Raw genomic sequence first — 110633 nt, 5'->3', positions numbered from 1 at the left:
AGGATCCTTCGGGGGGCGCACGGTTGCAGCAGCGGCGCACGGAATTATCTATCTGGAAAGATATCTAGGGGGAGATGTCTTGCGTGCAAGATAAATCGGAGCCTGATCACCCGATCGCGACGCTGCTCGCGCGGGTGGGGGAGAATTGGCCGGAGGCCGCGACGCCCGAGATGGCGCTGTCGCTCCTCGTCCAGCGCCTCGCGCGCCTTCTGCAGGAGCTCGCGACGGACTGCCTCGCCCCCTTCGGGCTGAGCGTGACGGAATTCGAGGTGCTCGCCGCGCTGCGCACCCATCCCGCGCCCCATCGCCTGACGCCGTCCCGCCTGTACGAGGCGACGCTGCTCTCCTCGGGCGGTCTCACCAAGGTGCTGAAGGGGCTGGAGGCGGAGGGGCTCGTCGGGCGCCCGGCGGCGGACGGGGACGGCCGGTCGCGGCCGGTGGAACTCACCGAGGCGGGGCGGGAGAGGGTGGAGGCGGCGATGGCGGCCGTCCAGGCGGCGGAGGCGCCGCTTCTCGTGGGCGCGATGGCCGCGCCCGCGGACGCGGACCGGCTCCAGAGCCTCCTCGGCCGCGCCCTCGCCGTCGCCGAGGCGCGGCGCAGGGGCTAGGTTGGGCCCGGAGCCTAGCGGTCCGGCGCGCCCGCCCGGTCCTCGGCGACGATGTCGAGGAAGGCGCGCAGCGGTGCGGGCATGAAGCGGCTCGGATAATAGAGGCGCGGGCCGTCGAAGGCGGGCCACCAGTCTCGCAGGAGCGGGACGAGGGTGCCGGCGGCAAGGGCCGGGTCGAGGAAGTTGCGGAAGATGAAGATCAGCCCGCGTCCCGCGATCGCGTGACCGATCCCGGCGGCGACGGCCGCGGTGCCGAGCGTCAGGCGCGCGACCGGGTCGATGCGGATGATCTCGTCGCCGCGCTCGAACTCCCACGCCGCCGCGTGGCCGCTCGCGAAACGGAAGCACACCCCGTCGTGGCCGGCGATCTCGGACGGGTGGGTGGGCACGCCGCGGCGCTCCAGATAGGCGGGCGCGGCGGCGAGCGCGATCTCCTGCCGGCGCGGGCCGATCGGCACCGCGATCATGTCCTGCTCCAGCGATTCGCCGTAGCGAACCCCGGCGTGGCAGCCGGCCGCGATCGCGTCGACGAAGCGGTCCTCCACCATGAGCTCGACCGTCACCTCCGGATGGCGCTCCAGGAAGCGGTCGATCAGCGGCGGCAGGATGTCGGTCATCACCGCGACGGGCACGTTGAGGCGCAGCGGCCCGCGCACCACCGCCGCGCTGGTGCGTGCGATCTCCAGCGCCTGCCGCGCCTCGGCGACGAGGGGGGCGACACGTTCGCCGAGCGCGCTGCCGACCTCGGTCGGCCGCACCGCGCGCGTCGTGCGGGTGAAGAGGGGTGAGCCGACGCGGGCCTCGAGCCGCGTGATCGTCTCGCTGACGGTGGAGGGGGCGCGGCCGAGCCGCTTGGCGGCCGCGCGGAATCCGCCCGTCTCGAGGACGGCGAGGAACACCGCGAGGTCGTCGAAGGGGCCGCCGTCATTGTTCGCCATACCGAACAACCTATTCGGATCGCGGCCGATTATCGAGGCTCAGCGTTGGACTAGATGAGGTGGCAGCCAACAGGAGTTGCCATGAGCGATCCCCTCAACGCGTCCGCCGCCGGACGCTTCCGCTTTCCCGATAGTGATATCAGCGTCAACCGCATGGGGTTCGGCGCGATGCAGCTCGCCGGCCCGCACGTGTTCGGCCCGCCGGCGGATCCGGACGAGGCGCGGGCCGTGCTGCGCGAGGCCCTCGACCACGGTGTCGACCATATCGACACCAGCGATTTCTACGGACCCCACGTCACCAACACGCTGATCCGCGAGGCGCTGCACCCCTATCCGGCGAACCTCACGATCGTCACCAAGGTCGGCGCGTGGCGCGACGACCAGGGCGGCTGGAATTTGCGGCGCGACACCCCGTTCCTGCGCCAGTCGGTGGAGGACAATCTCGCCCGACTCGGCGTCGCGGCGATCGACATCGTCAATCTGCGGATGGGCGGGCCGGACGACGACATCGTCGCTCCGATGCGCGAGATGCGGGCGATGTGGGAGGAGGGGCTGATCCGCCATATCGGGATCAGCACGGTGAGCGCCGCCCAGCTCCGCGCCGCGCGCGACATCGCCCCGATCGTGTGCGTGCAGAACCACTACAATCTCGTGGAGCGGGGCGATGACGACCTCATCGACGCGCTCGCCGCGGACGGCATCGCCTACGTGCCCTATTTTCCGCTGGGCGGCTTCTCGCCGATCCAGTCCGAGGGGCTCGCGCGAGTGGCAGCGCGGCTCGGCCGATCCAAGCAGCAGGTGGCGCTCGCCTGGCTCCTCCAGCGCAGCCCGAACATCCTCCTGATCCCCGGCACCTCCAAGCGCACCCACCTCCGCGAGAATATCGCGGCGGCCGCTCTGGTCCTAGACGCCGAAACGCTGACCGATCTGGAGCGCCTCCACGAGCCGATCTGACCGGCGCGCACCGGCGGGACCCCGCCCATCGCGGCGGGGCTCCTGGGCGGCGCGCGCATTTGCTATCCCGGTGGACGCAGAGCGTCGACATCGGGACGGGCGAGATGACGAGCGAGGGCGACTACACCATCATCGCGGCGAACCGCGCCGGGTGCGACGACCTCGGCGCGATCCTCGGGGAACGGGGCGAGGGGGCGCGCTGCCAGTGCCAGCGCTACAAGCTCGCCCCGCGCGAGGCCTTCAAGCATCATCCGGCCCAGGTGCGGGCCGAGCGGCTCCGCAGCCAGACCCGTTGCGGCCATCCGGACGGGCCGACGAGCGGGCTCGTCGCCTATCTCGGCGCCGAGCCGGTCGGCTGGTGCGCCGTCGAGCCGCGCAACGCCTATGCGGGGCTCGCGCGCGTCTATCGCGTCCCCTGGGCGGGGCGCGCGGAGGACAAGGCGGACGGGACCGTGTGGGCGGTGACGTGCTTCTTCGCGCGCGCCGGCTACCGGCGGCGCGGGGTGAGCCGCGCGCTCGCCGCGGCCGCCGTCGACCATGCGCGCGCGGGGGGCGCCCGCGCGGTCGAGGGCTATCCGATGATCACCGAGCCCGGACGCGAGATCGCCTGGGGCGAACTCCATGTCGGGAGCCACACGATCTTCGCGGCGGCCGGGTTCCGCGAGGTTGGCCGGCCGACGCCGCGGCGTGCCGTGATGCGGATCGACTTCTGATCACGGCACACCCCGGCGCAGGCTTCGCCGGGGCCGCCCGAGGGGAGGAAGCGGCGGCCCCGGCGCCGTCTTTGGTCAGAGCTCGCCGCGCGACATGCTGTCGGCGATGTGCCCGGCCTGACGGATGGCGAGCGCGACGATCGTGAGGGTCGGATTCTCCGCCGCGCCTGTGGTGAATTGCGAACCGTCCGAGATGAAGAGGTTCGGCACGTCGTGCGTGCGGCCCCACCGGTTCACGACCCCGTCCTCGGGCCGCTCGCTCATCCGGTTGGTGCCCAGATTGTGGGTCGAGGGGTAGGGCGGGACGCGGAAGGTCTCCTTCGCCCCCGCCGCGTCATAGACCGCCGCACCCTGCTTGTAGGCGTGCTCGCGCATCGCGACGTCGTTCGGATGGTCGGTGAAGGCGACCACCGGGACGGGGAGGCCGTGGGCGTCCTTGTCGGTCCCGTGAAGGGTGACGCGATTGTCCGCCTGCGGCATGTCCTCGCCGACGATCCACATGCCGGCCATCGTCTCGTAGGTCTCCATCTTGCGCGCGAAGTCGGGACCCCATGCGCCCGGATCGAGGAAGGCGGCCATGAAGGGAAGGCCGAGCGACAGCGTCTCCAGCTCATAGCCGCCAGCGAAGCCGCGACTGTCGTCGTGGTGGGCTTCGTCCTGGATGATGCCGGCCATCGTGGTGCCGCGCCACATGCGCACCGGCTCCGGCATCGCCGCGTACACCGAGCCCGTGGTGTGGCGCATATAGTTACGCCCGACCTGGCCGGAGGAGTTGGCGAGCCCGTCCGGGAACATCGACGAGGCGGAGTTGAGGAGAAGGCGCGGGCTCTCGATGGAGTTGCCCGCGACCGCCACCACCCGCGCGCGCTGCTCGTGCTGGTTGCCGGCCGCGTCGGCATAGAGGACGCCCGTCGCCTTGCCGCTGGAATCGTGCAGGATCTGGAGGACCTGGCTGTCGGTGCGCAGCTCCAGGTGCCCGGTCGCCATCGCCTTCGGGATCTCCGAATAGAGGGTCGACCATTTCGCGCCCATCTTGCAGCCCTGGAAGCAGAAGCCGAGCTGCTGGCAGGAGGCGCGATCGTCGCGCGGGCGCGAGTTGATCGCCATCCGCCCGGTGTGGACGGTCTTGTAGCCGATCCGCGTCGCCCCGTTATAGAGGACCTTGAAGTTGTTGTTGCCGGGGAGGCCCGGGATCCCGTTGGTGCGGGTGACGCCCATCTTGTCCTCGGCGCGGGCGTAGAAGGGCTCCATCTCGGCAAGGTCGATCGGCCAGTCGAGGAGGTTCGCCCCGTCGATCGCGCCATAATGGTCGCGCGCCTTGAACTCGTGCTCCTGGAAGCGGAGCGAGGCGCCGGCCCAGTGGGTCGTGCTGCCGCCCACCGTCTTGCAGATCCAGGCCGGCAGGTTCGGGAAGTCGGTCGCGACGCGCCACCCGCCGGTGGCGTGGCGATTGTCGAGCCAGGCGAGCTGGCCGAACGATTCCCACTCGTCATTGACGAAGGTGTTGGGGGCCTGCTTGCCGCCGGCCTCGAAGAGGACGACGTCGACGCCCCGCTCGGTCAGCTCATGGGCGAGCGTCCCGCCGCCGGCGCCGGAGCCGACGATGACGACCACAGTGTCGTCGGTCAGTTCAAATGTTGCCATGGTCCCTCTCCCTCAATCAAAGGCCGGTGGGCTCGCCTCGGCGGGCGGGTCCGGGAGCCAGGACAGATCGTCGAAGCCGTGCTTGATGTAGCCGCCATGGGGGAAGGACGGCCCCTCATAGCCGAACGCCTTCCAGACCTCGGGCTGGTTGTAGAGGGAGACCACCGCCTTGCCGCGCACGGCCTGGAAGAAGGGGGTGCTCGAGAGCTCTTCGAGGGCGGCGAGCTGGGCGGCGTCCGAGGCGTCGATGAACGAGCCACCGGCCGCTTCGTCGAGCTTCGCGGCGCCCTCGCGCAGAAGGTCGAGCCGCGACTTGTCCGCAAAGCCCGACGCCTCCTTGTCGAGGTCCTTGACGACGACGGCATAGTGGACGTCGCCCAGGAATTCGTGCGGGTAGATCCCCCGCGTCATGCGCAGGAGCGTCTCGGCGAGATCGGGGTCGAGCGCGTCATATTCGACGGCCCACGCCTTGTCCGGCCCCACGATAAAGGTCGTTCCCCCGACGGCGACGGCATAGGCGCCGACGGCCGTCAGGCTGCTCTTCATGAACTTGCGCCGGTCCAATCGGACCTTTGGCCGGGGCTGTGCGACGGGCGCACCTTCCCCGTGCTCCGCGGTGGCGGAGCGATCGATCAACCTCATCGACTTTTCCTCCCGAACGTGCGCCCGCCTCGTTGTTCTTGTCGCGGGCGCTCAAACTCTACTGATAGCGGCCGGCCCGCTGCAGAACCTCGATCTGGTAGCCATCCGGGTCGGCGACGAAGAAGAAGCGCGCGATCGTCGTCCCGCCCGGCGCGAAGTCGACGAGCTTGCGCGGTGCGAAGCCCGCGTCGGCGAAGCGCTGGTGCTCGGCTTCGAGATCATCGACGGCGAAGGCGAGGTGGCCGTACCCGTTGCCGAGATCGTAGGGCTTGGTCTCGCCCTTGTTGATCGTCAGCTCCAGCTCGAAGTCGTTTTCCGGATTGCGCAGATAGACGAGCGTGAAGGAGTCGAAGTCGAGCCGGTCAGCGACCGTGAGGCCAAAGGCGCGTTCATAGAAATCGACCGATCGAGCCTCGTCGAGGACCCGGATCATCGAATGAATCGCTTTCGCCACTCGCACTCCTCCTTAAGTAACCGGGTGGGTAATTGTACGCTCCTTCTTGGGGCGCCGAGAAAACCGGTCAGCAAGCAGGTTAGGAGGCTCCTTCGCGTGCTGGTAGTATGATTATAACACAGCGATTTATTCTTGTAACAATTCGCGGATTCGCCCGCACCGAGCCGGACGGGCGCGCCCGGCGCACGGGCGTCAGAGGGGCTCGGCCTCGCGCAGGAGCTCGGACGCGCTGCCGCCGCGCGTCATGTGGATGAGGCACACGCAGCGCAGGAGCGAGGTGAAGTTGCGCGCCTCGCCGTGAAGGTCGAGCACCTCGTCGTGCAGCTCCGTCAGGAGGCGGCTCAGCGACTTGTCCTCATGCCGGGCGAGCCGTTCCAGGAGGTCCCAATAGGCGGCCTCGAGGCGGATCGAGGTGGAATGCCCGCTGATGCGGATCGAGCGCGTCTGGCTCTCATAGCTCTCGCGCGGGATGTCCGAAAAGATGCTGCACATGGGCGATTTCCCTCCGTGGCCGGCGAGGGTATCGAATGGACGCGTGCCCGTCCATTGTGCATCGAACTGAACGAATTCCAGGCAGCGCGGCGGCGCCCGGCGCGGCAGGGGCGGCCACGAAAAAACGCGCCGGCAGGGGCTGCCGGCGCGTCGATGTCGGGTCCGTTCGGACGCGTGCGCGTCAGCGGCGCGCGGTCACGATGTCGAACCGGTCGGCGTTCATGACCTTCGTCCACGCCGCCACGAAGTCCTTCACGAACTTCTCCTTGGAGTCGGCGCAGGCATAGACCTCGGCGAAGGCGCGCAGCTGCGAGTGCGAGCCGAAGATGAGGTCGACGCGGCTCGCCGTCCATTTCGGCGCATGCGTCTTGCGATCACGCCCCTCGAAAGTGCCGTCGGAGGAGGGGACCCACTCCGTCGCCATGGTGAGGAGGTTCAGGAAGAAATCGTTCGTGAGCGTGCCCACCTTGTCGGTGAGGACGCCGTGCTTGGAGCCGCCCGCATTGGCGCCGAGGACGCGCAGGCCGCCGAGGAGCACGGTCATCTCCGGCCCGGTGAGGGTCAGGAGCTGCGCACGGTCGACGAGCGCCTCTTCCGGCATCATGAACTGGTCGCCGGAGAGGTAGTTGCGGAAGCCGTCCGCGCGCGGCTCCAGCGCGGCGAACGACTCGGCGTCCGTCTGCGCCTCGGTCGCGTCCATGCGGCCCGGCGTGAAGGGGACGGTGACGCTGACGCCGCCATCCTTCGCGGCCTTCTCGACCGCCGCCGCGCCCGCGAGCACGATGAGGTCGGCGAGCGAGACCTTCTTGTCGCCCGTCTGCGCGCCATTGAAGTCGGCCTGGATGCCTTCCAGCACCCCGAGCACCTTGGCGAGCTGGGCCGGGTTGTTGACCTCCCAGTCCTTCTGCGGGGCAAAGCGGATGCGCGCCCCGTTCGCGCCGCCGCGCTTGTCGGAGCGGCGGAAGGTCGAGGCGGAGGCCCACGCCGTCGAGACGAGCTCGGTCACGCTGAGGCCGGAGGCGAGGATCTTCTCCTTCAGCGCGGCGATGTCCGCCTCACCGACGACCTCGTGGTCGAGGGCGGGGATCGGGTCCTGCCAGATCAGCTCTTCCTGCGGCACGAGCGGGCCGAGATAGCGCACCTTCGGACCCATGTCGCGGTGGGTGAGCTTGAACCAGGCGCGGGCGAAGGCGTCGGCGAACGCTTCCGGGTTCTGGTGGAAGTGGCGCGAGATCTTCTCGTAGGCCGGGTCGAAGCGGAGGGAGAGGTCCGTCGTCAGCATCGTCGGCAGGCGCTTCTTCGACGGGTCGAACGGGTCCGGAACCGACGGCTCGACGCCCTTGGCCTGCCACTGATAGGCGCCGGCCGGGCTCTTCGTCAGCTCCCACTCGCAGTTGAAGAGGTTGTCGAAGAAATAGTTGCTCCAGCGGGTGGGCGTCTGGCTCCAGATCACCTCCGGGCCGCCGGTGATGGCGTCGCCGCCGAAGCCGGTGCCGAAGCTGCTCTTCCAGCCGAGGCCCTGGTCCTCGATGGACGAACCCTCGGGGTCGGCGCCGAGGAGGGACGGGTCGCCCGCGCCGTGCGTCTTGCCGAAGGTGTGGCCGCCGGCGATCAGCGCGACGGTCTCCTCGTCGTTCATCGCCATCCGGTAGAAGGTCTCGCGGATGTCCTTCGCGGCGGCGACCGGGTCCGGCTTGCCGTTCGGGCCTTCCGGGTTCACGTAGATGAGGCCCATCTGCACGGCCGCGAGCGGGTTCGAGAGCTGGCGCTCGCCGCTATAGCGCTCGTCGCCGAGCCAGGTGCCTTCCGGGCCCCAATAAAGCTCCTCCGGCTCCCACACGTCGGCGCGGCCGCCGGCGAAGCCGAACGTCTTGAAGCCCATCGATTCCAGCGCGACGTTCCCGGTGAGGACCATCAGGTCCGCCCAGGAGAGCTTGCTGCCATATTTCTGTTTGATCGGCCAAAGCAGCCGGCGCGCCTTGTCGAGGTTGGCGTTGTCGGGCCACGAGTTCAGCGGGGCGAAGCGCTGCTGGCCGGCCCCGGCGCCGCCGCGCCCGTCGGTGATGCGATAGGTCCCGGCCGAGTGCCAGGCCATGCGGATGAAGAGGCCGCCATAGTGGCCGAAATCGGCCGGCCACCACTCCTGCGAATCGGTCATCAGCGCCTTGAGATCGGCGATCACCGCGTCGAGGTCGAGCGTCTTGAACGCCTCGGCATAGTCGAACGCGGCGCCCATCGGGTTCGACAGGCTCGAATTGCGGTGGAGCATCTCGATGTCGAGCTGTTCCGGCCACCAGTCACGATTGCGGTGCCCGCGTGCGCCGCCTGAAAACGGGCAGCCGCCCGCACCTTCTGTCTTCGCGTCCATAATTTCCTCCCTTGGCGTTACGCTCGCGATGACGTCAATTTACCCCGGTCGTCCGATCAGGCAAAATCAACTATCAGGATCGGGTCGATAAGTTTTTCCTATGAGCAACACCGTCTCGCTGCGCCAGCTTCGCTATTTTGACGCGCTTTCGCGACATCAGCATTTCGGTCGGGCGGCGGAGGTGTGCGCGGTGTCGCAGCCGGCCCTCTCGATGCAGATCAAGGAATTGGAGGCCGCGCTCGGCGCCGTGCTGATCGAGCGGGGCTCCCGCCGCGTCCGCCTCACCGAGTTCGGCGAGACCGCGCTGCCGCGCGTGCGGCACATCCTGCGCTCGATCGACGAGCTGAGCGACCTTGCCCGCGCCGCGAACACGAGCCGGCTCCGCGTCGGCATGATCCCCACCATCGCGCCCTACCTCCTGCCCACACTGATGGGGATCGTCGCCGAATGCGAGCCCGATCTCGACATCCATGTGCGCGAGGCGCTGACCTCGAAGCTGATCGAGGAGATTCGCGATGGCAAGCTCGACACGGCGATCGTGGCGCTGCCGATCTCGGAGTCCTCGCTCACCGAGCTGCCGCTCTTCTCGGAGAAGTTCCTGCTGGTGCGACCGGACCGGGATGCGGCCGAGCCGGTGCCGCCGGGCAACGCGCTCGCCGAGATGCGCCTGCTCCTCCTGGAGGAAGGGCACTGCTTCCGCGACCAGGCACTCTCTTACTGCACAATGAGCGCGCCGGGGCCGCGGGACGGGCTGGAGGCGAGCTCCTTCCTGACGCTGGTGCAGATGGTCGCCGCGGGGATGGGGGTGACGCTGCTGCCGGAGATGGCGGTCACCCTGGAGACGCGGGCGGCGCCGGTCTCAGTCATGCGCTTCGAGGATCCGCAGCCCTCGCGCACGGTCGGAATGGTGTGGCGCAAGAGTTCGCCGCTCGGCGCGCGATTCCGCCAGCTTTCAGAGCTCGTCGCGCAGGCGGCGGAGGCCTTGCGCACGGAGGGCGGGGCGGCCGGGCGGCAGGATGCGCCGCCCGACGAACCGGCGCCGCGTCCGGTCAGGCCGCGCGTGCGGCGTCCATGAAGCGACGGGAGAGGTCGAGATCCCAGCGCACGAGGTCGTCCTCGCCCGCGTCACGGCGCATCAGGGCGCTGCTGACGATCACGCCCTGGCTCGCGCCGAGCGCCTCGCCGACATTGCCCGCCGTGACGCCGCCCCCGATGAGGAGCGGCCGGCCGATCCCGGCGGCACGCACCGCCTCGATCCGGGCGAGCGTGTCGGGAAAGCTCGACCCCGTGATGATGAGACCGTCCGCGCCGGTCTTCGCCGCCCACTCGGCCGCGAAGGGCTGGCTCTCGCTGGAGAGGGGGACGGCGGTGCGGTCGTGGACGTCGGCGAGGATCGCGATGTCCGGCCGCCCGAGCGCGGTGCGGTGGGCGACAGCGGCGGCGCCGAGCCCGTAGCGCGGCCCCTGCGCCGTCATCGCCCCGCCGACGAAGACCTTCAGCCGCACGAAGTCGGCCTGCGCGGCGTGGGCGACCGAGATCGCCGCCGCCGGGTCATGCGCCTCGACGATGATGCCCATGCCGATCTCGGGCACCTCCGCCTTCAGGGCGCGCGCGATCGCGGCCGTCATCGCGAGCGTGTCGGACGTCGCGAGACCATCGGTGCGGGTCTGGTCCTGCAGCTTCAGCCAGGGGATGCCGGCCTCGGCGAAGACGCGCGCGTTCGCGACGGCATAGTCCTCGTACCAGGCCATCGAGCGGTGGCGCGACAGCGCGAAGTCCGGCAGGTGCAGCGCGGCGATGACCAGCGGACGGCTCGCGAAAATCTTCAAAGACATGGAGAACTCTCTGGATGGAGGGCGGCGCGCGTGGCGGCCCGGTCGACGGGGAGGGCCCCGTCTGCGCCGAAGCGCTGGACGACGCGGCTCGCGGACACGGCGCCGAAGCGGGCAGCCTCGACCGGGCTCCCCGTCTCGACGAGGCCGGCGAGGAAGCCGCCGCTGAAACTGTCGCCCGCGCCGGTCGGGTCGACCGTCTCGACGAGGAGGGCGGGGACGGCGACGGCGGACGCGGTCGGGCGGTCCCAGACGAGGACGCCCTTCGGTCCGAGCTTCACGGCGACGGCGCCGGGGCAGCGCGCCGCGACGGCGGCGAGCGCGTCGGCGAGGCCGGCGTCCGGGACGAGGGCGCGAAGCTCGACCTCGCTCGGCAGGAACGCGTCGAGCCGGGCGAGCACCGGGGTGATCTCGTCGAGCGTGCGGGCGGCGAGCTGCCAGCCGGGATCGGCCGTCACCACCGCGCCGTGCGGCTTGAAGAGGTCGAGCATGCCGAGCATCACGTCCGGCTGGCTGGGGGCGAGGTGGACGCCCCGCACGTCATGCCACGCGGCGGGCACCTGCTCGGGCCGCAGCGGGCGGTTGTTGCGGAACTGGGAATAGGTGAGCTCGCCCGACGTGTCGCGCGCCGCAAGGTGCGCGCGCCACGCGGCGACCTGTTCGGGCGTCAGCCGGTCGGACGGGAAGCCCGCCGCCGCGAGCGCCTCGGGAGGGCTCGTGAGCCCCTCCTGGCGGTGACCGCCCGCGTCGTAGATGAACCAGTTGCAGGAGGCGAGGGCGACGTCGGACCAGAGGACCCCCGCAAGGTCGACGCCGCCCGCCTCGAGCCGCGCGATCACGTCGCGCGGGTAGGTGGCGACGGCGTGACTGACGAGGCCGACGCGCGGCTGCCAGGCGAGCGCACCGACGGCCGAGTAGGCGCCGTTGCCGCCCGCCTGGGCGAGCGCCACCGTGCCGTCGGCGGCCACCACATTGTCCACCGTCAGCCCGCCGACGGTGACGAGGTCTGGCCGCATGTTAGCCGCCGAGCCGCGGCGCGCCGAGCCCGAGCGCGTCGCGCGCCATGGCGACGTGATAGCCGAAGAGGTGCAGCGGAACGCTATAGACGATCGGGGCGATGTCGGCCGGAACCTTCGGCAGGTGCCAGGCGACGTCCGCGACCGACGCGATCTCGGTCTCGCCCTCCGGCAGGAGCGCGATGCACACCCCGTCCGAGCCGCGGCTCATGATGGCGGTCTCCAGCGCGCGGGCATGGCTCGCGGCGTCGGCGGCGACCATGAACATCACGTCGCCTTCCTTCTGCGTGCGGTAGTGGTGGTACTCCTCGAGCGGGAAGGCGTAGGCGTGGATCGGGGCGAGCTCCTTCAGCTTCGCCGCGCTGAAGGCGGCGGGGGCGAAGTAGGGGCCGGCGCCGCAGGAGAGGATCAGCTCGGCGCGGGCGAGACGCTCGCCGAGGGCGCGGGCGGGCTCGTAGAAGGACTTGGCGACGGCGTCGACCGTGTCCGGCAGCGCGGCGAGCGCGTCGGCGAGCGCGGCGACATCCTTGCCCTTCGCCTCGCCGATCGCGATCGTGAGGGCGAGCTTCAGCGCCATTGCCGCCGTGCTCGACTGGGTCGGCCAGCCGCCGCGCGTCGCGCGGATATGGAGCGCGCCGGGGAACTCCTCCATGAGGGGGGAGCCGAGCGTGTTCGAGAGGCCGATCGTGTAGGCGCCCTTCGCCGCGGCGCCCTTCAGCCCGTCGATGACCGGCTCGGTCTTGCCGCTGGAGGAGAGGCCGATCACCACGGTCTCGGCGTCGACGACATCGAGGCCGTAGGTCGCGAAATCGAACGCCTCGCAGGGCTCGGCGACCGCGCCGAGCGCCTTCTCCATCGCCTGGCGCACACCGAAGCCGGATATCCACGAATCGCCGCACCCGACCATCGCAATGCGCCGGATCGGACGGTCCGCAAGGTCGCGCGCGATGGCGGCGAGCGGCTCGGCGTTGGCGGCGAGCGTCGCGCGGATCGCGTCGCCCTGGGCCATCATCTCGTCGTTCGTGAGGGCCACGCGACGGAAACGCTCCGGATCTCCCGGCGCGTCCGACGAGGACTCGCGCCGAATTTCCTTCAGCCGCATTTCAATATCCAATGACAGTCTCCTGGAACCCGTGTGCGCGCCGGGTCCTGGCGCGCGCTGCCTGTTTGCGATAATTGTCATTACAGCCAGAAACGCAAGTCGCCAACGGTCATTGATGACGAACGCTGAAGTCGCATCCGCCCCGCCGCTCAACCGGCGCCACGAGCGGATCCTCGAAATCCTGCGCCGCGACCGGATGGTCGAGGTCGGGCAATTGTCAGAGGCGCTCGGCGTGTCCGCCGTGACGATCCGCACCGACCTCGACGCGCTGGAGCGCCGCCTTCTGCTGAGGCGCATCCGCGGCGGGGCGGTCTCCGTCCAGCCCGCCCGCTTCGAGCGGCCGATCGACCTGCCGAGCCAGAGTTTCGCGGCCGAAAAGGAGCGGATCGGCGCGATGGCCGCGCGCATGGTGCGCGACGGGGAGACGATCATCCTCGACGCGGGGACGACTGCGCTGGCGATGGCGATGCAGCTCCCGGCGGACCTGCGTGATGTCGTCGTCATCACGTCGAGCCTCGACATCGCCATCGCACTCGAGAACCATCCGGGAGCAACCGTCATGGTCACGGGCGGCACGCTCAAGAAGGCGGGGCAGGCGCCCGGCCGTTCGCGTTCGCTGATCTCGCCTTTCGGAGGACTTTTGCTCGCCGAGATCAACGCCGACTGCGCGTACATCTGCTGCGCGGGGATCGACGCCCAGCGCGGATTCACGAATGCGAACTTCGAGGAGCTGGAGATCAAACGGGCGATGCTTGCGGCCGCGCGGCGGGGCGTCGTCCTCGGCGATCACGCCAAGATCGGCCACGTCGCCGGCGCCCGAATCGCCGCCACGGACGAGGTCTCGGCCCTCATCACCGACCGCGACGCGGCGCCTGCCGACGTGCAAGCGCTGGAGGCGGCCGGGCTCCAGGTGCTGCTCGCCTGAGCGGCTGTGCGCCTCATTCCGAGGCGAAGGCTGCCACCCATTCGTGCAGAATGCGTTCGAAATTCTACTTGCGAAAACTTTCGATCAGTCCTCCTATAAAAGTCGATCGGAACCACGTGGACCCGTTCGGACGGGCTCGCGGCGCACAGCAGGAGATCGGCGATGAACGTCAATCGGAGAACAGTGGTCGGTGGCCTCGCAGCGACGACGGCGCTGATTTCAGCCCCAGCAATCGTGCGCGCGCAGAGCCGCGAACTCGTCATGGTCGGCTACGGAAACGAGCAGGACCAGCCGCTGATCGCGGCGGGCGAGGAGCTCGGCAAGCGCCACCCCGGCGTCACGCTGCGCGTCATCGGCGGCCTTTCGGCCGAAGCGCTCGCGCAGATCAAGGCCGCCCGCGGCAACTCTCCCTATGACCTCGCCGTCATGGGCACCCCGGCGATCGTCAACGCCCTCGCCGAGGACGTGCTCGTCCCGCTCGACCTCTCGAAGATCCCGAACGCGGCGAACATCGAGCCGAGCTTCCTGCCCTACGGGCTCGACACCGGCTGCCCCGTCGTCTTCGAGGGCATCGGCATCGCCTACAACACCGAGACCGTCTCCGAGCCCCCGGCCACCTGGGAAGCGCTCTGGGGCGAGGAGTTTCACGGCCGCGTCGGCATGTGCCGCCCGCAATCCAATCTCGGCCTCGGCGTCCTCGCCGCGACCTGCGAGGCCTTCGGCAAGCCCGAGACCGACATGGAGTTCGCGCTCAACAAGTGGAAGGAGATGGAGCCGCTCGTCGGGCGCAGCCCCAACCTCCTCCAGCAGATGATCGAGCGCGGCGAAGTCGACCTCGCCCCGCTGTGGCACACCAATGCGGCGCTCGCCGCGGCGGCGGGCGTGCCGATCGGCTACGTGAAGATCACCAAGCCCGGCCCGCTGATGCTGCCGACGAACATCGTCCAGTACATCAACACGGCCGACGGCGTCGGTGAGCTCGTCCACGAGTTCGCGGACATCCTCCTCACCCCGCAGATCCAGACGATGGCCGCCGGCGCGCCCTATTATTTCGGCACCGTGGTGAAGGGCATCGAGACGCCGGCCGAAGCCGCGCCCTACGTCCCGTCCACCCCGGAGGAGCGCGCCAACATGACCTCGCTCCAGTGGCCGGACATCGCGCCGCTGCGCGGGCAGACCGTCGAGACCTTCGACCGCATGTTCGCGGGCTGAATGCAGGCATCCGTGCTTTCTGCGACGGAACACGAGATGGCGCCGGTGCTTCGCATCGGCGCCGTCACCAAGCGTTTCGGCGCGCAGACCGTGCTCGACCGCTGCGTCCTCGACGTGGCGGAGGGCGAGATCGTCACGCTGCTCGGCCCCTCGGGCTGCGGCAAGACCACGTTGTTGCGTTGCATCGCCGGCTTCTGGGACGCCGATGACGGGAGGATCCTCGTCGACGGGCACGACATGTCCCGCGTACCGGTCAACCGCCGCCCCGTCGGCGTCGTCTTCCAGAGCTACGCCCTCTTTCCGCACCTCACCGTCGCGGCGAATGTCGGCTACGGCCTCAAGATGCGCGGCGTCGCGAAGGCCGAGATCGCGCGCCGCGTCGCCGCCGCGCTCGAGACCGTCTCGCTGACGGGCTTCGAGGCCCGCTACCCGGCCCAACTCTCCGGCGGCCAGCAGCAGCGCGTCGCGATCGCGCGCGTGATGGTGCTGGAACCGCGCGTCCTCCTCCTCGACGAGCCGTTCAACGCGCTCGACGCCAAGCTGCGCGGGGCGATGCAGGTCGACCTGCGCCAGCTCATCAAGCGCCTCGGCATGACGGCGATCTTCGTCACCCACGATCAGGAAGAGGCGCTCACCATGAGCGACCGGATCGCGGTGATGCGCGGCGGCAAAATCGAGCAGGTCGCCCCGCCGGAGGAGATCTTCGACCGGCCCGCGACCGCCTATGTCGCCGATTTCATCGGCTCCTCGAACTTCTGGGAAGGGCGGGCGAGCGGCGGGCGCGTCGCGCTGCCGGACGCCCAGACCGTCCCGACCGACCTCGACGGGCCGGTGAAGATCATGGCGCGGCCCCACAATCTGCGCCTCGATCCGGGTGGGGAGGGGGCGTGGCGCGGCACGATCCGCTTCCACCGCTCGATCGGCCCGCTCGTCGAATATCATGTCGGGATGGATGACGGGACGGCGCTGCGCGTCGTCCTGATGCGCCAGGAGCGCGCGGGCCTTCTCGTCGAGGGCGCGCCGGTCTCCGTCGCCGTCCTCGATCCGGACCTTTGCGCGATCTACCAGGACCGATGACCCACGCCGTCCTCCCCAACGCGCCGACCCGGGCGAGCCTTGGCGAGACGATCCTCGACAAGCTGATCTCCGGCCGGGGGATCTGGCCGGCGGTGCCGGCGATCGTCGTCCTCATGGTCGTCGCGGTGATCCCGTTCGCGATCCTCCTCTCGCTCGGCTTCTCCGACATCGTGGTCGAGCGCGGCGCGATCGTCTCGCAGACCTTCTCGATCGACCATCTCGCCAATGCGCTGAGCGACCGCCTCTACTGGATCACCTTCCAGCGCTCGATGAGCCTTGCGCTCATGACGACGCTCTTCTGCCTGCTCTTCGGCTATCCGGTCGCCTACCTCTTCCTGATCGGCGGGCCGTGGGTGCGGCGGCTGATCCTGGTGCTCACCATCGCGCCGCTTCTGACGAGCGGGATCGTGCGCACCTATGCCTGGCTCGTGATCCTCGGCGGGCGCGGCGTCGTGAACATGGCGCTCACCGATCTCGGCCTGATCGAGCGGCCGCTGCGCATCATCAACACCCCCGTCGCGGTGCTGATCGGCATGGTGCAGATCCACCTGCCGGTGATGATCCTGCCCCTCATCGCGGTGATGAGCCGGCACGACACGCGCCTCGACGAGGCCTCGGCCAATCTCGGCGCCTCGCGCCTCGGCACGCTCCGCCACGTCGTGCTGCCGCTCAGCGTCCCCGGCATCGGCACCGGCTGCGCGCTCGTCTTCACGCTGAGCTACACGACCTTCGTCGTGCCCCAGCTCCTCGGCGGCGGCAATTATCTGAACGCGGCGACCATGATCTACGAGCAGGTGATCTACTCGCTCGACTGGAGCAAGGGCTCGGTCTCCTCCCTCATCCTGATGGTGACGTGCCTCATCGTCCTCCTGATGATCGCGCTCGTCACCAACCGCTTCACTCGCTGGACCAAGGGGCGCGACGCATGAGGACGCCGGGCCTTTCCCCCTTCGCCGACCGCCTCGCGATCGGGGCGATCATCGCGGTCGCGATCGCGGCGCTGATCCTCCTCGTCGCCCCGTCGGTGATCGTCGTCATCATCTCCTTCGACACGCGCGGCTATGTGAGCTTCCCGCCGGAAGGGTTCACCTTCCGCTGGTATCGCGAGCTCTTCGCCCAGAGCGTGCTCGTGGAATCGATGTGGAACAGCCTGAAGGTCGGCGTGATGGTGACGATCCTGTGCATCGTCCTCGGCGTGCCGACGGCGCTCGCCTGCGCGCGTGGCCGCTTCCGCGGCACGACGGCGCTCTCCGTCTTCGTGATGGCGCCGCACATGGTGCCGGGCATCGTTCTCGGCACCGCCGTCCTCTTCGCCGGTGCCCTCATCGGCGTCTCGCCCTCGATCTGGCTCCAGTCGATCTCGATCGCGGTCTTCGTGCTCGCGGTGATGGTGCGCACCGTGACGAGCCGCCTCCAGCGCCTCGACCCCTCGCTGGAGGAGGCGGCGACCAATCTCGGCGCGACCTCCTTCCAGAGCCTCGCGACCATCACCTTCCCGCTGCTCCTGCCCGCGATCCTCGCCGGCGCGGTCTTCACCTTCGTGGAAGGGTTCGACAACCTGTCGGTCGCGATCTTCACCCACGGCTTCCGCGACCGACCGCTCCCGATCGAGCTCCTGGCGCTCGTCCAGAACACGAGCTCGCCCCTCGTCGCCGCGGTCTCCGGCTTCCAGATCCTAATCGCGATCGTCGCGCTCCTCGCCGTCTCGGCGAGCATCGGCCTCGACAAGGTGAACCAGTGAGGCGGTCGCGCGCGGGCGAGCGTTGCGACGGAGGCATGCGATGACCCACGGCCGCTATCCCTACCGGCCCGTGACCGAGCCGGTGCCCTATGCGTGGCCCGAGGGGCGGGGGCTCGCCATCTATGTGGCGGTGAACCTCGAGGCCTATGCCTTCGACGCCGCGATGTTCGACGCCCTCGTCGACAACCCGGCGCGGCCCGACATCATCAATTATGGCTGGCTCGACTGGGGCAACCGCGTCGGCGCCTGGCGGCTCCTGGAAGCGATGCGGGAGGCGGGCGTTCCGGCGACCGCGCTCGTGAACAGCCGCCTCTACGCGGCGGCGCCGGGCCTCGTGGAGGCCTGGCGCGCGGCGGGAGCGGAGATCGCCGCCCACGGCCGCACCAACGGCGAGACGCAGGCGGGCCTCTCCGAGGTGGACGAGCGCGCCCTCATCGCCGAGGCGACGGCCGAGATCGCGCGGCACGAAGGGACGCCCCCCGCCGGATGGCTCGGCCCCTGGATCGCGGAGACGGACGCGACGCCCGACCTCCTCGCCGAGGCCGGCTACCGCTACCTCCTCGACTGGTGCGCCGACGACCGGCCGATCCCGATGACGACGCGCGCCGGCCCCATCCTCGCGGTGCCCTATCCGCAGGAGGCGAACGACGCCAACGCCATCGTGGTGCGCCGCATGTCCGCCCCGGACTTCGCCGAGCTGTGCCTCGCCCAGATCGAGGAGATGCTGCGCCAGGCCGAGACCGGGCCGCTCGTGTGCGCGATCTCGCTCCACCCGCATGTGACCGGCCAGGCCCACCGCCTCCACCATTTCCGCAAGGTGCTGGCGCGCCTCGCCGACCTGAGAGAGCGGGTGTGGCTGACGACGGCGGGAGAGATCGCGCGCGTCGCTGCGGCGGGGCACGGGATCCGGTAGAGGCGGTTCCTGCGGCGGGTGCTGCGGGGCGGATGGCGAAACGCGGGCGGCGTTCGTGCGGGGCGGCCGGCGAGGGATTTCCTCCCTCGCGCTCCCTCCGTCTCGCCGACGGGCAGGGTTGCAGGTCAGACGGCCGCTGCGCGTCCCTCTGGCCTTCATCCCTGCTCCAGGCTGGGGCGGATCGTGGCGGCCTCAAGCGCCCGTCCTCGCCATGCTCGCTGCGCTGCGCGTGGCTCCGGGCGGGCACTTGACCCCGCCACGCTCCGCACTTGCGGCGCGGATGGGGGTCAGGCGAGAGCGGTGAGGAGCGCGGCGAGGCCGAAGGCGATCAGGATCGCGCCGGACAGGCGGGCGACCCAGCGCGCGAACGCCGGCGGCAGGCGGTGCCGCGCGAGCGCAACACCGCCGCTGAGACAGCACCACCACAGCATCGAGCCGGTGAAGACGCCCGCGACGACGAGCGCGGCGTCGGCGTTGCTGCTCGTCGCGGCGAGGCCGAGACCGGCGAAGAGCGCGGCGAAGGCGAGGATCGTCATCGGGTTGGTGATGGTGAGGAGGAAGGTCGAAGCGGTCGTTCCGAGAAGGTCGCGCGGGCGGACCGGGGCGGGCGCGCGGGGCGGTGCGGGCCGCATCTCGCGCACCCCAAGCCACAGCATGAAGGCGCCGCCGAGGAGGCGCAGCGGCATGTCGATGCGGGCGAGCGCGTCGGAGAAGGCCGCGAAGCCGATCGCGGCGAGGCTCGCATAGACGCCGTCCGCAAGCGCCGTCCCGAGGCCGCCGGCGAGCCCGGCGAGAATGCCGCGCTCCAGCGTGCGGTTGATGCAGAGCGCGCCGATCGGGCCGAGCGGGGCCGCGATCGCGAGGCCGAGAAGGAGGCTCTTGGCGAAGAGCGCGGCGTCCATCGGCGGGCCCGTCTCAGCCCGAAAAGGGCGGCACCCAGCGCGACATGCCGACATCGACGCCGAGCGCCATCTCGTACATGCGCCGATAGTGCGGCTCGAGCCGGGCGGCGTGGTCTTCGATCGCGGCGAGGCGCGGGGCGAATTCGTCGAAGGCGGCGAGGATTTCGGCGCGCGCCGCCGCCTCGTCGATGCGGGTGAGGCGGCCGTCGCGCACCACGATCTCGCCGTCGACGAGGACGTGGCGCACGGAGGACCCGTCCTCGGCGAAGACGAGCTGGCGGCGGAGGTCATTCATCGGCAGGAAGGTGAGGCTATTGAGGTCGAGGAGGGCGATGTCGGCCCGCGCGCCTGGGGCGATGCGGCCGAGATCGTCGCGCCGGAGCGAGCGCGCCCCGCCATCGAGCGCGGCCGCGAGCATCTCCTCGGCCGCCGGCCAGCGCGTCCATTCGGGGTCCGCGATCTTCTGGATGAGCGCCCCCGTCTTCACGACGCCCCAAAGGTTCGTGGTGTCGTCGCAGGCGGCCTCGTCCGTGCCGAGGCAGATCGGGACGCCCGCGTCCTTGAGGGCGCGGAAGGGCATCACGCCTGAGCCGAGCTTGAGGTTCGAGATCGGGTTGTGCGCCACCACCGCGCCGGAACGGGCGAGGGCCGCGATGTCGTCGGCGTCGATCCAGACGGCGTGGATCACCTGCTTGCGTTCGTCGAGGCAGCCGAGATCGTCGAGATAGCGCACGAGCGACTTGCCGTAGCGCTCCTCCCCCAGCACCCGCTGGAGCCGCGTTTCGAGGACGTGGACATTGAAGGGGAGGTCGTGGGCGCGGGAGAGGTCGGTGAGGGCCTCGAGATAGTCGGCCGTCACGCGCTGGGGGGCCGAGCAGGAGACGGCGCAGCGCAGGCGATCCCCCTCCGCCCCGTGCCAGCGCGCGATGAAGGCGCGGTAGAGGTCGATGAGGTCGGCGCCATTCATGCGCGGGCGGCGCGACAGGGCGGCCGCGAGGTCGGCCGGGAGGAGGTCGCCGAGGAATGGATATTTCTCCACCTCCGCGACTTCGGGCTGGTCGAGCGCCACGGTCGCGCGGATCCCGGTGTCGCGATAGGCGCCCATGATGGCGTCGATCGCGTCCATGTCGGGCTCGGGGTTGAAGAAGGCGTCGTCGTGGACGGCGGTGATGCCCCGCTTCAGCATCTCCATTGCCGATAGAAGCGCGCGGGCGCGGCAGATGGCCGGGCTTTCCGTGCCGCCGAGCGTCGGCGGCGTCTCGCGCAGCATGAAGATTTCCAGCGGGGCGTCGACGAGCGCGCCCTTCAGGAAGGCGGCCGGGGAGTGAAGGTGGGCGTTGACGAGGCCCGGCATCGCGAGGAGGCCGGTGGCATCGAGCTCGGCGGCGCCGGGGGCGGCGATGTCGGCGCCGATGCGGCTGACGGCGCCGTTTTCGATGAGGATGTCGACGGGGCCGGTCGCCTCGGCCTGATGCGCGTCGGCGAGGAGCCGGCAGCGGCGGATGAGGAGCGTCGTCGCGCCGCCTGTTGCGTTGTCGGTCATGGATCCTCGTTCGCCGCCGGGAGCAGCGCCTGCCGCCGATCGGACCGGTGCCGCGCCTTTCCTGCTGATAGCGCAAAGCCGGGGTGGCGGTCGACGGCCGGGCGCGCCATTCCCCCGCGCCATCCGCCTGCGCCATCCCCCCGCGCTATCGGGGCTCAGAGGGGGAGGGTCGCGAAGCGCTCGACGAGGAGGTTGGTGAGGGCGGCGACATTCGGCGGGGTGCGGCCGGCCGGCGGCGGGCGCACCACGAAGAGGCCGCTGTCGGGCGGCTGAAGGTCGGGCAGGAGCGTCTCCAGCGCCCCCGACGCGATGGCCTCCGCGCACAGGAAGAGCGGCAGGTAAGCGATGCCGACCCCGGCGAGCACGGCGGCGAGGATCGCGTGGCCGCTGTCGGTGACGAAGCGGGCGGGCGGGGTGAATTGGGTCTCGCGCCGCCCGTCGCTGAAGCGCCAGACGGCGTTCTCCTGGACGATCGCCGCGTGGGCGCGAAGGTCGGTAAGGGTCGCTGGGCGGGGATGGTCGGCGAGATAGGCGGGGCTTGCGACGAGGGCGGCGCGGATCGGGGCGACGCGACGGGCGATGAGGCTCGAATCGCGCAAGGCGCCGATGCGGATCGCGGCGTCGAAGCGCTCGCCGATGAGGTCGACGATGCGGTCGGTGTAGGAGGCGTGGATCTCGAGCTGGGGGTGGCGCAGCGCGAGCTCGGCGAGGACCGGCGCGAGGTGGGTGATGCCGAAGGAGATCGAGGCGGAGACGCGCAGCCGCCCCGTGACGGCCGCGCCGCGCTCGTGGACCGCGTTGCGCCCGTCCTCGAAGGCGGCGAGCATCCGCTCGGCGTGGGTTTTGAAGGCCTCGCCCGCCTCCGTGAGGGCGACGCCGCGGGTCGTGCGGTTGATGAGGCGCGCGGCCAGCGCCGCCTCGATCCGGGTGAGGCGGCGGCTCAGCACCGACTTCGAGACGCCGATGCGCCGGCTCGCCGCCGTCAGCCCGCCAGCGTTCGCGACCTCCACGAAGGCGCGCAGATCGTCGAGGTCCATTGTTTCGGATTCCGCAACAGTCTGATCCAGATTCGGTGGCTACTGTTGCACGGATCGGGCCGCCAGATACATCCCCGTCAATCGAAGGAGGATGTCCCATGCGTGTCCTGGCCATCAACAGCAGCGCCGACGCCCAGAACTCCGTCTCGCGGCAGATCGTGGAGGCGGCCATCGCCAAGCTCGCCGCCCGCGACGGGAATCTCGAGGTGGTCCGGCGCGATCTCGCCGCCGACCCCGTGCCCCACCTCGCCCCCGAGACGCTCGCCGGGGTGCGTGCGACGCCTCAGACGTCCGAGGAGCGCGCCGCGCGGGCGCTGTCGGACCGGCTGATCGCCGAGCTTGCCGACGCCGATATCGTCGTGATCGGCGCGCCAATGTACAATTTCAGCATCCCGACAGTGCTGCGCGCCTGGTTCGACCATGTGCTGCGGGCGGGGACCACCTTCCGCTACACCGAGAAGGGGCCGGAGGGGCTCCTGAAGGGAAAGCGCGTCCTCGTCGCGGAGAGCCGTGGCGGCTTCTACAGCGACGGGCCGGCCAGGATCGTCGACTTCCAGGAGCCCTATCTGCGCCATCTCCTCGGCTTCATCGGCCTTGACGACGTGACCTTCGTGCGGGCCGAGCGGATCGGTTTCGGGCCCGAAGCGCGCGAGACGGCCATCGCCGACGCGATCGCGGCGATCGATGGCTGGATCGAGGAGAAGGCCGAGGCGCTCGCCGCCTGAGTGGGTCAGCCGCGCACGGCCGCGAGCCCGCCCATCGCGAAGCGGACGAAATGGTCGACGAGATCCTCCTGCGAGAGCCGCGTGAGGATCTCGGCGAGTGGCGGCACCTCGCGCCCCGCGACCAGCATCATCGCGCAGGGGGCGATCACGCTCATGAGGCAGGGGAGGAGCGACGGATCGTCGGCCGGGAGGCCGGTGATCTCCGACAGGAAGGATGTCGCGATCGCCGCCTTCGGCGCGATCTCGTCCTCCCACAGGACGGTGAGGTGGGAGGTCGGGGAGAGGAGCTCGCGGCTGAGGACGCGGGCGTGCCAGCCCTCCTCGTCCGCCGCCGCCCGCACGAGGCCGGCGATCAGCGCGCGCAGCTTCTCCTGCGCCGGGAGGTCGGAGTCGCGCAGCCGCTCCAGCTCGTCGACGCGGATGACGCGCCGGTGCGCCTCCGCGAGGACGCGGCGATAGAGGCCGGCGCGATTGCCGAAATGGTAGTTGATCGAGGCGAGGTCGACCTCCGCCGCCTGGGCGATCGCCTTGCTCGTCGTCTCGGCGAAACCTGAGGCTGCGAAGAGGCGGCCGGCCGCCTCAAGGATGCGGTTGTAGGTGGCTTCCCCGTCCGTGCGGAGAGGGCGGATGTCCTTGTCCATCTCGGGTGTCGTGGTGCCTTGCGCGGGTGTCGGGCGCGGCGGCGCGCGCCCTCTTGCCGATCGATGGGCGGTAGACTAAATTGACTTAAAACTAAAGTCAATTTAATCTCTGGGTCATCCCGAAGGCCCGCCATCGATCGCGAGCGACCGCATGAAGAAGCGCATGATTGTCATTCCCATCGTCGCGGCACTCCTCGCCGCCGGGTGGTGGTGGACCACGCGCGACACCGGCGAAGGCGGTCCGCTCGTCCTCTACGGCAATGTCGACGTGCGGCAGGTCTCGCTCGCCTTCGACGGGAGCGGGCGCATCCTCGACCTCACCGTCGAGGAGGGGGACGACGTCGTGAAGGGCGAGGTGCTCGGCACGCTCGATACCCGCTCGCTCGAACTTCAGGGCAAGCAGGCCGAGGCGGAGGTCGAGGTCCAGCGGCAGAAGCTGCTCAGCCTGCGCAACGGCACGCGGCCGGAGGAGATCGCCCAGATCAAGGCACAGATTGCGTCCGCCGAGGCGACGATGCGGCGGGCCCAGCGCGACTATGAGCGGATGGTGCGCCTCGCGACCGGGGGGAGCGCCGCCGTCAGCGCGCAGAATGTGGAGCACGCCAAGAGCGAGTCGGAGGCGGCCGACGCCAAGGTGCAGGAGCTCCAGGCCGCGCTTCAGCTCGCCGTCGCCGGCCCGCGCGCGGAGGACATCGCCGCCGCCGAGGCCGCGCTCGCGGCGGCGGAGGCGAACGTTGCCCTCCTCCGGCACGAGATCGACCAGGGGACGCTGCGTGCGCCGGTGGATGCGGTCGTCCGCTCGCGCCTCCTTCAGCCGGGCGACCAGGCGACCCCGCAGCAGCCGGTCTTCGCGCTCGCCATCACGGCCCCCAAGTGGGCGCGCGTCTATGTGAACGAGCCCGATCTCGGCCGCATCCGGCCGGGGATGAAGGCGGATATCTTCACCGACACCGCGCCCGATCATCCGATAAGCGGGCAGGTCGGCTACATCTCCTCCGTCGCCGAGTTCACCCCGAAGGCGGTGCAGACGGAGGAGCTGCGCACGAGCCTCGTCTACGAGGTGCGCGTCATCGTCGAGGATGCGGCCGACACGCTGCGCCTCGGCCAGCCCGTCACCGTGCGCTTCCCGCCGGACGCCGCGTCATGAGCGCGGCGGACATCGTCGTCGCCGCCGAAGCGCTGACGAAGTCCTTCACCGGTCCGGACGGGGCGCGCTTTGACGCCGTCGACAGCCTGTCGATGACGATCCGGACCGGGCGTCTCACCGCGCTCGTCGGGCCGGACGGGGCGGGCAAGACGACGCTGATGCGGATGATCGCCGGCCTCCTGAAGCCGGACGCGGGGCGGCTCACCGTGCTCGGCACGGACGTCGCGGCCGATCCGCAATCGGTGCAGGACCGCATCAGCTACATGCCCCAGCGCTTCGGCCTCTACGATGATCTGAGCGTCCAGGAAAATCTCGACCTCTATGCCGACCTCCACGGTGTGCCGCAGGCGGAGCGGCGCGCGCGCTTCGCGCGGATGCTGGAGATGACCGACATGGCGCGCTTCACCGCGCGGCCGGCGGGCAAGCTCTCAGGCGGCATGAAGCAGAAGCTGGGGCTCGCCTGCACGCTCGTGCGCTCGCCCGACCTCCTCCTTCTCGACGAGCCGAGCGTCGGCGTCGACCCGCTCTCGCGCCGCGACCTGTGGGAGATCGTCGAGGAGCTCGTGCGGGCGGAGGCGCTCAGCGTGATCGTCAGCACCGCCTACATGGACGAGGCGGAGCGGTGCGCCGACGTGTTCGTCATGAACGAGGGAAAGCTGCTGGCCGAGGGCGCACCCGAAGCGCTGCGGGCGCGGGCGAAGGGGCTGACCTATCGCGTGAGCCCGCCGGCTGGCCGGCCGGCGCGCGCGCTTCAGGCGCAGCTCATCGATGCGCCGCACCTCGTCATTGATGCGGTTCCGGCGGGCGGGGCGGTCCGCTTCATCCGCCAGCCGGACGCCGCGATCGGCGACATCGAAGCCCTCCTCGACGGCGCGCCGTGCGTGGCGCGCGAGGAGGAGCTCGAAGACGCCTTCATGATGCTCCTGCGCCAGCAGGCGGGCGAGGGGGGCGAGGCGGCGGCGAAACCCGCGACCGACGCCGCCGCGCCGACGGTCGAGGGGGCGGGGAACGGCGCGCCGATCATCGTGGTGCGCGATCTCGTGCGCATGTTCGGCGACTTCACCGCCGTCGCGAGCACCTCCTTCACGGTGGAGCGGGGCGAGATCTTCGGCCTTCTCGGCCCCAACGGGGCGGGCAAGACGACGACCTTCCGGATGTTGTGCGGCCTCCTGCCGGCGACGAGCGGCCAGCTCGAGGTCGCGGGGCGGAACCTGCGCACCGCCCGCGCCGAGGCGCGCCGCAAGATCGGCTATGTCGCGCAGAAATTCGCCCTCTATGCCAACCTCACCGTGCGGGAGAATCTGGAGTTCTTCGGCGGGGCCTATGGCCTGAGGCGCAAGGCGCTGCGGGCGCGGGTCGAGGCCTCGATCGCCGATTTCGACCTCGACCCCAAGGCCCGCAGCGGCCTCCTGCCGGCCGGCTACAAGCAGCGCCTCGCGATGGCGACGGGGCTCCTCCACGAGCCGGACATCCTCTTCCTCGATGAGCCGACGAGCGGCATCGACCCGCTCGCCCGCCGCGCCTTCTGGCGCACGATCACGTCGCTCGCACGCGCCGGCGTCACCATCATCGTCACCACCCATTTCATGGAGGAGGCGGAATATTGCGACCGGATCGCGATCCAGGACGCGGGCGAGATGCTGATCATCGGGACCCCGCGCGAGGTGCGCGAGGCGGCCGGCGCGGCGGGAGCGAAGGACATGAACAGCGCCTTCATCGCCGTCGTCGAACAGGCGCGGACCCGGCGCGAGGGGCGTGAGGCGGCATGAGCGGCTTCGCGACCCGCCTCGCCGCGCTGACGCGCAAGGAGACGCGCCAGATGCTGCGCGACCGCAGCAACCTCATCGTCGGGCTGCTCCTCCCGGTCTCGCTCATCCTCCTCTTCGGCTACGGCCTCTCCTTCGACGTGACGAACGCGCGCCTCGCCGTCGTCATGCAGGACAACGCGCCGATGGCGCGCAACGTCGTGATGGACCTCGAGGGCTCGACCTATCTGGAGCCGGTCTGGGTGCAGACGATGGTGGAGGCCGAGCGCATGATGCGCTCGGGCGAGGTCGCCGCGATCCTCAACATTCCGCTCGATTTCTCGACCGAACTCGCGGCGGGCAAGACGCGGCTCCAGCTCATCCTGAACGGCGTCGATTCCAACACCGCCTCCAGCATCGAGGCCTATGTGGCGGGCGCGCTGTCGACCCCGCTCCAGAAGCGCGCCGACCGGATGGGGATCGCTTCGCGCGGGGCCTCGATCACCGTCGTGCAACGGACTTGGTTCAACGAGGCGGGGGATTCGACCTGGTTCCTCGTCCCCGGTCTCATCGTCCTCGTCATGACCCTGATCGGCGCCTTCCTCACCTCGCTCCTCGTCGCGCGCGAGTGGGAGCGGGGGACGCTGGAGGCGCTGTTCGTCACGCCCGTGCGACCGCTGGAGCTGGTGCTCGCGAAGCTCGCCCCCTACCTCGTCGTCGGCGCGGTGGACCTCGCCTTCTGCCTCCTCGCCGCGCGCTATCTCTTCGACGTGCCGATGCGCGGCTCGCTCGGCATCATCATCGCGGTCTCGCTCCTCTACCTCCTCGTCTCGCTCTCGCTCGGCCTTCTCATCTCGGCGACGATGCGCAACCAGTTCGCGGCGAGCCAGCTCGCGCTGCTGACGAGCTTCATGCCGGCGATGATGCTGTCCGGCTTCGTGTTCGACCTTCGCAACGTGCCCGTCGCGATCCAGGTGATCAGCCAGCTCCTGCCCGCGACCCACTTCATGGGCCTCATCAAGACGCTGTTCATGGCGGGCGACTATTGGCCGGACATCCTGCGCACCTCGGCGATCCTGTCGCTCTACGCGCTCGTCCTCATCGCGGCGACGCGGCGGGCGCTTCGCAAGACGCTCGACTGACGATGGGCTGGCTCCTCACCTGGCTCGCGCAGACCCTGGCGCTGATCCGCAAGGAGCTTCTCGCGCTCCTCAAGGATCCGTCGAGCCGGGCGCTTCTGTTGACGCCCGCGCTCCTCCAGTCGCTCCTCTTCGGCTACGGCGCGACCTACGACCTTACCGACGTGCCCTATGCCGTGCTCGACCAGAGCGGCGGGGCGGCCGCTGCCGAGCTGCTCGCCCGGCTCGACGGGACGGGAGTCTTCCACCGCGCCGCGACGCTGACCGCGCCGCGCCAGTTTGGCGAGGTGATCGACCGGCAGGAGGCGCTCCTCGTCATCTCCATCCCGGCCGATTTCGATGCGCGCCTCGCGAAGGGAGAGACGGCGCCGCTCCAAATCATCCTCGACGGGCGCAACTCGGCGACGGCGGGCGCGGCGGCCTCCTATGTCGCCAACGTGGTGGGGGCGACGAACGCCGCGCTCGGCATCACCGCGCCGATCAGTGTGGAGCGGCGGGCCTGGTTCAATCCGAACCTCGAATCGCGGTGGAACATCATGCCGGCCCTCATCGCCGGCCTCAGCATGATCCAGACGCTGCTGCTCGCCGCGCTTTCCGTCGCGCGCGAGCGCGAGCAGGGGACGTTCGACCAGCTTCTCGTCACGCCGCTGACCCCGACGCAGATCCTCATCGGCAAGGCGCTGCCGCCGATCATCGTGGGGATCCTCCAGTCGACGATCATCTTCCTGATCATCCTCTTCTGGTTCCAGATCCCGCTCAGCGGATCGGTCGGGCTCCTCTATCTGGGGCTTCTGACGTTCACCACCGCCTCGGTCGGCATCGGGCTTTCGATCTCCGCCATCTCGCTGAACATGCAGCAGGCGATGCTCTACACCTTCATGCTCGTGATGCCGCTGATGCTGCTCTCGGGGATGCTGACGTCGATCGACAACATGCCGAAGGCATTGCAGATCGCGACCTACGCCAATCCGCTGCGCTTCGGGGTGGACCTCGTGCGGCGCGTCTATCTGGAAGGGGCGGGGCTTGCCGACATCGCCTTCGACTTCGTGCCGCTCCTCGTCGTCGCGGGTCTCACCCTGCCGCTCGCGGCGTGGCTCTTCCGCAATCGCCTCTCCTGAGCGTCGCCGCTCAGCGCATCATCGTGAGGATGATCGTGATCGTGACGAGCGAGGCGATGGTCGTGACGAGGATCGCGGCCGAGGTGATGCCGGCCTCGCGCCGGTAGAATTCGGCGACCATGAACGGGCCGGTGCCCGTCGGGAGCGCCGCGAGGAGGGTCGCGGTGCTGGCGAGGTGGGGCGTCAGGTTGAAGAGCTGCGTCGCGGCGAACCAGGTGAGGACCGGCTGCCCGACGAGCTTCAGCGTGCCGAGGAGAAGGGCCGACTTCATCACCGGCTCCGCGCTCGGGCGCTGCTGGGCGAGGAAGAGGCCGAGTGCGACGAGGGCGCAGGGCGAGGCGGCGTCGCCGAGAAGGTCGAGGAAGCGCTGGGCGGGGCCGGGGATGTCGACCCCGGACGCCATCACCACCGCGCCGAGGACGGGCGCGACGAGGAGCGGATTGCGCGCGAGCGCCATGCCCACCTTCTTCGCCATCCGCAGCGAGGGCCGCTCGCCCTGGAGGCCGATCTCCACGATGATCATCGCGACCGCGAAGAGGACGCAGGCCGTCATGATCGTCGCCACCATCGTCGGCGCCAGCGCCGAGGGGCCGAGGACGGCCAGAAGCAGCGGGAAGCCGATGAAGCCGGTGTTCGCGTAGGCCGCGTTGAGGGCGTCGATCGTCGCGTCGACCAGATGCCGCCGGCCGGTGAGGCGCACGATCACCGTCGCGATGAAGATGCCGGCGATGCCGAGCCCGAAGGCGGCGACGAAGCCCGGCTGCCAGATCTCGTGCCACTCCGCGTTCGCCACAATGTCGAAGAGGAGGGCGGGGAGGGCGAGATAGACGACGAAGCGGTTCAGCTCCTGCGTCGCGTTCGGCCCGAGCGCGCCGACGCGCCGCGCGAACCAGCCGGCAAAGATCAGGGCGAAGATCGGCAGGACGACGACGACGGTCTGCATGGGAGCTCTCGGCGGGAAGGAGACACTGGCATAGCCCGCCTTTTCGATGCACACCAATGCTGATTAGAGGCCTGATCCATTCCGAAACGGTATCATGATCGACATTCGCCAGCTTCGCTACTTCGTCGCCCTCGCCGAGACGCTGCATTTCGGGCGGGCCGCCGAGCGGCTCAACGTCACGCAGCCGCCGCTGAGCCGCCAGCTCTCGGCGCTGGAGAAGGAGCTCGGCGTCACGCTGATCGAGCGCCATTCGCGGCGGGCGAGCCTCACCCATGCCGGCGCGCAATTCCTGACCGACAGCCGCGCCGTCCTCGTCGCCTTCGACCAGGCGTGCCGCAACGCCAAGCGGGCGAGCGCGGGCGAGATCGGGGAACTCACCATCGGCTTCATGATGCACGCCGCCTATGGCAGCGTCCCGGTGCTGGCGCGCCGCTTCCTCGCCGCATGTCCCGAGGTTCGGCTCCACCTTCTGGAGGCGGTGCCCTCCGGCCTCGTCGAGGCGCTGCGGGAGGGGCGCTATGATGCGGTCGTGACCTTCCGCCCCGAGCCGTCGGCGGGCATCGAGACGACCGTCGTCCACCGCGAGCCGCTGTGCGTCGCGGTGCCCGAGGCGCACCCGCTCGCCGCCGCCGCGCTCGTCGATGTGGAGATGCTGGCGGGCGAGCCGCTGGTCGCCGCGCCCCAGCACGTGACGCCGACGCTGCGCCAGGCGATCAACGACTATTTCGCCCGCGCCGGCCTCGAACCCGTGGTCCGGCTCGAAACCCAGCTTCAGCAGACGATCGTGAGCCTCGTCGCCGAATCGATCGGCGTCGCCCTGGTGCCCCGCTCGGTCGAGCGTGTCGGCGTCTCCGGCGTGCGCTTCCGCCCGCTCGCCGACGCGCCGGTGGTGGAGCAGGTGCTCGCCTGGCGCACGGCGAACCTCAACCCCGCGCTCGGCCATTTCCTCACCGTCGCCGCCTCCCTCGGCGAGACGCTGGAGCGCTGAGGCGGGCTTTCTCGCGCCACCCCGGCGGAAGCCGCTTGGCGCGCACCGGGGAGTGGGCCTAGGCTCCGGCCCCATGCAACACTTTGTCGACGCCAGCCCGGATGACAGCGCCACCCTCGTGGAGCGGAACTGCTCCGTGCGGGACACGGTCGAGATCGTTCTCGACAGCTGGAGCTTCCTCATCATCCGGGAGGCCTTCTTCGGCGTGCGCCGGTTCGACCTCCTCCAGTCGCGCCTCGCCATTCCGCGCCAGACGCTGACGAACCGCCTCGCCGCGCTGGTGGAGAACGAGATCCTTGTCATCGGCCACCGGCCGGGCGAGCGGCGGCACCAATATTTCTTCACCCCGCGCGGCAAGGACCTCTTCGCCTCGATGCTGTCGCTGATGGAGTTCGGCGACAAATGGCTGGCCGGCGACGCGCCGCCGCCCCTCCAGATGATCCACAAGACGTGTGGGCACGAGAGCCACCCGATCACCGTCTGCTCGGAGTGCAAGGCGCCGATCGAGGCGCGCGACGTCCATTTCCGCGACGGGCCGGGGGCGGGCTACGGGCCGGTCCAGCGCCGCTCGAAGACGCGGCGGGCGAGCGACCCGGAGCTCCTCCAGCGCGTGCGGCCCTGCTCGGTCGCGCGCAGTCTCGCGATGATCGGCGACCGGTGGAGCTTCCTCGTGCTGCGTGAGGCGTGGTTCGGTGTGCGCCGCTATGACGAGATGCGCGAGAAGCTCGGCATCGCCTCGAACATCCTCGCCGACCGCCTCGCCCGCCTCGTCGAGGCCGGCGTCTTCGACCGCGTGCCCTATGGGAGCGGGCGCTACGAATATCGTTTCACCGCGATGGGGCGCGACCTCTACAAGCCGATGATCGTGATGATGGCGTGGGGCGACCACTGGCTGAAGGACGATCGGCCGCCGCTGCGCCTGCGCCACCGTCTCTGCCAGCAGGATTTCGTGCCGCAGGTCGTCTGCAGCCACTGCAAGGAGCCGTTCGTCGCGAACGAGACCGACTATGTGCTGCGCTACGCGTTGCCCGGCCCCTGAGGCGCATCGGCACAAACTATTGCAGGCTCTCCGCCGCGCTCGTGAGCGGCGGTGTGAGGAGGATGGAGGTTGCCCGAAGATCGATGCCTGCATCATCGCGGGGCGACACATGGGGATCAGGCTGGGGCGCGATCGAGCGAGGACCGGCCCGGATCCGAGACCGACGGGCGGTCCCTCAGGCCAGCATGTCGTTCATCACGTAGAAGCCGGGGGGCTGGCTGGCGATCCATGTTGCCGCCATCAGCGTGCCGCCGGCGAACGCCTTGTAGTCGGTGACCCGGCTGATGATCTCGAGGCGCTGGCCGGGGCCGGCGAAGAAGACCGTGTTCTCGCAATTCACCTCGCCGCCGCGCCCGGAGGAGAAGCCGATGCGGCCCCGCTTGGGGTTCGGCGTCTCGCCAAAGCGCGCGGGGACCATCACCTCCGACAGGACGACACCGCGCCCCTCGGCTGCGTACTCGGCAAGCTCGAGGGCGGTGCCCGAGGGGGCGTCGATCTTGTCCCACGGGTGGAAGTCGAAGATCTCGATGTCGAACTCCTCGCCGAGCATTCGCGCAGCGGATTTGACGAGTTCGTACATCGCCATGACCGAAACGCTCATGTTCGCGCCGATCATGACGGGGATCGAACGGCCGGCCGCGACGATGGCGGCGTGCTGCTCTTCGCTGAATCCGGTCGTACAGATGAGGAGCGGCTTCTGCTTCTCGATGATGATCGGAAGAAGCGCGATGGTCGCCGACGCAGCGCTATAGTCGACCACCACGTCGCAATTGTCACACATAACCCCGGCGTCACTGGTTAATGTGACGCCGATCGGCGCGATTCCCGCAACCGCCCCAAGATCATTTCCAATATCCGGGGAATTCAATCTGTCGCAGCCACTCGTAACAGTGCAATCATTGCTATCGACGATGGCCTTGGTCATCGCCTTACCCATGTGGCCTGCAGCGCCATACAAACCAATTCTGGTCATCGCGATTGCCTTTTTCTAAGACAGGTAGCGATATTACCAAGAATTGTAAGCTTTGGAAAGAAATGGCCCTCCAACGGATTCTGTTTGGTCGCAGACTGAGGCCGAACGGATCACAGCCGAGTAGACCGACCCCACTGGGCACCAGCCCGAGCACACACCGAACCCGCAGGGGCCCTCATCCTCGGCCGCGATGCCTCCCCCAACGCCAAGGGCTAGGTCGTTCCCGAAGCGTTCAATGCATGGCGCGATGTCAACGGCTTCGGCTTCATGCCCAACGCGCGGGCAAAGGGTTCTCAGGAACTCTCGCGCAGGTCTTTGTTTTCATTGTTATTTCTAGAATGCATCGACTCGCCTAGGAGGGCGCGCATCTCGCCCCAGACGCCGCGACGGAAGAGCATCACGCACACCATGAAGATGGTGCCGACGATGAGCGAGATCGGCAGGCCGCTCGTGGCGAGCATCTGTTCGAGCGTCACGAGGAAGGCCGAGCCGATGATGGGGCCGGCGAAGGTGCCGAGACCGCCGACGAGCGTCATGAGGACGACCTCGCCCGACAGGTGCCAGGAGACGTTGTTGAGGGCGGCGAGCTGGAAGGACAGGACCTTCAGCGAGCCCGCAAACCCCGAGAGCGTGGCCGACAGCACGAAGGCGGTGAGCTTGTAGCGCGCGACGTCGAGCCCCAGCGAGACCGCACGCGCCTCGTTCTCGCGGATCGCGGCGAGGACGTGGCCGAAGGGGGAATGGATCGTGCGCCAGATGATGAGGAGGCCGATCACCATCCCGCCGAGGACGACATAGTACATCGACCGGATGTCGCTGAGATCGACGAGGCCGAGGAGGGTGCCGCGCGGGACTGCCTGGATGCCGTCCTCGCCGCCGGTGAAGGGCATCTGGACGGCGAGGAAATAGACCATCTGCGCGAGCGCCAGCGTGATCATTGCGAAATAGATCCCGCGCCGGCGGATGCCGACGAGGCCGAAGAGGAGGCCGAGGAGGCCGGCGAAGGCCGCGCCGAGGAGGACCGAGACCTCGAAGGGGAGCCCCCAGACCTTCGCCGCGTGCGCCGTCACGTACGCCGCGCCGCCGAAGAAGGCGGCGTGACCGAGCGACAAGAGGCCCGCATAGCCGACGACGAGGTTCAGCGCCGAGGCGAAGAGCACGAAGGCGAAGACGTTCATCACGAAGAGCGGGTAGGTGATGAACGGGATGAGGAGGAGCGCGGCCGCGAGCGCGAGGGCCGCGAGCGCGCCGAGGGCGCGGCTTCGCATCAGGGGAAGGACGAGCGCGGTCATCGCGTCAGGCCTCCCGCCCGAAGAGCCCGGCCGGCCGCAGCACCAGCACGAGGACCATGACGAGGAAGATCACGATGGAGGATCCGGCGGGGTAGAAGACCTTCGTCAGCCCCTCGATCACGCCGAGCGAGAGGCCGGTGATGATCGAGCCGCCGATCGAGCCGAGCCCGCCGATCACCACCACCGCGAAGACGATGATGACGAGGTTGGAGCCCATGATGGGGCTCACCTGGTAGATCGGCGCGGCGAGGACGCCGGCGAAGCCCGCGAGTCCGACGCAGGCGCCGTAGGTGAGCGTCACCATCAGCGGCACGTTGATGCCGAAGGCGGTGACGAGGCGCGGATTCTCCGTCGCCGCGCGCAGGCGCGAGCCGAGCCGCGTCTTCTCGATGATCAGCCAGACCGCGAGGCAGACGACGATCGACGCGCCGATCACCCAGAACCGGTAGAGCGGCAGGATGAGCGGGCCGAGCCGGACGATCCCCTTCAACTCCTCCGGCACCGGGTAGGGATTGCCGGCCGCGCCGAAGAACCAGATGAAGCCGCCTTCGAGGGCGAGCGCGAGGCCGAAGGTGAAGAGGAGGCCGTAGAGGTGGTCGATCCCGGCGAGGCGGCTGAGGAAGAGGCGCTCCACCACGACGCCGACCGCGGCGACGATGAGGGGGACGAGGATCAGCGCCGGCCAGTAGCCGATGCCCGCCTGGGTCATCAGCAGCCAGCAGACGAACGCGCCCAGCATGTAGAAGGCGCCGTGGGCGAAGTTGATGACGTTGAGCATGCCGAAGATGATGGCGAGACCCAGGCTCAAGACGGCGTAGAAGGCGCCGTTGATCAGCCCGAGAACCACCTGTCCCAGCAGCACCACCAGCGGCACTGAAAACATCGTCCTCCCCTCAGACGCCCAGATAGGCGTCGATGCGCGCCCGGTCGGCCCGGAGCGTCGTGTTGTCGAATTCGTCCACGACGCGGCCCTGCTCGACGACGTAGTGGCGGTCGGCGGCGGCGAGCGCGAAGCGGATATTCTGCTCGACGAGGAGGATCGTGAGGCCGCGCGCCTTCAGCGCCGTCAGCGCGCGGGCGATGTCCTCCACGATGACGGGAGCGAGGCCCTCGGTCGGCTCGTCGAGCAGGATGAAGTCGGCGCCGGTGCGCAGGACCCGCGCGATGGCGAGCATCTGCTGCTCGCCGCCGGAGAGGCGGGTGCCCTGCGTGCGGTCGCGCCCCTCAAGGTTCGGGAAGAGCGCGTAGATCTCCGCGACGCTGAGCCCGCCCGCGCGTACCATCGGCGGCAGGCGCAGATTCTCGGCGACGCTGAGGGAGGAGAAGATGCCGCGCTCCTCCGGCACGTAGCCGAGCCCGGTGCGGGCGATGCGGTGCGGGGCGGTCGCGATGAGGTCGTGCCCGTCGAGCCGCGCTTCGCCCCGGCGCTGGCGCACGATGCCGGCGAGGGCGCGCATCGTCGTCGTCTTCCCCGCCCCGTTGCGGCCGAGGAGGGTGACGACCTCGCCGCGCGCGACGTGGAAGGTGGCGCCGTGGACGACGTGGCTCTCGCCGTACCAGGCGTGGAGGTCGCGCACGTCGAGGCGCGTCTCGGACTTAGTCATGTCCGCTGCCGATATAGGCCTGGCGCACCTCCGGATCGGCGGCGACGTCGGCATAGGTTCCCTCCGCGATGATCTCGCCCCGGCGCAGCACGGTGATGCGGTCGCAGATGTCGGCGACGACGGAGAGGTTGTGCTCCACCATCAGGATCGTGCGCCCCTCGCCGACGCGGCGGATGAGGGCGGCGGTGCGGGCGATGTCCTCCTGGCCCATCCCGGCCATCGGCTCGTCGAGGAGGATCACTTCGGGATCCATCGCGAGCGTCGTCGCGAGTTCGAGCGCGCGCTTGCGGCCGTAGGGAAGCTCGGTGGCGAGGCGCCGCGCGTAGGGCTCGAGCCCGACATCGGCGAGGAGGGCGCGCACCTCCTCGTCATAGCGGGCGAGGGTGCGGTCGCCGCGCCAGAAGGCGAAGGTCTCGCGATGGCGGGACTGGAGGGCGATGCGGACATTCTCGTGCGTCGTGAGGTGGGGGAAGACGGACGAGATCTGGAAGGAGCGCACCATGCCCTGGCGCGCCAGCGTTGCCGGGGGCGTGCGCGTGACGTCGGCGCCGCGATAGAAGATCGCGCCGCTGGTGGCCGCCAGGAAGCGCGTGACGAGGTTGAAGAGGGTGCTCTTGCCCGCCCCGTTCGGCCCGATGAGGGCGTGGAGCGCGCCCTCGCGCACGGCAAGGTTCACGTCCTTCACCGCGACGAAGCCGCCGAATGTGCGCGTCAGGCCGCGCGTCTCGATGACGTTCACGTGCGCCTCGCTCACGCATCCTCCCCTTTCTTTGTTGGACCCGCCGGAGCGGGCCGCGTCCGCCCCGTTGTGACCGGGGCTTGACGAGAGCATCGTATTTAAGTCTACTAACGCAAGTCAATAGGATCCGCCTTGGGATCAGGCTCCTGCGTCGAAATCGCTATTTTGCACTGCAATATCGGCAAAACGGCGTGATTGGCGCGATTGGTTCCGGCTATTAAGTCTTGTTATGCAATTATAATGCGGCGAAGCCGCAGTGGGGAAGGAAACGATGCGGAAACATGGACTTGCGCTCGCCCTCATGGCGGCGACCTGCCTCGCCGGCACCGCCGAGGCCCAGCAGGCGAAGATCGGCGTGCTCACCGACATGACCGGCCAGTTCAGCCACGAGGCCGGACCCGGCGCCGTCGCCGCGGTGGAGCTCGCCGTCGCCGATTTCGGCGGCCGGGTGCTCGGTGAGCCGGTCGAGGTCGTCGTCGGCGACCATCAGAACAAGCCCGAGGTCGCCGCCTCGCTCGCCCAGGAATGGTACGAGAGCGACGGCGTCACCATGATCAACGACCTGATCAATTCGGGGATCGCGCTCTCCGTCGCGCAGATCGCGGCGCAGAAGGGCGGCATCGCGATCGTGAACGGGTCCGGCTCGTCGAAGCTGACGGGTGCCGGCTGCACGCCGAACTCGATCCACTACGCCTATGACACCTATGCCCTTGCCAACGGCACGGCGAACTATCTCGTCGCCGAGGGGAACAAGAGCTGGTTCTTCCTCACCGCCGACTACGCCTTCGGCCACGCACTGGAGGCCGATGCGTCGGCGATCGTGACGTCGGCCGGCGGCACGGTGGAGGGCAACGTCCTCTACCCGATCGAGACGGCGGACCACTCCGCCTTCATGCTCCAGGCCCAGGCTTCGCCCGCCCAGGTCGTCGCCATCGCCGGCTCCGGCACCACCTTCATCAACGCGGTGAAGTCGGCGCAGGAATTCGGCCTCGCCGATACGGGCAAGCTCGTCGCCGGCCTCCTCGTCTGGCTGACCGACGTGAAGGCGCTCGGCCTCCCGGCGGCCCAGGGCATGGTCCTCACCAACGGCTTCTACTGGGATCGCGACGACGAGACGCGCGCCTTCGCGGAGAAGTTCAAGGCGAAGACCGGTGTGATGCCGCATATGGGCGACGCGGGGAACTACTCCTCCACGCTCCACTATCTGAAGGCCGTGGAGGCCGCCGGCACCACCGACGCCGAGACGGTCATGGCCAAGATGCGCGAGATGCCGATCGACGACTTCTTCGCCAAGGGCGGCACGATCCGCGAGGACGGCCGCATGGTCCACGACATGTACGTCTATCAGGTGAAGACGCCGGCCGAATCGACCGGCGAGTGGGACGTCTACAAACTCATCGAGACGATTCCGGGCGACAAGGCGTTCCGCCCGCTCTCCGAGAGCGAATGCCCGCTGGTCAAGGCCGACTGATCCCGACGGACCATCCCGGAGCGCGCCCCGCGTGCGCTCCGGATCCCCCAGCATCGGATAGACCCATGGAACTCAGAGACAGCGTCGTCCTTCCCTGCGACCGCGCCACCGCCTGGGCGGCGCTCAACGATCCGGACGTCCTCGCCCGCTGCATTCCGGGCTGCGAGGCGCTCACCATGGATGCGCCCGACCACATGATGGCGACGGTCGCGCTGAAGGTCGGCCCGGTGAAGGCGCGCTTCGAGGGCGCGGTGCAGCTGAGCGAGATCGAGCCGCTGGAGGGCTATCTCCTCACCGGCGAGGGCAAGGGCGGCGTCGCCGGCTTCGCCAAGGGCTCGGCCCGCGTGCGCCTCGAGGACGGAGGCGAGGACGGGGGCGAGAACGAGACGCTCCTCCACTACGAGGCGACCGCCGATGTCGGCGGCAAGCTCGCCCAGCTCGGCTCGCGGCTCCTCGATTCCACGGCAAAAAAGCTCGCGAAGACCTTCTTCGACAATATCCGCCTCGCCGTCAGCGCGCCCGCAGAGGAAGACGCCTGATGGCCGACCTTCTCGTCACGACCGACGGTCCCGTCGCGACGGTCACGGTCAACCGGCCGGCGCTGCGCAACTCGGTGACGCTCGCGATGTGGTCGGGCTTCGTCGACATCTTCGCCCGCCTCGGTGCGGATCCGGCCGTGCGCGCGATCATCCTCACGGGCGCGGGGGCGGACTTCTCCTCTGGCGCCGATATCGGCGAGTTCGCCGCGGTTCGCGACGATCTCGACCAGTCGAAGGCCTACGAGGTGGCGGTGGATGCGGGCTGCGCGGCGATCGCCCATGTCGCAAAGCCCGTGATTGCCGTGTGCCGCGGCTACACGCTCGGCGGCGGGGCCCATCTCGCGATGTCGGCCGACTTCCGCTTCGCCGCGCCCGACACGAAATTCGGCATTCCCGCCGCGCGCCTGTCGATCGTCTATGGCGAGCAGGCGACGCGCAAGCTCCTCGCCCTCGTCGGCCTCACCGAGGCGAAGCGCATCCTCTTTTCGGCCGAGCGGTTCGACGCGGCGCGCGCGTTGGAGATCGGCTTCGTGGACGATGTGTCGGACGATCCGCTCGCCGCGGCGCACGCCTTTGCGGCCCACCTCGCGGGACTCGCGCCGCTCACCCAGGCCGGGGCGAAGTTCATCCTGAACAGCGCCGCCTTCGGTGACCTCGACGAGGGGCGGGTGGACGCCGTGATCGATGCCGCCTCCGCGAGCGAGGACTACGCCGAAGGGCGCCGCGCCTTCGCCGAGAAGCGCGCCCCGCGCTTCGTCGGAGCCTGAGATGAAGCCGGCCGCGTTCGAATATTGCCGCCCGGCGACGCTGAGCGACGCGCTCGCCGCGCTCGACCACGAGGACGCCAAGATCCTCGCCGGCGGGCAGAGCCTTGTTCCAATGATGAATTTCCGCCTCGTCCAGCCGGCGCGCCTCGTCGACATCAACGGCCTCGTCGAACTCACCGGCATCGCCGAGGAGGGCGGCACGATCCGTATCGGCGCGCTGACGCGCCATGCCGAGGCGGCGCGGGACGCGACGCTGCGGCGGTGCCTGCCGGTGGTGGGCGAGGCGATGGCGGAGGTCGCGCACGTCGCGATCCGCAATCGCGGCACGATCGGGGGGAGCCTCTGCCATGCCGACCCGTCCGCCGAGTGGCCGCTTCTCGCGATGCTCCTCGACGCCGCGATCGAACTTGCGGGGCCCGACGGCGCGCGCACCGTTCCGGCCGGAGACTTCCTCCTCGCCCCGCTCGTCACGACCATTGAAGAGGGCGAGATCGTCGTCGCCGTGCGCATCCCGACGCCCGCGCCGGGGACCGGGATGGCGTTCGTGGAGATCGCGCAGCGGGCGGGGGATTTCGCCGTCGCCGCGGCGGGCGCGACCGTCCGCCTCGACGGGGAGCGCATCGCCGAGGTGCGCCTCGCCCTCGGTGGCGTCTCGGACGCGCCGGTGCGGCTCCACGCCATCGAGGCCGCGCTCGCCGGGGCCCATCCGCGCGAGATCGAGGCGGCGGTCAGCGACGCCGCGGACGGCCTTGAACCCAACGACGACATGCACGCCTCGGCCGACTATCGCCGCCGCCTCGCGCCCGTCCTCGCGCGCCGCGCGCTCGAACGGGCCGCCGAACGGGCCTCCAATCTGGCACCGACACGATGAGTGAGATCGACATCAACCTGACCCTCAACGGCGAGGAGGTCTCCGCACGGGCGGAGCCGCGTATGCTCGCCTCCGACTTCCTGCGCGAGCGCCTCCGCCGCACCGGCACCCATGTCGGTTGCGAGCACGGGGTGTGCGGGGCCTGCACCATCCGCCTCGACGGGGTCACGGCGCGCGCCTGCCTCCTCTTCGCCGCCCAGCTCAACGGCGCGCGGGTGGAGACCGTCGAGGGCCTCGGCACCGTGCGCGACCTCCACCCGATCCAGGAGGCCTTCCGCCGCCGCCACGCCCTCCAGTGCGGCTTCTGCACGCCGGGCTTCCTGATGACGGTCGCCGAGATCCTCGACACGCTGCCCCTGCGCACCGATGCGGAGATCCGCGACGCGCTCTCCGGCAATTTGTGCCGCTGCACTGGCTACGAGCACATCGTGCGGGCCGTGCGCGACCTCGTCGACGCCCGCGACGGGGTGAGCGCATGAAGATGCACATCCTCAATGGCGGACGCCTCACCATGCGCCGCCGCATCTACGTTCCCGACGCCGACAAGGCCGAGACCATCGAGCTGCCCGTGATCGCGGCGCTCTTCCGTCATCCGGGCGGCAACGTCCTCTTCGACACGGGCTGCCACCCGTCCGTCGAGACGGACGCGGCGGCGCGGTGGGGCAAGCTCGCGAACGTGATGGTGCCGACGCCCGGCCACTCGGGCAACGTGATCGCCTCGCTCGCCGCGCTCGGCCTCGCGCCCGACGCGATCGACGTGGTGGTGAACTCCCACTTCCATCCCGACCATTGCGGCTGCAACGAATTCTTCCGCAACGCCCGCTTTCTCGTCCATCACGACGAGCTCGCGGCGGCGCGTGCGCCGAATGCGGAGGCGTTCGGCTATCTCCCCGTCGAGTGGGACCACCCGATGCCGATGGATGCGGTGGGGGACGGGCACGATGTCATGGGGGACGGGCGCCTCGCGACGGTCCATCTCCCCGGCCACACGCCGGGCCTGATGGGCCTTCGTGCGGAGCTCAGGGAGACCGGAACCGTGCTCCTCGTCTCCGACGCCGTGAGCCTGCGCCGCAATCTCGACCATGACGAGGTGCCGAAGAACGCCGTGGACCCCGCGGCGCTTCTCGCCTCCTACGCGAAGATCCGCGCGTTCGAGGCGGCGGGGGCGCGCATCATCTGCGGCCACGACGCCGAGGAGGTGGCGGGACTCAGGATGGGCGAGGCGGCCTATGAGTGACGCGCTCGCACTGCCGCCGGTCGAGACCGCGCGGCCGAAATATATCGGCAAGCCCGTGCAGCGCCTGGAGGACCCGCGCCTCCTCGCCGGCGCCGGCAAGTACACCGCCGACATCCAGCTCGACCGGATGGTCCACCTCGCCTTCGTGCGCGCCGACCAGGCCCACGCCACGATCCGCGCCATCGACACCGGGGCGGCGCGGGCGATGCGGGGCGTTCTCGCGGTGCTCACCGCCGCGGATCTCGCCGACATCCCCGACCTCGTCGCGACCTCGCGGATGCAGACCTACCACGCGACCCGCTGCCCGGTGCTCGCGCGCGAGGTCGTGCGCCATGTCGGCGAGCCCGTCGCGGTGGTGGTGGCGCAGGACCGCTACCTCGCCGAGGACGCGGCCGCCGCGATCCTCGTCGACTATGAGCCCCTGCCATCGGCGGTCGACCCGGAGGAGGCGCTGCAGCCCGGCGCGCCGCTTCTCCACGCGGAGGTGCCGGGCAATCTCGTGCTGGAGCGCGAGTTCCGCACCGGGGAGGCGGCGGCCGCGATCGAGGCGGCCGAGCATGTCGTCTCGGGCCGCTTCCGCCTCACGCGCAAGTCCCCGCTCGCGATCGAGACGCGGGCCTATGTGGCCGACTATGACCGCGGGCGCGATGCGATCACCCTCTACGCCGCGACCCAGATCCCCGGCGTCGTTCGCGACGAGCTGAGCACGCTCCTCGGCCTTCCCGGTAATCGCCTGCGCGTCGTCGCGCCCGATGTCGGCGGCGGCTTCGGCGGCAAGGGCTCGGTCTATGTGGAGGAGGTGATCGTCGCCGCGCTCGCCCGCCGCTTCGAGCGGCCGGTCAAATATGTGGGCGACCGGCTGGAGGACCTCACCTCCACGAGCCAGGGCTTCGACGAGGTGGTGGATGCCCGCCTCGGCTTCGACGGGGAGGGCCGCTTTCTGGGGCTCGAGGCCGACGTTGTCGGTGATATCGGCGCCTACTCGATCTATCCCTGGACGGCTGCGCTTGAGCCCGTCCAGGTCGTGAGTTTCCTGCCGGGGCCCTACCGGATCCCCGCCTATCGCGGGCGCGTGCGCGCGGCCTGCACGCCGAAGCCGCCGACCGGGCCCTATCGCGGGGTCGGGCGGCCGATGGCGGTGTTCGCGCTGGAGCGCCTCGTCGACATGGCGGCGGCGCGGCTCGCCCTCGCGCCCGACGAGATCCGGCGGCGCAACATGGTCCGCCCGGAGGACTTTCCCTATCGCATCGGCTCCGGCATCCGCTGGGACCGGTCGGGCTTCATCGAGTGCCTGGAGGCGGCGAGCCGCGCGGCGGACCTCACCGCCTTCCGGGCGCGCCAGGCCGAGGCGCGGGCGCAGGGGCGCTGGCTCGGCATCGGCTTCGGCAGCTACGCCGAATTGACCGGCATCGGCTCGCGCATCGCGGTCGCGCCGGGGATGCCGATCAACACCGGCTCCGAGACGGCGACCGTTCGCATCGACGCGACAGGCGCGATCACCGCCACCTTCGCGACCGCCTCACACGGGCAGAGCCTCGAGACGACGCTTGCCCAGATCGTCGCCGAGGAGCTCGGCGTGCGGCCCGAGGCGGTGACGATCATCCAGGGCGACACCGATGCGACGGCCCACGGCACCGGCACCTATGCGAGCCGCAGCGCCGTCATCGGGGGCGGCGCGGCGATCCGGGCGAGCCGCACGCTGCTCGGCAAGGTGAAGGCGGCGGCCGCGCTCCTCTTCGGCGTCGATCCGGACGCGGTGGAGACCGGGGACGGGGACATTTTCGTGCCCGGCACGAACCATAGGATCGATTTTCGCGAGCTCGCGCGCGCCGTCTATTCGGACATGGCCGCGCTCCCGCACGAGGCGCGGACGGTGCTGGAGGCGCAGGAGAGCTTCGACCCGCGCCTCGGCACCACCACCGCCGCGACCCACGTCGCCGAGGTCGAGATCGATGCCGAGACGCTCGCGATCCGTCTCACCCGCTTCTTCGTCGCGGAGGATTGCGGCCGGATGATCAACCCGCTCGTCGTCGACGGGCAGGTGCATGGCGGGGTCGTGCAGGGGATCGGCGTCGCGCTCCACGAGGAGCTGCACTTCGACGAGACCGGGCAGATCCTGTCGGCGAGCCTTGCCGACTATCTCGTCCCGACCGCGGCCGAGGTGCCGTCGATCGAGGTGCAGCATCTGGAAACGGAGCTCCCCGCCAACCCCGGCGGATTCCGCGGCATGGGGGAGGGCGGCACGATCGGCGCGCCCGCCGCCATCGCCAACGCCGTCAGCGACGCGGTCGCTCATCTCGGTATCGCCATCAGCGTGTTGCCGATCACCCCCTCAAAGCTCGCGCGGCTTCTTGCGGACCAGGAGAAGGATTGAAGATGGAACTGAACCTTGCCGGCCATGTGGCGCTCGTCACCGGAGGCGGCCGGGACACCGGCGGCGAGATCGCCAAGGCGCTCGCCGCCGAGGGGGCGACCGTCGCGGTCAATTATCGCCGGTCCGAAGAGGAGGCGGCCGCGGTCGTCGCCGCGATCGAGGCCGCGGGCGGCACCGCCAAGGCCTATCAGGCCGACATCGCGGACTTCGCGCAGGTCGGCGCGATGGTGTCGGCGATCGCGGCCGATTTCGGCACCGTCGACATCCTCGTCAACAACGCCGGCTTCGTGAAATACGGGAAGTTCGTCGATTCGACGCCGGCCGACTGGAAGGCGCAGATCGACACCTGCCTCTACGGCGCGATCCACTGCTGCCACGCCGTCGCCCCGCACATGATCGCCGGCAATTGGGGACGGATCATCAGCCTCATCGGCGATTCCTCGCGCATCGGCGAGGCGAACCTCGCGATGGCCGCCGCGAGCCGGGCGGGGACGATGGCGCTCGGCAAGAGCCTCGCCAAGGAACTCGGCCGCAACAATGTGTGCGTGAACACGGTCTCGCTCGGACTCGTGCAGACGGCGCACTCGGACGCCGACTTCCTCGCCAAGAACATGGACAAGATCGTACGCGCCTATCCGCTGCGGCGGATCGGCACGCCTGCCGACGTCGCCCCGCTGGTGGCCTTCCTCGCCTCCGACCACGCCTCCTGGATCACCGGACAAGTGATCAGCACCAACGGCGGTTTCAGTATGGTCTGAAACGCCAACGATACGATTGGGGAGGAAACAAGAATGATCAGGACGGACCTGATTGCGCCGGTCGCCACGCTGCTCGCGCGGCACGCGGCACAATCGCCCGACAAGACCGCCTTCGAGGACAAGACGCGCGCGCTGACCTACGCGGGCCTCGCCCATGAGGTCGAGGCACTCGCGGCCCACTATGTGGCGCGCGGCCTCGCGCCGGGCGGCGCGGTCGGCATCTGGCTCGTCAATTCGGTCGACTGGGTGGTGGCCGCGCTCGCCGCGATCCGGGCCGGCGGCATCGCGGTGCCGATCGCGGCCGATTCCAAGCAGGCCGAGGCCGCCTACCGCGTCGCCGACGCCGGCATCCGCCTGATGGTGACGACGAGCGACAAGGCGGGCACGGTCTCCGCGATGGCGGACCCGCGGCCGGACCTCATCCTCACCGACCGGATCCGCTTCGCGGACCTCCCCGCGGCAACGGGCCTTCCCGTGGAGGACATCGATCAGACCTCGATGATCGTCTACACCTCCGGCACCACGGGCGAGCCGAAGGGGGTGATGCTCTCCACGCGCTCGATGCTGTGGGTGAACGCGGCGTGCTGGGTGCCGATCTTCGGCCTTCGCCCCGACGATCGCGTGCTCTCGCCGCTGCCGCTCTTCCACTCCTACGCGCTCAACATCGCGGTCCTGTCGATCCTCGCGACGGGGGCGTCCGAATACATCATGGAGCGCTTCTCCACCCACGAGGCGATCGCGCTCCTCTCCTCGGGCGGCTTCACCAAGATTCCGGGCGTGCCGACGATGTTCCACTACCTCCTCCTCGCCGCGAAGGAGGCGGGGACCAACCCGCTCGCCGGGGTGGAGCGGTGCGTCTCCGCGGGGGCGATCCTCGCCGGAACGCTGAACCGGGAGTTCGAAACCTATTTCGGCGTCGAGCTTCTCGACGGGTACGGCATCACCGAGACCTCCACGATGGTGACGCTCAACTGGCCGGGGAGCATCCGGATCGCGGGCTCGTGCGGCCTCGCGCTGCCGGGCCTTGCCGTGCGCCTCGTCAATCTCGACGACGAGGATGTCGCGCCGGGCGAGGAGGGCGAGCTCATCGTGCGCGGCCCGAACGTCATGAAGGGCTACCACAACAAGGTCGAGGCGACGGAGGCGGCGCTGCGCGACGGGTGGTACCGCACCGGCGACCTCGCGCGGCAGGATCCGAACGGCTTCCTGACCATCACCGGCCGCCTCAAGGAGCTGATCATCCGCGGCGGCCAGAACATTGCGCCGGCCGAGGTGGAGGAGACCGTCTCCAAGATGCCGGGCATCCGCGATTGCGCGGTCGTGGGCGTCCCGCACGAGACGCTCGGCGAGGTGCCGGTGGCGTTCGTGATCGCGGACGGCGCGATGCCGAGCGTGGAGGCGATCCGCGCCTTCTGCGCCGAGACGCTCTCGACCTACAAGCTGCCGCACGACGCCGTGGAGATCGGCGACATCCCGCGGACCGGGTCTGGTAAGATCATTCGTTTCCGTTTGCGCGAGGCCTACGCCCAGCGCGCGATCGCCTGAGGCCATGATGCATCCATTCGTCTTCAACACGACGCGGTCGCTCGTCTTCCGGCCGGGCGCGGCGGCCGAGCTCGCGACCATCGCGGGCGGCCTTCTCGGCGCGCGCGTCCTCCTGGTCACCGATCCGGGCCTGCGCCGGCTCGGCCTCGCCGATCCCGCGATCGCCTCGCTCGAGGCGGCGGGTCTCGCGGTCACCGTCTTCGACGCGGTCGAGCCGGACCCCTCCCGCGCCACCCTGATGCGCGCGGTCGAGATGGGGCGCGAGGCGGGCGCGACAGGGGTCGTCGGCTTCGGCGGGGGCTCCTCGCTCGACGTCGCGAAGGTCGCGGCGCTGCTCCTCGGCTCCGATGAGGACCTCGACGCGGCCTGGGGCGTCGGCAACGCCAGGGGGCCGCGCCTGCCGCTCGTCCTCGTGCCGACGACGGCGGGGACGGGCTCGGAGGTGACGCCGGTCTCGATCATCACGGTCGGGGAGGAGGAGAAGCGGGGCGTCTCCTCGCCGGTGATCCTGCCGGACCTTGCGATCCTCGACGCCGACCTCACGCTCGGCCTGCCGCCCGCGACGACCGCTGCGACGGGGATCGACGCCATGGTCCACGCGATCGAGGCCTATGCCTCGAAGAACGCCAACAACAACCCGCTCTCCAAGATGCTGGCGCGCGAGGCGCTTCGGCTCCTCGGCGCCAACATCGAGCGGGTGGTGGCGCACGGGGGCGACCGCGAGGCGCGCGGGGCGATGCTCCTCGGCTCGATGCTGGCGGGGCAGGCCTTCGCCAACGCGCCGGTCGCCGCCGTCCACGCGCTCGCCTATCCGATCGGCGGCACCTTCCATGTTCCGCACGGTCTCTCCAATGCCCTCGTGCTGCCGCACGTGCTGCGCTTCAACGCCCCGGCCGCGAACGTTGCCTATGCCGAGATCGCGGGCGACGCGTTCCCGCATCTTTGCGCGGTCGAGGGCGGTCAGGCGCGCACGGCCGCCTTCATCGAGGCGCTCGCTGACCTCTCGGCGCGGGTCGGCCTCCCGGCGCGCCTGCGCGACGTGGAGATCCCGGACACCGCTCTCCCCAAGATGGCCTCTGACGCGATGCTCCAGACGCGGCTTCTCGTGAACAACCCGCGCGAGGTCGCCGAGGGCGACGCGCTCGCGATCTACCGGGCGGCCTGGTGATGGCGCGCCCGACGCCTTCCACCCGCGAGGCCTACCGCCTCTTCCGCACCGTCCCGCTGCGCTGGATGGACAACGACATCTACGGCCACATGAACAACGTCGTGCACTATTCGCTGTTCGACACGGCGGTGAATGGCTGGCTGATCGAGGAGGGGCTTCTCGACCTCCGCCACAGTCCGACGGTGGGCCTCGTCGTCTCGACGGGCTGCCAATATTTCGCGGAGATGGCCTTTCCGGACGTGATCGCCGCCGGGCTCCGCGTCGCGCATATCGGCGGCTCCTCGGTCCGCTTCGAGGTCGGCCTCTTTCCGAACGACGCGCCGACGGCCGCCGCCGAGGGCCATTTCGTCCATGTCTATGTCGACCGGGAGAGCCGCCGCCCGGTGCCGATCGAAGGCGCGCGCCGCGCAGCCTTCGAGCGCCTCGCGGTCTGAGGGAGCGCACGATGCCGCCACTGAACCATCCCGCGCTCCTGCGCGATGCCTGCCTCATCGCCGGTGAATGGGTCCATGCCGCGAGCGGGGCGGTGATCGAGGTCACCGATCCCGCGACGGGCGCGCGCGTCGGGACGGTGCCGCGCCTCGGGGCGGAGGACACGCATCGCGCGATCGCCGCCGCGCACGCCGCCGGGCCTGAATGGGCGGGGCGGACGGGCAAGGAGCGGGCCGCGATCCTGCGCCGCTGGTTCGAGCTTCTGCGCGCGCACCGCGAGGATCTCGGCGCGATCCTCACCGCCGAGCAGGGCAAGCCGCACGCCGAGGCGATCGGCGAGATCGACTATGCGGCGAGCTTCATCGAGTGGTTCGGCGAGGAGGCGAAGCGCGTCTATGGCGAGACGATCCCCGCCCACCAGCGCGACAAGCGCATCGTGGTGCTGCGTCAGCCGGTGGGCGTCGTCGCCGCGATTACGCCGTGGAATTTTCCGGCCGCGATGATCACCCGCAAGGCCGGCCCTGCGCTCGCTGCCGGATGCACGGTCGTCTTGAAGCCGGCGAGCCAGACGCCGCTCACGGCGCTCGCCCTCTGCGCCCTCGCCGAGGAAGCGGGCGTGCCGCCGGGCGTCCTCAATTGCGTGACCGGCCCCGCGCGAGAGATCGGCGGCGCGCTCACCGCGGACCCGCGCGTGCGCAAGGTCAGCTTCACCGGCTCGACGGAGGTCGGCAAGGAGCTGATCCGCCAGTGCGCCGACACGGTGAAGCGCACCTCCATGGAGCTCGGCGGGAACGCCCCCTTCATCGTCTTCGATGACGCCGACCTCGACGCCGCGGTCGAGGGCGCGATTGCCTCGAAATATCGCAATGCCGGGCAGACGTGCGTGTGCGCGAACCGCTTCTTCGTGCAGGACGGGGTGCACGACGCCTTCGTCGCCAAGCTCGCGGCGCGCGTGCGCACGCTGAAGGTCGCGGCGGGCTTCGACCCCGGCGCACAGATCGGCCCGCTGATCGACGCGGCGGCGCGCGACAAGGTCGAAGAACTCGTCGGCGCGGCGGTGGAGGCGGGGGCCGAGGTTGTGGCAGGCGGCAAGCCGCACGCCCTCGGCGGGACCTTCTACGAGCCGACCATCGTGACCGGCGTGCGCCCCGAGATGACGCTCTTCCAGACGGAGATCTTCGGCCCCGTCGCGCCCGTCACCCGCTTCGGCACGGAGGCGGAGGTGATCGCGATGGCGAACGACACGCCCTTTGGCCTCGCCGCCTATTTCTACGGCCGCGATCTCGGCCGCGTCTGGCGCACCGCCGAGGCGCTGGAGTTCGGCATCGTCGGCTGCAACACGGGCCTCATCTCCACCGAGGTCGCCCCGTTCGGCGGGATGAAGGAGAGCGGGCACGGGCGGGAAGGCTCCTCGCATGGGATCGAGGACTATCTCGAAATCAAATATCTCTGCCTCGGTCTCTGAACCGCCGGCGTGAGTGGACAGCCCGCCGGGCGCGGGCTAGCCCTTCGCGCCATGTCGACATTTTCCGATCCCGACGCGGTGGCCCGCTATGCCGAGGGCCCCGTTCGCCTCGTCCCCGGCTTCCATGACCTCCAGCGCATGGCGGCGCTCCTCCTCGCCGAGCGCTGCGGGCCCGAGGCCGAGATCCTGGTGCTCGGCGCGGGCGGCGGGCTCGAGCTGAAGGCGTTCGCCGAGCGCTATCCGGGCTGGCATTTCACCGGCGTCGATCCCTCCGGGGAGATGCTGGCGCTCGCTGCACGCACGCTCGGTCCCCTCGCGCCGCGCGCCGACCTCCATGAGGGCTTCATCGAGACCGCGCCCGAGGGGCCGTTCGACGGGGCGACGAGCCTCCTCACCCTCCACTTCGTGCCCCGCGAGGCGCGGCTTTCCACCCTTGCCGCGCTTCACCGGCGGCTGAAGCCGGGCGCGCCGCTCGTCCTCGCCCACCACAGCTTCCCGCAGGGTGCGGGCGAGAAGACGGTGTGGCTCGACCGCTATGCGGCGTTCGCGGCCTCGTCGGGCGTTCCGGCGCAGAACGCGCGCGGGGCGGCCGAGGCGATCGCCGTGCGCCTGCCGACGCTTTCGCCGCAAGAAGACGAGGCGCTCCTCGCCGAAGCGGGCTTCACCGGGATCGGCCTCTTCTATGCGGGCTTCACGTTCCGCGGCTGGGTCGCCTATCGCGGCTGAGTCTTCCGCCTTTCCCGGCCCGCCTCACTCGGCGGGCGAGAAGTCGGGCGTCTCCGTGAGAAGCGGGTAGGCGACCGCGGTGAGGTGCGAATTGATCCGCTGCAATTCGCGCAGCAGGTCGAGGTGGATGCGGGAGGTCGCGACCGAGCTTGCGACGCCGCGCGACAGGCGCATCGCGTGACGCCGCTGGGATTGCAGCGTCTGGGCGCGGAAGCGGCGCTTGGCGTCGACGAGATCGCGCGCGCGGTGCGGGTCGCGCGACAGGAAGACGGCCTGGGCGTGGCGGAAGATGTCCGACAGCTCCAGCGTCAGCGCCTCGAGCTCCGTCGCCCCCTCCGAGGAGAATTCGAGCCCGGTCCGCCGCTTGCGCTTGGCGAGGTCGACGATGTTGTGGGTGATGATGTCGCCGACATGCTCCAGATGGGTGATGAACTCGAACAGCTCGAACCAGCGCTGCCGCTCCCCCTTGTCGAGCTCGGCGACCTTGATGGAGGCCATGTAGAGGGTGATCTGCTGGTGCAGCCGGTCGACATCGCCCTCCAGCGAGCGGATGCGCCCCTCCGCCTCCGGGTCACGGAAGAGGTCGGAGATCCCGCCCATCATGTCGTAGACGATGTGGGCGACGCGCGAGGTCTCGTTCGCGACGTTGAGGAAGGCGGTCTGCGGGGTCGCGACGTCGCTGGGGGCGAGGAACATCTGCTCGGCGAAGCGGTCGGCCTCGGGCGCGGGTGCGCTCGGGACAACGATCGCGGCGAGGCGGGTGAGGGCGCGCACGAAGGGGAGCGCCGCGAGCGCGACGGCAAGGTTCAGCGCGAAGTGCGCGATGACGACATGGGAGGCCGCAAGGTCCATCACCGGCAGCGCGGTGAGGCCGGGGATCGACAGCATCGCCGCGCCGAGCGTGACGCCGATGAGGCGCAGGATCGCCGCGCCCGTGACGAGCTGGCGCCCCTTGCCGCCGAGCGCCCAGCCGCTGACGAGGGCCGGCAGCGCCGCGCCGGCATTGGCGCCGATCACCATCCACAGCCCGGCATCGTGCGGCAGGCCGCCGGACGAGACGAGCTGCGCGATCATCAGGACGACCGCGATCGAGGAGTGCATGATCCAGGTGAGGATCGCTGTCGCGAGCACGAGGATGATCGCCTCGCCGCTGAGGATGCCGATGATCTCGGCCGCCTCAGGGCTCGCCGCGAGGCCGGAAGCAGCCGTGCCGAGGAAGCCGAGCGCGGTGAGGATGAAGCCGAGGCCGAGCATGATCCGCCCGGCATTCTTGCCCCGCCGCTCGCGCGAGGCGCCGAAGGTCACGAAACCCGCGAAGAGGAGGAGCGGGGCGAGGATCGCGATGTCGATGTTGAGGATGAGGACCGCGAGGCTCGATCCCACCTCCGCCCCGAGCACGGTCGCGAGCGCGGCCGGCATCGCGAGCACCCCGCCCGAGGCGAAGCTCGCCGCCATCAGCACCACCGCGGTCGACGACTGGAAGGCGAGGGCGGCCGCGCCGCCGAGCCCGAAGGCGGCGAGGCGGCGGCCGGTGAGCACCGCGACGTGGGTCTCGATCTGCGGCCCGAACATCCGTTCCACGCCGGTGCGGACGGTCCGTATGCCCCACAACAGGAGGGCGACTGCACCTGCGAGGTGGATCAATGTCTCCAAACTGTCATCCCCGATGGTCGGAAGCGGACGGGTGGATGGCGCGGCGCGCGGCCGTTTGGGAAGAGCGCACCGAAAGCGTCATCGACTCTCTATCATGCGCATTTCGTGCGTATCGTTCCAGGGATGTTTGGCAGGAATTTCCGGCACGTATGCGTCATGGCGCCGAGTCCCCGCTCATACTGTGCGCTTTTTCGCCGTGTAACATGACAGTGAGATGACAAAATCGCCCGTCCGGTCTGGCCATCGGCGCGCCCGGCTGGCAGGATCGGCGCAATAAGAACCGGCCGACCACCCAAGGTGGCGAGCCGGACCAGGGAGGACACATGAACCGCACACTCGCCGCGCTCGCGGGCGCGATCCTGTTCGCATCGCCAGCGCTCGCCGATTTCACGCTGAGTGACCGCTACACCGACGCCGACGGCGACCTCATCGCCGACATCCCGCAGAACGCGGCCGACCAGATCGATCCGGGCACGCTGATCTTCGCCTACACCCCGGTCGAGGACCCGGCCGTCTATCGCGAGGCCTGGGCCGACTTCCTCACCTATCTGGAGGAGCAGACGGGCAAGCGCGTGCAGTTCTTCCCCGTGCAGTCGAACGCGGCGCAGATCGAGGCGATGCGCGCGGGCCGTCTCCACATCGCCGGCTTCAACACCGGGTCGAACCCGCTCGCGGTCGCCTGCGCCGGCTTCCGCCCCTTCACCATCATGGCCGCGGAGGACGGGTCCTTCGGCTACGAGATGGAGATCATCACCTATCCGGGCTCGGGCATCGAGAGCGTCGAGGATCTGAAGGGCAAGGAGCTCGCCTTCACGTCCGAGACGTCGAACTCGGGCTTCAAGGCGCCCTCGGCGATCCTGAAGTCGGAGTATAATCTCATCGCGGGCGAGGACTTCACGCCGGTCTTTTCCGGCAAGCACGACAACTCGATCCTCGGCGTCGCCAACAAGGACTATCCGGCCGCAGCGATCGCGAACTCGGTCAAGCAGCGCATGATCGAGCGCAATGTCGTGACCGAGGACCAGCTGAAGGTGCTCTACACCTCGCAGACCTTCCCCACGACCGGCTACGGCGTCGTCTACAACCTGAAGCCCGAGCTGCAGGAGAAGATCAAGGACGCCTTCTTCAGCTTCGACTGGGACGGTTCCTCGCTCCAGGCCGAGTTCCAGCGCAATGGCGAGGCGCAGTTCATCCCGATCACCTTCAAGGACGATTGGGCGGTGATCCGTCAGATCGACGAGGCGAACGGCGTCACCTACGACTGCCAGTAAGCCGATGCCGTCGCGTCTGCCGGACGGCCGGCGCGGTTCCCATCCTCTCGACGCCCGGCCGCGCCGCCGGCCGGGCTCGACGCGCGCCGGAGACATTCGACGTTGCTCACCATCGAGGGTCTGACCAAGACCTACAAGACCGGGGACAAGGCGCTGAAGGGCGTCTCGGCCCAAGTGCCGCCGGGCCAGGTCGTCGGGCTGATCGGCCCGTCGGGCGCCGGCAAGTCGACGCTCATCCGCTGCATCAACCGCCTCGTCGAGCCGAGCGCGGGGAGCGTGCGCCTCGGTGACGTCGACATCACGCGCCTCTCGCGCGGCGAATTGCGGCGCGCGCGGCGGCGGATCGGCATGATCTTCCAGGAATATGCGCTCGTGGAGCGGCTGACGGTGATGGAGAATGTCCTCTCCGGCCGCCTCGGCTACGTGCCCTTCTGGCGCTCCTTCACGCGCAAATTCCCGCCCGAGAGCGTCGAGAAGGCGTTCGCGCTGCTCGACCGGGTGGGCCTCTCCGAGCATGCCGACAAGCGCGCCGACGCCCTCTCCGGCGGCCAGCGCCAGCGCGTCGGCATCGCGCGGGCGCTGGAGCAGGATCCGGAGCTCCTCCTCGTCGACGAGCCGACCGCCTCGCTCGATCCGAAGACGAGCCGGCAGATCATGCGCCTCATCCTGGAGGTGTGCCGGGAGCGGGGGCTGCCGGCGATCATCAACATCCACGATGTCGTCCTCGCCCAGGATTTCACCCAGCGCATCCTCGGCCTGCGCGCCGGCGAGCTCGTCTTCGACGGGCCGCCCGACGCGCTCGACGAGGCGGCCCTCACCAAGATCTATGGCGAGGAGGACTGGACCGCGATGCGCCGCAAGGCGGCCGAGGACGAGCCCGGCCCGCAGAGCGAGCGCGAGATGGCCGAGCGGCTTGAGGGGCTCTCGTGAGCGCACCCGCCGCCGCGGGGCGGACCTGGCGCCGGCCGCCGATCCTCATCCGCGACCGGCGCTGGCGGATCGCGATCTATGCCGGGCTCGGCCTCTATCTCGTCGCCGCCTGCGCCTCCATCGAGGTGGACTGGATGCGCCTCTATTCCGGTCTCGAACGGGGCTGGCGCTTCATCGAGGGCTTCCTCCAGCCGGACTTCACCACGCGCTGGCGCGACATCTCGGCCGGCCTCGTCGAAAGCCTCACGATGACGGTGACGTCCACCGTCGTCGGCGTCATCATCTCGATCCCGATCGGCATCGGCGCGGCGCGCAACCTCGCCCCGCTGCCGGTCTACGCCGTCTGCCGCTCTATCATCGCCCTGTCGCGTGCGCTCCAGGAGATCATCATCGCGATCCTCCTGGTCGCGATGTTCGGCTTCGGCCCGTTCGCGGGCTTCCTCACGCTCTCCTTCGCGACCATCGGCTTCCTCGCCAAGCTCCTCGCGGAGGACATCGAGGACATCGACGCGCGCCAGGTCGAGGCGATCCGGGCGACGGGCGCCTCCTGGTGGCAGCAGGTCAACTGGGCCGTGCAGCCCCAGGTGATGCCGCGCCTCATCGGCCTCTCCCTCTACCGGCTCGACATCAATTTCCGCGAGTCGGCGGTGATCGGCATCGTCGGGGCGGGCGGCATCGGGGCGACGCTCAACACTGCGATCGACCGGTACGAGTTCGACTCGGCCGGGGCGATCCTCCTCATCATCATCGCCATCGTCATGGTCGCCGAGTACGCCTCGTCCACCGTGCGCAAGTGGGTGCAATAATGCCGGTCCTCGCCACCGAAGCCGGGCCGGCCTGGCGCCACCGCACGAGCCGCCAGTCGCTGGCGCTTTGGGTCGGGTGGCTCGCCCTCGTCGCGCTCTTCGTGTTCTGCTGGCAGGTGATGACGCGGGACACGATCTGGGCCTTCGTCGCCGACGCGCCGACCCAGGCGGCCGATATCGGCTCGCGCATGTTCCCGCCGCGCTGGTCCTATATCGACAAGCTGCTCGTGCCCTTGTGGGACACGCTGAACATCGCGACGCTCGGCACGATCCTCGGCATCATCTTCGCCATCCCCGTCGCGTTCCTGGCCGCCCGCAACACGACGCCGAGCGTGTGGATCGCGCGGCCGATCGCGCTCTTCATCATCGTCGCCTCGCGCTCGATCAACTCGCTGATCTGGGCGCTGCTGCTCGTGTCGATCATCGGGCCGGGGGTGCTCGCGGGCATCGTCGCGATCGGGCTGCGCTCGATCGGGTTCGTCGCCAAGCTCCTCTACGAGGCGATCGAGGAGATCGACGAGAAGCAGGTGGAGGCGGTGCGCGCGACGGGCGCCTCCGGTGCGCAGGTGATCGACTACGCGATCGTGCCGCAGATCCTGCCGACCTTCTTCGGCGTCGCGGTCTTCCGGTGGGACATCAACATCCGCGAATCGACGATCCTGGGCCTCGTCGGCGCCGGCGGCATCGGCCTCCAGCTCCAGGCCTCGCTCAACGTCCTCGCCTGGCCGCAAGTGACGATGATCTTCATCGTCATCCTCGCGACCGTCGTCCTGTCGGAGTGGGTGTCGGCCAAGGTCCGCCACGCCATCATCTGATCGGAGCCGCCTCCGGCCTCAGAGGCCGAGGGCGGAGAGGGATGGGTGGTCGTCGGGGCGGCGGCCGAGGGGCCAGTGGTAGAGGCGGTCGGCCTCGGCGATGGGGAGGTCGTTGATCGAGGCGATGCGGCGGCGCATCAGGCCCGCCGCGTCGAACTCCCAATTCTCGTTGCCGTAGGAGCGGAACCACGAACCTGAATCGTCGTGCCATTCGTAGGCGAAGCGCACGGCGATCCGGTTGTCGTGGAAGGCCCAGACCTCCTTGATGAGGCGGTAGTCGAGCTCGCGCGCCCATTTGCGCGTGAGGAAGGCGACGATCTCCGGCCGGCCGCGGATGAACTCGGCGCGGTTGCGCCAGAGCGAATCCTCGGTGTAGGCGCCGGCGACGCGCTCCGGATCGCGCGTGTTCCAGGCGTCCTCCGCCATGCGCGCCTTCTGCGCGGCGGTTGCGGCGTCGAACGGGGGGAGGGGCGGGCGGCTCATCGCGGTGTCCTCGTCTATTTGAAGGCGCTGGCGTCGATCCCGAGACGCTTGAGGCGCGAATAGAGGGTGGTCGGCTTGATGCCGAGCATCGCGCCCGCCCCGTTCGGGCCGGAGACGCGGCCGCGGCAGCGGGCGAGCGCGGTGGTGATCGCCTCGTGCTCGATCTCGCGCAGTTCCTGCTCGGTCGGCACGCGCGAGAGCGTCTTCGCCGCGCGCTCGTCCGGCGCGTGCTCGGCGATCGCCTCGAAGCTCAGCTTGTTGTTCTGGGAGACGATGACCGCGCGCTCGATGACATTTTCGAGCTCGCGCACATTGCCCGGCCAGTCATAGTCCTCCAGCGCCTGGAGGTTGGCGAGCGAGAGGCGCGGGGTCGGGCGGCCGAGCTGGCTCGCCGCCCTCTCCATGAAATGCTGGGCGAGGGCGCGGATATCCTCGCGCCGTGCGCGCAGCGGCGGCACCTCGATCGGAAAGACATTGAGCCGCCAATAGAGGTCTTCGCAGAAGCGGCCCTCGGCGAGGAGGTCGGCAAGGTCGCGGTCGGTCGAGGCGATGACGCGCACGCGTGCCGCGATCGGGCGGTCGTCGCCGACGCGCTCGAACCGGCCGTCCTCCAGCGCGCGCACCAGGCGGAGCTGGTGCTCCACCGACATCGCGGCAACATCCTGCAGGAAGAGGGTGCCTTCGTCGGCGAGCTCATAGCGGCCGATGCGGGCGTGGGCGGTGCCGTTGATGCCGGCGGCGTGGCCGAAGAGCTCGCTCTCCAGGGCGTCGCCGGGGAAGGCGGCGCAGTTGACGCGCACGAACGGGCGCTGGCGGCGCGCGCTCGCATTGTGGATCGCGCGGGCGACAAGCTCGCGCCCCGAGCCGGTCTCACCGGTAATGAGGACGGGGGCCTCGGTCGGGGCGACGGCGTCGATCTGGTGGGCGAGGCGCAGGATCGCGTGGCTCGCGCCGACGAGCTCGTGGTGATTGTGGTGCGCGCCGATCTCGTCGGTGAGGTACGCGTTCTCCGCCTCCAGGCGATGGCGCAGCCGCTCGACCTCGGCGAGCGCGGAGGTGAGGCGGCGCTCCTGGACGAGGCGCTCCGACACGTCGCGGAAGACGACGACGGCACCGATCAGCCGCCCGTCGTCGTAGATCGGGGTGGAGGTGTAGTCGACGGGGAAGGAGGTGCCGTTGCGGCGCCAGAACACCTCACCCTCGACCCTGTGCACCGTCCCGTCGCGGAAGGCGGCGTAGATCGGGCATTCGTGCACGTCATAGGCGCCGCCATCCTCGTGGCTGTGGTGCATGACGGCGTGGGCGATCGAGCCGATCAGCTCGTCCGCCTTCCAGCCGAGCATCCGCTCCGCCGCCGGATTGACGAAGGTCGTCTCGCCGCGCGCGTTGACGCCGTAGATGCCGTCGCCGGCCGCGTCGAGGATCAGGCGGTTGCCGCGCTCGATCTCGCGAAAAATCGTATCGAAGCGCGCATCGCGGACCGGGCCGAGGCGATAGAGTCTGTCGAAATCTCGTTTCGCGTGGCGGCGGCGCTGGCGGCGCGCGTCGAAGATGAGGAGGCCGAGATACGTGCGCTCGGTCCGCTCCGCGATCGAGGCGAAGACCTCGATCTCGATGGTGTTGCCGGCCGCGTCGCTGAGGGTGAGGGCAGGGTTCCAGGCCGAGCCTCTAACGATGCACTCCTCGGTGAGATTGATGAAGTCGGGCAGGCAGACGCGGAAGACCTCACTGGCCCGGCGGCCGCGAATCGGGGTGCCGGTCTGGCCGAGCATCGCCGCGACGGTGGCGTTGGCGCTGACGATCCGGTCGTTGGTGGGGTCGATCGCGAGGATGCCGGCCTCGGACTGCTCGAAGAGATCTTCGACGGCATCGAGCGCCGGGTGACGGGCTCTATCGGCGCGAACCTCAAACATGCCTCTTCTATCTCTCGTTCGGCGGTGGGCGACAAGGGATCGCCGGTCGTCCGCGCGTCCTCTCATAGAGGGACGCGATAGACCATGCACCATCCGATCACGTTTTACGATATTTCGTAAAAAATTTAGGGTGGTCGTACCCTGGAATTGCGAGTTTGAGAAAATTGTATTGCGGCACGAAGCGGCGCTCACCTAGCGTCCGACGTGTCCAGCCGAGAGGGCGTGGACGCCGTCCGGGGAACCGGCCGGTGCGTCGAACCCGAGCTGTCCGGGACCGCCCGCGGCAGCCCAGCCAGGAAGATATGATGGGCGCGCTATCCAATCCCTTCGATCCCGACGCCATCCTCTGGACCGGCTGCCCTTGCGGCATGCACGCCACGATGTTCGAGCATCAGAGCGCGATGGCCGAAGCGCGCAAACTCGGCTCGCGCTTCTATTGCGCGGAGACGACGGAGGGCGCGGCGCCCGCCGAGGTCGTGCCGCAGGTTGCCGACACCGACCCGGACGTCGCGTGGAGCGACCAGGAATCGGTGCTCGCCCGCTGCGTGGAATCGGCGGTGATGCAGGGCCTCTTCAAAACCGACACGAGCCGCCGCTCCTTCCTGCGCGGCGTCGGCTCGGCGACGGCGCTCGCGGCGATCAGCCAGTTCATTCCTCTCGACGAGTTGAAGGCGCGCATCGTCGACGCGAAGGGCGCGCTCGAGAAGACGAAGCTCAGCGTCGGCTTTGTGCCGATCACGTGCGCGACGCCGATCATCATGGCGAAGCCCCTCGGCTTCTATGAAAAATACGGGCTCGACGTCGACGTCATCAAGACGGCGGGCTGGGCGGTCTCGCGCGACAAGTCGCTGTCGGGCGAATACGACGCCGCCCACATGCTGACCCCGATGCCGCTCGCGATCTCCGTCGGCGCCGGGTCGACGGCGGTGCCCTGGACGATGCCGGCGGTGGAGAACATCAACGGCCAGGCGATCACGCTCGCCAACAAGCATCTCGACAAGCAGGACCCGAAGCTTTGGAAGGGCTTCACCTTCGGCGTCCCGTTCGAATACTCGATGCACAACTTCCTGCTGCGCTACTACGTGGCGGAAGCCGGCCTCGATCCCGACCAGGACATCCAGATCCGCGTCGTGCCGCCGCCGGAGATGGTCGCGAACCTGTCGGCCGGCAATCTCGACGGCTACCTCTCGCCGGACCCCTTCAACCAGCGCGCGGTCTATGACGGCGTCGGCTTCATCTACAAGCTGACCAAGGAGATCTGGGACGGCCACCCGTGCTGTGCCTTCGCCGCGAGCCAGTCCTTCATCGACACCAACCCGAACACCTTCCTCGCCCTCTTCAAGTCGATCCTCGACGCGACCGCCTACAGCCAGGATCTCGCCAACCGGCCGGAGATCGCGGAGGCGATCAGCCCCAAGAACTACCTCAACCAGCCGGTGACGGTGGTGCAGCAGGTGCTGACGGGACGCTTCGCGGACGGCAAGGGCAACGTGCGCAACGAGCCGACGCGCATCGATTTCGACCCGTTCCCCTACCATTCCTTCGCGATCTGGATCCTCACCCAGATGAAGCGTTGGGGCTATATCGAGGGGGACGTCGCCTACAAGGACATCGCCGAGCAGGTCTACCTCGCGACCGACGCGAAGGAGGTGATGGAGGACATGGGCCAGACGCCGCCGGACACGACGTCGAAGTCCTACGTCATCATGGGCAAGACGTTCGACCCGGCGACCCCGGACGAATACGTCGACTCGTTCGCGATCAAGCGGGGCTGATCGATGTCGATCCCCTTCGGCCTGCGCGCTGCGCTCCTGTCCATCGTCATCCTCGCCGTGTTCCTGGGGGCCTGGCAGCTCCTGGTGATGGCGCAGCAGGGCGATGCGGCCGAAGGGCTCGACCCCGAATATGCCGCGCTCCTCGGCAAGCAGGCGACGGAGGGCGCCTCGGCGCTGCCGCAGCCGATGGAGGTCGCCTCCGCGATCTGGGCGCACATCATCGACCCGTTCTACGACGCTGGGCCGAATGACAAGGGTATCGGCATCCAGCTCGCCTATTCGCTCTTCCGCGTCCTCACCGGGTTCGGGCTCGCGGCGCTGGTCGCGATCCCGGTCGGCTTCCTCATCGGGATGTCCGAGCTCGCCTCGCGCGCCTTCAACCCCTTCATCCAGATCCTGAAACCGGTCTCGCCGCTCGCGTGGATGCCGCTCGCCCTCTACACGATCAAGGATTCCTCGCTCTCGGCGATTTTCGTCATCTTCATCTGCTCGATCTGGCCGATGCTCATCAACACGGCCTTCGGCGTCGCCAATGTGCGCAAGGAGTGGCTGAACGTGGCGCGCACGCTGGAGGTGTCGCGCCTGCGCACGGCCTTCACCGTGATCCTGCCGGCGGCCGCGCCGACGATCCTGACCGGCATGCGCATCTCCATCGGCATCGCCTGGCTCGTCATCGTCGCGGCCGAGATGCTCGTGGGTGGCACCGGCATCGGCTACTTCGTCTGGAACGAGTGGAACAACCTGTCGATCACCGGGGTGATCTCCGCGATCGTCTTCATCGGGGTGGTCGGGATGCTGCTCGACCTCGCGCTCGCCCGCGCGGCCCGCCTCGTCGCGTACACGGAGTAGGCCGCCATGCAGCAGCGCGTCGACCCCCACCACATCGGAGAGACGATGGCTGATCCGGCGCCGCGCAAGGCGATCCGAGTCGAGGGTCTCAGAAAGTGCTTCCCGACGCCTGACGGCAAGTCGGAGACGGAGGTCTTCGGCGATGTCTGGTTCGACATCCATGAGGGCGAGTTCGTCTGCCTGATCGGCCACTCGGGCTGCGGCAAGACCACGCTCCTCAACATCCTCGCCGGCCTCGACAAGCCGACCGACGGGACCATCATCGTCGGCGACAAGGAGATCGACGGTCCCTCGCTCGACCGCGCCGTCGTCTTCCAGGGCCATGCGCTGATGCCCTGGATGAGCACGATGAAGAACATCGCCTTCGCCGTGACGTCCCGCTGGAAGAATTGGGACAAGGCGAAGGTTCGCGCGCACTGCCAGAAATATATCGACATGGTCCATCTGACCGGGGCCGAGGAGAAGCGCCCCTCGATGCTGTCGGGCGGCATGAAGCAGCGCGTCGGCATCGCGCGCGCCTTCTCGATCGAGCCGAAGATCCTCCTGATGGACGAGCCGTTCTCCGCCCTCGACGCGTTGACGCGCGGCTCGCTGCAGGACGAGCTCGTCTCGATCTGCAAGGCGACGCACCAGACCTCGTTCATGATCACCCACGACATCGACGAGGCGATCCTGCTCGCCGACCGCATCGTCCTCATGACCAACGGCCCTGAGGCGCGGGTGTGCGAGATCGTCAAGAACACGCTGCCGAAGTCGCGCACGCGGCAGAACATGCACACAGACCCGAACTACTACCCGATGCGCAACCACCTCATCGAGTTCCTGGTCAACCGCTCGAAATCCTTCCGCGACGAGATTTCGGCCGCGACCTACGACCCCCGCAATCCCCCCGTCGTGGAGCCTGCCGCATCGCCGGACAGGGCCGCGTGACCCGAACCACCGAGAAGCGAACAAGACCATGCTGAACGCCAAACGCGCCGAGCTCACCGAGAAGATCGTCGCCCACAAGACCTTCACGGGGAAAAAGTGGAGCGAAATCGCCGACGCGGTCGGCCTGTCCAAGGAGTGGACCACCGCCGCCCTGATGGGGCAGATCTCCCTCACCAAGGAGCAGGCGGAGAAGGCCGGCAACGTCCTCGGCCTCAACTTCTCCGACGAGGAGATCGCCCTCCTCATGATGGTGCCTTACCGCGGCTCGCTGCCGACCCAGGTGCCGACCGATCCGCTGATCTACCGCCTCTACGAGATCGTGTCGGTCTACGGCACGACCATGAAGGCGCTCATCGAGGAAGAATTCGGCGACGGCATCATGTCGGCGATCGATTTCGACATGGATATCTCGCGCGTGCCCCACGAGAAGGGCGACCGCGTGAAGGTCACGATGTCCGGCAAGTTCCTTCCCTATAAGAGCTATTGAGCGCACACTGCACAAAAGCACAGCCGCCCGACGGAGAACCCGCATGAAAAAGCTCTTCCCGATCGCCACGATCGCCGCTCTCGCCGCGACGCCGGCCCTCGCGCATCACCCGCTTGGCGGGATGCCGATGGTCACCTTCGCGCACGGCCTGCTGTCGGGCGTCGGCCACCCGATTCTCGGCTTCGATCATCTCTTCTTCGTGCTGGCGGTCGGCATCGCGGCGGCGGTCGCGGGCCGGGCCTTCACCGCGCCGCTCGCCTACATCGCCGCGATGCTCGGCGGCGTCGTGGTGGCCTCGCTCGGCGCCCAAATCGGCATCGCCGAGGCGGTGATCGCGGCCTCGCTCGTGATCGTGGGCGGCGCGCTCGCGATGGGTCGCGGCCTGTCGCCGGCGGTCGCGATGGCGCTCTTCGCGGGCCTCGGCTTCTTCCACGGCTATGCCTTCGGCGGCACGATCGCCGGCCAGGAGAGCGTGAACGCCTCCGTGTTTGCGGGCTACCTCATCGGCCTCGGCATCACCCAATATGTCATTGCGATCGGCGCGGGCCTCGTCGCGATGCTCGTCTGGAACGCGGCCGGCCGGTCGACCACCAGCGCGCGCATCGCGGGCGGTGTCGTGGCGGGCGTCGGCGCCTTCCTGGTGCTGGAGCAGCTCGAGGGCGCCGCCTTCGCCGCGCTCGGCATCGCGTCCTGATCCGGGGCCCGGCATGAGCCTCGCCGCGGACGTGACGGAGGCCGTCGCGACGGCCTCCGCGAAGGCGCCTGTCACCATCCTCACGGGGTATCTCGGCGCCGGCAAGACGACGCTGCTCAACCGGATCCTGACCGAGCAGCACGGCAAGAAGTTCGCCGTCGTCGTCAACGAGTTCGGCGAGACCGGCATCGACAACGACCTCGTCGTCGATGCCGAGGAAGAGATCTTCGAGATGAACAACGGGTGCATCTGCTGCACCGTTCGCGGCGATCTCATCCGCATCCTGTCCGGGCTGATGGACCGGGCCGAACAGTTCGACGGCATCCTCATCGAGACGACGGGCCTCGCCGACCCAGGCCCGGTGATCCAGACCTTCTTCGTGGACGACGAGCTGCGCGAGCGGGTCCGTCTCGACAACGTCGTGACGGTCGTCGACGCGCTCCACTTCCTCGGCAAGGTGGACGAGCAGCACGAGGCGGAGGAGCAGGTCGCCTTCGCCGACGTGCTCGTCCTCAACAAGACCGACCTCGTGGCGCCGGACGACCTTGCGAAGGTCGAGGCGCGGCTCGCCGCGCTGAACCCGCACGCCAAGGTCCACAAGACGGTGAAGTCGAATGTCGACCTCGCCGCGATCCTCGACGCGGGCGCCTTCGACCTCGCGCGCCTCCTCGCGATCGAGCCGGGCTTCCTGGAGGAAGACCCCGCCGATCACGAGCATGACGCGACGATCACCTCGGTCTCCCTCTCGGCGGGCGCGGCGGTCGACGCGGAGAAATTCTCCAAGTGGATGCGCGCCCTGATCCGCGAGAAGGGGACGGACATCTTCCGCACCAAGGGCATCCTGAAGATCGCCGGCGCGGAGCGGCGCTACGTCTTCCAGGGCGTCCACATGGTGATGGATTCGGACTGGGGCGTTGCCTGGGACGAGCCCGCTCCGGTGAGTCGGCTCGTCTTCATCGGCCGCAATCTCGACCAGCAGGCCCTGAAGGACGGGTTCGAGGCGACGCTCGCCCCATGAACGCGGTCGATCCGGCGCTGCGTCAGGGCGAGGTGGGGAGCGGGCGCGACATGGGCACGGCCCGTCGCGCGCCCGGCGCCTCGGGCGCCGTCTTTGCGGGGCCGGCCAACACCGTCGCGCTGCTCCCACGCGCGGCGCCCCTCGGCGGCTACGCCTTTTCTGCCGGGTTCGGCGACGGCACGGTGCTGAGCGCCGACGGGGTGCGCGAGCACTCCGGCCCCGGCGCGCCGGAGGCGGTGAAGGTGATCGCGCACGAGGCGGCGGTGACGGGCCTCGCGATGGTCTCCGGCACGCTAGTGAGCGCGGGGCAGGACGGGACGGTCCGCACCGAGGATGGCGTGATCGCGACGCCCGGTGGCTGGGCCGAGCATCTCACCGCGACGCCCGACCGGCGCGGATTCGCGGTCGTGAGCGGGCGCGCGGTCGTGACCGGAACGCTCGACGGGGAGGCGGCGCGCTTCGCCGACCATCCGAGCACCGTCTCGGGCCTCGCTTTCGCGCCCGACGGGCGCCAGCTCGCCGCGAGCCACTATAATGGCGTCACCATCTGGTCGACGAAGACCGGGGCCAAGGTGCGCACGCTCGCCTTCAAGGGCTCGCACATCGGGGTGAGCTGGTCGCCGGACGCCCGCTTCATCGTCTCGACCACGCAGGAGCGCGAGCTTCACGTCTGGGACCTTGCGACCGACAAGGATTACCGCCTCGGCGGCTATGCGGCGAAGGTCCGCTCGCTCGCCTGGCTCACCGAGCCGATGCATCTCGTCTGCTCGGGCGCCGACGCGATCACCGCCTGGCCCTTCGGCGATGTCGGTCCCGGCGTGCTGCCGCCGAAGGAGATCGGCTTCGCCTACAAGGCGACGGTCGCGCGCGTCGCGGTCGATCCCGCCCGCTCCCGCGTCGCGGGCGGCTACACCGACGGCGCCGTCCTCCTCGGCGGCGTGCGAAAGGGCGAGGCGTCCTACCTGCGCACGCCCGACGGCGACGCCGTGACCGCCCTCGCGATCAGCCCGGACGGGCTCGTCCTCGCCGGCACGCGCGCGGGGCGGATCGAGATCATCGCCTTTTCCGGCACCGTCCAGTAGCGCGCCGCCCTCGCGGCGGATCGGCTAGAGTGGGCTCCGAGCGGCGCCTCCGCCTTCGGGAGGGGGCGCTCGCGGTCGCGGGGAGGGGACTGGAATGTTTCCAAGCGTCAAAATTGGAAATAAATCTTAATAATGAAAATCGATGTCACGCTCGACCCGCGCGCCGAGGACTGCCGGGCGCTGCGTGACGGATTTCGAGAATATGAACTCTCCGTCTTCCCCAGCATCCCGTCCGAGACGGAGGACCAGCCGCTGGCGGCCTTCGCGCGGCGGGCGGACGGGAGCGTGTGCGCCGGCATCGAGGCGAAGCTCTATTGGGACGGGCTGGAGATCGCACTCCTCTGGGTCGCACCGGATCAGCGAGACAAAGGGCTCGGCACGCAGCTTTTGCTGGAAGTGGAACGCGTCGCGCGGGAGAGAGGGGCCGTGATCGCCTTTCTTAAGACCTTCTTTGCGAGGGAATTCTACGAACGTCTCGGCTACGAGGTCTTCGGTGTTCTGGAAGATCGGCCAATCGGCTCCAAACTCTATCATATGAAGAAGCGTCTCGACGTCTGACGACTGTCTGTCGCGCGAGAAATTCCGTTCGACATCAATGAGACGGCTCCGCGGAGCTTGACCCGCTCGATTCCCGTGCGGCGGCGATTGGCCGTTTTCGCGCATTTCGAGACCAATTTTTTCCAAGAATCGCCCGGAAATCGTGACGTTTCTCGAATTCGTCTAGATTTGGTCCCAATGTTGCAAGATCTTGGAGGGGCGATCTCCTATTGAGATGTCGCAATGGTGAATTGTTGTCCCGTTCGGTCAGAAAGGTCTGAGTCATAGATTAGGAGCTAGGAAAAATGCACAAGATTACGTTGAATGGAATGGTGCTCTGCATGGCTGAAACAGCCGCTCAGAAGGCCTCCATGGCGGCAAAAAATCCTATGGAAGCACGCACGGCTGGCCTCGCTGCGAAAGAAGAAGTGCTTAAACGCTTCAAGGGGGCCGATCCGGCCCAGGTCGGGGCGGCCTTCGACACTTATAGGCGGGACATCGAGGCGGGCCTGCGACGACAGCAGCCGATATCCTAGCGAGCCGTCGAGAGGCGCTTCAATCCATGATCCGGCTGCGCATCCAGTCGCGGAAGGCGCGCGCGATCGGAAGGTCGTGCTTGGCGGGCTCCGAGACGAAATAATACGCCTCGGTCGACGTGATGGAGAGGGGCACGGGGCGCACGAGCCGGCCGTCGGCGAGCGCCGTGCGGCAGGCGATGTTGTCGCCGATCGCGACGCCCAGCCCCTGAAGCGCCGCCGTCAGGACGAGATACATGTTGGACATGACGATGCCGGTCTCGGCCGCGAGGTTGTTGACGGAGGCGGCCGAGAGCCAGCGCGTCCAGTCATGATGGTCGCGCAGGTGCAGGAGCGGGAAGCGCACGAGATCGGCCGCCTCCGCGACGCCCCCCATCGCGTTGAGGAGGGCGGGGCTGCAATAGGGGGCAAGGTTCAGCGGCGTCAGAAGCTCGCTCGTGTAGCCGCGCCACGTGCCGCTGCCGAAGGCGACGAAAAGGTCCACGTCCGGATCGGACAGCGTCTCGAACGCCTCCGAGGAGACGATGCGCAGCCCGACGCGCGGGAAGAGGTCGCGAAACTCGCCGATATGACCCATCAGCCAGAAGGTCGCGAGGCCGGGGGTGCATGAGACGGTGAAGTGGCCCTCGAGGCGCGCGTCGAAGGCGGCCGAGTGCGCGTCGGCGAGGATGGAGAGCGCCTTGCGCACCTCCTGCGCGTAGACGAGGCCGGCGCGCGTCAGGACGGCGCTGCGCCCGCCGCGCACGATCAGCGGGAAGCCGAGCTCGTCCTCCAGCGCGCGAATGGCGTGGCTGATCGCGCTCGGCGTCACGTGCAGTTCGCGCGCGGCGCGCGACATGCTGCCGTGACGGGCGATCCCGTCGAGCGCGCGCAGGGTGTTCATGGGCGGCACCCGCACGACCGGCCTCCTCGTGAATTCTGCTCACACGACCGCTGAGAAGTTTTCGTTTGTGTTGAATGAAAAGCAATGCCTGAATATGCCGCACGGTTAAAATGCGACCATAAATTAGGCAGATGAGACCCGCCATGACCGACGTCCTTGCCTCTTCGCGCCTTGCCGGCGTGGGCCTCGCGGCCGTTCTTCTCGCCAGTTCCGGCGCGCTTGCCCAGTCGACCGACGCGCTGAAGGGCTCGGGCTCCGTCGTCGTGTCGACCTGGGGCGGCTCCTATACGGACGCGCAGGTCGCGGCGTTCTTCGCCCCCTTCACCGAGGCGACCGGCATCGAGGTCGTCACCACCGGCACGCCGGACGCCGCAAAGCTCAAGCTCATGCACGAGAGCGGCAACGTGGAGTGGGACGTCGTCGACGCCGAGGCGCAGATGATGGAGATCGCGAAGGCCGACGGCGCGCTCGCCCCGATCGACTACGACCTCGTCTATTCGGTGACGCCCGAGGCCGACCTCATCACCGACAATCTGAAGGAGTTCGGCTTCCCGTCGATCTCCTTCGGCTGGGTGCTCGCCTGGAACACCGACGCCGAGTTCCCGAACGGCGCGCCGCAATCGTGGGCCGATTTCTGGGACACCGAGAAATTCCCCGGCCGCCGCGCCCTCTACGCCCAGCCGAAGCCGCTCCTCGAAGCCGCGCTCCTCGCCGACGGCGTGCCGGCGGGCGAGATCTATCCGATCGACCTCGACCGCGCCTTCGCCAAACTCGACGAGATCGCCGACGACATCGACGTCTGGTATGAAAATCTCGGCCAGGCCGACGTTCTCCTGCAGAACGGCGAGGTCGACATGATGCTGACCAGCAACGGGCGCGCGCATGCCGCGAAGAAGGACGGGTTCGCCGTCGACTTCACCTTCAATGACGGCGCCTGGGAGCAGGGCTATTGGGTCGTACCCGCCGGGGCGCCCAACGCCGAGAACGCGATGAAGCTGATCGCCTGGACCTCGCAGCCCGAGGGCGAGGCGGCGTTCGCCGAGGCGTTCGGCTATGGCGGCCCGAACAAGAAGTCCTATGAGGGCCTCAGCGAGGAAGTGCTCGCCGGGCTCCCGACCGCGCCGCAGAATCTGGAAAACCAGGTCGCCGTCTCCGGCGAGTGGTGGGCCGAGAATCTCGACGCCGTGAACGAGCGCTGGCTCGAGTGGTACTCCAACCGCTGAGCCGCCCGGCGGCCGCGCGCCGCCTTGTTTCCGGCACCGCGGCGACGCGGTGCCTCACCTTGTCCCGGACTTCTTGGGCGAGCAGGCCGTTCGTGAACCTCACCCCGCTTCTGCGCCCCGCGCGTGTCGCCATCGTGGGCGCGAGCCCGACGGGCACGCCCGCCGACATCCTCGCCAACCTCACCACCATGGGCTTCGACGGGGAGATCGTCCTCGTCAATCCGCGCCGCAGCGAGATCGCCGGGCGGCCCTGTCATCCGACGCTCGCGGCGGCGGGTGCGCCGGTGGATGTCGCGGCGATCGCGCTGCGGGCCGACCGCGTCGCCGACGCGCTGCGCGAGGCGGTCGCTGCGGGCGCGCGGAGCGCCGTGGTCTTCGCCGACGGCTTCTCCGCCGTCGACCCCGGCGGGCCGGAGCGGCAGGCCGAGATCGCGTCGATCGCGCGAGACGCCGGGATCCCGCTCCTCGGTCCCAACGTGATGGGCTATCTCGCCCCCGCCTATCGCCGCGCGCTCTATATCGACATCGTGAACCGCCCGCCCGCCGCCGGCACGATCGGCCTCGTCACGCAGAGCGGGTCGGTCGGGGTTGCGGGGATCAACCACACCGGGACGCTCGCCCTCAGCGCCATGATCTCCGTCGGCAACGAGGCGGGGGTGACGATCGCCGACGCCGTCGACTTCCTGCGCACCGACGGGGTGACGCGGGCGATCGCGATCTTCGCGGAGGGCATCGCGGATGGCCGGGCGCTCGCAGCGGCCGTGCGCCGGTCTGTCGCCGGCGGGGTGCCGGTGGTGCTGTGCAAGACCGGCCGCTCCCCCGCTGCGATCGATGCCGCGCGCTCCCATTCGAGCGCGATGGCAAACGACCACGCCGTCGTGCGTGCGGTGATGGAGGGGGCGGGGGCGGCGATCGTGGAGGATCTCGACGAGATGTTCGCCGCCGCAGAGCTTCTCGCCACCGACCGCCCGCTCGGCCGCACTTTCGCGGCGGCGACGCTCTCGGGCGGCCATGTGGGGCTTCTGGAAGACATGGCGGCTGCGAACGGGCTCGCCTTCGCCGTCCCCGACGCCGCCCGCCACGCGGCGATCGAGGCGACGCTCGGCGCCCGGCGCGGCGTCGTGAACCCGCTGGATTCCTGGGTGAATGACGATGTAGTCGAGGCGGTCGGCCGCGCGGCGGACGCCTTCGCCGCATGGCCCGAGCCCGACGCGATCCTCCTCGCCGTCGACACCCCGCGCGACCCGCCGACCTCCTATATCTCGATGGGACGCGGGATCGCGGCGCGTGCTGTGGCGCTCGCCGCGAAGGATCCGCGCCCCGTCGTGATGGTGGCGACCGCCGTCGCCGACGACGATCCCGAGATCGCCGCGTCCTTGCGCGAGGCGGGCGTGCCGCGCCTCACCTCGCTCGCGGCGACGTTCCGCGCCTGGGGCGCCATCGCCCGCGCCGCGGCCGCCGCGGACAGCGTCGCGCCCGAGCCCGCCCCCGCGCCCGCGGCCGGCACCGAGGCGGACGCCTATGCCTGGCTCGCCGATCTCGGCGCGCGGGTGCCGCGCCACCGCGTCTGCCACGGCGCGGGCGAGGCGGCGGAGGCGGCCGAGGCGATCGGCTTCCCGGTCGTCATGAAGGTCCTGTCGCCGGCGATCCTCCACAAGACCGAGATCGGCGGCGTGGTGCTCGGCATCGCCGATGCCGCCGGGGCGCGGGCCGCCGCGTGCCGTCTCCTCGCGCTTCCCGGCGCGACCGGCATCCTCGTCGCCGAGACGATCGGGGAGGGCGTCGAGATCTTCATCGGCGCGCGGACCGATCCCTCCTTCGGGCCGGTCGTGGTGGTCGGGTCGGGCGGGATCCTCGCCGAACTCGTCCACGACGTGGCGGTGCTGCCCGCACCCGCGTCGCCCGAGGCGGTCGCGGCGGCGCTCGGCGGTCTCGCCGCCGGACGCCTCCTCGCGGGGTTTCGCGGCGCGGCGCCGGTCGACATCGGCCCCCTCGCGCGGCTCGCGAGCCGCCTCTCGCACGCCGTCGCGGCGTCCGCATCGGTCGCGGTCGACCTCAACCCGGTGCGGATCGTCGGCGGGGAGGCGGTCGTCCTCGACGCCAAGATCGTGGAGGCGGAGGGATGAGCGCGGGCGCATGGGCGAAGGAGCGGCGCCGCACGCGCAACCTGATCCTCGCCGTGCCGCTCGTCGCGATCCTCGGCCTCTTCATCGGGCCGCTCCTCACGCTCCTCGTCCTCTCCTTCTCGGGCGAGGCGGGGCCGACGCTCGCGAACTATGCCGAACTCGGCAAGCCGCTCTATGCGCGCCTCTCCCTCTTCACCGTCCGCCTGTCGCTGACGATCACGCTCGTCTGCCTGCTGATCGGCTATCCGATCGCCTACCTCATCGCGGTGGTTGGCGGCGTCTTCGCGCGCTGGACGGTCGCCTTCGTGGTGCTATCGCTCTGGCTCAGCATCCTCACCCGCACGTTCGGATGGGTCGTGCTCCTGCAGCGCAACGGGCCGATCAATCAGCTCATCGTCGGCAGCGGCCTCTCCGGGAAGCCGCTCTCGCTCGTCTACAACGAGCTTGGCGTCGTGATCGGCATGGTCCACCTCCTCCTGCCCTTCATGGTGGTGGCGCTGATCCCGTCGATTCGCGCGCTCGACCCGCGGCTGGTGCGCGCCGCGCTCAGCCTCGGCGCCTCGCCAGCGCGCACCTTCGCCAAGATCGTGCTGCCGCTCACCCTGCCGGGCCTCGCGGCCGGCTCGATCCTCGTCTTCACCATGGCGGTCGGCTATTTCGTGACGCCCGCGATCCTCGGCGGCGGGCGCGCGACGACGATCGCGATGGCGATCCGCAACCAGGTGCAGGTCCTCGTGAACCTGCCGCTCGCGGCGGCGACGTCGGTGGCGCTCCTCGTGGTCAGCCTCGGTGCGCTCCTCCTCTATGAGCGCCTGTCGGGGGTCGACCGCCTCTTCGCGGGGCGCGAGCCATGAACGACGCGCTCCTCGGGCGCCGCGGGCGCGTGGTGCTCGCCGGTCTCGGCGTCCTCGTGGCGCTTTTCCTCGCCGCGCCCGTCCTCGTCATGGTGCCGCTCGCCTTCAGCGACGGGCGGGCGCTCAGCCTGCCGCCGGCCGCCTACTCCTTCCGCTGGTTCCAGGCGCTCGCCGAGCCGCGCTGGCGCGACGCCTTCCTCCTCTCGCTCGGCGTCGCGTTCGTCTCGGCGGCGGCGGCGACGCTCGTCGGCACCTTCGCCGCGATCGGCATAAGCCGCCTCTCGCCGCGCCTTGCCCGCCTCGTGCGGGTGATGTTCGTCGCGCCGATGATCGTGCCGCTGATGGTCATCGCGGTCGGCTTCTACGTCTACTTCGCCGATATCGGCCTCATCGGCCGCTTCGTGTCGCTGCCGCTCGCGCACATGGTGCTCGGCCTGCCCGTGGTGGTGCTGCCCGTCCTCGCGCGCCTTGCCTCGTCCGACCCGCTGATGGAGCGGGCGGCCGCCTCGCTGGGGGCCGGGGAGTGGCGCATCCTGTGGCGCGTGGTGCTGCCGCAGCTTCGCATCGCGATGCTGTCGGGCTTCGCGCTCGCCTTCATCACCTCCTTCGACGAGGTGATCGTCGCCCAGTTCCTCTCCGGCCCGCGCCTCGAAACGCTGCCGCGGCGGATGTGGGAGGGCGTCGCGATGGGCGGGCTCGACAACACGCTGACCGCGATCGCGACGCTCCAGCTCGCCCTCGCGATCCTCGCCACGCTGACCTTCGAGTTCTACCGCCGGGAGTCTACCGTCCTGTCGATGGCATCATCATCCGATATCCCGACGCCGCGCGCCGCCCCCGTCACGGCCCCCGCCGAGACGCACGGCGTGCCGATCGTCTTCGACGGCCTCACCAAGCGCTATCGCGAGGTGGCGGCGGTGGACGACTTCAACCTCTCGGTCGACGCGGGCGAGTTCCTGACGATCCTCGGCCCGAGCGGGTCGGGCAAGACGACACTCCTGATGCTGGTCGCGGGCTTCACGGCGCCGGATTCGGGCCGGCTCCTGGTTGCCGGGAAGGACGTCGCGCCGCTGCCGCCCCACCGGCGCGATATCGGCGTCGTCTTCCAGAGCTACGCGCTCTTTCCGCATCTCACCGTCGCGGAGAATATCGCCTTTCCGCTCGCCGCGCGGGGCGTCGCGCGGACCGAGATCGGGGCGCGCGTCGAGGCGGCACTCGCGCAGGTGCGGCTCACCGGCTTCGGCGCGCGGCGCATCTCGGAGCTGTCGGGCGGGCAGCAGCAGCGCGTCGCCTTCGCGCGGGCGATCGTCTTCCGTCCCGCCGCGCTTCTGATGGACGAGCCGCTCTCCGCGCTCGACCGGGCGCTGCGGCTCGAAATGCAGGCGGAGCTGCGCGAGCTGCAGCGCGCCGTCGGCCACACCACGATCTACGTCACCCACGACCAGGAGGAGGCGCTGAACCTCTCCGACCGGATCGCGGTGATGAACCGGGGCCGCCTCCAGCAGGTCGGCACCCCGGCCGACGTCTATGCCCGGCCCGCGAACCCGTTCGTCGCCCGCTTCTTCGGCGAGGCGAACCTCATTGGGGGCCGCGTCGCGGACGGCCTCTTCCGCGCCGACGGGGCGGACCTCAGGGCGCCCGCGCCCGGCGTCGCCGCGGGACCCGCGACCCTCTGCATCCGCGCCGAGGCGCTGAGCCTGGGTGGGGAGGGGCCGGGCCTCGACGGGCAAGTCACCGAGGCGCGCTTCTCCGGGAGCGTCGGCCGCGTCACGGTCGCGACCGTCGCCGGCCCGCTGACGCTGACCGCGCCGACGCGGCCGGGCTTCGTGCTGCCGGCGCCCGGCGAAAGCGTGCGGGTCGGGATCGACCCCGCCGCCGCCCATGTCATGGAGGGAAGGGAATGAGTGTGGCGATCGTCGGCGCGGCGCTGTCGGAGATCGGCACGCCCAAGGTCGAGGCGCCCTCGGCGCTGGCGCTCACCGCCCGCGCCGCCCACCGCGCGCTCGCCGATGCTGGGCTGACGCTCGCCGACGTCGACGGCCTCTTCGGCTGCGGCTTCGGCGAGACCTCCACCTACGACATCGCCGACTATCTCGGCCTTGCCGAGCTTGGCTATATCGATGGCACGTGCGTCGGCGGGTCGACCTGGGTCGCCTTCGTCGAGCACGCGCTCGCGGCGCTTGAGGCGGGGCTCTGCCGCGTCGCCCTCATCGCGCACGGCGCGATGGCCTACACCGACCGGCGGCGGCACCTGCCGATCTGGCCGGACCGGCGCACGCCCCTCAACCAGTTCGACCTTGCCGTCGGGGGTGGCTTCATCCCCGCCCACGCGCTCGCGGCGCAGCGCTATCTCGCCGATTACGGGCTCGGGCCGGAGGCGCTCGCGGAGGTCGCGGTCGCCGCGCGCCGCTGGTCCGCGAAGAACCCGCTCGCCCGCTTCCGCGATCCCGTCAGCGTCGAGGAGGTGCGCGCCTCGCGCCCCATCGCCTCGCCGCTGAACCTCCTCGATTGCTGCCTCATCTCCGACGGGGGCGGGGCGGTCGTGCTGATGCGCTCGGACGAGGCGGCGGACACGCGCGCCCCGATCCGCGTCGCGGGCGTCGGGTCGAGCCAGGGCCATTTCTCGATCGCGGGGATGGAGGATCTCACCCGCACCCCGGCGGTGCATTCGGGGGCGCGCGCCTACCGGATGGCGGGTCTCGGCCCCGCCGACATCGACCACGCGATGCTCTACGACAGCTTCACCATCACCCCGGTCCTCGCGATGGAGGATCTCGGCCTCGCCCCGCGCGGCGGCGCCACACATCGCTTTGCGACCGACACCGGGCCGGGCGGCGCGCTCCCGGTGAACACCAATGGCGGCGGCCTCGCCTTCGCCCATACGGGCATGTACGGCATCTTCACCCTCATCGAGTGCGTGACGCAGCTTCGCGGCGAGGCCGGTGAGCGGCAGGTGGAGTGCGAGGTCTCGCTCGCCCACGCGGTCGGCGACTTCCTGTCGTCCGCCGCCACCTGCATCTTGACGAGGCCATGATGGAAGCGACGCCCGAAACCCAGCCTTTCTGGGACGCGCTGGCCGACGGCCGCCTCATCGCCCGGCGCTGCGCCGCGTGCGGCACCGTCCAGCGCACGCCGCGCCTCGTGTGCCGGTGCGGCAGCGAGGAGGGGGCGTGGTTCGACCTTCCCGCAACGGCGCGGCTCGAGAGCTTCACCACCGTCGCCCACGCGCCGCACGACCAGCCGGCGCTCCCATCGCCGTACACGCTGGGGCTCGTCTCCTTTCCGGCGGTCGGCCACCAGATGCTCGCCCTCATCACCCATGCGGGGCCGCTCGCGGTGGGCGATGCGCTGACCTTCGCGCCGTTCCGCAGCGGCGACACCATCCTGCCGGGCTTCGTCCCGGCGAGCGAGGACACGCGATGACAGACCTTCTCACCGGCCGCGTCGCCGTCGTCACCGGCGGCGGGCGGGGCCTCGGGCGCAGCCACGCGCTGGCGCTGGCCGCCGAGGGTGCGGCGGTCGTCGTCAACGATCTCGGCGTCGCGCTCGACGGCAGCGAGGGCGGCGCGACGCCCGCCGACACCGTCGTCGCCGAGATCGAGGCGATGGGTGGGCGCGCGATCGCCGACCGCTCCGACATTTCCACCGCCGCGGGCGGCGAGGCGCTCGTCGCCACCGCGCTCGAGGCGTTCGGCCGCCTCGACATCCTCGTCAACAATGCCGGCATCCTGCGCGATCGCAGCGCCCACCGGATGTCGCCCGAGGAGGTGGAGGCGGTGCTCGCGGTCCACCTCCACGGCGCCTTCAACGTGACGCTCCCCGCCTTCCGCGCGATGCGCGATGCGGGCTATGGGCGGATCGTCATGACGAGCTCGGCCGCCGGTCTCTTCGGCAATTTCGGCCAGGCGAATTACGGGGCGGCGAAAGCCGGGCTCGTGGGCCTCACCAAGGTGCTCGCGATCGAAGGGCGGGCGAAGGGCGTCCTCGTCAACGCGATCTCGCCGTGCGCGACGACGCGGATGACGGAGGCGGGCTTCGGCGACAAGGCGCGCCTCTTCGGGCCGGACTATGTCTCGCCGCTCGTCGTCCACCTCGCCTCCGAGGCGTGCGGGGTGACGGGGGAGACCTTCTCCGTCGGCGGCGGGCAGGTGGCGCGGATCTTCGTCGGCCTCACCCCCGGCATCTTCCGCGCGGGCGCGCCGCTCTCGGCCGGCGAGATCGCGGGACGGATGGACGAGATCATGGCGCTCGACGGCTTCATGGTCCCGCCCGACATGGCGGCCGAGTGGGACAAGTTCCTCGCCCTCCACGGAGAGGCGGAGTGAGCGGGCCGCGCGAGATCCGTCTTGCCGAGCTCCCGGGTCTCGTCGGCACCCGTCTCGGCGAGAGCCCGTGGCACACGATCACCCAGGCCGACATCGACCGCTTCGCCGACGCGACCGGCGACCATGCCGCGATCCACGTCGACCCGGAGGCCTCCCGCGCCGGCCCGTTCGGGACGACGATCGCGCACGGCTTCCTCACCCTGTCGCTCGTCGCCCCGCTCTGCGCCAGGGCCTTCCGCCTCACCGACGCTGCCTTCCTGGTGAATTACGGCACCAACCGCGTGCGCTTCCCGGCCCCGGTTCCCTCCGGCGCGCGCGTCCGCCTGGAGGCGACGCTGACGGCCGCGGAGCCGCGCGCGCAGGGGACGCTCCTCACCCTCGATTTCACGATGCACCTTGAAAACAGCCCCCGCGCCGCCGTCGTCGGCGAGACCCTCCTCCTCGTTGTCGCGGAGGGGCACGATGGCTGAGGAGAAGCCCGACCCGCTCGCCGCCTTCGAGGCGCGCCGGCGCGACATCCGCGAGACGATGGGCGGCAAGCAGCGGATCGAGAAGCTCCACGCTCAGGGCCTCTTCACCGCGCGCGAGCGGATCGACATGCTACTCGACGAGGGCTCCTTCCGCGAGATGGGCACCTTCACGACGGCGGAGGCGCCGGAGGACCGCGCGACGACGCCGGGCGACGGCCGCATCACCGGCTTCGGCACCATCGCCGGGCGCGCGGCGGGCGTGATCGCGGACGACGCGACCGTGAAGGGGGCGTCGGCGACGCCCACCAGCAACCGCAAGGCGGACCGGATCTATCGCCAGGCGCTGCGGGCGGGCCATCCGCTCGTCTATCTCGGCGAGACGCGCGGCTCGCGCCTGCCCGATTCGCTCGGGAGCGACGGGATGAGCCTCATCTCCGACGAGGCGGTCGAGTGGACCCGCCGTGCCCGCGCGATCCCGCTCGCGACCGTCATCACCGGCCCGTCCTTCGGCGGCTCCACCTTCGTCGCCGCGATGAGCGATTTCGTGGTGCAGGTGAAGGGGACGACGCTCGCCGTCGTCTCGCCGCGCGTCATCGAGATGGCGACGGGCGAGCGCACGACGCTCGACGCGCTCGGCGGGACGGAGCTGCACGCGACCGTCACCGGCCAGATCGACCGCGAGGCGGAGAGCGAGGCGGACGCCTTCGCGCTCGTGCGCGCCTTCCTCTCCTACCTGCCGCAGAACGCCGACGAGCCGCCGCCGCGCGTCGACGCGGTCGCGCCGCGCGCGCGGCTGAAGCCGAGCCAGATCGTGCCGGCCGACCGCTACGCGCCCTACGACATGCATCTCCTCCTCGGCGCGCTCGTCGATTCGCAGAGCCTCTTCGAGCTGAAGCCGCGCTTCGGGCCGAGCGTCATCACCGCGTTCGCCCGGCTCGGCGGGCGGCCGGTCGCGGTGATCGCCTCCAACCCGCTCCACGGCGCCGGGGCGCTGGAGCCGGACGCGTGCGACAAGGCGACGAGCCTCCTGTGCCTTGCCGATTCGTTCGGCCTGCCGGTGATCCTCATCCACGACACGCCGGGCTTCTATGTGGGCGAGGAGTATGAGCGGCGGCGCGTCCAGTCGAAGACGGTGATGTTCCTCCAGGCGCTGATGCAGTTCACCGGCCCGCGCCTCAGCCTCATCGTGCGCAAGAGCTTCGGGCTTGCCTTCACGAGCCTCGGCGGGACGGGGACGGGCGTGGACTTCTTCGCCGCATGGCCGGCGAGCGAGATCGGCTTCATGGATCCGCACGTCGCCGCCAACGCGATGCACGGGGACGAGCTCGCCGCCCTCGGCCCGACCGAGCGCCGCACCCGCCGCGCCGAGCTCGCCGCCTACTACGGCCGCGACACCGACCCCTACGCGATCGCCCGCACGATGGCCCTCGACGAGATCATCCACCCGGACGAGACGCGCGCCGTCCTCCTCGACCAGCTGGAGCGCCTCTCGACCGTCCCGCGCCCGACCGGGGGAAGCCCGCTCCGCCACTGGCCGACCTGCTGGTAGGTGCGTCGGCACTGAGGGTGGGGCGGCCTCAAGCCCCGCGGCGGCGGGCGGCCTCGGCGACGATGGTGGCCCGCAGGGCCTCCGCGGTCGGGGAGAGGCTCGCCTTCTGGCGGGTGATGAGGCCGATCTGGCGGGAGATCGCCGGGTCGGCGAGCTCGCAGGTTGCAAGGCTTTCCTCCCCGATCGGGACGGCGGAGAGGGGGACCGGGGCGACGCCGAGGCCGGCGCGCACGAGGCCCAGCGCCGTCGAGGTGCGCGGCACCTCGTAGGACCAGAAGAGGGCGAGCGGGCTCCGGGCGAGCGCGCGGTCGATGAGGGCGCGGTTGCCACTCCCCTGCATCGGAAGGATGATCCGGTGGCCGGCTAGCGCGTCCCACCGCACAATCCCTTCGCGCGCGAGGGGGTGGTCGCGCGGCGTCGCGAGGACCACGCGATCGTCGAGGAGCGGGTCGAACGCGATCCGCGCGTCGAGATCGGGGAGGGATGAGAGGCCGAAATCGGCCTTCCCCTCCGCGACCGCCTCGGCCACCTCGTTCGCCAGCATGTCGAGAAAGCGGATGCGGGCGCGCGACGGGCCCGCCGCGAAGAGGGCGACGGCGGGGATGACGAGGCGCGGAATGGCGCTCGGCACCGTCGCGAGGGTCACGATCGCGGCGTTCTGGTAGTCGAAGCGCGCCGTCTCGTCCTGCATCTCGCGCACGGTCTCGCGCGCGTCGTCGATCATCGCCTGGGCGCGCACGCGCAGGCGCTTTGCCGCGAGCGTCGGCCGGACCGAGCGCGTCGTCCGCTCGAAGAGCGGCGCGCCGAGCCCGTCCTCCAAGCGGCGGATGCGGCGGGTCAGCGCCGACTGGGATGTGCCGAGATGGCGCGCGGCCGCGACGAACGAGCCGGTTTCGAACAGCACCAGGAAGGCTTCGAGATCCGCGAAGTCGAAATTTATGCGCATACCGGCATAATCGGGGAGACAATTGCACTAATCAACACGAACCCATTCGCCTATGGTGTCCCGCAAAGGAGACGCCATGCAGGGGCGAGACGAGACGTACGACATCGTCGTGGTGGGCGGCGGCAACGCGGCGCTGTGCGCGGCGATCACGGCGGCCGAGGCCGGCGCGCGGGTCATCATCCTGGAGGCGGCGCCGAAGGCCTATCGCGGCGGCAACTCCCGCCACACGCGCAACTTCCGCTGCATGCACGAGGAGCCGGTGTCCGTCCTCGTCGACACCTACTCCGAGGACGAATATTTCGACGACCTCATCAAGGTGACGGGCGGGCGCACGGACGAGGGGCTGGCGCGCATGGCGATCCGCACCTCGCGCGAGTGCCTCCCCTGGATGGAGGCGCACGGCGTCCGCTTCCAGCCCTCCCTCTCCGGCACGCTCTCGCTCGCGCGCACCAACGCCTTCTTCATGGGCGGCGGCAAGGCGCTGGTGAACGCCTATTATCGCACCGCCGAGGCGCTCGGCGTCGAGGCGCTCTACGACGCGCCGGTGAAGCACATCGCGCTCGACGGGGACCGGGTGAGCGCGGTGGAGTTCACCCACGCGGGCGAGAGCCGCACGCTCCACCCGCGCGCGGTCGTCGTCGCCTCGGGCGGCTTCCAGAGCGACATCGACTGGCTCGCCGAGGCGTGGGGCCCGGCCGCGCGCAACTTCCTCATTCGCGGCACGCCCTATAATCGCGGCACGGTGCTGAAGGACCTCCTCGACCAGGGTGCCGCTTCGGTCGGCGACCCGACCCAGTGCCACGCCGTCGCGATCGACGGGCGGGCGCCGAAATTCGACGGCGGCATCGTCACCCGCCTCGACAGCGTGCCCTTCTCGGTCGTCGTCAACCGGGACGGCGTGCGCTTCTATGACGAGGGCGAGGATGTGTGGCCGAAGCGCTATGCGATCTGGGGCCGCCTCGTCGCGAACCAGCCTGACCAGGTCGGCTACTCGATCATCGATTCCAAGGCGCTGCCGCTCTTCATGCCGTCCGTCTTCCCCCCGATCGAGGCGCCGACGCTTGGGGAACTGGCGCAGAAGATGGGCCTTCCAGTGGATGAGACGCTCGCCACCATCGCGGCTTTCAACGCCGCCTGCGGCGACACGTCAGGCTTCCGCCCGACCGAGCTCGACGGGGTGCGCACCACCGGCCTCACGCCCGAGAAGACGAACTGGGCGCGGCCGATCAACGATCCGCCCTTCTACGGGTACAGCCTGCGCACGGGCGTCACCTTCACGTATCTCGGCCTCAAGGTCGACGCGAACGCGCAGTGCAGCACCGCGCGCGGCCCGATCGAGAATCTCTGGGCCGCCGGGGAGACCATGGCCGGCTCGATCCTAGGCCAAGGCTATCTCGCCGGCTACGGCATGACCATCGGCACCGTCTTCGGGCGCATCGCGGGCCGGGAGGCCGCCAACCATGTTCGATGAGGCGATCGCCGAAGCGCGCCGCCAGGCGCAGATCTGCAATTCCTGCCGCTATTGCGAGGGCTATTGCGCGGTCTTTCCCGCGATGCACGCGAACCGGAGCTTCTCGGACGCGGACATCACGCAGCTCGCGAACCTGTGCCACAACTGCCAGAACTGCTTCTACGCCTGCCAGTACACCGCCCCGCACGAGTTCGACCTGAACCTGCCGGGCGTGCTCGCCGCCGTGCGTGAGGACAGCTGGGAGGAGACCGCCTTTCCGCGCGCCTTCGCCCGCCTCTTCCAGCGCAGCGGCACCCTTATCGCGGTCGCCCTCGTCGCGGCGATCGCGATCCTCTTCTGGGCCGCGCTCCAGCTGCCGGGAGAGGGGGAGGGCTTCTACGCCATCATCTCCCACGCGAGCCTCGTCGCGATCTTCCTGCCGGCCTTCGTCCTGCCCCTTATCGCGCTCGGCGTGGGGCTCCGGCGCTACTGGCAGCGCGTCGGCGGCGGGCCGGTGCGCCTTGCCGACATCGCCGATGCCTTCGGCTCGGCCGCCAAGATGCGCAACCTTGCCGGCGGGCACGGGGAGGGGTGCAACTTCGAGGCGGAGGACCGCTTCTCCCAGAAGCGCCGGGTGATGCACCAGCTCGTGATGTACGGCTTCCTGCTGTGCTTCGCATCGACCGCGAGCGGCACGGTGCTCCACTATGTGTTCGACATGCCGGCGCCCTATCCGTTCTTCTCGCTGCCGAAGCTCCTCGGCGTGCCGGGCGGGATCATGCTGTGCATCGGGACGGTGGGGCTCCTCGTCCTCAAAATGGCGGCGCGGCCGGACCTTCAGGACCCGCGCGTGCGCGGGGGTGAGTTCGGCTTCATCCTCCTCCTCTTCCTCGTCAGCCTCTCGGGCCTTGCCCTCTTTGCGTTCGGGAGCACGGCGGCGCTGGAGCCGCTGCTGGCGCTCCATCTCGGCGCGGTCCTCGCCTTCTTCCTGCTGACGCCCTACTCGAAGATGGCGCACGGCTTCTACCGGATGGCCGCGCTCGTGAAGGACGCACAGCGCAAGCCCCGCCCGGTCGCGGCAAAGCCCGCCGCCCGCCCCGCCGCCTGAGCGCGGGGGCGGGCGCCGCCGCCCGGCCCGTCACACCAAATTCACACGCGCAGGGCATCGTCGGCGTTGACGCATTCGATATTTCCATATTTATGGAGATATGGATACAACTGACGCCGTCGCCGCCCTGTCCGCGCTCGCGCAGGAAACGCGGCTCGCCATCTTTCGCCTTCTCGTCGAGGCCGGGACGGAGGGACACGCCGTCGGGCGGGTCGGGGAGGCGCTCGGCCTTCCCTCCGCGACGCTGTCCTTTCATCTCAAGGAGCTGAAGCATGCCGGGCTCGTCACCGTCCGGCGGGACGGGCGCTCGCTCGTCTACAGCGCCAACTTCGCCGAGATGAACGCCCTTCTCGAATTCCTCACCCGCAATTGCTGCGGGGGAGATCCGCAAGCTTGCGGCCTTCCCGCCGGCGAGGCCGAGCGCAGGACCCTGTCATGACCATCACCATCTACCACAACCCCGCCTGCGGGACGTCGCGCAACGTCCTTGCGATGATCCGCAATTCCGGCGAGGAGCCGCAGATCATCGAGTATCTGAAGACCCCGCCGACGCGGGAGCGCCTCGTCGCGCTGATCGCCGCGATGGGGATCACCCCGCGCGAACTCCTCCGCGAGAAGGGCACGCCCTATGCCGAGCTCGGCCTCGGCGACCCGGCGCTTTCGGATGAGACGCTGATCGACCGGATGATGGAGCATCCGATCCTCATCAACCGGCCGATCGTGGAGACGCCGCTCGGCACGCGCCTTTGCCGCCCGTCAGAGGTCGTGCTCGATATCCTGCCGAACAGGCAGCAAGAAGCCTTCGCGAAGGAAGACGGGGAGGCGGTCGTCGACGCCTCGGGCGCGCGCGTCGCGCCGAAGGACGGGGCGCGCTGATGTCGGCCTCGGACGCCTCCGTCGCGCCGGCCCCCGCGCCGGGTGGTATCGGCTTCTTCGAGAAGTGGCTCTCGGTCTGGGTCGCGCTCTCGATCATCGCCGGGCTCGTGCTCGGCAACGCGCTCCCCGGCCTCTTCCAGGCGCTCGCCGCGCTGGAGATCGCCAAGGTCAATCTCGTCGTCGCGATCCTCATCTGGGCGATGGTCTATCCGATGATGGTGGCGGTCGACTTCAAGAGCCTCACCCATATCGGTGACCGGCCGAAGGGGCTCGTCCTGACCATCATCGTCAACTGGCTGGTGAAGCCGTTCACGATGGCGGGCCTCGCCGTCCTCTTCTTCGAGGTGATCTTCGCCGACTGGATCAGCCCGGCTGACGCGCAGCAATATATCGCCGGGCTCATCCTCCTCGGCGCTGCGCCGTGCACGGCGATGGTGTTCGTGTGGTCCCAGCTCACCCGTGGCGACGCGACCTACACGCTCGTCCAGGTGTCGGTGAACGACATCATCATGATCTTCGCCTTCGCGCCGATCGTCGCCTTCCTGCTGGGCGTGACGGACATCGTTGTGCCGTGGGAGACGCTGATCCTGTCGGTGGTGCTCTACATCCTGATCCCGCTCGCGGCCGGTGCGCTCACGCGCCAATGGCTCGCGCGGAGCGGCGGGGACACGGACGCCGCCGTCGCCCGCTTCACCGGCGCGGTGAAGCCGGTGTCGGTGATCGGGCTCCTCGCGACCGTCGTCCTCCTCTTCGGCTTCCAGGGGCAGGTGATCATCGACGAGCCGGTGCTGATCGCGCTGATCGCGGTGCCGCTCCTCATCCAGTCCTACGGCATCTTCGCGATCGCCTATGGCGCGGCCTGGCTCTGGCGCGTGCCCTTCAACGTCGCGGCCCCCTGCGCGCTGATCGGCACGTCGAACTTCTTCGAGCTCGCGGTCGCGGTGGCGATCAGCCTCTTCGGCCTCACATCCGGCGCGGCGCTCGCGACGGTCGTCGGCGTCCTCGTCGAGGTGCCGGTGATGCTCTCCCTCGTCGCCTTCGCGAACCGGACGCGCCGCCACTTCACTTGAGGCGAGCGCCTCAGGTCTCGGCGGGCGCCGGCGGGCGCACCGCCGCGAGGATCTCCGCCTTCTGCTCCTCGTCCGCCACGGCGCGGGCGAGGATCACCGCGCCGACCAGCGTCGCGATCGTCTTCAGCGCCGCCGCACGGCTTACCTCGGCATCCGGGTTCGCTTCGGTGATCCTGCCGACCCAGCGATCCAGCGCCTCGCCGAAGACGGTCTGGATCGCGGGCCCCTGGCGCGGGGCCTCGGCGGCGAGGGCGGCGAAGGTGCAGCCGCGCGCCCGCGTGCCGACATGGTCGTCGCGCAGATACCACTCGGCGAACGCCTCGAGCGGGTCGCCCTCGACGCCTTCGAGCGCCTTCGTCCACCCGATCTCGTTGCGGCGCAGCCCCGCCTCCGTCGCCTCGGCGGCGAGCGCCTCCTTGTCGGCGAATTGCTTGTAGAAGCCGCCATGGGTGAGGCCGGCAGCTTTCATCAGCGCGGAAATCCCCACGCCGTCATAGCCGTGCTCGCGAAACGAACGCGCGGCGGTCTCCACCACCTTGCGCCGGTTCTGCGCGGCGACGTCGCGACTGACGCGCATCTCTCACTCTCCCCGATATGGGCGACGCCCATTTTTTGGATGACGCATTGAATCTTAGTGCGGCATAGTTAGATTTCAATCATCATCTAAACGGGACGGGTTTCGGCCCGCCGCTTCGGGAAGGATCGAACCGATGGACATCCAGTATTCGACGGCCCTCGTCACCGGCGCCAATCGCGGCCTCGGGCGGGCCATCGCCGAGGCGCTCGCGGCGGCGGGTGCGAAGGTCTACGCCGCGAGCCGGTCGGGCACGCTCGCTGGCCCGGTCGCCGGGGGCATCGTGCCGGTGACGCTCGACGTCACCGATGCGGCGTCCATCGAAGCGGCGGCGGACGCGCTCGGCGACGTGACGGTCCTCGTCAACAATGCCGGGGTCGCGCTCTCGGGCGGGCCGATCTCCGCGCCGTCGCTGGATCGCGCGCGGGCCGAGATGGAGACGAACTATTTCGGCACCCTCGCCATGGCCCGCGCCTTCGCACCGCTGATCGCGGCGAACGGGGGCGGGGCGATCGTCAATGTCGCCTCGATCGTCTCCCACGCGCCGATCCCCCAGGCAGGGACCTATTCGGCGAGCAAGGCGGCGGTGCTGTCGGCGAGCCTGTCAATGCGCGCCGAGCTCGCGCCGCGCGCGATCCGCGTGCTGACGGTGCTGCCGGGCTTCATCGAGACCGACATGACGGCGAACAATGACGTGCCGAAGATCTCGCCCGAGGCGGTCGCGGCGGACATCCTTGCGGGCCTGCGCGGCAACGCCGAAGAGATCTATCCGGGCGTCGCGGCCGACCTCGCACGCGCCTTCTACGCCGACCCCAAGGCGCACGAACGCGCGCTCGCGGGGCGCTTGGAGGCGGCGGAATGAGCTTTGAGCGCGACGCGGCGGCGCTCACGGGCCTCGCGCAGCTTCAGCGGATGGCGCGCGGGGAGGGGCCGGCGCCCTCGATGCTCGAAACGCTCGGCTTCCGCCTCGCCGAGGTCGGCGAAGGGGTCGCCGTGTTCGAGGGTGAGCCGGGGCCGCACATCCTCAACCCGATGGGCACGGTTCATGGCGGGTGGGCGATGACGCTCCTCGACTCGGCCCTCGGCTGCGCCGTCCACTCCACGCTGAAGGCGGGCGAGATCTACGCCTCGCTCGGCACCGAGGTGAAGTTCCTGCGCCCGATCCTGCCGACCACTGGGCCGATGCGCTGCACCGGCACGATCGTCTCGCGCGGGCGGCGCACCGCGACGTCCGAGGGCCGCCTCGTCGATGCGTCGGGCCGACTCTACGCGAGCGGTACCTCCACCTGCTTCATCCAGCCCATGGAGGCCTGAGCGATGCCGCTTGTGTCCCTTCTCCTCGTCCCGTTCGTCTTCACCCTCGGCGGCTACGTCTTCCACGGCCTCCTCGCGCCGATGTCCGAGGCGCTCGGCGTCTCGATCGCAACAGCCGGCGCGCTGCAATCGGCCTTCGCGGTGTCGTGCGCGCTCGCGGGACCGCTCCTCGCGCGCTTCACCCAGCGGCTCGGGCGCAAGACCGTCCTCCTTGCGACGCTCGCCGCGCTGACGCTCCTCAACGCGCTCTCCGCCGTCGCGGCGACCTTCGAGACGCTCCTCGCGCTGCGCGTCGCGATCGGCGCCGCGGGGTCGCTGGCGCTGCCGGTCGCGATCGCGGTCGCCGCGATGATGACGCCGCACGAGCGGCGGGCGGGCGCTATCGCGACCGTCTATTCTGGTGTCGCGCTCGCCTGGATGCTCGGCATCCCGCTCGGCTCCGTCGTCGGCTCGGCCTTCGGGTGGCCGGCGAGCTTCGCGATGGCGAGCCTCCTGTGCGCCTTCACCTTCGTCCTCGTCCTCCTCAACGTGCCGGCCCATCCGCCTGCCATTGCGGCGGTTGCGCGCCGGCGGCTGGGGCTCGGCGAAGTCGGGCTCCTCGCGCTCACCTTCATGGCGTTCGCCTCGATGTTCGCGATGGTGGGCTTCATCGCCCCGATCATCACGGCGCTGACGGGGCTGAGCGGGGCGGCGATCGCGCTCTTCCAGGTGCTTCTCGGCGGGCTCGGGCTCGTCGGCCTGCGCCTCGGCGCGCGCCTCGCGATGGCCGAGGGCGGGCGCGGCCTCCTGTGGCCCTTCGTCGGGATGCTCGCGGCATTGGCGATCGTCGTGCCGGCGCTCGCGCTCGGCGTCTCCGGCTCGGTGGGGCTCGGCGCGATGATCGCGAGCGCGCTCGTCGGCCCGGTCTCGCTCTTCGCGGTCGCCCCGGTGATCCAGACGCGCCTTGCCGAGCGGGCCGGGCCCACCGCGACCTTCGCGCTGGCGCTCAACGGGTCGATGGTCTTCCTCGGCCAGGGCGTCGGCGTCAGCCTCGGCGCCTTCGCGATCGGCCACTACGGGCTCGCCGCCGCGCCGCTCGCAGGCGCGATCGTCGCCGCGCTCGGGGTGGGGCTCGCGATGATCATGGCCCCGCTCACCCGCGCCGAGACGGCGGCCGAGGGGGCGCGGTCGGCCTGAAGAAAGCGCCCCGCCGCCATCGACGGCGGGGCGTCGCGCCTACTCGGCCGCGTACTGGAAGCCGGAGGTGGAGCGGGAGAGGGCGGTCTCCTCCTCGTCCATCTCCGCCTCGATGCTCTCGAAGAGGGGGGTGGATAGGTAGCGCTCGCCGGTGTCGGGCAGCATGCACAGGATCACCGAGCCGGGCTCCGCGCTCTCGGCCACCTGGCGGGCGATCGCGAAGGTGGAGCCGCCGGAGATGCCGGTGAGGATCCCTTCCTTGCTCGCGAGCGCGCGCGCCCACTTCATCCCGTCTGCGCCCGCGACCGGGATCAGCGAGTCGTAGAGCTTGTTGTCGATCGCCTCCTGCAGGACGAGGGGGATGAAGTCGGGCGTCCAACCCTGGATCGGGTGGGGCTCGAAGGCGGGATGGCTCGCGGCGGGCATCCCTTCGCCGTCGCGAAGCTGCTCGGTGCCGCTCCCCACGATCTGCGCGTTCGCGGGCTCGGACAGGATGATCTTCGTCTCCGGCCGCTCGCGCCGCAGGACGCGCGCGACGCCCGTCACGGTGCCGCCGGTGCCATAGCCGGTGACGAAATAGTCGAGCCGCGAATCCTTGAAATCGTTCATGATCTCGCGCGCCGTCGTCGTCTCATGGATGTCGGCGTTCGCGCGCGTCTCGAACTGGTGGGCGAGGAACCAGCCGTGCGTTTCGGCGAGCTCCACCGCCTTGCGGAACATGCCGTACCCCTTCTGCGCGCGCGGGGTGAGGACGACCTTCGCCCCCAGCATCCGCATCAGCTTGCGCCGCTCGATGGAGAAGGAGTCGGCCATCGTGACGACCAGCGGATAACCCTTCTGCGCGCACACCATGGCAAGGCCGATACCGGTGTTGCCGCTCGTCGCCTCGACCACGGTCTGTCCGGGCTTCAGCGCGCCGCGCCGCTCCGCGTCCTCGATGATGTTGAGGGCGAGGCGGTCCTTCACGGAGGCCGCCGGATTGAAGGCCTCGGCCTTCACGTAGATCGTCACGCCCTCGACGCCGAGATTGTTGACCCGGATCGAGGGGGTATCACCCACCGTGTCGAGAATGCTGTCGAAACGTCGGCCGCGGCCTTCGGTGGTTCGGATCGATGAAGTCTGCATCGGCGTCCCCTTTTGTTTCTGGGGCCGATCCTATCCGCACTTGTCGCAATTGTCCGGTGGTCAGGCGCGGCGGACCGTGGCGAGGACGGACTCGACCACGTGCCGGCGCAGCGCATCCTGGTTCCCCTCCTCGAAGAGGCCGCCGCCGAAGAGGGCGGAGAAGGTCGGCCGGTTCGACACGTTGAAGAAGCTGAACGCGCTGATCTGCCAATGGAGGACGAGAGGGTCGAGGCCGGGGCGGAAGACACCCGTCGCCTCGCCGCGCGCGCAGATGTCCCGCAGCTTCTCGATGGCCGCGATGTTGAGGCCGCGCACCACGTCCGACCGGGCGAGATTCTCCGCGTTGTGGATGTTCTCGATCATCACCATCCGGATGAATTCGGGGTGGCTGCGGTGGTGGTCGAAGGTGAAGGCGACGAGGCGGGCGAGCGCCTCCTCGGGCGGAAGCTGGCCGAGATCGAGCGCCGATTCGCCCTCGCGCACCTTGAGGTAGGCCGCCTCCAGGGCGCGGGTGTAGAGGCCGCGCTTGTCGCCGAAATAATAGTAGATCATCCGCTTCGAGGTGCGCGTGCGCGCGGCGATGTCGTCGACCCGCGCGCCGGACAGGCCATGCGCCGCGAACTCCTCGACCGCGACGGCGAGGATGTCCTGCTTCACCCCTTCGGGATCCTGTACCCAGCCGCGCTTGCCGCGCGTCGCTCCGTCTTCAGTCGTCGTCACAGGCGGGCCTCCCGCCCCAACTCCTAGCACTCCTTGCCAAATTAAACACCTGGTACAAAGTGCTTGACGAAATTAACTGACTGGAACATTTTGCGCCAAAACAAGATGTCGGGGCCCACCACAATCATGGCCGTCGAGGAGCAGAGGAAACGCACCGCACACGCCGCAGACGCGGCGCGGCCTCTGCGCGTCGGCCTCGTCGGACGGGGCATCCAGCTTTCCCGCACGCCCCGGATGCATGAGGCCGAGGCGGCCGCGCTCGGCTTTGCCTGCCGCTACGACCTTCTCGACACCGATGCCGGCACGCGCGGAACGCTCGCCGAGATCGTGGCGAGGGCGGAGGCGGACGGGTTCGCCGGCCTCAACGTCACCTATCCCTACAAGCAGGAGGCGATCGCGCTCCTCGACGAATTGTCGGACGCCGCGCGCCGGGTCGGCGCGGTCAACACGATCGTCTTCCGCGACGGACGCCGCTTCGGCCACAACACCGATTTCTGGGGCTTTGCCGAGAGCGTGCGGCGCGACCTGCCGGACGCGCCGATGGGGACCGTTCTCCTCCTCGGCGCGGGCGGGGCGGGGGGCGCGGTGGCGCACGCGCTCGCCGAGCTCGGCGCTGGGCGCATCCTCATCACCGACACACGGGCTGAGGCGGCCGCGGCGCTGGTCGGGGCCGTGAACGCCGTCGCGCCTTGGCGTGCCAGCCTCGCGGGCGATCTCGCGATGGCCGCCGCGGTGGCGGACGGCATCGTCAACGCGACGCCGGTCGGCATGGCGAAGCTGCCGGGGACGCCGATCGATCCGGCCCTCCTGGAGCGGCGCCACTGGGTCGCCGACATCATCTATTTCCCACTCGAGACCGCGCTCCTCCACGCCGCCCGCGCGCGCGCCTGCACGACGCTGAGCGGCGAGGGCATGGCCGTCTTCCAGGCCGCACGTGCCTTCGAGCTCTTCACCGGGCGCGAGCCCGACGCGGGCCGGATGCGCGAGACGTTCCGCTCCTTCGGCGCGTCATGAGGACATCAGCATGAAGACGGGCATCGCCACCGTGTCGATTTCGGGCAACCTCGAGGAGAAGATCGAGGCGATCGCCGCCGCCGGCTTCTCGGGGATCGAGATCTTCGAGCAGGACTTCATCGCCGACGCCCGAGCCCCGCGCGCCGTCGGCGAGCGCATCCGCGCGGCGGGGCTCGAGGTGATGCTGTTCCAGCCCTTCCGCGACTTCGAGGGCCTGCCGGCGCCGCTGCGCGGCAAAGCGTTCGACCGCGCCGAGCGCAAGTTCGACGTGATGGAGGAACTCGGCTGCGACCTCGTCCTCGTCTGTTCCTCGGTGCATCCGGCCGCGCTCGGCGGGATCGACCGGGCGGCGGCCGATTTCGCCGCGCTCGGCGAGCGGGCGGCGGCGCGGGGCCTGCGCGTCGGCTACGAGGCGCTCGCCTGGGGCCGCCACGTCAACGACCACCGCGACGCCTGGGAGGTGGTGCGCCGGGCGGATCATCCGAATGTCGGGCTGATCCTCGATTCCTTCCACACCCTGTCGCGCGGGATCGACCCGGAATCGATCCGCCGCATTCCGGGCGACCGGATCTTCTTCGTCCAGCTCGCCGACGCGCCGAAGATCGACATGGACCTCCTCTACTGGTCCCGCCATTTCCGCAACATGCCGGGCGAGGGCGACCTCGACTGCACGCGCTTCATGCGCGCGGTGATGGCGACGGGCTATGCCGGGCCGATCAGCCTCGAGATCTTCAACGACCAGTTCCGCGGCGGCAGCCCGACGACGATCGCGAAGGACGGGCACCGCTCGCTGGTCGCGCTGATGGACGAGGTGCGCCGCGCCGAGCCCGAGAGCTGCGGCGACATCCCGCCGATGCCGGCACCGGTCGACATCCTCGACACCGCCTTCATCGAGTTCGCCGCGCGCGGGCGGGACCTTGCCGACCTCGAGGCGCTCCTGCGCAGCCTCGGCTTCGGCCCGGTGGGGCGCCACGTCTCGAAGGCGGTCACGGTGTGGCAGCAGGGCGAAATCCGCATCGTCCTCAACGCCGAGACGACAGGCCACGCGGCCGCCGCCTACAAGGCGAGCGGGACGAGCGTGTGCGATATCGGGCTCATGGTGGATTCGGCGGCCGACACCGTGACCCGCGCCCGCGCGCTCGGGGCCGAGCCCTTCGCACAGCCGGTCGGGCCAGGCGAACTTTCGATTCCCGCCATCCGCGGCCTTGCCGGCAGCGTGATGCACTTCATCGACAAGGAGAGCGGGCTCGCGGACGTGTGGGACGTGGAGTTCCGGCGCGACGCGGATGCCGCCTCGGGCGCGGGCCTCACCCGCGTCGACCACATCGCCCAGACGATGACCTATGACGAGATGCTGAGCTGGTCGCTCTTCTACACCTCGCTCTTCGACATGCGAAAAGCGCCGATGGTGGATGTGGTGGATCCGGACGGGCTCGTGCGCAGCCGCGCCGTCGAGATGCCGGACGGCGCCTTCCGCATCACGCTGAACGGTGCGGAGACGCACCGCACCCTCGCCGGGGCCTTCCTCGCCGGGAGCATCGGCGCGACGGTCCAGCACATCGCGCTCCAGACCGATGACATCTTCGCGACCGCGGCGCGCCTTGGCGCACTCGGCTTCCGCGCGCTCGCGATCTCGCCGAACTATTTCGACGATCTCGGCGCCCGCTTCGACCTCGACCCGGCCGACCTCGCGCGGATGCGGGCGGCGAACGTCCTCTATGACGCGGACGGGCAGGGCGAGTTCCTGCAGCTCTATTCGGAGCCGTTCGCGGGGCAGATGTTCTTCGAGATCGTGGAACGCCGCGGCGCCTATGCCGGCTACGGCGCGCCGAACGCGCCGTTCCGCATCGCGGCGCAGAAGCGACTGATGCGAGCCAGGGAGGCGCCGGCAGCTTGATCACCGTTACGAACGTAGGATATTCCTTGTTTCAACATATGGATTGCGGAATCTAATTCGCACACGAGCCGGCAGAAGCCGGATTCGGGATAAAGGGAGGAACAATATGAGCTTCATTTCGCGCCACAGCGCCTTTGCGGCCGGGATCGCGGGGGCCTGCGTGCTCGCCCTCGCCCTCGCCACCGCCGCCGCGGCTCAGGACAAGCCGACACTACGCCTGTCCTCGGTCGTCTCCGAGAACGACATCCGCGCCGAGGCCTTCGCCGAGATCGCCGCGGCGGTGGCCGACACCTTCGATCTCCAGGTCTTCAACGGCGCGACGCTCGTCTCGCAGGGCGCCGAACTCACCTCGATGCAGCGCGGCAACCTCGAGATGGGCCTTGTCGCGCCGCAGACGCTCGCCGAGCAGGTGCCCGAATGGTCCATCGTTACCTCGGCCTATCTCTTCGACGACGCGGACCATCTGAAGGCCGTGTTCGAGAGCGATGTCGGCGGCGAACTTCTCGCCAAGGCCGAGGAGATCGGCATTCACGTGCTGGCGCCGGTCTATTTCGGCACACGCCAGGTGAACCTTGCCCCCGACAAGGAGGTGATGAAGCCGGAGGATCTGAACGGCATTACGCTGAGAATGCCGGGCGGCGACGCGTGGCAGTTCCTCGGCGAGGCGATCGGCGCCAACCCGACCCCGCTCGCCTACGCGGAGGTCTACACCGCCCTCCAGACCGGCGCGATCGATGGCCAGGACAACCCGCTCCCCAACGACTACAACATGAAGTTCTACGAGGTGACGAGCCAGATCGTGCTCACCGGCCACCTCGTCGGCTTCGACCTCCTCGCCATCAGCAAGAAGGTGTGGGACGGGCTGAGCGCCGAGCAGCAGGAGACGCTGCAGACGGCCGTCGACGCCGCCATCGCCAAGAGCACCGAGCGCCACCTCGCGCGTGAGAAGGAGCTGGTCGCCTTCTTCGAGAAGGAAGGGCTGAAGGTCTACGAGCCCGACCGCGAGGCGTTCCGCAAATACGCCCAGCAGAAATATCTGGAGTCGGAGTTCGCGAAGAGCTGGCCCGAGGGCATGATCGACAAGATCAACGCGCTCGCGAACTGATCGCATCGACCACGAACGGGGCGGGGCGCGCGTGCGGCCCGCCTCGCGAAGGTGCCTCCCATGACGATTGATCGCCAACGCTGGACGACCGTCGCGAGAGCCCTCGCTGACGCGGTGCCGGCCATCCTCCTCGTCACGATGTTCCTGTGCTTCATCGTGCAGGTCTTCATGCGCTACGTGATGAACGACCCGGTCGGCTGGACCGTCGAGGTCTGCGTCATGGCGTGGCTGTGGATCCTGTTGTGGGGCCAGTCGGTGGCCGCGCGCGAGGACGACGAAATCCGCTTCGACATCGTCTACGGCGCTGTCCCGCCCAAGGTGCGCCGCGTCTTCCGGATGGCGTTCGCCGCCTTCCTCGTCGGCATCTACGCCTATTCGCTGCCGGCGCTGTGGGACTACGTGACCTTCATGCGGATCGAGAAGACGTCCTATCTCGACATCCGCTTCAATTGGGTCTTCTCGATCGCGATCATCTTCTCGGTCGTCTCGATCCTTCGCTATCTCTGGATCTTCTACACGGCCGCGCGGGCGCGCCGGGCCGACCTCGAAGCCCCGGACCATTCCTTCTCGCCGAAGGACCTCACCGAATGAGCTGGGAGTTCGCCGTCGCCACCGCCACGATCGTCGCGGCGGCCGTGATCGGGCTGCCGATCGGCCACGCCATGCTGGCCTCCTCGGTGCTCTATCTCGCCCTCAACGGCTCGGACATGAGCATCGCCTTCGAGCAGATGCTGCGGGGCCTCTACGGCTCTTACGTCCTCCTCGCGATCCCGCTCTTCATCTTCGCGGCCGACCTCATGAATGCCGGGTCGCTGTCGGACCGGCTCCTCGATTTCTGCCGCGCGCTCGTCGGCCGCTTCCGCGGCGGCCTCGGCCACGTCAACGTCGTGTCCTCGCTGATCTTCTCCGGCATGTCGGGCTCGGCGATCGCGGACGCGGTCGGGATGGGGCGGATCATCATCAACATGATGACGAAGGACGGGAAATATCCCGCCGCCTACGCGGGCGCGATCACCGCGGCCTCGGCCATCATCGGGCCGATCATCCCGCCCTCGATCCCGATGGTCCTCTTCGCGCTCGTCTCCGACACCTCGATCGGCTACCTCTTCCTCGGCGGCGTCGGGCCGGGCCTCATCCTCGGCGTGCTCCTGATGGCGATGAACGCCTGGCAGGCGCGCATCCACAATTACCCGGTCGAGGAGGCGGTGCCGCTGCGCGAGATCCCGGCGATCACGCTGCGCGCGGTCCCGGCGCTCCTGATGCCGGTGATCCTCCTCGTCGGCATCTATGGCGGCGTGACCACGCCGACGGAGGCGGCCGCGCTCGCCGCGCTCTACGCCTTCCTCGTCTCCACCGTGTTCTACCGCTCGGTCAGCCTGCGCATGGCGTTCACGACGGTGCGCCAGAGCGCGCGGGCGACCGCGAGCGTCGGCTTCCTCATCGCCGGCGCGCTCGCCTTCAACTATGTCGTGACGGTCGAGCAGGTGCCGAACGCGATCCGCGACGTCCTCGCCGGGACGGAGCTCGACCGGATCGGCTTCCTCCTCCTCGTCAACGCGCTCCTGCTGGTGCTCGGCTGCCTCCTGGAGGCGAACGCCATCCTCCTCGTCATCGTGCCGATCTTCCTGCCGACGGCGGTCGCGCTCGGTGTCGACCCGGTCCATTTCGGCGTGATCGTGGTGGTCAACACGATGATCGGCCTCGCGACGCCGCCCTACGGGCTCCTCCTCTTCGTCGTCAGCTCGATCACACGATCCCCGATCGGCCAGACGATCCGCTACCTCCTGCCGTTCCTCGCGATCATGATCCTGGGGCTCGGCGTCATCACCTTCGTGCCCGATGTCGTGCTGTGGCTCCCACGGCTCTACGGCTACAAGGGCTGAGCGTCCGGAGACTTCGATGCGCGAACCGATCCGTCCGATCCTGGTGATCAACGGGCCCAACCTCGACATGCTGGGCACGCGCCAGCCGGAGGTCTACGGCCACGACACGCTGGATGATGTCGCCGCGCTCTGCCGGCGCACCGGCGAGGCGGAGGGCGTGGACATCGACTTCCGCCAGAGCGACAGCGAGGCGGAGATCATGGGCTGGATCAAACGGGCGCGGGGCGCCTTCAGCGGGATCCTGATCAACCCGGCCGGCTTCACCTCCACCTCGATCGCGATCCTCGACTCGCTCCTCATCTTCGACGGACCGATCATCGAGGTGCACATCTCGCCGCTCTTCCGGCGCGACGAGTTCCGCCACCTCTCCTACGTGTCGAAGGCGGCTTCTGCGAAGATCGAGGGGTTCGGGATCAGGGGCTACGCCTTCGCGATCATGCGCCTTGCCGAGCTTGCGCGGAAGGCGGCCTGAGGGGGCGCGTCAGGGGATGCGGCCGGTCCCGAGAATATGCGCGACGCCGCTCTCGACATGGCGCGTGAGGAGGGCGACCGCCCGCTCGGTGTCGCGCGCGAGGACGAGGTCGCGCAGCGCCACGTGATCCTCGGCGACCCCGGTGCCGCGAAAGTCGAGCACCAGCATGTGGTAGCGCATGAAGCGGTCGAAGATCGAAGAATGGGTCTGCATCAGGGCGTGCGTGTTGCAGGCCGAGATGGTGGCGTAGTGGAAGCCCCAGTCGTGCCGGACCCAGCGGTCGAGCCAGTCGGGTTTGCCCTCGATCAGCTCCTTCTCGATCACCGAGAGCTTATAGTGGGCCGACACCACGTTGCCCTGCCAGTCGAGGTCGCCATTCTGCATGGAGCGTGCGAGGGCGTGCGTTTCGAGGAGGACGCGCAGGTCCGCGAGCTCGCGCAGCTCCGTCGCGCTGATGGGCGCGACGCGGAAGCCGCGCTGGCCCTCTGCGGTGACGAGTTCCTCGACGGCGAGGCGGTTCAGGATCTCGCGCAGCGTCGTCACGCTCGCATTGTAGGCGGTCTTCAGCTTGTCGAGCTTCAGCTTGTCGAGCGGCTTCAGCCGGCCGTTGACGATGTCGGACCGGATCCGGCGATAGGCGACGTCGCCGACCGTCTCACCATCCTTGGCGTCGACCTCGAAGCGAGAGAATTCCATACCGGATCATTTATCTCCAAGAACGGCCACCCGTAAGCCAGAGCGGGGCATCGATCCAGCGTTGTGCACGGCCCCCGACTCGCCCGGATCGGCAGGCGGCGCGCGGTCCGATTGCCGGCATATGAATGGGCGCTGAGGCCGCGTGCGGCTCTTCGTCTCGATGATGTTCACCAAGCGGCGTCTCGAATGTGGCCTTTTCTAGGGTCCCTGTGTTTATTTCGGTTTGCAGTGAGGGCTGTAGAGGGCGGGTGGCCGCTTGCGGGCGGGCGCCTTTCCACAAGGTCGTCGCATGCTCGGCGCGCAATCGGGCGATGCGTCCAATACAACAGGGCTCTTTTTTTGGGCCGAGGACGGATGGGAGGAGCTGCACGATGGACGATATGACTGACCTGGATCCGCTCGAGTCGCAGGAATGGCAGGACGCGATCGAGGATGTGATCCTGCGCGACGGTCCGGACCGGGCGCACTTCCTTCTCGACAAGGCTGTCCAGCAGGCGCGGGCGAACGGGGCGCGATTGCCCTTTTCCTCGACGACGCCCTATCAGAACACCATCCCCGCCGATGAGGATCTCGACCTTCCCGGCGATGTCGAGGTCGAGCAGCGCATCCGCAACATCAACCGCTGGAACGCCATGGCGACGGTGGTGCGGCGGAACAAGGAATCCTCCGAGTACGGCGGCCACATCGCCTCCTTCGCCTCCTCGGCGTCGATGTACGATGTGGGCCTCAACCATTTCTGGCGCGCGCGCTCCGCGATCCACGGCGGCGATCTCGTCTTCTTCCAGGGCCATGTGGTGCCCGGCATCTATGCGCGCTCCTTCATGGAAGGGCGCATCAGCCAGCAGCAGATGGAGAATTTCCGCTCCGAGGTCGGCGGCAACGGGCTCTCGTCCTACCCGCACCCCTGGCTGATGCCGGACTATTGGCAGTTCCCCACCGTCTCGATGGGTCTCGGGCCGCTGATGGCGATCTACCAGGCCCGCTTCATGAAGTACCTGCACAATCGCGGCCTCATCGACATGGCCGACCGCAAGATCTGGTGCTTCCTCGGCGACGGCGAGATGGACGAGCCGGAGAGCCTCGGCGCGATCGCGCTCGCCGCGCGCGAGAAGCTCGACAACCTGATCTTTGTGGTGAACTGCAACCTGCAGCGCCTCGACGGGCCGGTCCGCGGCAACGGCAAGATCATCCAGGAGCTCGAAGGCCACTTCCGCGGCGCGGGCTGGGACGTGATCAAGCTGATCTGGGGCTCGGGCTGGGACGACCTTCTGGAGCGTGACACGACCGGGCGCCTGCGCCAGCTCATGGAAGAGACGCTCGACGGCGACTACCAGACCTATCGCTCGAAGGACGGGGCCTATGTCCGCGAGCACTTCTTCAACCGCTATCCGGAGACGGCGGCGCTCGTCGCGGACATGTCGGACGAGGACATCTGGAACCTGCGCCGCGGCGGTCACGACACGAAGAAGATCTTCACCGCCTTCAAGCGCGCCTCGCAGAACAAGGGGCAGCCGGTCTGCATCCTCGTCAAGACGGTGAAGGGCTACGGGATGGGCTCGGCCGGCGAGGGCCAGAACATCACCCACCAGCAGAAGAAGATGGCCGAGGACCAGCTGCGCGCGATGCGCGACCGGTTCGAGATCCCGGTCGCCGAGGCCGACATCGCCAAGGCCCCCTGGGTGATGCTGAACAACGCCCAGAAGGCCTATCTCGCCGACCGCCGGCGCGATCTCGGCGGGCCGTTCCCGGCGCGCAACATGGAAGCGCCGAAGCTCGACATCCCGCCGCTGGAGGCGTTCGAGGCGCAGCTGAAGACGACCGGCGATCGCGAGATCTCCACCACGATGGCGTTCGTGCGCATCCTGACGACGCTCCTGCGCAACAAGGAGATCGGCAAGTACGTGGTGCCGATCGTGCCGGACGAGTCGCGCACCTTCGGCATGGAGGGCCTCTTCCGCTCGGTCGGCATCTACAACCCGGCGGGGCAGAAATACACGCCCGCCGACGCCGACCAGATGGCCTTCTACAAGGAGAGCGAGACCGGCCAGGTGCTCCAGGAGGGCATCAACGAGGCCGGCGCCATGGCCGACTGGATCGCCGCCGCGACGAGCTACTCGACGCATGGCGTGCCGATGATCCCGTTCTACATCTACTATTCGATGTTCGGCTTCCAGCGGATCGGCGACCTTGCCTGGGCCGCCGGCGACTCGCGCGCCCGCGGCTTCATGCTAGGCGGCACCGCCGGCCGCACGACGCTGAACGGCGAGGGGCTCCAGCACGAGGACGGGCACAGCCACATCCTCGCCGGCACGATCCCGACCTGCGTCTCCTACGACCCGACCTTCCAGCACGAGGTGGCGGTGATCATCCACAACGGGCTGAAGCGGATGTTCGTCGATCAGGAGGACGTCTACTTCTACCTGACCCTCATGAACGAGAACTACGCCCACCCGGACATGCCGATGGGCTCCGAGGAGGGGATCCTGCGCGGTCTCTACCGCCTCGTGAAGGTCGACAAGCCGGGCAAGAAGCACGTCAACCTGATGGGCTCGGGCACGATCCTGCGCCAGGCGATGCTGGCGGCGGACATGCTGAAGGAAGAGTTCGGCGTGACCGCCGACATCTGGTCGGCGACCTCGTACAACGAGCTTGCGCGCGACGGGCAGGATTGCGCCCGGTGGAACCGCCTCAACCCGTTCGACGAGCCGAAGGTCCCGTACGTGACGCGCACGCTGGCGAACGCGACCGGCCCGGTCATCGCCGCGACGGACTACATGAAGAACTATGCCGACCAGATCCGCGCCTTCGTGGATCTGCCCTACACGGTGCTGGGGACCGACGGGTTCGGCCGTTCCGACAGCCGCGTGAACCTGCGCCGTCACTTCGAGGTCGACGCCAACCACATCGCCGCCGCGGCGATGGTCGAGCTCTTCCGTCTCGGCCACGTCAAGAAGGACGAGCTCCAGAAGGCCCTCCAGCGTTTCGAGATCGACGGGGCGAAGTCCAACCCCCGTCTCGCCTAAGCCGACAGAAGGACGAGAAGAATGGCAACTGAAGTCAAAGTTCCCGACATCGGCGATTTCACCGACATTCCGGTGATCACCGTCATGGTGAAGGTGGGCGACGTCGTCCAGAAGGAAGACGCTCTGATCGAGCTCGAGAGCGACAAGGCCACCATGGAGGTGCCCTCGTCGGTGGCCGGCAAGATCACCGAGATCAAGGTCAAGGAAGGCGACCGCGTCTCGGAAGGGTCGGTGATCATGCTCATCGAGGGCGAGGGCGCGGCCGACGGGGCGAAGGCCCCGGCGGCGGAGGCGCCGAAGGAGGCGCCCGCCGCCGCCCCCGCCCCCGCAGAGACCGCCGCGCCCGCCGCCGTCACCGACGCCGGCCGCGGCCGCGTCCACGCCTCTCCCTCCGTGCGCGCCTTCGCCCGCCAGGTCGAGGTCGACCTCAACATTGTGAACGGCTCCGGCCGCAAGGGGCGGATCCTGCGCGAGGACGTCATGCAGGCGCTGAAGTCGCGCTCCGCTCCGGCGTCCGCTGCGGCCGGTGGCGGCGCGGTGCAGGGCGGCATGGGCATCCCGCCGATTCCCGCGGTCGACTTCTCCAAGTTCGGACCGGTCGAGAATGTGGAGATGAGCCGGATCAAGAAGATCTCCGGCCCCGCCCTCCACCGCTCGTGGCTGAACATCCCGCACGTCACGCACAACGAAGAGGCGGACATCACCGAGCTCGACGAGTACCGCAAGGAACTCGACACCGAGGCGAAGGCCGACGGCTATCGCGTGACGCTGCTCTCCTTCGTCATCAAGGCGAGCGTCGCGGCGTGCAAGAAGCACTGGGAGTTCAACTCCTCGCTCCACCCGGACGGCGACAAGCTGATCCGCAAGGGCTTCTACAATATCGGCTTTGCGGCGGACACGCCGGGCGGCCTCGTCGTCCCCGTCATCAAGGACGCCGACCGCAAGGGCATCGTCGAGATCTCCAAGGAGCTCGGCGATCTCTCCAAGCAGGCCCGCGACGGCAAGCTGAAGCCGGCCGACATGCAGGGGGCGACCTTCACGATCTCCTCGCTCGGCGGCATCGGCGGCACCTCCTTCACCCCGATCGTCAACGCGCCGGAGGTCGCCATTCTCGGCCTCACGCGCTCCAAGATGGCCCCGGTGTGGGACGGGTCGGCGTTCGTCCCGCGCAACATGCTGCCGATGAGCCTCAGCTACGACCATCGTGCGATCGACGGGGCGTTGGCGGCGCGCTTCTGCGCCCACCTCAAATACCTCCTCGCCGACGCGCGCCGGCTGATGCTCTAGGGAGGCGATGATGGACGTCAAAGTACCCGACATCGGTGATTTCGCCGATGTGCCCGTCATCACCATCATGGTCGCCGTTGGCGACAAGGTGGCGGCGGAAGATCCGCTGATCGAACTCGAATCCGACAAGGCCACCATGGAGGTGCCGTCCCCCGCGGCCGGCACCGTCAAGGCGATCAAGGTCGCCGTCGGGGACCGCGTCGCCGAAGGGACGGTCATCCTTGAGCTCGAGACCGCCGACGGCGCGTCGACGGGCGATTCAGGCGGCGGCAAGAAGGCCGATGCGCCCGCAGCCGCGCCCGCCAAGAGCGCCCCGGCCGCGCCCCAGTCGGTCGCGGCCACCGGCACCGCCTCCGGCAAGGGCGATGTCCATGGCGAAATCGTCGTCCTCGGCTCCGGCCCTGGCGGCTACACGGCCGCCTTCCGGGCGGCCGATCTCGGCAAGTCGGTCGTCCTCATCGAGGCGAACCCGACGCTCGGCGGCGTCTGCCTCAATGTCGGCTGCATTCCGTCGAAGGCGCTCCTCCACGCCGCGAAGACCATCACCGAGGCCGAGGAGATGGGCTCGCACGGCATTTCCTTCGGCAAGCCGTCGGTCGACATCGACAAGCTGCGGGGCTGGAAGGACAGCGTCGTCAAGCAGCTCACCGGTGGCCTCGACGGGCTCGCCAAGGCGCGCAAGGTCAAGGTCGTGCGCGGCTGGGGCAAGTTCACCGGGCCCAACATGATCCGCGTCGAGGGTGAGGGCGGGGCGACCAATGTCTCCTTCGATTCCTGCATCATCGCCGCGGGCTCCGAGCCGGTGACGCTGCCCTTCATCCCGCACGACGATCCGCGGGTGATCGATTCCACCGGCGCGCTGGAGCTGGACGGTGTGCCGAAGAAGCTCCTCGTCCTCGGCGGCGGGATCATCGGCCTCGAGATGGCGTGCGTCTACGATGCGCTCGGTGCCTCGGTCACGGTGGTCGAGCTGATGGACCAGATCATGCCCGGCGCCGACAAGGACATGGTCAAGCCGCTCCACACCCGCATCTCCAAGCGCTATGCGGGCATCCTCCTCAAGACCAAGGTCACCGCGGTCGAGGCGGGGAAGGACGGGCTGAAGGTCACCTTCGAGGACGAAGCCGGCAAGACAACCACCGACACGTTCGACAAGCTCCTGTGCGCCGTCGGCCGCCGGCCGAACGGCAAGCGGATCGACGCAGAGAAGGCGGGCGTCGCGGTGGACGAGCGCGGCTTCATCGCGGTCGACAACCAGCAGCGCACAGGCGTTGCCCACATCTACGCGATCGGCGACGTCGTCGGCCAGCCGATGCTCGCCCACAAGGCGGTGCATGAGGGCAAGGTCGCGGCGGAGGTGGCGGCCGGGAAGAAACGCGCCTTCGATGCGCGGGTCATCCCCTCCGTCGCCTACACCGACCCCGAAGTCGCCTGGGTCGGAATCACGGAGACCGAGGCCAAGCGCGACGGCATCAAGTACGAGAAGGGCGTCTTCCCCTGGGCCGCCTCCGGCCGCTCGCTCTCCAACGGGCGCTCCGAAGGCATCACCAAGCTGCTCTTCGATCCGGAGGACGACCGCGTCATCGGCGGGGCGATCGTCGGCACCAATGCCGGCGATCTCATCTCCGAGGTCGCGCTCGCGATCGAGATGGGGGCGGACGCCGTCGATCTCGGCCACACGATCCACCCGCACCCGACCTTGTCGGAGACGGTGAATTTCGCGGCCGAGATGTTCGAAGGGACGATCACCGACCTGATGCCGCCGAAGAAGCGCGGCTGACGATCCGGCGGGCGAGGGGGAGCCCTCTCGCCCGCCGCCAGCGCGCGCGGCGCGCCGTTTCCTCCGCCTCGCCCCGGTGCTATGCCGGCCGCGACCGGCGCGCGCCATCACGCGGCGCACGACGCCGAGGGACTGAGGAGCGAGACAGGACATGACCCAGAATCACATGCGCATCGCCGTGATGGCCGGCGACGGCATCGGCAAGGAGGTCGTGCCGGAGGGGCTGCGCGTTCTGGAGGCGGCGGCGAAGAAGTTCGAGCTCGCCCTCCACTATGACGAGTTCGATTTCGCCTCCTGCGACTACTACGCCAAGCACGGCAAGATGCTGCCGGACGACTGGAAGGCCAAGATCGGCGGCCATGACGCGATCTTCTTCGGCGCGGTCGGCTGGCCCGCGACGGTGCCGGACCACGTCTCGCTGTGGGGTTCGCTCCTCCAGTTCCGCCGCCAGTTCGACCAGTATGTGAACCTGCGCCCCGCGCGGCTGATGCCGGGTGTCGCCGCCCCGCTCGCCGGCCGTGCGCCCGGTGACATCGACATGTGGATCGTGCGCGAGAACACCGAGGGCGAGTATTCCTCCGTCGGCGGGCGCATGTTCGAGGGGACCGAGCGCGAGGTCGTCATGCAGGAGACGGTGATGTCGCGCGTCGGCATCGACCGTGTGCTGCGCTACGCCTTCGAGCTTGCCCAGAAGCGGCCGCGCAAGAAGCTGACCTCGGCGACGAAGTCGAACGGCATCTCGATCACGATGCCCTATTGGGACGAGCGCGTCGCTGAGATGGCGAAGGCCTACCCAGACATCGCCGTCGACAAGTACCATATCGACATTCTGTGCGCCCATTTCGTCCTGAACCCGGACCGGTTCGACGTGGTGGTCGCCTCCAATCTCTTCGGCGATATCCTCTCCGATCTCGGCCCCGCCTGCACCGGCACGATCGGCATCGCCCCGTCCGGCAACATCAACCCGGAGGGGGAGTTTCCGTCCCTCTTCGAGCCCGTCCACGGCTCGGCGCCCGACATTGCGGGGCAGGGGATCGCGAACCCGATCGGCCAGATCTGGTCGGCGGCGATGATGCTGGAGCATCTCGGCCACGCCGAGGCGGCGGCCTCGATCCTCACCGGGATCGAGCGGGTCCTCGCCGAGCCGGCGCTGCGCACACGCGATCTCGGCGGCAAGGCCGACACGGAGACCTGCGGCAAGGCGGTCGCCGACGCGCTCGGCTGACCCTATTGCGGCTCGGCGGCCGTGCGCGGCCGCCGGTCGGGCGCTTCCGTCTCCCAGATGCCGTCCGCGACGAGCTTGTCCGTCACGCTCATGCACAGCTTGGAGATTTCTTCCGCGGCGCGGGTGCTCGCCCGCGTCAGCGGCCGGGCGAGGCAGACGGAGCGGCGGATGCGCGGCTCGCGGATCGGGACGGCGGTGCATTCGCCAAGCGCCAGGCGCTCGTGAAGGGCGCTGCGGGTGAGGATCGCGACGGCCTTCCCGCTCGCCGCGATCTTCTGCGCGACATGCAGCGAATCGATCTCGGCGACGATGTTGAGCGCGATCCCGTGGCGCATCGCGACATCGTTGATGAGGTGGCGCAGCGAATGGGGGAGGGCCGGCAGCACCAGCGGCATGCGGCTCACTTCTGCGAGCGTCACCCCGTCGGCGTGCGGGGCGAGCATTTCTTCCGACCCCACGAGCCACAGGCCCTCGGTGAGGAGCACGTCGACATGGAGGGCGGCCGTCGGCTTCACGTCGTAGAGGACGGCAAGGTCGACCCGGCCGGTCTGCACCCATTCGAGGAGAAAGCCGCTCAGCGACTCGATGATGTGGAGCTGGACGCGCGGATAGGCTTCGAGCGCGGCGAGCACCAGCGGCGTCGCGAGGAGCACGCTCGCCGAGGTCGGCAGCCCGATGACGACGCGCCCGGTGATCGCGCCGCCGCGCGCGCTCGTGACGTCGTAGATGGAATCGACGCGGTGCAGGATGTCGAGCGCCGCCGCATAGAAGCGCTCCCCGTCGGCGGTCATGATGACCCCGCTCGACGTGCGCACCAGGAGAAGCGTGTGCAGCATCGTCTCGAGCGATTTCATGTGCCGGCTCAGCGCCGGCTGCGCGATTCCGAGATGGCGCGCGGCCTTCGACACGCTGCCGGCCTCGGCGATGGCGACGAAATAACGGAGAAGGCGAATGTCCATCGCCCCATACCGCACCGGCATGGCCTGTAGATCAAGACGATATTTCCCGATGGCCCGGCCCGCGTGACAGACTGCCCCCAACAACGAACAGAAGATTGAGGGGAGGGTATGGATCAGCCTGGCTGGCCGAACGAGGAATCCGCCGACGCGGCCAACGCGCATCGCCCGCTCGACGGGGTGCGCGTCATCGATCTGTCCCGGCTCGTCGCGGGCAACGCCATCTCGCACGTGCTCGCCGATTTCGGCGCCGAGATCATCAAGATCGAGCATCCGATCCGTGGCGACGATCTGCGGCGCTGGCTGGTCGACGGCATCCCGACCTATTGGAAGGTCTATTCGCGCGGCAAGAAGAGCGTCACGCTCGACTATCGCCAGCCGGAAGGGCACCGCCTCCTCCTGGAGCTGATCGGACGGGCCGAGGTGCTGATCGAGAATTTCGTGCCGGGCGGCCTCGAAAAATACGGCCTCTCGCCCGAGACTCTGCACGAGATCAACCCGAAGCTCGTGATCGCGCGCGTCTCCGGCTGGGGGCAGAGCGGCCCCTATAAGGGCCGGCCGGGCTTCGGCACGCTGGTTGAGGCGATGAGCGGCTTCGCGGCGCTGAATGGTTTTCCCGATCGTCCGCCGACGCTTCCCCCCCTCGCCCTCGCGGACATGATCTGCGGCCTCTACGGCGTCGGCGCGGTGCTGATGGCGCTGCGCGAGGTGGAGGTGAATGGCGGCAAGGGGCAGATCGTCGATCTGTCGCTCTTCGATTCCATCTTCTCGATCCTCGGCCCGGAGGCGGCGAACTACCGGATCACGGGCAAGACGACGCCGCGCCTCGGGAGCCGCTCGGCGACCTCCTCGCCGCGCAACGTCTACCCGACCAATGACGGGAAGTTCGTGGCGCTGTCGGCCTCGATGCAGTCGATGGCCGAGCGCCTCTTCCGCGTGATCGGGCGGGCCGACCTCATCGACGACCCGCGCTTTGCGACGAACAGCGATCGCCTCGCCCATGCCGAGGAGATCGATTCCATCATCGCCGAATTCATGGGCGCGCGCTCGCAGGCGGAGAACCTCGCGATCTTCGAGGAGGCGGGCGTCACCGTCGGCCCGGTCTGCGACATCGCCGACCTGATGGACCACCCCTTCATCAAGGGGCGCGAGGTGCTGGTCGACATCGAGGATGCCGAGATGGGCCAGATCCCCATGCACAACGTGGTCGCGCGCCTCTCCGGCACGCCCGGCCGGATCGCGGCGCCCGCGCCCGATCTCGGCGCGCACAATGACGAGATCCTGGCCGAGATCGGCCTCGACGAGAGTGACCTGACCCGGCTCAGAGAAGCCGGCATCATCCGATAATCATCTGGGAGGAATCACCGAAATGTGGACACCGATTTCACGCAGAGTGGCGCTCGCCTGCGCGCTCACCACGAGCCTCGTCCTCGTCAGCCCGTTTGCAGAGGCGGCCGAGACGATCCGCATCGGCTTCGCCTCGGGCGCGGTCGGCCCGCACGCCTCGGGCGCGAACGGCTTCAAGGAGAAGCTCGAAGAGCTGGCGCCCGGACGCTTCAAGGTCGAGATCTTCCCCGGCGGCTCGCTCGGCGGTGAGCGCGAGATGGCCGAGAGCGTCCAGCTCGGCAGCCTCGAGATGGCGATTACCGGCACGGCGGTCCTCGGCAATTTCGTGCCGGACATGATGATCGCCGACATCCCGTTCCTGTTCCGCGACTACGACCATGCGCGCGCCGTGATGGACGGCCCCGTCGGCCAGGAGCTGATGGAGAAGATGCGCCAGGTCGGGCTCGTCGGCCTCGGCTTCGGCGAGGTGGGCTTCCGCCACATCACCAACAACGACCACGCCGTGGACGGTCCTGAGGACATGCACAACCTCAAGATCCGCACCATGGAGAACAACATCCACATCGAGGCCTTCCGCCAGCTCGGCGCGCAGCCGACCCCGATGTCGTGGACGGAGGTGCTGACCGGCCTCGAGCAGGGGACGATCGACGGGCAGGAGAACCCGCTCTCGATCATCGTGTCGGCGAAGCTGTGGGAGACGCAGGACTATCTCTCGCTGACCAAGCACGCCTTCACCCCGGTCGCCTTCTACATGTCCCCCACCTTCTTCGACGCCCTCTCTGCCGAGGACCAGGAGATCATGCGCGAGGCGGTGAAGGCCGGGCAGGCCGCGAACCGCGCCTATGTGGACGAGAGCGAGCGCACCGGCCTTGCCACCATCAAGGAGCACGGCGTGCAGGTGGACGAGACCCCCGACATGGACGCCTTCCGCGCCGCGATGGCCCCGCTCTATGAGAAATATCGGGGAGAGTTCGGCTCGCTGATCGACGAGATCCAGGCGCAATAATGACCACGTCCCGCATTGGCGCCACGCCCGCGGGGATGGCATTGCGCGACGTCGTCCGGTGGATCGACCGTGCCTTCTGCGGCACGGTCGAGGCGGTCGCCATGCTGTGCATGGCGGTCTACGCCTCGCTCTGCTTCTACCAGGTGCTGGCGCGCTTCCTCATCAACGCGCCGGCGACGTGGACCGAGTCCCTCACCCGCGCGCTGATGATCTGGAGCGTCTATCTCGGCGCGGTCGCGCTGTTCCGGCGCGGCCTCCTCATCTCGGTCGACTACCTCCATTCCATGACGACCGGCTGGCGTCGGCGCGCGCTCGACCTCTTCCATTTCATGGCGGCGTTCCTCGTCCTCGGCGTCGCGTCCTATTATGGCTTCCAGCTCGTCTGGCGCGTGCGCTTCCAGATCATGGCGGGCGTAAACGTGTCGATCGCCTACGCCTATCTGGCGGTCCCGGTCGGGGCGCTCTTCTGCATCGTCGGCCTCATCGCCCATCACATCGAGCTTGCCCGCGGCACGGCGCAAGACGCCACGCCGATCGAGTAGGGGAAGGTCATGCTCGGATCCATGATCGGACTGATGCTGGGCGGCTTCGCGCTCAGCCTGCCCATCGCAGTCGCGCTCGGCCTCGCCGCGCTCGCCGGGATGCTCCTCTTCACCACGCTGCCGCCCCTCATCTTCGCGCAGCAGCTCTTCACCGCGCTCGACAAGTTCGCCCTCGTCGCGGTGCCGCTCTTCATCCTCGCCGGCAATCTGATGCAGGCGGGCGGCATCTCGCGCCGCTTCATGGATGTCGCGCAGGCGCTCGTCGGCAACATCCGCGGCGGCATGGGCGCGACCTGCGTCATCACCTGCATGATCTTCGCGGCGGTCTCCGGCTCCGGCGTCGCGACCACCTTCGCGGTCGGCGCGATCCTGATCCCGGCGCTCGTGCGGGGCGGCTATCCGGTGCCCTTCGCGGCTGCGCTCCAGGCGACCTCGGCCGAGCTCGGCGTCATCATCCCGCCCTCGATCCCGCTGATCCTCTACGCCGTCTCGGCGGAGGTGTCGGTCGGCGACCTCTTCATCGCGGGGCTCGGGCCGGGCTTCCTCATCGGCGGGGCGCTGATCGTCACCGTCCTCATCTGGGCGCACTTCCGGCGCGACACGCTGGTGACGCCGGATGACGGGCTCCCGCTCCTCGCGGCGCTGCGCCGCGCGTCGGCCTCGCTGCTGACGCCGGTGATCATCCTTGGCGGCATCTATGGCGGCGTCTTCACGCCGACCGAGGCGGCGGCGGTCGCGGTGTTCTACGCGCTCTTCGTCGGCATGGTCGTCCATCGCGAGCTGAAGCCCTCGGATCTCCCCGACGTGCTGCGCCGCTCGCTGCGCAGCTCCGCCTCGATCATGCTGATCATCTCGACGGCGGGCGTCTTCAGCTACCTCATCAACCGCGCCGGCATCCCGGCGACGATCGGCGAGTGGCTCGCGACGAACATGGACAGCCCGGCGATGTTCCTCCTCGGGATCAACATCGCGCTCTTCATCATCGGCATGTTCCTCGAGACCTCGGCCTCGATCATCATCCTGACGCCGATCCTCGTGCCGGTCGCGATCCATTTCGGCATCGACCCCGTGCAGTTCGGCATCATCGCGGTGGTGAACCTCGCCCTCGGCCTGATCACGCCGCCCTTCGGGGTGAACCTCTTCGCCGCCTGTCAGGTGGCCGGGACGACGGTGCAGTCGATCATCCGGCCGATCCTGATGTTCGTCTGCGTGCTCATCGTGTGCCTGATGATCATCACCTACGTGCCGGCGATCAGCCTGTTCCTCATTCGTTGAGCCCCGGCCGGCGCCCCGCCGCCGGCCGCGCGCGCTCCTCCACAGGAGACCTCTTCATGAGCCAATCCGAGACCGGATCGCCCCCCGCGCCGCGGTCCTATCTCTTCGTGCCGGCGACCAGCGAGCGCAAGCTCGAGAAGGCGTTCGCGAGCGCGGCGGATGCGGTGATCATCGACCTCGAAGACGCCGTCGCGAATGCGGAGAAGCCGGCCGCGCGCGAGACCGTCGCGCGCGTCCTCGCCGCGCCGCTGCCGCGTCCGGTCTTCGTGCGCGTCAATGGGCTCGGCACGCCCTATTGCTGGGAGGACCTTGCCGCCATCGCCTCGCCGCACATCACCGGCATCGTGCTGCCGAAGGTGGAGGCGGCGTCCGACCTCCTGACGGCCGACTGGGTGCTCTCCCAGCACGAGGCGGGGAAGGGGCTTGCCGTCGGCGCGATCCGCGTCCAGCCGATCCTGGAGACGGCGAAGGGCGTCCAGAACGCGCCGACCATCGCGACGGCGACGGCCCGCACGGACCGCCTCTTCTTCGGCGCGGTGGACCTTGCCGCCGACATGGGGCTCGATATCAGCGGCGACGAGGGCGCGGTGCAGTCGGCCCGCTGGGCGATCGCGCTCGCCTCGCGCGCGGCGGGGCTGCCGGGGCCGGTCGACACCGCCTACGTGAACATCAAGGCGATCGACCTCCTCGTCGCCACCGCCGGGCGCGCGCGGGCGATGGGCTATACGGGCAAGGCCTGCATCCATCCCGACCAGATCGCCCCGGTCAACACGGCCTTCTCGCCGACGGCCGAGGAGATCTCCAAGGCCGAGCGCATCGTCGACGCGTTCGACGCGGCGGAGCATGCAGGCGCGGCCGCGGTGTCGGTCGACGGGATGATGGTGGACTATCCGGTGGTCGCCTGGGCGCGCGGCGTCCTCGCGCAGGTACAGGCGCGGTGAGGGACGGGGCCATGGTCGAATTCACACCCCGCCACGTCCCGGTCCGCCACGACTGGCTCGCCGATACGCAAGAGGCCGCGATCGATCCGGCGCGCGTGATCATCGACCCGCACCATCACCTTTGGGAGCGGCCCGAATCCCCCTATCTGGCGCCCGACCTCGTGAAGGACCTGAAGGCCGGCCACAACGTGGTCGCGACGGTCTATGTCGAGGCGCACGCGCATTATCGGGAGGGTGGCGACCCTCTGCTGCGCCCGATCGGCGAGGTGGAGTTCGCCGCCGAAGTCGGCCGCGTGGCGGCGACGACGCGGGGGACGCCGCGCATCGCCGCCGGGATCATCGGCACGGCCGACCTCAACGCTGGAGCGCGTGTCGGCAAGGTGCTGGATCTCATGATCGTCGCCGGGGAGGGGCGCTTCTGCGGCATCCGGTCGAGCTCGGTGCATCATCCGGACCCCGAGGCGCGGGGCTCGATGCTGAACTATCCGCCGGGCGTCCTCGAAGGGCCGGCGTTCCGCGAGGGGCTCGCCGAGCTCATGCGCCGCGGCCTCACCTTCGATGCCTGGATGTACCACACCCAGCTCGACGACGTGATCGACCTCGCGCGCGCCTTCCCGGACCTGCCGATCATCCTCAACCATGTCGGCGGCGCGATCGGGATCGGGCCCTATGCCGACAAGCGCGACGAGGTCTTCGCGGTCTGGCGCGAGGCGATCCTGCGGGTCGGTGAGTGCCCGAACATCCGCGTGAAGATCGGCGGGCTCGGGATGCGCCTCTTCGGGTTCGGCCTTCACGACCTGCCGAAGGCGCCCTCGTCGGAGACGGTGGCGGAGGTGCTACGGCCCTATGTCGAGACGGCGATCGAGGCGTTCGGCCCGGACCGGGCGATGTTCGAGAGCAACTTCCCCGTCGACAAGGGAAGCTTCTCCTATGTCGTCTTCTGGAACGCGCTGAAGCGGATCACCGCCGCGATGAGCGAGGACGAGAAGACCGACCTTTTCGCAAGGACCGCCGCGCGGACCTACGCGCTCCCGGTGCCCGAACTCGGCGTCTGAGGCGAACGGCCCCCGGCGGGATACCCGCCGGAACCCAGCGCGAGACGCCCGATCCGGCGTCTTGCGCGGCGGTGGAGGGTGCTGCGTGAAAGTTCGTGCGCATCGCCACAATCGCGCCGCAATTGCGCTGCCCCGTGTGTTCACCGTCTGTTAGGATTGCCTGAAGGCATTTCTCGCCGGTGTCGCGTTCATAGGGTCAGCCGCGCAATGCTGGACTTCACCTCGCTCTTGTTGTGCGTCTCGCTGTCGGCAGGGGCCGGCGGCCTGATCCTCGTGATGTCGTGGGTGAGCGCGCGCGACGACGCGTTTTTGCTGACGTGCGCGCTCGGCGCGCTGCTGATTGCAACAAGCACCGTCTTCTCCGCCTTCTATGTCCGTCATCACGAGACGTGGATCGTCAGCCTCGCCTATTTATTCCTCTTGTGCGGCCTCGCGACGATCTACGGCACGGCCTGGGAGGTGCGGCACCGGGCGCGGGCCTGGCGTGCGATCGCGGTCGCCGCGATCATCGCGGTCGGGGTCTGCGTGCCGTTCCACGCGGTCGGCTATAACGGGCTCGGCTTCGTCTTCGGTTTTCTCGCCGCGATCGTCCTCCATGCCCTTATCGCGTACAATTACTGGTCCGCGCGGGAGGAGTCGCCGCTGACGCTGACGGGTCTCGCGGTGGTCTACGGCCTCGTCGGCCTCACCTTCGTGCCGCGTGCGCTCCTCGTCGCGCTCGACGGGAAGATCGTGATGGACGGGCCGCCGCAGAATTGGGCGCAGACGGTGGGGCTCGCGGCCGTGGTCGCCGCCGCGCCCGTGCTCGCCGCGCTCACCATCGTCTTGAACCAGCAGCGCCTGGTGCGCGTCCACCGGGCCGAGGCGCTGACCGATCCGCTGACGGGCCTGCCGAACCGGCGCGGCCTTTATGAGAGCGTCGGGCCGATCGCGCGGCCGGCCTCGCTCGTCCTCTTCGACATCGACCATTTCAAGGCGATCAACGACACGCACGGGCACGCGGTGGGGGACGAGGTGATCATCCTCTTCAGCCGCGCGCTGCACCGCTCGCTTGAGCCGCACCAGCTTCTCGCCAGGCTCGGCGGGGAGGAGTTCGTGCTCCTCGACTGGGGCGGGGATCCGCAGCGGATCGTGGCGCAGGCAGAGACGGTTCGCGCCGCGTTCGCCGAGTGCGTGACCGCCGAGCTTGCGTTGCGCTGCACGGTGAGCGGCGGGGTCGCCTCGGGGACGGTCGATGCGGGGGGCCTCTCAGGCCTCCTCGCGCTCGCGGACCGGGCGATGTATCAGGCCAAGCGCGACGGGCGCGACCGCCTCGCGGTCGACCGGCCGCTCGCGCTCGCACGCTAGAGCATCCCGCGCGCGTTCGAGCGCGGACAAGGCGGTCTCGCTCTTCGTTGTCGAGCGAGAGCCGCTCTCGGTGAGGACCGGCCGCGCGTGCCGCCGGCCCCGGCAGGCCAGTCGATCAGGGCTCGTTGGAGCGGCGGGCGGCCTCGAACAGGAACCAGACCCGGCCTTCCGCCTCGTCGATGAGGTTTTCGAGGAGGCTCGCCGTGCCGACATCCTCGTGCTCGTCGCACAGGGAGTGGACCTCGCGCATGCTGGCGATGAGGGCGCCGTTGTCGTCGCGCAGCTCGGCGAGCATGTCGAGCGGGGTCACGAAATCGGCGTCGTTGTCGAGGAGGCGCTGGAGGCGCGCGATGTGCCCGATGGAGCGCAGCGAGGTGCCGCCGAGCTTGCGCGCCCGCTCGGCGAGGGCGTCGGTCGACCCATAGATCTGCGCGGCCTGGTCATCGAAGAGGAGATGATAGTCGCGGAAGTGCGGGCCGGAGACGTGCCAGTGGAAATTCTTGGTCTTCAGCGTCAGCGCGAAGAAGTCGGCGAGGAGGGCGTTGAGCGCGCCGGAGATGTCCGCCGTCGCCTTCTCCGAGAGGCCGGTGGGCGTCGCGAGCGCGGCCTTCTTCCGACGGGCTGCAGAGGGTGCCATGTTCGTCTCCCGTATGTG

Annotated in this window: 107 protein-coding genes; 77 read left to right on the top strand and 30 right to left on the bottom strand. The window is 69.4% G+C overall.

What is annotated here, in order from left to right:
- Positions 1-83 precede the first annotated feature (83 nt).
- On the top strand, positions 84-608 hold the full coding sequence (locus DBV35_RS16025; protein WP_157961788.1) for a MarR family winged helix-turn-helix transcriptional regulator: 525 nt from the start codon (positions 84-86) through the stop codon (positions 606-608).
- Between the two features lie 14 nt (positions 609-622).
- Here the strand turns inward: DBV35_RS16025 and DBV35_RS16020 are convergent, their stop codons facing one another.
- The gene (locus tag DBV35_RS16020) at positions 623-1546 is read right to left on the bottom strand and encodes a LysR family transcriptional regulator (protein ID WP_108661314.1); all 924 of its coding nucleotides are present in this window, start codon (positions 1544-1546) and stop codon (positions 623-625) included.
- An 81-nt stretch (positions 1547-1627) separates the two neighbouring features.
- On the opposite strand from DBV35_RS16020, the gene DBV35_RS16015 reads away from it, so the two are divergent.
- Positions 1628-2500, top strand: a complete 873-nt coding sequence (locus tag DBV35_RS16015) for an oxidoreductase (protein WP_108661313.1) — start codon at positions 1628-1630, stop codon at positions 2498-2500.
- 59 nt (positions 2501-2559) lie between these two features.
- On the top strand, positions 2560-3213 hold the full coding sequence (locus tag DBV35_RS16010) for a GNAT family N-acetyltransferase (RefSeq protein ID WP_205648703.1): 654 nt from the start codon (positions 2560-2562) through the stop codon (positions 3211-3213).
- Between the two features lie 75 nt (positions 3214-3288).
- On the opposite strand, the gene DBV35_RS16005 is transcribed toward DBV35_RS16010, so the two are convergent.
- The 5 genes from DBV35_RS16005 to katG all read right to left on the bottom strand — a co-directional run bounded on the left by DBV35_RS16005 (position 3289) and on the right by katG (position 8813).
- On the bottom strand, positions 3289-4857 hold the full coding sequence (locus DBV35_RS16005; protein ID WP_108661311.1) for a GMC family oxidoreductase: 1569 nt from the start codon (positions 4855-4857) through the stop codon (positions 3289-3291).
- 12 nt (positions 4858-4869) lie between these two features.
- A complete protein-coding gene (locus tag DBV35_RS16000) occupies positions 4870-5403 on the bottom strand; it encodes a Twin-arginine translocation pathway signal (RefSeq protein WP_157961787.1) in 534 nt (177 codons plus the stop codon).
- 154 nt (positions 5404-5557) lie between these two features.
- The gene (locus DBV35_RS15995) at positions 5558-5953 is read right to left on the bottom strand and encodes a VOC family protein (protein WP_108661309.1); all 396 of its coding nucleotides are present in this window, start codon (positions 5951-5953) and stop codon (positions 5558-5560) included.
- A 192-nt stretch (positions 5954-6145) separates the two neighbouring features.
- Positions 6146-6445 carry a ribbon-helix-helix domain-containing protein gene (locus DBV35_RS15990; RefSeq protein WP_108661308.1) on the bottom strand — a complete coding sequence of 100 codons (300 nt, stop codon included), beginning with the start codon at positions 6443-6445 and terminating at the stop codon, positions 6146-6148.
- 181 nt (positions 6446-6626) lie between these two features.
- Positions 6627-8813 (bottom strand): catalase/peroxidase HPI, encoded by a 2187-nt coding sequence (gene katG / locus DBV35_RS15985; RefSeq protein ID WP_108661307.1) that lies wholly within the window; start codon positions 8811-8813, stop codon positions 6627-6629.
- Between the two features lie 100 nt (positions 8814-8913).
- Between katG and DBV35_RS15980 the strand changes: the two genes are divergently transcribed.
- The gene (locus DBV35_RS15980) at positions 8914-9888 is read left to right on the top strand and encodes a LysR substrate-binding domain-containing protein (protein WP_108661306.1); all 975 of its coding nucleotides are present in this window, start codon (positions 8914-8916) and stop codon (positions 9886-9888) included.
- On the opposite strand, the gene DBV35_RS15975 is transcribed toward DBV35_RS15980, so the two are convergent.
- The 3 genes from DBV35_RS15975 to DBV35_RS15965 are packed head-to-tail and all read right to left on the bottom strand — an operon-like array spanning position 9863 to position 12694.
- Positions 9863-10648: a BtpA/SgcQ family protein gene (locus DBV35_RS15975; protein ID WP_108661305.1), complete on the bottom strand. Its 786-nt coding sequence runs from the start codon at positions 10646-10648 to the stop codon at positions 9863-9865. The genes DBV35_RS15980 and DBV35_RS15975 overlap by 26 nt on opposite strands.
- Positions 10639-11661, bottom strand: coding sequence for a carbohydrate kinase family protein (locus DBV35_RS15970; protein ID WP_108661304.1), 1023 nt, complete (start codon positions 11659-11661; stop codon positions 10639-10641). Before DBV35_RS15970 ends, DBV35_RS15975 begins: the two co-directional genes overlap by 10 nt.
- 1 nt (position 11662) lies before the next feature.
- Complete coding sequence (locus DBV35_RS15965) at positions 11663-12694, bottom strand: SIS domain-containing protein (protein WP_211099990.1); 1032 nt, start codon at positions 12692-12694, stop codon at positions 11663-11665.
- Positions 12695-12878: 184 nt separating this feature from the next.
- Between DBV35_RS15965 and DBV35_RS15960 the strand changes: the two genes are divergently transcribed.
- The 6 genes from DBV35_RS15960 (at position 12879) to DBV35_RS15935 (ending at position 18631) form a co-directional block, all read left to right on the top strand.
- Complete coding sequence (locus DBV35_RS15960) at positions 12879-13688, top strand: DeoR/GlpR family DNA-binding transcription regulator (protein WP_108661302.1); 810 nt, start codon at positions 12879-12881, stop codon at positions 13686-13688.
- Positions 13689-13850: 162 nt separating this feature from the next.
- Entirely contained in the window at positions 13851-14900 is a 1050-nt protein-coding gene (locus DBV35_RS15955; RefSeq protein ID WP_108661301.1) for an ABC transporter substrate-binding protein, read from the top strand.
- 36 nt (positions 14901-14936) lie between these two features.
- Positions 14937-15977, top strand: coding sequence for an ABC transporter ATP-binding protein (locus tag DBV35_RS15950; protein WP_108661300.1), 1041 nt, complete (start codon positions 14937-14939; stop codon positions 15975-15977).
- Complete coding sequence (locus DBV35_RS15945) at positions 15974-16906, top strand: ABC transporter permease (protein WP_108661299.1); 933 nt, start codon at positions 15974-15976, stop codon at positions 16904-16906. The genes DBV35_RS15950 and DBV35_RS15945 overlap by 4 nt, the downstream gene beginning before the upstream one ends.
- Complete coding sequence (locus DBV35_RS15940; RefSeq protein WP_108661298.1) at positions 16903-17718, top strand: ABC transporter permease; 816 nt, start codon at positions 16903-16905, stop codon at positions 17716-17718. Before DBV35_RS15945 ends, DBV35_RS15940 begins: the two co-directional genes overlap by 4 nt.
- A 40-nt stretch (positions 17719-17758) precedes the next feature.
- Positions 17759-18631: a polysaccharide deacetylase family protein gene (locus DBV35_RS15935; protein WP_108661297.1), complete on the top strand. Its 873-nt coding sequence runs from the start codon at positions 17759-17761 to the stop codon at positions 18629-18631.
- A 287-nt stretch (positions 18632-18918) separates the two neighbouring features.
- Here DBV35_RS15935 and DBV35_RS15930 read toward each other — a convergent pair whose 3' ends face one another.
- From DBV35_RS15930 to DBV35_RS15920, 3 genes are all read right to left on the bottom strand, one after another.
- Positions 18919-19533, bottom strand: coding sequence for a LysE family translocator (locus DBV35_RS15930; protein ID WP_108661296.1), 615 nt, complete (start codon positions 19531-19533; stop codon positions 18919-18921).
- A gap of 13 nt (positions 19534-19546) precedes the next feature.
- Entirely contained in the window at positions 19547-21076 is a 1530-nt protein-coding gene (locus tag DBV35_RS15925) for an amidohydrolase family protein (RefSeq protein ID WP_205648702.1), read from the bottom strand.
- A 155-nt stretch (positions 21077-21231) separates the two neighbouring features.
- The gene (locus DBV35_RS15920) at positions 21232-22113 is read right to left on the bottom strand and encodes a LysR family transcriptional regulator (protein ID WP_108661295.1); all 882 of its coding nucleotides are present in this window, start codon (positions 22111-22113) and stop codon (positions 21232-21234) included.
- Between the two features lie 98 nt (positions 22114-22211).
- Here DBV35_RS15920 and DBV35_RS15915 point away from each other — a divergent pair, with 98 nt between their 5' ends.
- On the top strand, positions 22212-22838 hold the full coding sequence (locus DBV35_RS15915; RefSeq protein ID WP_108661294.1) for an FMN-dependent NADH-azoreductase: 627 nt from the start codon (positions 22212-22214) through the stop codon (positions 22836-22838).
- Positions 22839-22843: 5 nt separating this feature from the next.
- Here the strand turns inward: DBV35_RS15915 and DBV35_RS15910 are convergent, their stop codons facing one another.
- Positions 22844-23479, bottom strand: coding sequence for a CerR family C-terminal domain-containing protein (locus tag DBV35_RS15910; RefSeq protein ID WP_108661293.1), 636 nt, complete (start codon positions 23477-23479; stop codon positions 22844-22846).
- 163 nt (positions 23480-23642) lie between these two features.
- On the opposite strand from DBV35_RS15910, the gene DBV35_RS15905 reads away from it, so the two are divergent.
- From DBV35_RS15905 to DBV35_RS15890, 4 genes are read left to right on the top strand one after another with little or no spacing between them, the layout of a single operon-like run.
- Positions 23643-24626, top strand: coding sequence for an HlyD family secretion protein (locus DBV35_RS15905; RefSeq protein ID WP_245943966.1), 984 nt, complete (start codon positions 23643-23645; stop codon positions 24624-24626).
- Complete coding sequence (locus DBV35_RS15900; protein WP_108661291.1) at positions 24623-26395, top strand: ATP-binding cassette domain-containing protein; 1773 nt, start codon at positions 24623-24625, stop codon at positions 26393-26395. Before DBV35_RS15905 ends, DBV35_RS15900 begins: the two co-directional genes overlap by 4 nt.
- Entirely contained in the window at positions 26392-27513 is a 1122-nt protein-coding gene (locus tag DBV35_RS15895; protein ID WP_108661290.1) for an ABC transporter permease, read from the top strand. The genes DBV35_RS15900 and DBV35_RS15895 overlap by 4 nt, the downstream gene beginning before the upstream one ends.
- A 2-nt stretch (positions 27514-27515) precedes the next feature.
- Positions 27516-28628, top strand: a complete 1113-nt coding sequence (locus tag DBV35_RS15890; protein ID WP_108661289.1) for an ABC transporter permease — start codon at positions 27516-27518, stop codon at positions 28626-28628.
- A gap of 10 nt (positions 28629-28638) precedes the next feature.
- On the opposite strand, the gene DBV35_RS15885 is transcribed toward DBV35_RS15890, so the two are convergent.
- A complete protein-coding gene (locus DBV35_RS15885; protein WP_108661288.1) occupies positions 28639-29571 on the bottom strand; it encodes an AEC family transporter in 933 nt (310 codons plus the stop codon).
- Between the two features lie 94 nt (positions 29572-29665).
- Between DBV35_RS15885 and DBV35_RS15880 the strand changes: the two genes are divergently transcribed.
- Positions 29666-30559 (top strand): LysR substrate-binding domain-containing protein, encoded by an 894-nt coding sequence (locus DBV35_RS15880; protein WP_108661287.1) that lies wholly within the window; start codon positions 29666-29668, stop codon positions 30557-30559.
- A gap of 73 nt (positions 30560-30632) precedes the next feature.
- On the top strand, positions 30633-31598 hold the full coding sequence (locus tag DBV35_RS15875; RefSeq protein WP_108661286.1) for a winged helix-turn-helix transcriptional regulator: 966 nt from the start codon (positions 30633-30635) through the stop codon (positions 31596-31598).
- A gap of 175 nt (positions 31599-31773) precedes the next feature.
- Here DBV35_RS15875 and dapB read toward each other — a convergent pair whose 3' ends face one another.
- The 5 genes from dapB to DBV35_RS15850 form a co-directional block, all read right to left on the bottom strand.
- Positions 31774-32571, bottom strand: a complete 798-nt coding sequence (gene dapB / locus DBV35_RS15870) for a 4-hydroxy-tetrahydrodipicolinate reductase (RefSeq protein WP_108661285.1) — start codon at positions 32569-32571, stop codon at positions 31774-31776.
- A gap of 293 nt (positions 32572-32864) precedes the next feature.
- Entirely contained in the window at positions 32865-33863 is a 999-nt protein-coding gene (locus DBV35_RS15865; RefSeq protein WP_108661284.1) for a branched-chain amino acid ABC transporter permease, read from the bottom strand.
- Positions 33864-33867: 4 nt separating this feature from the next.
- On the bottom strand, positions 33868-34746 hold the full coding sequence (locus DBV35_RS15860) for a branched-chain amino acid ABC transporter permease (protein WP_108661283.1): 879 nt from the start codon (positions 34744-34746) through the stop codon (positions 33868-33870).
- A 10-nt stretch (positions 34747-34756) separates the two neighbouring features.
- Entirely contained in the window at positions 34757-35467 is a 711-nt protein-coding gene (locus DBV35_RS15855; protein WP_205648701.1) for an ABC transporter ATP-binding protein, read from the bottom strand.
- Entirely contained in the window at positions 35460-36221 is a 762-nt protein-coding gene (locus DBV35_RS15850) for an ABC transporter ATP-binding protein (RefSeq protein WP_245943964.1), read from the bottom strand. The genes DBV35_RS15855 and DBV35_RS15850 overlap by 8 nt, the downstream gene beginning before the upstream one ends.
- A 256-nt stretch (positions 36222-36477) precedes the next feature.
- Between DBV35_RS15850 and DBV35_RS15845 the strand changes: the two genes are divergently transcribed.
- The 13 genes from DBV35_RS15845 (at position 36478) to DBV35_RS15785 (ending at position 49559) form a co-directional block, all read left to right on the top strand.
- Positions 36478-37677: an ABC transporter substrate-binding protein gene (locus DBV35_RS15845; protein WP_108661280.1), complete on the top strand. Its 1200-nt coding sequence runs from the start codon at positions 36478-36480 to the stop codon at positions 37675-37677.
- 65 nt (positions 37678-37742) lie between these two features.
- On the top strand, positions 37743-38216 hold the full coding sequence (locus DBV35_RS15840; RefSeq protein WP_108661279.1) for an SRPBCC family protein: 474 nt from the start codon (positions 37743-37745) through the stop codon (positions 38214-38216).
- Complete coding sequence (locus tag DBV35_RS15835; RefSeq protein ID WP_108661278.1) at positions 38216-38983, top strand: enoyl-CoA hydratase-related protein; 768 nt, start codon at positions 38216-38218, stop codon at positions 38981-38983. The genes DBV35_RS15840 and DBV35_RS15835 overlap by 1 nt, the downstream gene beginning before the upstream one ends.
- A 1-nt stretch (position 38984) precedes the next feature.
- Positions 38985-39854: an FAD binding domain-containing protein gene (locus DBV35_RS15830; protein ID WP_108661277.1), complete on the top strand. Its 870-nt coding sequence runs from the start codon at positions 38985-38987 to the stop codon at positions 39852-39854.
- Entirely contained in the window at positions 39851-40333 is a 483-nt protein-coding gene (locus DBV35_RS15825; protein ID WP_108661276.1) for a (2Fe-2S)-binding protein, read from the top strand. Before DBV35_RS15830 ends, DBV35_RS15825 begins: the two co-directional genes overlap by 4 nt.
- Complete coding sequence (locus tag DBV35_RS15820; RefSeq protein ID WP_108661275.1) at positions 40330-41091, top strand: N-acyl homoserine lactonase family protein; 762 nt, start codon at positions 40330-40332, stop codon at positions 41089-41091. The genes DBV35_RS15825 and DBV35_RS15820 overlap by 4 nt, the downstream gene beginning before the upstream one ends.
- Positions 41084-43465, top strand: a complete 2382-nt coding sequence (locus DBV35_RS15815) for a xanthine dehydrogenase family protein molybdopterin-binding subunit (protein WP_108661274.1) — start codon at positions 41084-41086, stop codon at positions 43463-43465. The genes DBV35_RS15820 and DBV35_RS15815 overlap by 8 nt, the downstream gene beginning before the upstream one ends.
- A 2-nt stretch (positions 43466-43467) precedes the next feature.
- On the top strand, positions 43468-44223 hold the full coding sequence (locus tag DBV35_RS15810) for an SDR family NAD(P)-dependent oxidoreductase (protein ID WP_108661273.1): 756 nt from the start codon (positions 43468-43470) through the stop codon (positions 44221-44223).
- A 33-nt stretch (positions 44224-44256) separates the two neighbouring features.
- Positions 44257-45768: a class I adenylate-forming enzyme family protein gene (locus DBV35_RS15805; RefSeq protein ID WP_108661272.1), complete on the top strand. Its 1512-nt coding sequence runs from the start codon at positions 44257-44259 to the stop codon at positions 45766-45768.
- Between the two features lie 7 nt (positions 45769-45775).
- On the top strand, positions 45776-46936 hold the full coding sequence (locus DBV35_RS15800; RefSeq protein WP_108661971.1) for an iron-containing alcohol dehydrogenase: 1161 nt from the start codon (positions 45776-45778) through the stop codon (positions 46934-46936).
- On the top strand, positions 46933-47370 hold the full coding sequence (locus tag DBV35_RS15795) for an acyl-CoA thioesterase (RefSeq protein WP_425428479.1): 438 nt from the start codon (positions 46933-46935) through the stop codon (positions 47368-47370). The genes DBV35_RS15800 and DBV35_RS15795 overlap by 4 nt, the downstream gene beginning before the upstream one ends.
- A gap of 11 nt (positions 47371-47381) precedes the next feature.
- Positions 47382-48833, top strand: a complete 1452-nt coding sequence (locus DBV35_RS15790; protein ID WP_108661270.1) for an NAD-dependent succinate-semialdehyde dehydrogenase — start codon at positions 47382-47384, stop codon at positions 48831-48833.
- A 51-nt stretch (positions 48834-48884) separates the two neighbouring features.
- On the top strand, positions 48885-49559 hold the full coding sequence (locus DBV35_RS15785) for a class I SAM-dependent methyltransferase (RefSeq protein WP_108661269.1): 675 nt from the start codon (positions 48885-48887) through the stop codon (positions 49557-49559).
- Between the two features lie 24 nt (positions 49560-49583).
- Here DBV35_RS15785 and DBV35_RS15780 read toward each other — a convergent pair whose 3' ends face one another.
- Entirely contained in the window at positions 49584-51212 is a 1629-nt protein-coding gene (locus tag DBV35_RS15780) for a Na/Pi cotransporter family protein (RefSeq protein ID WP_157961786.1), read from the bottom strand.
- A 323-nt stretch (positions 51213-51535) separates the two neighbouring features.
- Here DBV35_RS15780 and phnD point away from each other — a divergent pair, with 323 nt between their 5' ends.
- The 4 genes from phnD to phnE (DBV35_RS15760) all read left to right on the top strand — a co-directional run bounded on the left by phnD (position 51536) and on the right by phnE (DBV35_RS15760) (position 55034).
- Positions 51536-52483, top strand: coding sequence for a phosphate/phosphite/phosphonate ABC transporter substrate-binding protein (gene phnD / locus DBV35_RS15775; protein WP_108661267.1), 948 nt, complete (start codon positions 51536-51538; stop codon positions 52481-52483).
- A gap of 102 nt (positions 52484-52585) precedes the next feature.
- Positions 52586-53413, top strand: coding sequence for a phosphonate ABC transporter ATP-binding protein (gene phnC / locus DBV35_RS15770; RefSeq protein ID WP_108661266.1), 828 nt, complete (start codon positions 52586-52588; stop codon positions 53411-53413).
- Positions 53410-54219 (top strand): phosphonate ABC transporter, permease protein PhnE, encoded by an 810-nt coding sequence (phnE, locus tag DBV35_RS15765; RefSeq protein ID WP_108661265.1) that lies wholly within the window; start codon positions 53410-53412, stop codon positions 54217-54219. The genes phnC and phnE (DBV35_RS15765) overlap by 4 nt, the downstream gene beginning before the upstream one ends.
- Positions 54219-55034, top strand: coding sequence for a phosphonate ABC transporter, permease protein PhnE (gene phnE, locus DBV35_RS15760; RefSeq protein ID WP_108661264.1), 816 nt, complete (start codon positions 54219-54221; stop codon positions 55032-55034). The genes phnE (DBV35_RS15765) and phnE (DBV35_RS15760) overlap by 1 nt, the downstream gene beginning before the upstream one ends.
- 18 nt (positions 55035-55052) lie before the next feature.
- On the opposite strand, the gene DBV35_RS15755 is transcribed toward phnE (DBV35_RS15760), so the two are convergent.
- Entirely contained in the window at positions 55053-55517 is a 465-nt protein-coding gene (locus tag DBV35_RS15755; protein ID WP_108661263.1) for a nuclear transport factor 2 family protein, read from the bottom strand.
- Positions 55518-55531: 14 nt separating this feature from the next.
- Positions 55532-57430 (bottom strand): sigma 54-interacting transcriptional regulator, encoded by a 1899-nt coding sequence (locus DBV35_RS15750; RefSeq protein ID WP_108661262.1) that lies wholly within the window; start codon positions 57428-57430, stop codon positions 55532-55534.
- A 560-nt stretch (positions 57431-57990) separates the two neighbouring features.
- Between DBV35_RS15750 and DBV35_RS30555 the strand changes: the two genes are divergently transcribed.
- The 9 genes from DBV35_RS30555 (at position 57991) to DBV35_RS30270 (ending at position 65338) form a co-directional block, all read left to right on the top strand.
- Positions 57991-59205 carry a CmpA/NrtA family ABC transporter substrate-binding protein gene (locus DBV35_RS30555; protein ID WP_425428491.1) on the top strand — a complete coding sequence of 405 codons (1215 nt, stop codon included), beginning with the start codon at positions 57991-57993 and terminating at the stop codon, positions 59203-59205.
- Between the two features lie 3 nt (positions 59206-59208).
- Positions 59209-60054 carry a nitrate ABC transporter permease gene (gene ntrB, locus DBV35_RS30550; RefSeq protein ID WP_170134958.1) on the top strand — a complete coding sequence of 282 codons (846 nt, stop codon included), beginning with the start codon at positions 59209-59211 and terminating at the stop codon, positions 60052-60054.
- Positions 60055-60099: 45 nt separating this feature from the next.
- Complete coding sequence (locus DBV35_RS15740; protein ID WP_205648699.1) at positions 60100-60984, top strand: ABC transporter ATP-binding protein; 885 nt, start codon at positions 60100-60102, stop codon at positions 60982-60984.
- A gap of 28 nt (positions 60985-61012) precedes the next feature.
- Positions 61013-61471 (top strand): cyanase, encoded by a 459-nt coding sequence (gene cynS / locus DBV35_RS15735; protein ID WP_108661260.1) that lies wholly within the window; start codon positions 61013-61015, stop codon positions 61469-61471.
- Between the two features lie 43 nt (positions 61472-61514).
- Positions 61515-62165, top strand: a complete 651-nt coding sequence (locus DBV35_RS15730; RefSeq protein WP_108661259.1) for a HupE/UreJ family protein — start codon at positions 61515-61517, stop codon at positions 62163-62165.
- A 13-nt stretch (positions 62166-62178) separates the two neighbouring features.
- Positions 62179-63183, top strand: a complete 1005-nt coding sequence (locus DBV35_RS15725; protein WP_108661258.1) for a CobW family GTP-binding protein — start codon at positions 62179-62181, stop codon at positions 63181-63183.
- A complete protein-coding gene (locus DBV35_RS15720; protein WP_108661257.1) occupies positions 63180-64265 on the top strand; it encodes a WD40 repeat domain-containing protein in 1086 nt (361 codons plus the stop codon). The genes DBV35_RS15725 and DBV35_RS15720 overlap by 4 nt, the downstream gene beginning before the upstream one ends.
- Positions 64266-64397: 132 nt before the next feature.
- Positions 64398-64823, top strand: a complete 426-nt coding sequence (locus DBV35_RS15715; protein ID WP_108661256.1) for a GNAT family N-acetyltransferase — start codon at positions 64398-64400, stop codon at positions 64821-64823.
- 284 nt (positions 64824-65107) lie between these two features.
- Positions 65108-65338: a hypothetical protein gene (locus DBV35_RS30270; RefSeq protein ID WP_157961785.1), complete on the top strand. Its 231-nt coding sequence runs from the start codon at positions 65108-65110 to the stop codon at positions 65336-65338.
- A gap of 19 nt (positions 65339-65357) precedes the next feature.
- On the opposite strand, the gene DBV35_RS15710 is transcribed toward DBV35_RS30270, so the two are convergent.
- Entirely contained in the window at positions 65358-66221 is an 864-nt protein-coding gene (locus DBV35_RS15710) for a LysR substrate-binding domain-containing protein (protein ID WP_108661255.1), read from the bottom strand.
- Between the two features lie 143 nt (positions 66222-66364).
- Between DBV35_RS15710 and DBV35_RS15705 the strand changes: the two genes are divergently transcribed.
- The 9 genes from DBV35_RS15705 (at position 66365) to DBV35_RS15665 (ending at position 76768) form a co-directional block, all read left to right on the top strand.
- Positions 66365-67444 carry an ABC transporter substrate-binding protein gene (locus DBV35_RS15705; protein ID WP_157961784.1) on the top strand — a complete coding sequence of 360 codons (1080 nt, stop codon included), beginning with the start codon at positions 66365-66367 and terminating at the stop codon, positions 67442-67444.
- 92 nt (positions 67445-67536) lie between these two features.
- Positions 67537-69570: an acetate--CoA ligase family protein gene (locus DBV35_RS15700; RefSeq protein WP_170134956.1), complete on the top strand. Its 2034-nt coding sequence runs from the start codon at positions 67537-67539 to the stop codon at positions 69568-69570.
- Entirely contained in the window at positions 69567-70424 is an 858-nt protein-coding gene (locus DBV35_RS15695) for an ABC transporter permease (protein ID WP_108661252.1), read from the top strand. The genes DBV35_RS15700 and DBV35_RS15695 overlap by 4 nt, the downstream gene beginning before the upstream one ends.
- Positions 70421-72328, top strand: a complete 1908-nt coding sequence (locus DBV35_RS31395; protein WP_108661251.1) for an ATP-binding cassette domain-containing protein — start codon at positions 70421-70423, stop codon at positions 72326-72328. The genes DBV35_RS15695 and DBV35_RS31395 overlap by 4 nt, the downstream gene beginning before the upstream one ends.
- A complete protein-coding gene (locus DBV35_RS15685) occupies positions 72325-73458 on the top strand; it encodes a thiolase C-terminal domain-containing protein (protein ID WP_157961783.1) in 1134 nt (377 codons plus the stop codon). Before DBV35_RS31395 ends, DBV35_RS15685 begins: the two co-directional genes overlap by 4 nt.
- Positions 73458-73847: a Zn-ribbon domain-containing OB-fold protein gene (locus tag DBV35_RS15680; RefSeq protein WP_170134955.1), complete on the top strand. Its 390-nt coding sequence runs from the start codon at positions 73458-73460 to the stop codon at positions 73845-73847. The genes DBV35_RS15685 and DBV35_RS15680 overlap by 1 nt, the downstream gene beginning before the upstream one ends.
- Complete coding sequence (locus DBV35_RS15675) at positions 73844-74749, top strand: SDR family NAD(P)-dependent oxidoreductase (protein WP_108661248.1); 906 nt, start codon at positions 73844-73846, stop codon at positions 74747-74749. Before DBV35_RS15680 ends, DBV35_RS15675 begins: the two co-directional genes overlap by 4 nt.
- Positions 74746-75219: a MaoC family dehydratase gene (locus DBV35_RS15670; RefSeq protein ID WP_205648698.1), complete on the top strand. Its 474-nt coding sequence runs from the start codon at positions 74746-74748 to the stop codon at positions 75217-75219. The genes DBV35_RS15675 and DBV35_RS15670 overlap by 4 nt, the downstream gene beginning before the upstream one ends.
- Positions 75212-76768 (top strand): acyl-CoA carboxylase subunit beta, encoded by a 1557-nt coding sequence (locus DBV35_RS15665; RefSeq protein ID WP_108661247.1) that lies wholly within the window; start codon positions 75212-75214, stop codon positions 76766-76768. Before DBV35_RS15670 ends, DBV35_RS15665 begins: the two co-directional genes overlap by 8 nt.
- 28 nt (positions 76769-76796) lie before the next feature.
- Here DBV35_RS15665 and DBV35_RS15660 read toward each other — a convergent pair whose 3' ends face one another.
- A complete protein-coding gene (locus DBV35_RS15660; protein WP_108661246.1) occupies positions 76797-77714 on the bottom strand; it encodes a LysR family transcriptional regulator in 918 nt (305 codons plus the stop codon).
- 76 nt (positions 77715-77790) lie between these two features.
- Here DBV35_RS15660 and tcuA point away from each other — a divergent pair, with 76 nt between their 5' ends.
- The 5 genes from tcuA (at position 77791) to arsB (ending at position 82218) form a co-directional block, all read left to right on the top strand.
- Positions 77791-79185: an FAD-dependent tricarballylate dehydrogenase TcuA gene (gene tcuA / locus DBV35_RS15655; protein ID WP_108661245.1), complete on the top strand. Its 1395-nt coding sequence runs from the start codon at positions 77791-77793 to the stop codon at positions 79183-79185.
- The gene (gene tcuB, locus DBV35_RS15650) at positions 79175-80272 is read left to right on the top strand and encodes a tricarballylate utilization 4Fe-4S protein TcuB (protein WP_108661244.1); all 1098 of its coding nucleotides are present in this window, start codon (positions 79175-79177) and stop codon (positions 80270-80272) included. Before tcuA ends, tcuB begins: the two co-directional genes overlap by 11 nt.
- Before the next feature lie 100 nt (positions 80273-80372).
- The gene (locus DBV35_RS15645; RefSeq protein WP_108661243.1) at positions 80373-80711 is read left to right on the top strand and encodes an ArsR/SmtB family transcription factor; all 339 of its coding nucleotides are present in this window, start codon (positions 80373-80375) and stop codon (positions 80709-80711) included.
- On the top strand, positions 80708-81148 hold the full coding sequence (gene arsC, locus DBV35_RS15640; RefSeq protein ID WP_108661242.1) for an arsenate reductase (glutaredoxin): 441 nt from the start codon (positions 80708-80710) through the stop codon (positions 81146-81148). The genes DBV35_RS15645 and arsC overlap by 4 nt, the downstream gene beginning before the upstream one ends.
- Positions 81148-82218 (top strand): ACR3 family arsenite efflux transporter, encoded by a 1071-nt coding sequence (gene arsB / locus DBV35_RS15635; protein ID WP_108661241.1) that lies wholly within the window; start codon positions 81148-81150, stop codon positions 82216-82218. Before arsC ends, arsB begins: the two co-directional genes overlap by 1 nt.
- A 10-nt stretch (positions 82219-82228) precedes the next feature.
- On the opposite strand, the gene DBV35_RS15630 is transcribed toward arsB, so the two are convergent.
- Positions 82229-82795 carry a TetR/AcrR family transcriptional regulator gene (locus DBV35_RS15630; RefSeq protein ID WP_108661240.1) on the bottom strand — a complete coding sequence of 189 codons (567 nt, stop codon included), beginning with the start codon at positions 82793-82795 and terminating at the stop codon, positions 82229-82231.
- A gap of 133 nt (positions 82796-82928) precedes the next feature.
- Here DBV35_RS15630 and DBV35_RS15625 point away from each other — a divergent pair, with 133 nt between their 5' ends.
- From DBV35_RS15625 to DBV35_RS15615, 3 genes are read left to right on the top strand one after another with little or no spacing between them, the layout of a single operon-like run.
- Positions 82929-83654, top strand: a complete 726-nt coding sequence (locus tag DBV35_RS15625) for an SDR family NAD(P)-dependent oxidoreductase (protein ID WP_108661239.1) — start codon at positions 82929-82931, stop codon at positions 83652-83654.
- The gene (locus DBV35_RS15620; RefSeq protein ID WP_108661238.1) at positions 83651-84106 is read left to right on the top strand and encodes a PaaI family thioesterase; all 456 of its coding nucleotides are present in this window, start codon (positions 83651-83653) and stop codon (positions 84104-84106) included. Before DBV35_RS15625 ends, DBV35_RS15620 begins: the two co-directional genes overlap by 4 nt.
- 3 nt (positions 84107-84109) lie before the next feature.
- On the top strand, positions 84110-85282 hold the full coding sequence (locus DBV35_RS15615; RefSeq protein ID WP_108661237.1) for an MFS transporter: 1173 nt from the start codon (positions 84110-84112) through the stop codon (positions 85280-85282).
- Positions 85283-85321: 39 nt separating this feature from the next.
- Here DBV35_RS15615 and DBV35_RS15610 read toward each other — a convergent pair whose 3' ends face one another.
- Both DBV35_RS15610 and DBV35_RS15605 read right to left on the bottom strand, forming a co-directional pair.
- Positions 85322-86407 carry a PLP-dependent cysteine synthase family protein gene (locus DBV35_RS15610; protein ID WP_108661236.1) on the bottom strand — a complete coding sequence of 362 codons (1086 nt, stop codon included), beginning with the start codon at positions 86405-86407 and terminating at the stop codon, positions 85322-85324.
- Between the two features lie 60 nt (positions 86408-86467).
- A complete protein-coding gene (locus DBV35_RS15605; protein WP_108661235.1) occupies positions 86468-87127 on the bottom strand; it encodes a TetR/AcrR family transcriptional regulator in 660 nt (219 codons plus the stop codon).
- Between the two features lie 126 nt (positions 87128-87253).
- Between DBV35_RS15605 and DBV35_RS15600 the strand changes: the two genes are divergently transcribed.
- The 6 genes from DBV35_RS15600 to DBV35_RS15575 all read left to right on the top strand — a co-directional run bounded on the left by DBV35_RS15600 (position 87254) and on the right by DBV35_RS15575 (position 93498).
- Complete coding sequence (locus tag DBV35_RS15600; protein WP_108661969.1) at positions 87254-88141, top strand: shikimate dehydrogenase; 888 nt, start codon at positions 87254-87256, stop codon at positions 88139-88141.
- A gap of 10 nt (positions 88142-88151) precedes the next feature.
- On the top strand, positions 88152-90038 hold the full coding sequence (locus DBV35_RS15595; RefSeq protein WP_108661234.1) for a bifunctional sugar phosphate isomerase/epimerase/4-hydroxyphenylpyruvate dioxygenase family protein: 1887 nt from the start codon (positions 88152-88154) through the stop codon (positions 90036-90038).
- A 106-nt stretch (positions 90039-90144) separates the two neighbouring features.
- The gene (gene dctP / locus DBV35_RS15590) at positions 90145-91143 is read left to right on the top strand and encodes a TRAP transporter substrate-binding protein DctP (RefSeq protein WP_108661233.1); all 999 of its coding nucleotides are present in this window, start codon (positions 90145-90147) and stop codon (positions 91141-91143) included.
- A gap of 60 nt (positions 91144-91203) precedes the next feature.
- Entirely contained in the window at positions 91204-91734 is a 531-nt protein-coding gene (locus DBV35_RS15585) for a TRAP transporter small permease (RefSeq protein ID WP_108661232.1), read from the top strand.
- Entirely contained in the window at positions 91731-93026 is a 1296-nt protein-coding gene (locus DBV35_RS15580; protein ID WP_108661231.1) for a TRAP transporter large permease, read from the top strand. The genes DBV35_RS15585 and DBV35_RS15580 overlap by 4 nt, the downstream gene beginning before the upstream one ends.
- A 16-nt stretch (positions 93027-93042) precedes the next feature.
- Complete coding sequence (locus DBV35_RS15575; protein ID WP_108661230.1) at positions 93043-93498, top strand: type II 3-dehydroquinate dehydratase; 456 nt, start codon at positions 93043-93045, stop codon at positions 93496-93498.
- 9 nt (positions 93499-93507) lie between these two features.
- On the opposite strand, the gene DBV35_RS15570 is transcribed toward DBV35_RS15575, so the two are convergent.
- Entirely contained in the window at positions 93508-94194 is a 687-nt protein-coding gene (locus DBV35_RS15570) for a GntR family transcriptional regulator (RefSeq protein WP_108661229.1), read from the bottom strand.
- A gap of 371 nt (positions 94195-94565) precedes the next feature.
- Between DBV35_RS15570 and aceE the strand changes: the two genes are divergently transcribed.
- The 4 genes from aceE (at position 94566) to DBV35_RS15550 (ending at position 101509) form a co-directional block, all read left to right on the top strand.
- Complete coding sequence (aceE, locus tag DBV35_RS15565; RefSeq protein ID WP_108661228.1) at positions 94566-97217, top strand: pyruvate dehydrogenase (acetyl-transferring), homodimeric type; 2652 nt, start codon at positions 94566-94568, stop codon at positions 97215-97217.
- Between the two features lie 21 nt (positions 97218-97238).
- Entirely contained in the window at positions 97239-98504 is a 1266-nt protein-coding gene (aceF, locus tag DBV35_RS15560; RefSeq protein ID WP_108661227.1) for a dihydrolipoyllysine-residue acetyltransferase, read from the top strand.
- 7 nt (positions 98505-98511) lie between these two features.
- Complete coding sequence (gene lpdA / locus DBV35_RS15555) at positions 98512-100284, top strand: dihydrolipoyl dehydrogenase (protein WP_211099989.1); 1773 nt, start codon at positions 98512-98514, stop codon at positions 100282-100284.
- A gap of 151 nt (positions 100285-100435) precedes the next feature.
- Complete coding sequence (locus DBV35_RS15550; protein WP_108661226.1) at positions 100436-101509, top strand: tartrate dehydrogenase; 1074 nt, start codon at positions 100436-100438, stop codon at positions 101507-101509.
- A gap of 2 nt (positions 101510-101511) precedes the next feature.
- On the opposite strand, the gene DBV35_RS15545 is transcribed toward DBV35_RS15550, so the two are convergent.
- A complete protein-coding gene (locus tag DBV35_RS15545; protein WP_170134954.1) occupies positions 101512-102468 on the bottom strand; it encodes a LysR family transcriptional regulator in 957 nt (318 codons plus the stop codon).
- A 108-nt stretch (positions 102469-102576) separates the two neighbouring features.
- On the opposite strand from DBV35_RS15545, the gene DBV35_RS15540 reads away from it, so the two are divergent.
- The 7 genes from DBV35_RS15540 to DBV35_RS15510 all read left to right on the top strand — a co-directional run bounded on the left by DBV35_RS15540 (position 102577) and on the right by DBV35_RS15510 (position 109978).
- Positions 102577-103812, top strand: coding sequence for a CaiB/BaiF CoA transferase family protein (locus tag DBV35_RS15540; RefSeq protein WP_108661224.1), 1236 nt, complete (start codon positions 102577-102579; stop codon positions 103810-103812).
- A 22-nt stretch (positions 103813-103834) separates the two neighbouring features.
- Complete coding sequence (locus tag DBV35_RS15535) at positions 103835-104818, top strand: TRAP transporter substrate-binding protein (protein ID WP_108661223.1); 984 nt, start codon at positions 103835-103837, stop codon at positions 104816-104818.
- Positions 104819-104859: 41 nt separating this feature from the next.
- Positions 104860-105360 (top strand): TRAP transporter small permease, encoded by a 501-nt coding sequence (locus tag DBV35_RS15530; protein ID WP_157961782.1) that lies wholly within the window; start codon positions 104860-104862, stop codon positions 105358-105360.
- Between the two features lie 9 nt (positions 105361-105369).
- Positions 105370-106635, top strand: a complete 1266-nt coding sequence (locus DBV35_RS15525; protein ID WP_108661221.1) for a TRAP transporter large permease — start codon at positions 105370-105372, stop codon at positions 106633-106635.
- A 56-nt stretch (positions 106636-106691) separates the two neighbouring features.
- A complete protein-coding gene (locus DBV35_RS15520; RefSeq protein WP_108661220.1) occupies positions 106692-107576 on the top strand; it encodes an HpcH/HpaI aldolase/citrate lyase family protein in 885 nt (294 codons plus the stop codon).
- 11 nt (positions 107577-107587) lie between these two features.
- Entirely contained in the window at positions 107588-108631 is a 1044-nt protein-coding gene (locus tag DBV35_RS15515; protein WP_108661219.1) for an amidohydrolase family protein, read from the top strand.
- Between the two features lie 207 nt (positions 108632-108838).
- Positions 108839-109978 (top strand): GGDEF domain-containing protein, encoded by a 1140-nt coding sequence (locus tag DBV35_RS15510; RefSeq protein WP_108661218.1) that lies wholly within the window; start codon positions 108839-108841, stop codon positions 109976-109978.
- A gap of 115 nt (positions 109979-110093) precedes the next feature.
- Here the strand turns inward: DBV35_RS15510 and DBV35_RS15505 are convergent, their stop codons facing one another.
- The gene (locus DBV35_RS15505) at positions 110094-110615 is read right to left on the bottom strand and encodes a Dps family protein (protein WP_108661217.1); all 522 of its coding nucleotides are present in this window, start codon (positions 110613-110615) and stop codon (positions 110094-110096) included.
- Between the last annotated feature and the right edge of the window lie 18 nt (positions 110616-110633).

Source organism: Acuticoccus kandeliae, from assembly GCF_003073115.1.
Note: the sequence above shows the minus strand (reverse complement) of the source record. Positions and strands in the feature narration are given on the sequence as shown.

What these genes read in the sequence shown, in the direction of transcription:
- DBV35_RS16020 (WP_108661314.1), bottom strand. Translation starts at nt 1,546, where the DNA reads ATGGCGAACAATGACGGCGGCCCCTTCGACGACCTCGCGGTGTTCCTC.
- DBV35_RS16015 (WP_108661313.1), top strand. Translation starts at nt 1,628, where the DNA reads ATGAGCGATCCCCTCAACGCGTCCGCCGCCGGACGCTTCCGCTTTCCC.
- DBV35_RS16005 (WP_108661311.1), bottom strand. Translation starts at nt 4,857, where the DNA reads ATGGCAACATTTGAACTGACCGACGACACTGTGGTCGTCATCGTCGGC.
- DBV35_RS16000 (WP_157961787.1), bottom strand. Translation starts at nt 5,403, where the DNA reads ATGAAGAGCAGCCTGACGGCCGTCGGCGCCTATGCCGTCGCCGTCGGG.
- DBV35_RS15990 (WP_108661308.1), bottom strand. Translation starts at nt 6,445, where the DNA reads ATGTGCAGCATCTTTTCGGACATCCCGCGCGAGAGCTATGAGAGCCAG.
- katG (WP_108661307.1), bottom strand. Translation starts at nt 8,813, where the DNA reads ATGGACGCGAAGACAGAAGGTGCGGGCGGCTGCCCGTTTTCAGGCGGC.
- DBV35_RS15980 (WP_108661306.1), top strand. Translation starts at nt 8,914, where the DNA reads ATGAGCAACACCGTCTCGCTGCGCCAGCTTCGCTATTTTGACGCGCTT.
- DBV35_RS15975 (WP_108661305.1), bottom strand. Translation starts at nt 10,648, where the DNA reads ATGTCTTTGAAGATTTTCGCGAGCCGTCCGCTGGTCATCGCCGCGCTG.
- DBV35_RS15970 (WP_108661304.1), bottom strand. Translation starts at nt 11,661, where the DNA reads ATGCGGCCAGACCTCGTCACCGTCGGCGGGCTGACGGTGGACAATGTG.
- DBV35_RS15960 (WP_108661302.1), top strand. Translation starts at nt 12,879, where the DNA reads ATGACGAACGCTGAAGTCGCATCCGCCCCGCCGCTCAACCGGCGCCAC.
- DBV35_RS15955 (WP_108661301.1), top strand. Translation starts at nt 13,851, where the DNA reads ATGAACGTCAATCGGAGAACAGTGGTCGGTGGCCTCGCAGCGACGACG.
- DBV35_RS15950 (WP_108661300.1), top strand. Translation starts at nt 14,937, where the DNA reads ATGGCGCCGGTGCTTCGCATCGGCGCCGTCACCAAGCGTTTCGGCGCG.
- DBV35_RS15945 (WP_108661299.1), top strand. Translation starts at nt 15,974, where the DNA reads ATGACCCACGCCGTCCTCCCCAACGCGCCGACCCGGGCGAGCCTTGGC.
- DBV35_RS15940 (WP_108661298.1), top strand. Translation starts at nt 16,903, where the DNA reads ATGAGGACGCCGGGCCTTTCCCCCTTCGCCGACCGCCTCGCGATCGGG.
- DBV35_RS15935 (WP_108661297.1), top strand. Translation starts at nt 17,759, where the DNA reads ATGACCCACGGCCGCTATCCCTACCGGCCCGTGACCGAGCCGGTGCCC.
- DBV35_RS15930 (WP_108661296.1), bottom strand. Translation starts at nt 19,533, where the DNA reads ATGGACGCCGCGCTCTTCGCCAAGAGCCTCCTTCTCGGCCTCGCGATC.
- DBV35_RS15925 (WP_205648702.1), bottom strand. Translation starts at nt 21,076, where the DNA reads ATGACCGACAACGCAACAGGCGGCGCGACGACGCTCCTCATCCGCCGC.
- DBV35_RS15920 (WP_108661295.1), bottom strand. Translation starts at nt 22,113, where the DNA reads ATGGACCTCGACGATCTGCGCGCCTTCGTGGAGGTCGCGAACGCTGGC.
- DBV35_RS15915 (WP_108661294.1), top strand. Translation starts at nt 22,212, where the DNA reads ATGCGTGTCCTGGCCATCAACAGCAGCGCCGACGCCCAGAACTCCGTC.
- DBV35_RS15910 (WP_108661293.1), bottom strand. Translation starts at nt 23,479, where the DNA reads ATGGACAAGGACATCCGCCCTCTCCGCACGGACGGGGAAGCCACCTAC.
- DBV35_RS15905 (WP_245943966.1), top strand. Translation starts at nt 23,643, where the DNA reads ATGATTGTCATTCCCATCGTCGCGGCACTCCTCGCCGCCGGGTGGTGG.
- DBV35_RS15900 (WP_108661291.1), top strand. Translation starts at nt 24,623, where the DNA reads ATGAGCGCGGCGGACATCGTCGTCGCCGCCGAAGCGCTGACGAAGTCC.
- DBV35_RS15895 (WP_108661290.1), top strand. Translation starts at nt 26,392, where the DNA reads ATGAGCGGCTTCGCGACCCGCCTCGCCGCGCTGACGCGCAAGGAGACG.
- DBV35_RS15890 (WP_108661289.1), top strand. Translation starts at nt 27,516, where the DNA reads ATGGGCTGGCTCCTCACCTGGCTCGCGCAGACCCTGGCGCTGATCCGC.
- DBV35_RS15885 (WP_108661288.1), bottom strand. Translation starts at nt 29,571, where the DNA reads ATGCAGACCGTCGTCGTCGTCCTGCCGATCTTCGCCCTGATCTTTGCC.
- DBV35_RS15880 (WP_108661287.1), top strand. Translation starts at nt 29,666, where the DNA reads ATGATCGACATTCGCCAGCTTCGCTACTTCGTCGCCCTCGCCGAGACG.
- DBV35_RS15875 (WP_108661286.1), top strand. Translation starts at nt 30,633, where the DNA reads ATGCAACACTTTGTCGACGCCAGCCCGGATGACAGCGCCACCCTCGTG.
- dapB (WP_108661285.1), bottom strand. Translation starts at nt 32,571, where the DNA reads ATGACCAGAATTGGTTTGTATGGCGCTGCAGGCCACATGGGTAAGGCG.
- DBV35_RS15865 (WP_108661284.1), bottom strand. Translation starts at nt 33,863, where the DNA reads ATGACCGCGCTCGTCCTTCCCCTGATGCGAAGCCGCGCCCTCGGCGCG.
- DBV35_RS15860 (WP_108661283.1), bottom strand. Translation starts at nt 34,746, where the DNA reads ATGTTTTCAGTGCCGCTGGTGGTGCTGCTGGGACAGGTGGTTCTCGGG.
- DBV35_RS15855 (WP_205648701.1), bottom strand. Translation starts at nt 35,467, where the DNA reads ATGACTAAGTCCGAGACGCGCCTCGACGTGCGCGACCTCCACGCCTGG.
- DBV35_RS15845 (WP_108661280.1), top strand. Translation starts at nt 36,478, where the DNA reads ATGCGGAAACATGGACTTGCGCTCGCCCTCATGGCGGCGACCTGCCTC.
- DBV35_RS15840 (WP_108661279.1), top strand. Translation starts at nt 37,743, where the DNA reads ATGGAACTCAGAGACAGCGTCGTCCTTCCCTGCGACCGCGCCACCGCC.
- DBV35_RS15835 (WP_108661278.1), top strand. Translation starts at nt 38,216, where the DNA reads ATGGCCGACCTTCTCGTCACGACCGACGGTCCCGTCGCGACGGTCACG.
- DBV35_RS15830 (WP_108661277.1), top strand. Translation starts at nt 38,985, where the DNA reads ATGAAGCCGGCCGCGTTCGAATATTGCCGCCCGGCGACGCTGAGCGAC.
- DBV35_RS15825 (WP_108661276.1), top strand. Translation starts at nt 39,851, where the DNA reads ATGAGTGAGATCGACATCAACCTGACCCTCAACGGCGAGGAGGTCTCC.
- DBV35_RS15820 (WP_108661275.1), top strand. Translation starts at nt 40,330, where the DNA reads ATGAAGATGCACATCCTCAATGGCGGACGCCTCACCATGCGCCGCCGC.
- DBV35_RS15815 (WP_108661274.1), top strand. Translation starts at nt 41,084, where the DNA reads ATGAGTGACGCGCTCGCACTGCCGCCGGTCGAGACCGCGCGGCCGAAA.
- DBV35_RS15810 (WP_108661273.1), top strand. Translation starts at nt 43,468, where the DNA reads ATGGAACTGAACCTTGCCGGCCATGTGGCGCTCGTCACCGGAGGCGGC.
- DBV35_RS15805 (WP_108661272.1), top strand. Translation starts at nt 44,257, where the DNA reads ATGATCAGGACGGACCTGATTGCGCCGGTCGCCACGCTGCTCGCGCGG.
- DBV35_RS15800 (WP_108661971.1), top strand. Translation starts at nt 45,776, where the DNA reads ATGCATCCATTCGTCTTCAACACGACGCGGTCGCTCGTCTTCCGGCCG.
- DBV35_RS15790 (WP_108661270.1), top strand. Translation starts at nt 47,382, where the DNA reads ATGCCGCCACTGAACCATCCCGCGCTCCTGCGCGATGCCTGCCTCATC.
- DBV35_RS15785 (WP_108661269.1), top strand. Translation starts at nt 48,885, where the DNA reads ATGTCGACATTTTCCGATCCCGACGCGGTGGCCCGCTATGCCGAGGGC.
- phnD (WP_108661267.1), top strand. Translation starts at nt 51,536, where the DNA reads ATGAACCGCACACTCGCCGCGCTCGCGGGCGCGATCCTGTTCGCATCG.
- phnE (WP_108661264.1), top strand. Translation starts at nt 54,219, where the DNA reads ATGCCGGTCCTCGCCACCGAAGCCGGGCCGGCCTGGCGCCACCGCACG.
- DBV35_RS15755 (WP_108661263.1), bottom strand. Translation starts at nt 55,517, where the DNA reads ATGAGCCGCCCGCCCCTCCCCCCGTTCGACGCCGCAACCGCCGCGCAG.
- DBV35_RS15750 (WP_108661262.1), bottom strand. Translation starts at nt 57,430, where the DNA reads ATGTTTGAGGTTCGCGCCGATAGAGCCCGTCACCCGGCGCTCGATGCC.
- DBV35_RS30555 (WP_425428491.1), top strand. Translation starts at nt 57,991, where the DNA reads ATGCAGGGCCTCTTCAAAACCGACACGAGCCGCCGCTCCTTCCTGCGC.
- ntrB (WP_170134958.1), top strand. Translation starts at nt 59,209, where the DNA reads ATGTCGATCCCCTTCGGCCTGCGCGCTGCGCTCCTGTCCATCGTCATC.
- DBV35_RS15740 (WP_205648699.1), top strand. Translation starts at nt 60,100, where the DNA reads ATGGCTGATCCGGCGCCGCGCAAGGCGATCCGAGTCGAGGGTCTCAGA.
- cynS (WP_108661260.1), top strand. Translation starts at nt 61,013, where the DNA reads ATGCTGAACGCCAAACGCGCCGAGCTCACCGAGAAGATCGTCGCCCAC.
- DBV35_RS15730 (WP_108661259.1), top strand. Translation starts at nt 61,515, where the DNA reads ATGAAAAAGCTCTTCCCGATCGCCACGATCGCCGCTCTCGCCGCGACG.
- DBV35_RS15725 (WP_108661258.1), top strand. Translation starts at nt 62,179, where the DNA reads ATGAGCCTCGCCGCGGACGTGACGGAGGCCGTCGCGACGGCCTCCGCG.
- DBV35_RS15720 (WP_108661257.1), top strand. Translation starts at nt 63,180, where the DNA reads ATGAACGCGGTCGATCCGGCGCTGCGTCAGGGCGAGGTGGGGAGCGGG.
- DBV35_RS15715 (WP_108661256.1), top strand. Translation starts at nt 64,398, where the DNA reads ATGAAAATCGATGTCACGCTCGACCCGCGCGCCGAGGACTGCCGGGCG.
- DBV35_RS30270 (WP_157961785.1), top strand. Translation starts at nt 65,108, where the DNA reads ATGCACAAGATTACGTTGAATGGAATGGTGCTCTGCATGGCTGAAACA.
- DBV35_RS15710 (WP_108661255.1), bottom strand. Translation starts at nt 66,221, where the DNA reads ATGAACACCCTGCGCGCGCTCGACGGGATCGCCCGTCACGGCAGCATG.
- DBV35_RS15705 (WP_157961784.1), top strand. Translation starts at nt 66,365, where the DNA reads ATGACCGACGTCCTTGCCTCTTCGCGCCTTGCCGGCGTGGGCCTCGCG.
- DBV35_RS15695 (WP_108661252.1), top strand. Translation starts at nt 69,567, where the DNA reads ATGAGCGCGGGCGCATGGGCGAAGGAGCGGCGCCGCACGCGCAACCTG.
- DBV35_RS31395 (WP_108661251.1), top strand. Translation starts at nt 70,421, where the DNA reads ATGAACGACGCGCTCCTCGGGCGCCGCGGGCGCGTGGTGCTCGCCGGT.
- DBV35_RS15685 (WP_157961783.1), top strand. Translation starts at nt 72,325, where the DNA reads ATGAGTGTGGCGATCGTCGGCGCGGCGCTGTCGGAGATCGGCACGCCC.
- DBV35_RS15680 (WP_170134955.1), top strand. Translation starts at nt 73,458, where the DNA reads ATGGAAGCGACGCCCGAAACCCAGCCTTTCTGGGACGCGCTGGCCGAC.
- DBV35_RS15675 (WP_108661248.1), top strand. Translation starts at nt 73,844, where the DNA reads ATGACAGACCTTCTCACCGGCCGCGTCGCCGTCGTCACCGGCGGCGGG.
- DBV35_RS15665 (WP_108661247.1), top strand. Translation starts at nt 75,212, where the DNA reads ATGGCTGAGGAGAAGCCCGACCCGCTCGCCGCCTTCGAGGCGCGCCGG.
- DBV35_RS15660 (WP_108661246.1), bottom strand. Translation starts at nt 77,714, where the DNA reads ATGCGCATAAATTTCGACTTCGCGGATCTCGAAGCCTTCCTGGTGCTG.
- tcuA (WP_108661245.1), top strand. Translation starts at nt 77,791, where the DNA reads ATGCAGGGGCGAGACGAGACGTACGACATCGTCGTGGTGGGCGGCGGC.
- tcuB (WP_108661244.1), top strand. Translation starts at nt 79,175, where the DNA reads ATGTTCGATGAGGCGATCGCCGAAGCGCGCCGCCAGGCGCAGATCTGC.
- DBV35_RS15645 (WP_108661243.1), top strand. Translation starts at nt 80,373, where the DNA reads ATGGATACAACTGACGCCGTCGCCGCCCTGTCCGCGCTCGCGCAGGAA.
- arsC (WP_108661242.1), top strand. Translation starts at nt 80,708, where the DNA reads ATGACCATCACCATCTACCACAACCCCGCCTGCGGGACGTCGCGCAAC.
- arsB (WP_108661241.1), top strand. Translation starts at nt 81,148, where the DNA reads ATGTCGGCCTCGGACGCCTCCGTCGCGCCGGCCCCCGCGCCGGGTGGT.
- DBV35_RS15630 (WP_108661240.1), bottom strand. Translation starts at nt 82,795, where the DNA reads ATGCGCGTCAGTCGCGACGTCGCCGCGCAGAACCGGCGCAAGGTGGTG.
- DBV35_RS15625 (WP_108661239.1), top strand. Translation starts at nt 82,929, where the DNA reads ATGGACATCCAGTATTCGACGGCCCTCGTCACCGGCGCCAATCGCGGC.
- DBV35_RS15620 (WP_108661238.1), top strand. Translation starts at nt 83,651, where the DNA reads ATGAGCTTTGAGCGCGACGCGGCGGCGCTCACGGGCCTCGCGCAGCTT.
- DBV35_RS15615 (WP_108661237.1), top strand. Translation starts at nt 84,110, where the DNA reads ATGCCGCTTGTGTCCCTTCTCCTCGTCCCGTTCGTCTTCACCCTCGGC.
- DBV35_RS15610 (WP_108661236.1), bottom strand. Translation starts at nt 86,407, where the DNA reads ATGCAGACTTCATCGATCCGAACCACCGAAGGCCGCGGCCGACGTTTC.
- DBV35_RS15600 (WP_108661969.1), top strand. Translation starts at nt 87,254, where the DNA reads ATGGCCGTCGAGGAGCAGAGGAAACGCACCGCACACGCCGCAGACGCG.
- DBV35_RS15595 (WP_108661234.1), top strand. Translation starts at nt 88,152, where the DNA reads ATGAAGACGGGCATCGCCACCGTGTCGATTTCGGGCAACCTCGAGGAG.
- dctP (WP_108661233.1), top strand. Translation starts at nt 90,145, where the DNA reads ATGAGCTTCATTTCGCGCCACAGCGCCTTTGCGGCCGGGATCGCGGGG.
- DBV35_RS15585 (WP_108661232.1), top strand. Translation starts at nt 91,204, where the DNA reads ATGACGATTGATCGCCAACGCTGGACGACCGTCGCGAGAGCCCTCGCT.
- DBV35_RS15580 (WP_108661231.1), top strand. Translation starts at nt 91,731, where the DNA reads ATGAGCTGGGAGTTCGCCGTCGCCACCGCCACGATCGTCGCGGCGGCC.
- DBV35_RS15575 (WP_108661230.1), top strand. Translation starts at nt 93,043, where the DNA reads ATGCGCGAACCGATCCGTCCGATCCTGGTGATCAACGGGCCCAACCTC.
- DBV35_RS15570 (WP_108661229.1), bottom strand. Translation starts at nt 94,194, where the DNA reads ATGGAATTCTCTCGCTTCGAGGTCGACGCCAAGGATGGTGAGACGGTC.
- aceE (WP_108661228.1), top strand. Translation starts at nt 94,566, where the DNA reads ATGGACGATATGACTGACCTGGATCCGCTCGAGTCGCAGGAATGGCAG.
- aceF (WP_108661227.1), top strand. Translation starts at nt 97,239, where the DNA reads ATGGCAACTGAAGTCAAAGTTCCCGACATCGGCGATTTCACCGACATT.
- lpdA (WP_211099989.1), top strand. Translation starts at nt 98,512, where the DNA reads ATGATGGACGTCAAAGTACCCGACATCGGTGATTTCGCCGATGTGCCC.
- DBV35_RS15550 (WP_108661226.1), top strand. Translation starts at nt 100,436, where the DNA reads ATGACCCAGAATCACATGCGCATCGCCGTGATGGCCGGCGACGGCATC.
- DBV35_RS15545 (WP_170134954.1), bottom strand. Translation starts at nt 102,468, where the DNA reads ATGGACATTCGCCTTCTCCGTTATTTCGTCGCCATCGCCGAGGCCGGC.
- DBV35_RS15540 (WP_108661224.1), top strand. Translation starts at nt 102,577, where the DNA reads ATGGATCAGCCTGGCTGGCCGAACGAGGAATCCGCCGACGCGGCCAAC.
- DBV35_RS15535 (WP_108661223.1), top strand. Translation starts at nt 103,835, where the DNA reads ATGTGGACACCGATTTCACGCAGAGTGGCGCTCGCCTGCGCGCTCACC.
- DBV35_RS15525 (WP_108661221.1), top strand. Translation starts at nt 105,370, where the DNA reads ATGCTCGGATCCATGATCGGACTGATGCTGGGCGGCTTCGCGCTCAGC.
- DBV35_RS15520 (WP_108661220.1), top strand. Translation starts at nt 106,692, where the DNA reads ATGAGCCAATCCGAGACCGGATCGCCCCCCGCGCCGCGGTCCTATCTC.
- DBV35_RS15515 (WP_108661219.1), top strand. Translation starts at nt 107,588, where the DNA reads ATGGTCGAATTCACACCCCGCCACGTCCCGGTCCGCCACGACTGGCTC.
- DBV35_RS15510 (WP_108661218.1), top strand. Translation starts at nt 108,839, where the DNA reads ATGCTGGACTTCACCTCGCTCTTGTTGTGCGTCTCGCTGTCGGCAGGG.
- DBV35_RS15505 (WP_108661217.1), bottom strand. Translation starts at nt 110,615, where the DNA reads ATGGCACCCTCTGCAGCCCGTCGGAAGAAGGCCGCGCTCGCGACGCCC.